General features: G+C 45.6%; 89 protein-coding genes, 4 tRNA genes and 1 pseudogene (1 of these 94 only partly in view). 70 read left to right on the plus strand and 24 right to left on the minus strand.

Going from position 1 to position 94,874, the window contains the following annotated elements; genetic code table 11:
* The 8 genes from rpoS to TOI97_RS05510 all read left to right on the plus strand — a co-directional run.
* A protein-coding gene (gene rpoS, locus TOI97_RS05475) for an RNA polymerase sigma factor RpoS (RefSeq protein WP_321553119.1) crosses the window boundary here: on the plus strand, nt 1-216 show its final stretch. Its footprint begins 768 nt before the window's first position; the window shows 216 of its 984 coding nt (coding positions 769-984); the start codon falls outside the window, past its left edge; its stop codon occupies nt 214-216.
* A gap of 111 nt (nt 217-327) precedes the next feature.
* A complete protein-coding gene (rraA, locus tag TOI97_RS05480) occupies nt 328-813 on the plus strand; it encodes a ribonuclease E activity regulator RraA (RefSeq protein ID WP_321553120.1) in 486 nt (161 codons plus the stop codon).
* A 23-nt stretch (nt 814-836) separates the two neighbouring features.
* On the plus strand, nt 837-1,832 hold the full coding sequence (locus TOI97_RS05485; protein WP_321553121.1) for a CorA family divalent cation transporter: 996 nt from the start codon (nt 837-839) through the stop codon (nt 1,830-1,832).
* Nucleotides 1,833-1,879: 47 nt separating this feature from the next.
* Nucleotides 1,880-2,131 (plus strand): CrfX protein, encoded by a 252-nt coding sequence (locus TOI97_RS05490; protein WP_321553122.1) that lies wholly within the window; start codon nt 1,880-1,882, stop codon nt 2,129-2,131.
* On the plus strand, nt 2,131-2,955 hold the full coding sequence (locus TOI97_RS05495; protein WP_321553123.1) for a mechanosensitive ion channel family protein: 825 nt from the start codon (nt 2,131-2,133) through the stop codon (nt 2,953-2,955). The genes TOI97_RS05490 and TOI97_RS05495 overlap by 1 nt, the downstream gene beginning before the upstream one ends.
* Before the next feature lie 75 nt (nt 2,956-3,030).
* Nucleotides 3,031-3,618: an RNA polymerase sigma factor SigX gene (gene sigX, locus TOI97_RS05500; protein WP_321553124.1), complete on the plus strand. Its 588-nt coding sequence runs from the start codon at nt 3,031-3,033 to the stop codon at nt 3,616-3,618.
* Nucleotides 3,619-3,690: 72 nt separating this feature from the next.
* A complete protein-coding gene (locus TOI97_RS05505) occupies nt 3,691-4,653 on the plus strand; it encodes an OmpA family protein (RefSeq protein WP_321553125.1) in 963 nt (320 codons plus the stop codon).
* 144 nt (nt 4,654-4,797) lie between these two features.
* Entirely contained in the window at nt 4,798-5,130 is a 333-nt protein-coding gene (locus TOI97_RS05510) for a hypothetical protein (RefSeq protein ID WP_321553126.1), read from the plus strand.
* A 26-nt stretch (nt 5,131-5,156) separates the two neighbouring features.
* Here the strand turns inward: TOI97_RS05510 and TOI97_RS05515 are convergent, their stop codons facing one another.
* The 4 genes from TOI97_RS05515 to metH form a co-directional block, all read right to left on the minus strand.
* Nucleotides 5,157-5,654 (minus strand): DUF934 domain-containing protein, encoded by a 498-nt coding sequence (locus TOI97_RS05515; RefSeq protein WP_321553127.1) that lies wholly within the window; start codon nt 5,652-5,654, stop codon nt 5,157-5,159.
* Complete coding sequence (locus TOI97_RS05520; protein ID WP_321553128.1) at nt 5,638-7,296, minus strand: nitrite/sulfite reductase; 1,659 nt, start codon at nt 7,294-7,296, stop codon at nt 5,638-5,640. The genes TOI97_RS05515 and TOI97_RS05520 overlap by 17 nt, the downstream gene beginning before the upstream one ends.
* A 369-nt stretch (nt 7,297-7,665) precedes the next feature.
* Complete coding sequence (locus TOI97_RS13310) at nt 7,666-7,854, minus strand: transposase (protein WP_407651322.1); 189 nt, start codon at nt 7,852-7,854, stop codon at nt 7,666-7,668.
* Nucleotides 7,855-8,322: 468 nt separating this feature from the next.
* Nucleotides 8,323-12,015: a methionine synthase gene (gene metH / locus TOI97_RS05530; RefSeq protein ID WP_321553129.1), complete on the minus strand. Its 3,693-nt coding sequence runs from the start codon at nt 12,013-12,015 to the stop codon at nt 8,323-8,325.
* Nucleotides 12,016-12,166: 151 nt separating this feature from the next.
* On the opposite strand from metH, the gene TOI97_RS05535 reads away from it, so the two are divergent.
* The 3 genes from TOI97_RS05535 to TOI97_RS05545 all read left to right on the plus strand — a co-directional run bounded on the left by TOI97_RS05535 (nt 12,167) and on the right by TOI97_RS05545 (nt 16,789).
* Nucleotides 12,167-14,443, plus strand: a complete 2,277-nt coding sequence (locus TOI97_RS05535; protein WP_321553130.1) for a fatty acid cis/trans isomerase — start codon at nt 12,167-12,169, stop codon at nt 14,441-14,443.
* Nucleotides 14,444-14,841: 398 nt separating this feature from the next.
* A complete protein-coding gene (locus tag TOI97_RS05540; RefSeq protein ID WP_321553131.1) occupies nt 14,842-15,495 on the plus strand; it encodes a TRAP transporter small permease in 654 nt (217 codons plus the stop codon).
* Nucleotides 15,496-15,508: 13 nt separating this feature from the next.
* The gene (locus TOI97_RS05545) at nt 15,509-16,789 is read left to right on the plus strand and encodes a TRAP transporter large permease (protein WP_321553132.1); all 1,281 of its coding nucleotides are present in this window, start codon (nt 15,509-15,511) and stop codon (nt 16,787-16,789) included.
* An 89-nt stretch (nt 16,790-16,878) separates the two neighbouring features.
* Here TOI97_RS05545 and dctP read toward each other — a convergent pair whose 3' ends face one another.
* The gene (gene dctP / locus TOI97_RS05550) at nt 16,879-17,895 is read right to left on the minus strand and encodes a TRAP transporter substrate-binding protein DctP (RefSeq protein ID WP_321553133.1); all 1,017 of its coding nucleotides are present in this window, start codon (nt 17,893-17,895) and stop codon (nt 16,879-16,881) included.
* A gap of 414 nt (nt 17,896-18,309) precedes the next feature.
* Here dctP and ectB point away from each other — a divergent pair, with 414 nt between their 5' ends.
* Together ectB and doeA are read left to right on the plus strand one after the other, a co-directional pair.
* Nucleotides 18,310-19,548: a diaminobutyrate--2-oxoglutarate transaminase gene (gene ectB, locus TOI97_RS05555; protein ID WP_321553134.1), complete on the plus strand. Its 1,239-nt coding sequence runs from the start codon at nt 18,310-18,312 to the stop codon at nt 19,546-19,548.
* Nucleotides 19,549-19,606: 58 nt separating this feature from the next.
* On the plus strand, nt 19,607-20,773 hold the full coding sequence (doeA, locus tag TOI97_RS05560) for an ectoine hydrolase (protein ID WP_321553135.1): 1,167 nt from the start codon (nt 19,607-19,609) through the stop codon (nt 20,771-20,773).
* A gap of 33 nt (nt 20,774-20,806) precedes the next feature.
* Here doeA and TOI97_RS05565 read toward each other — a convergent pair whose 3' ends face one another.
* Together TOI97_RS05565 and TOI97_RS05570 are read right to left on the minus strand one after the other, a co-directional pair.
* Nucleotides 20,807-22,168 carry an NAD-dependent succinate-semialdehyde dehydrogenase gene (locus TOI97_RS05565; RefSeq protein WP_321553136.1) on the minus strand — a complete coding sequence of 454 codons (1,362 nt, stop codon included), beginning with the start codon at nt 22,166-22,168 and terminating at the stop codon, nt 20,807-20,809.
* Between the two features lie 44 nt (nt 22,169-22,212).
* Nucleotides 22,213-23,463 (minus strand): metal-dependent hydrolase family protein, encoded by a 1,251-nt coding sequence (locus TOI97_RS05570; protein ID WP_321553137.1) that lies wholly within the window; start codon nt 23,461-23,463, stop codon nt 22,213-22,215.
* 29 nt (nt 23,464-23,492) lie between these two features.
* Between TOI97_RS05570 and TOI97_RS13315 the strand changes: the two genes are divergently transcribed.
* Nucleotides 23,493-23,687: a helix-turn-helix domain-containing protein gene (locus TOI97_RS13315; protein WP_407651323.1), complete on the plus strand. Its 195-nt coding sequence runs from the start codon at nt 23,493-23,495 to the stop codon at nt 23,685-23,687.
* A gap of 218 nt (nt 23,688-23,905) precedes the next feature.
* Here TOI97_RS13315 and TOI97_RS05575 read toward each other — a convergent pair whose 3' ends face one another.
* Entirely contained in the window at nt 23,906-25,837 is a 1,932-nt protein-coding gene (locus TOI97_RS05575; RefSeq protein WP_321553138.1) for a transglycosylase SLT domain-containing protein, read from the minus strand.
* A gap of 183 nt (nt 25,838-26,020) precedes the next feature.
* Between TOI97_RS05575 and TOI97_RS05580 the strand changes: the two genes are divergently transcribed.
* A complete protein-coding gene (locus TOI97_RS05580; RefSeq protein ID WP_321553139.1) occupies nt 26,021-27,943 on the plus strand; it encodes an ATP-binding cassette domain-containing protein in 1,923 nt (640 codons plus the stop codon).
* A gap of 345 nt (nt 27,944-28,288) precedes the next feature.
* Here TOI97_RS05580 and TOI97_RS05585 read toward each other — a convergent pair whose 3' ends face one another.
* Both TOI97_RS05585 and TOI97_RS05590 read right to left on the minus strand, forming a co-directional pair.
* Complete coding sequence (locus TOI97_RS05585) at nt 28,289-28,465, minus strand: hypothetical protein (RefSeq protein ID WP_321553140.1); 177 nt, start codon at nt 28,463-28,465, stop codon at nt 28,289-28,291.
* Between the two features lie 130 nt (nt 28,466-28,595).
* The gene (locus tag TOI97_RS05590; protein WP_321553141.1) at nt 28,596-29,042 is read right to left on the minus strand and encodes a universal stress protein; all 447 of its coding nucleotides are present in this window, start codon (nt 29,040-29,042) and stop codon (nt 28,596-28,598) included.
* 693 nt (nt 29,043-29,735) lie between these two features.
* On the opposite strand from TOI97_RS05590, the gene fadB reads away from it, so the two are divergent.
* The 9 genes from fadB (at nt 29,736) to TOI97_RS05635 (ending at nt 41,608) form a co-directional block, all read left to right on the plus strand.
* Nucleotides 29,736-31,883, plus strand: a complete 2,148-nt coding sequence (gene fadB, locus TOI97_RS05595) for a fatty acid oxidation complex subunit alpha FadB (RefSeq protein WP_321553203.1) — start codon at nt 29,736-29,738, stop codon at nt 31,881-31,883.
* 30 nt (nt 31,884-31,913) lie between these two features.
* Nucleotides 31,914-33,089, plus strand: coding sequence for an acetyl-CoA C-acyltransferase FadA (gene fadA / locus TOI97_RS05600; RefSeq protein ID WP_321553142.1), 1,176 nt, complete (start codon nt 31,914-31,916; stop codon nt 33,087-33,089).
* A 68-nt stretch (nt 33,090-33,157) separates the two neighbouring features.
* On the plus strand, nt 33,158-33,394 hold the full coding sequence (locus tag TOI97_RS05605; protein ID WP_321553143.1) for a DUF1653 domain-containing protein: 237 nt from the start codon (nt 33,158-33,160) through the stop codon (nt 33,392-33,394).
* A 148-nt stretch (nt 33,395-33,542) separates the two neighbouring features.
* Complete coding sequence (topA, locus tag TOI97_RS05610) at nt 33,543-36,149, plus strand: type I DNA topoisomerase (protein WP_321553144.1); 2,607 nt, start codon at nt 33,543-33,545, stop codon at nt 36,147-36,149.
* 75 nt (nt 36,150-36,224) lie between these two features.
* Nucleotides 36,225-36,473 carry a type 1 periplasmic-binding domain-containing protein gene (locus tag TOI97_RS05615; RefSeq protein ID WP_321553145.1) on the plus strand — a complete coding sequence of 83 codons (249 nt, stop codon included), beginning with the start codon at nt 36,225-36,227 and terminating at the stop codon, nt 36,471-36,473.
* Between the two features lie 8 nt (nt 36,474-36,481).
* Nucleotides 36,482-37,363 (plus strand): pseudouridine synthase, encoded by an 882-nt coding sequence (locus TOI97_RS05620; RefSeq protein WP_321553146.1) that lies wholly within the window; start codon nt 36,482-36,484, stop codon nt 37,361-37,363.
* 262 nt (nt 37,364-37,625) lie between these two features.
* A complete protein-coding gene (locus TOI97_RS05625; RefSeq protein ID WP_321553147.1) occupies nt 37,626-39,299 on the plus strand; it encodes a DEAD/DEAH box helicase in 1,674 nt (557 codons plus the stop codon).
* 108 nt (nt 39,300-39,407) lie between these two features.
* Complete coding sequence (locus tag TOI97_RS05630) at nt 39,408-40,190, plus strand: amidotransferase (protein WP_321553148.1); 783 nt, start codon at nt 39,408-39,410, stop codon at nt 40,188-40,190.
* Entirely contained in the window at nt 40,178-41,608 is a 1,431-nt protein-coding gene (locus TOI97_RS05635) for a DNA recombination protein RmuC (protein WP_321553149.1), read from the plus strand. Before TOI97_RS05630 ends, TOI97_RS05635 begins: the two co-directional genes overlap by 13 nt.
* Here the strand turns inward: TOI97_RS05635 and TOI97_RS05640 are convergent.
* The 4 genes from TOI97_RS05640 to TOI97_RS05655 all read right to left on the minus strand — a co-directional run bounded on the left by TOI97_RS05640 (nt 41,605) and on the right by TOI97_RS05655 (nt 43,309).
* Nucleotides 41,605-42,045, minus strand: coding sequence for a DUF2489 domain-containing protein (locus tag TOI97_RS05640; RefSeq protein ID WP_321553150.1), 441 nt, complete (start codon nt 42,043-42,045; stop codon nt 41,605-41,607). The two genes, TOI97_RS05635 and TOI97_RS05640, sit on opposite strands and share 4 nt — an antisense overlap.
* A 7-nt stretch (nt 42,046-42,052) precedes the next feature.
* Nucleotides 42,053-42,250 carry an SEC-C metal-binding domain-containing protein gene (locus TOI97_RS05645; protein ID WP_321553151.1) on the minus strand — a complete coding sequence of 66 codons (198 nt, stop codon included), beginning with the start codon at nt 42,248-42,250 and terminating at the stop codon, nt 42,053-42,055.
* A 5-nt stretch (nt 42,251-42,255) separates the two neighbouring features.
* Nucleotides 42,256-42,753, minus strand: a complete 498-nt coding sequence (locus TOI97_RS05650) for an LEA type 2 family protein (RefSeq protein ID WP_321553152.1) — start codon at nt 42,751-42,753, stop codon at nt 42,256-42,258.
* A gap of 85 nt (nt 42,754-42,838) precedes the next feature.
* The gene (locus tag TOI97_RS05655) at nt 42,839-43,309 is read right to left on the minus strand and encodes a YchJ family protein (protein ID WP_321553153.1); all 471 of its coding nucleotides are present in this window, start codon (nt 43,307-43,309) and stop codon (nt 42,839-42,841) included.
* A 94-nt stretch (nt 43,310-43,403) separates the two neighbouring features.
* Here TOI97_RS05655 and dinG point away from each other — a divergent pair, with 94 nt between their 5' ends.
* Together dinG and TOI97_RS05665 are read left to right on the plus strand one after the other, a co-directional pair.
* Nucleotides 43,404-45,548 carry an ATP-dependent DNA helicase DinG gene (dinG, locus tag TOI97_RS05660; protein WP_321553154.1) on the plus strand — a complete coding sequence of 715 codons (2,145 nt, stop codon included), beginning with the start codon at nt 43,404-43,406 and terminating at the stop codon, nt 45,546-45,548.
* Between the two features lie 19 nt (nt 45,549-45,567).
* Nucleotides 45,568-46,713 carry a serine hydrolase domain-containing protein gene (locus TOI97_RS05665; RefSeq protein WP_321553155.1) on the plus strand — a complete coding sequence of 382 codons (1,146 nt, stop codon included), beginning with the start codon at nt 45,568-45,570 and terminating at the stop codon, nt 46,711-46,713.
* A gap of 57 nt (nt 46,714-46,770) precedes the next feature.
* On the opposite strand, the gene folD is transcribed toward TOI97_RS05665, so the two are convergent.
* Entirely contained in the window at nt 46,771-47,628 is an 858-nt protein-coding gene (gene folD, locus TOI97_RS05670) for a bifunctional methylenetetrahydrofolate dehydrogenase/methenyltetrahydrofolate cyclohydrolase FolD (RefSeq protein ID WP_321553204.1), read from the minus strand.
* Nucleotides 47,629-47,897: 269 nt separating this feature from the next.
* Between folD and TOI97_RS05675 the strand changes: the two genes are divergently transcribed.
* The 14 genes from TOI97_RS05675 (at nt 47,898) to greB (ending at nt 56,706) form a co-directional block, all read left to right on the plus strand.
* Nucleotides 47,898-47,974 (plus strand) — tRNA-Arg (locus tag TOI97_RS05675).
* A 46-nt stretch (nt 47,975-48,020) separates the two neighbouring features.
* A tRNA-His gene (locus tag TOI97_RS05680) sits at nt 48,021-48,096 on the plus strand.
* Between the two features lie 43 nt (nt 48,097-48,139).
* Nucleotides 48,140-48,224, plus strand: a tRNA-Leu gene (locus TOI97_RS05685).
* A 283-nt stretch (nt 48,225-48,507) separates the two neighbouring features.
* Nucleotides 48,508-48,888, plus strand: a complete 381-nt coding sequence (locus TOI97_RS05690; RefSeq protein ID WP_321553156.1) for a SirB2 family protein — start codon at nt 48,508-48,510, stop codon at nt 48,886-48,888.
* A gap of 191 nt (nt 48,889-49,079) precedes the next feature.
* Nucleotides 49,080-49,718, plus strand: a complete 639-nt coding sequence (gene ccmA, locus TOI97_RS05695) for a cytochrome c biogenesis heme-transporting ATPase CcmA (RefSeq protein WP_321553157.1) — start codon at nt 49,080-49,082, stop codon at nt 49,716-49,718.
* Nucleotides 49,715-50,386, plus strand: a complete 672-nt coding sequence (gene ccmB / locus TOI97_RS05700) for a heme exporter protein CcmB (RefSeq protein WP_321553158.1) — start codon at nt 49,715-49,717, stop codon at nt 50,384-50,386. The genes ccmA and ccmB overlap by 4 nt, the downstream gene beginning before the upstream one ends.
* Nucleotides 50,387-50,483: 97 nt before the next feature.
* Nucleotides 50,484-51,242 carry a heme ABC transporter permease gene (locus TOI97_RS05705; protein ID WP_321553205.1) on the plus strand — a complete coding sequence of 253 codons (759 nt, stop codon included), beginning with the start codon at nt 50,484-50,486 and terminating at the stop codon, nt 51,240-51,242.
* Nucleotides 51,239-51,415: a heme exporter protein CcmD gene (ccmD, locus tag TOI97_RS05710; protein WP_321553159.1), complete on the plus strand. Its 177-nt coding sequence runs from the start codon at nt 51,239-51,241 to the stop codon at nt 51,413-51,415. The genes TOI97_RS05705 and ccmD overlap by 4 nt, the downstream gene beginning before the upstream one ends.
* Nucleotides 51,412-51,879 (plus strand): cytochrome c maturation protein CcmE, encoded by a 468-nt coding sequence (gene ccmE, locus TOI97_RS05715; RefSeq protein WP_321553160.1) that lies wholly within the window; start codon nt 51,412-51,414, stop codon nt 51,877-51,879. Before ccmD ends, ccmE begins: the two co-directional genes overlap by 4 nt.
* Entirely contained in the window at nt 51,876-53,879 is a 2,004-nt protein-coding gene (locus TOI97_RS05720) for a heme lyase CcmF/NrfE family subunit (protein ID WP_321553161.1), read from the plus strand. Before ccmE ends, TOI97_RS05720 begins: the two co-directional genes overlap by 4 nt.
* Nucleotides 53,872-54,411, plus strand: a complete 540-nt coding sequence (locus TOI97_RS05725; RefSeq protein WP_321553162.1) for a DsbE family thiol:disulfide interchange protein — start codon at nt 53,872-53,874, stop codon at nt 54,409-54,411. The genes TOI97_RS05720 and TOI97_RS05725 overlap by 8 nt, the downstream gene beginning before the upstream one ends.
* Nucleotides 54,408-54,878, plus strand: a complete 471-nt coding sequence (locus TOI97_RS05730; protein WP_321553163.1) for a cytochrome c-type biogenesis protein — start codon at nt 54,408-54,410, stop codon at nt 54,876-54,878. The genes TOI97_RS05725 and TOI97_RS05730 overlap by 4 nt, the downstream gene beginning before the upstream one ends.
* A 14-nt stretch (nt 54,879-54,892) precedes the next feature.
* On the plus strand, nt 54,893-56,116 hold the full coding sequence (ccmI, locus tag TOI97_RS05735) for a c-type cytochrome biogenesis protein CcmI (protein WP_321553164.1): 1,224 nt from the start codon (nt 54,893-54,895) through the stop codon (nt 56,114-56,116).
* A gap of 101 nt (nt 56,117-56,217) precedes the next feature.
* Entirely contained in the window at nt 56,218-56,706 is a 489-nt protein-coding gene (gene greB / locus TOI97_RS05740) for a transcription elongation factor GreB (RefSeq protein WP_321553165.1), read from the plus strand.
* Between the two features lie 57 nt (nt 56,707-56,763).
* Here greB and TOI97_RS05745 read toward each other — a convergent pair whose 3' ends face one another.
* Genes TOI97_RS05745 through cysP form a run of 4 tightly spaced genes read right to left on the minus strand, consistent with a single transcriptional unit; the run spans nt 56,764 to nt 60,646 of the window.
* Entirely contained in the window at nt 56,764-57,891 is a 1,128-nt protein-coding gene (locus tag TOI97_RS05745) for a sulfate/molybdate ABC transporter ATP-binding protein (protein WP_321553166.1), read from the minus strand.
* 17 nt (nt 57,892-57,908) lie between these two features.
* The gene (gene cysW, locus TOI97_RS05750; RefSeq protein WP_321553167.1) at nt 57,909-58,754 is read right to left on the minus strand and encodes a sulfate ABC transporter permease subunit CysW; all 846 of its coding nucleotides are present in this window, start codon (nt 58,752-58,754) and stop codon (nt 57,909-57,911) included.
* Nucleotides 58,755-58,756: 2 nt separating this feature from the next.
* Nucleotides 58,757-59,617: a sulfate ABC transporter permease subunit CysT gene (gene cysT, locus TOI97_RS05755; protein ID WP_321553168.1), complete on the minus strand. Its 861-nt coding sequence runs from the start codon at nt 59,615-59,617 to the stop codon at nt 58,757-58,759.
* Between the two features lie 6 nt (nt 59,618-59,623).
* Nucleotides 59,624-60,646, minus strand: coding sequence for a thiosulfate ABC transporter substrate-binding protein CysP (gene cysP, locus TOI97_RS05760; protein WP_321553169.1), 1,023 nt, complete (start codon nt 60,644-60,646; stop codon nt 59,624-59,626).
* A 460-nt stretch (nt 60,647-61,106) separates the two neighbouring features.
* Here cysP and chrA point away from each other — a divergent pair, with 460 nt between their 5' ends.
* Together chrA and TOI97_RS05770 are read left to right on the plus strand one after the other, a co-directional pair.
* Entirely contained in the window at nt 61,107-62,303 is a 1,197-nt protein-coding gene (gene chrA, locus TOI97_RS05765) for a chromate efflux transporter (protein WP_321553170.1), read from the plus strand.
* Nucleotides 62,304-62,337: 34 nt separating this feature from the next.
* Complete coding sequence (locus TOI97_RS05770; RefSeq protein ID WP_321553171.1) at nt 62,338-63,690, plus strand: DUF2254 domain-containing protein; 1,353 nt, start codon at nt 62,338-62,340, stop codon at nt 63,688-63,690.
* An 81-nt stretch (nt 63,691-63,771) separates the two neighbouring features.
* Here TOI97_RS05770 and TOI97_RS05775 read toward each other — a convergent pair whose 3' ends face one another.
* Nucleotides 63,772-66,267: an ABC transporter permease gene (locus tag TOI97_RS05775; RefSeq protein WP_321553172.1), complete on the minus strand. Its 2,496-nt coding sequence runs from the start codon at nt 66,265-66,267 to the stop codon at nt 63,772-63,774.
* A complete protein-coding gene (locus tag TOI97_RS05780; RefSeq protein ID WP_321553173.1) occupies nt 66,258-66,941 on the minus strand; it encodes an ABC transporter ATP-binding protein in 684 nt (227 codons plus the stop codon). Before TOI97_RS05780 ends, TOI97_RS05775 begins: the two co-directional genes overlap by 10 nt.
* Nucleotides 66,942-66,951: 10 nt before the next feature.
* Here TOI97_RS05780 and TOI97_RS05785 point away from each other — a divergent pair, with 10 nt between their 5' ends.
* The 20 genes from TOI97_RS05785 (at nt 66,952) to TOI97_RS05875 (ending at nt 83,728) form a co-directional block, all read left to right on the plus strand.
* Nucleotides 66,952-67,581, plus strand: a complete 630-nt coding sequence (locus tag TOI97_RS05785; RefSeq protein ID WP_321553174.1) for an arylesterase — start codon at nt 66,952-66,954, stop codon at nt 67,579-67,581.
* A gap of 80 nt (nt 67,582-67,661) precedes the next feature.
* Entirely contained in the window at nt 67,662-67,943 is a 282-nt protein-coding gene (locus tag TOI97_RS05790; protein ID WP_321553175.1) for a hypothetical protein, read from the plus strand.
* A gap of 80 nt (nt 67,944-68,023) precedes the next feature.
* Nucleotides 68,024-68,995 carry a L,D-transpeptidase family protein gene (locus TOI97_RS05795; protein WP_321553176.1) on the plus strand — a complete coding sequence of 324 codons (972 nt, stop codon included), beginning with the start codon at nt 68,024-68,026 and terminating at the stop codon, nt 68,993-68,995.
* Between the two features lie 73 nt (nt 68,996-69,068).
* Nucleotides 69,069-69,145, plus strand: a tRNA-Val gene (locus tag TOI97_RS05800).
* A 213-nt stretch (nt 69,146-69,358) separates the two neighbouring features.
* Nucleotides 69,359-71,281: a threonine--tRNA ligase gene (gene thrS, locus TOI97_RS05805; protein ID WP_321553177.1), complete on the plus strand. Its 1,923-nt coding sequence runs from the start codon at nt 69,359-69,361 to the stop codon at nt 71,279-71,281.
* Complete coding sequence (gene infC / locus TOI97_RS05810; RefSeq protein WP_321553206.1) at nt 71,281-71,832, plus strand: translation initiation factor IF-3; 552 nt, start codon at nt 71,281-71,283, stop codon at nt 71,830-71,832. Before thrS ends, infC begins: the two co-directional genes overlap by 1 nt.
* A 62-nt stretch (nt 71,833-71,894) precedes the next feature.
* On the plus strand, nt 71,895-72,089 hold the full coding sequence (gene rpmI / locus TOI97_RS05815) for a 50S ribosomal protein L35 (protein ID WP_321553178.1): 195 nt from the start codon (nt 71,895-71,897) through the stop codon (nt 72,087-72,089).
* 31 nt (nt 72,090-72,120) lie between these two features.
* Nucleotides 72,121-72,477 carry a 50S ribosomal protein L20 gene (gene rplT / locus TOI97_RS05820; RefSeq protein ID WP_321553179.1) on the plus strand — a complete coding sequence of 119 codons (357 nt, stop codon included), beginning with the start codon at nt 72,121-72,123 and terminating at the stop codon, nt 72,475-72,477.
* Nucleotides 72,478-72,627: 150 nt separating this feature from the next.
* Nucleotides 72,628-73,644, plus strand: a complete 1,017-nt coding sequence (pheS, locus tag TOI97_RS05825; protein WP_321553180.1) for a phenylalanine--tRNA ligase subunit alpha — start codon at nt 72,628-72,630, stop codon at nt 73,642-73,644.
* A 30-nt stretch (nt 73,645-73,674) separates the two neighbouring features.
* Nucleotides 73,675-76,056, plus strand: coding sequence for a phenylalanine--tRNA ligase subunit beta (gene pheT, locus TOI97_RS05830; RefSeq protein ID WP_321553181.1), 2,382 nt, complete (start codon nt 73,675-73,677; stop codon nt 76,054-76,056).
* A gap of 4 nt (nt 76,057-76,060) precedes the next feature.
* Nucleotides 76,061-76,363 (plus strand): integration host factor subunit alpha, encoded by a 303-nt coding sequence (gene ihfA, locus TOI97_RS05835; RefSeq protein ID WP_321553182.1) that lies wholly within the window; start codon nt 76,061-76,063, stop codon nt 76,361-76,363.
* Nucleotides 76,344-76,700: a MerR family transcriptional regulator gene (locus TOI97_RS05840; protein WP_321553183.1), complete on the plus strand. Its 357-nt coding sequence runs from the start codon at nt 76,344-76,346 to the stop codon at nt 76,698-76,700. Before ihfA ends, TOI97_RS05840 begins: the two co-directional genes overlap by 20 nt.
* A gap of 450 nt (nt 76,701-77,150) precedes the next feature.
* The gene (locus TOI97_RS13320) at nt 77,151-77,489 is read left to right on the plus strand and encodes a zinc ribbon domain-containing protein (protein WP_407651324.1); all 339 of its coding nucleotides are present in this window, start codon (nt 77,151-77,153) and stop codon (nt 77,487-77,489) included.
* A gap of 365 nt (nt 77,490-77,854) precedes the next feature.
* Nucleotides 77,855-78,502 (plus strand): TetR/AcrR family transcriptional regulator, encoded by a 648-nt coding sequence (locus tag TOI97_RS05845; RefSeq protein WP_321553184.1) that lies wholly within the window; start codon nt 77,855-77,857, stop codon nt 78,500-78,502.
* A 209-nt stretch (nt 78,503-78,711) separates the two neighbouring features.
* A complete protein-coding gene (locus TOI97_RS05850) occupies nt 78,712-79,269 on the plus strand; it encodes a DUF1285 domain-containing protein (RefSeq protein WP_321553185.1) in 558 nt (185 codons plus the stop codon).
* Between the two features lie 78 nt (nt 79,270-79,347).
* Entirely contained in the window at nt 79,348-80,280 is a 933-nt protein-coding gene (locus TOI97_RS05855; protein ID WP_321553186.1) for an ABC transporter ATP-binding protein, read from the plus strand.
* Complete coding sequence (locus TOI97_RS05860; RefSeq protein ID WP_321553187.1) at nt 80,277-81,056, plus strand: ABC transporter permease; 780 nt, start codon at nt 80,277-80,279, stop codon at nt 81,054-81,056. Before TOI97_RS05855 ends, TOI97_RS05860 begins: the two co-directional genes overlap by 4 nt.
* Nucleotides 81,057-81,235: 179 nt before the next feature.
* Nucleotides 81,236-82,300, plus strand: a complete 1,065-nt coding sequence (locus TOI97_RS05865; protein ID WP_321553188.1) for an RNA-guided endonuclease InsQ/TnpB family protein — start codon at nt 81,236-81,238, stop codon at nt 82,298-82,300.
* A 23-nt stretch (nt 82,301-82,323) separates the two neighbouring features.
* Complete coding sequence (locus tag TOI97_RS05870; protein WP_321553189.1) at nt 82,324-82,977, plus strand: DNA-3-methyladenine glycosylase I; 654 nt, start codon at nt 82,324-82,326, stop codon at nt 82,975-82,977.
* An 88-nt stretch (nt 82,978-83,065) separates the two neighbouring features.
* Nucleotides 83,066-83,728: a C40 family peptidase gene (locus tag TOI97_RS05875; RefSeq protein WP_321553190.1), complete on the plus strand. Its 663-nt coding sequence runs from the start codon at nt 83,066-83,068 to the stop codon at nt 83,726-83,728.
* 71 nt (nt 83,729-83,799) lie between these two features.
* On the opposite strand, the gene trpB is transcribed toward TOI97_RS05875, so the two are convergent.
* The 3 genes from trpB to TOI97_RS05890 form a co-directional block, all read right to left on the minus strand.
* Nucleotides 83,800-85,002 carry a tryptophan synthase subunit beta gene (trpB, locus tag TOI97_RS05880; protein WP_321553191.1) on the minus strand — a complete coding sequence of 401 codons (1,203 nt, stop codon included), beginning with the start codon at nt 85,000-85,002 and terminating at the stop codon, nt 83,800-83,802.
* Between the two features lie 150 nt (nt 85,003-85,152).
* Nucleotides 85,153-85,626: a YehS family protein gene (locus tag TOI97_RS05885; RefSeq protein ID WP_321553192.1), complete on the minus strand. Its 474-nt coding sequence runs from the start codon at nt 85,624-85,626 to the stop codon at nt 85,153-85,155.
* 37 nt (nt 85,627-85,663) lie between these two features.
* Nucleotides 85,664-86,380, minus strand: a complete 717-nt coding sequence (locus TOI97_RS05890) for an rRNA pseudouridine synthase (protein ID WP_321553193.1) — start codon at nt 86,378-86,380, stop codon at nt 85,664-85,666.
* Between the two features lie 167 nt (nt 86,381-86,547).
* On the opposite strand from TOI97_RS05890, the gene TOI97_RS05895 reads away from it, so the two are divergent.
* The 8 genes and pseudogenes from TOI97_RS05895 (at nt 86,548) to TOI97_RS05930 (ending at nt 94,535) form a co-directional block, all read left to right on the plus strand.
* The gene (locus TOI97_RS05895) at nt 86,548-88,137 is read left to right on the plus strand and encodes an ABC-F family ATPase (protein WP_321553194.1); all 1,590 of its coding nucleotides are present in this window, start codon (nt 86,548-86,550) and stop codon (nt 88,135-88,137) included.
* Nucleotides 88,138-88,276: 139 nt separating this feature from the next.
* Complete coding sequence (locus TOI97_RS05900) at nt 88,277-88,555, plus strand: peptidylprolyl isomerase (protein ID WP_321553195.1); 279 nt, start codon at nt 88,277-88,279, stop codon at nt 88,553-88,555.
* Nucleotides 88,556-88,844: 289 nt separating this feature from the next.
* A complete protein-coding gene (locus TOI97_RS05905) occupies nt 88,845-89,288 on the plus strand; it encodes an OsmC family protein (RefSeq protein WP_321553196.1) in 444 nt (147 codons plus the stop codon).
* Between the two features lie 279 nt (nt 89,289-89,567).
* Nucleotides 89,568-90,729: pseudogene (locus TOI97_RS05910) on the plus strand (ammonium transporter).
* Between the two features lie 158 nt (nt 90,730-90,887).
* Complete coding sequence (locus TOI97_RS05915) at nt 90,888-91,124, plus strand: DUF2789 family protein (RefSeq protein WP_321553197.1); 237 nt, start codon at nt 90,888-90,890, stop codon at nt 91,122-91,124.
* 224 nt (nt 91,125-91,348) lie between these two features.
* Nucleotides 91,349-92,380: an RNA-guided endonuclease InsQ/TnpB family protein gene (locus tag TOI97_RS05920; RefSeq protein ID WP_321553198.1), complete on the plus strand. Its 1,032-nt coding sequence runs from the start codon at nt 91,349-91,351 to the stop codon at nt 92,378-92,380.
* A 93-nt stretch (nt 92,381-92,473) separates the two neighbouring features.
* A complete protein-coding gene (gene exaC, locus TOI97_RS05925; RefSeq protein WP_321553199.1) occupies nt 92,474-93,994 on the plus strand; it encodes an acetaldehyde dehydrogenase ExaC in 1,521 nt (506 codons plus the stop codon).
* A 223-nt stretch (nt 93,995-94,217) separates the two neighbouring features.
* Entirely contained in the window at nt 94,218-94,535 is a 318-nt protein-coding gene (locus tag TOI97_RS05930) for a ComEA family DNA-binding protein (protein WP_321553200.1), read from the plus strand.
* Nucleotides 94,536-94,874 lie beyond the last annotated feature (339 nt).

Raw genomic sequence — 94,874 nt, forward strand, 5'->3', positions numbered from 1 at the left:
GATAAATGGGTTGCAGAGCTTGATGCGCGACAGCGTGAAATAGTACTGCGACGCTTTGGTTTGCGAGGGTACGATAGCCATACTTTACAGGAGGTTGGTAGCATGATGGGCTTAACACGTGAGCGAGTTAGACAGCTTCAAATGGATGCTTTGAAGCGCTTGCGGATTAAACTCGAAGCGCATGGCTTATCCGGTGATTTGTTGTTTAGAGTTTAGTGTTCTTGTGTAAGCCATCTGCTTGTATAACAACAGGCCGGTGGCCTACTGAGATTTATTCTTTGCGCTAGGCTTGAGTTTTTATTTTTGAAGATAGTAAAAGGAAGCAATATGAAGTATGTAACTCCAGATTTATGCGATGCTTATCCAGAGGTGCAAGTTGTTGAGCCTATGTTTGCGAATTTTGGTGGGCGTGATTCTTTTGGTGGTGAAATTGTAACAATTAAGTGTCATGAAGATAACTCGGTAGTTAAACAGCAAGCTGATCAGCCTGGCCACGGTAAAGTGATGGTTGTGGATGGCGGAGGGTCATTACGACGGGCAATGCTAGGTGATATGGTTGCAGCGCAAGCTGCTAAGAACGGTTGGGAAGGTATTATTATCTACGGCTGCGTACGTGACGTAGATGTATTGCAAGAAATTGACTTGGGAGTGCAAGCGTTAGCGAGCCATCCAATGAAAACCGATAAGCATAATATTGGTCAACTTAATGTTGAGGTGAAATTTGGTGGCGTGACTTTCCGTTCTGGTGATTTTATCTATGCAGACAATAATGGCATTATAGTTTCTGAAAAAGCTTTAAGTATGCCTGAATAATAACGAATGAAGGTTAAGTAAGTATGCAACATTCTGAACGCTTCAACCAAGGACTGTTGCATGCTTATATCTTGGATGGGCAAGGCTCAGCTGTAGCGGTAAATGACACCGAATTAGAAAACGTGCAACTGGCAGCACATGAAAGCTTGTGGATTCATTGGGATCGAGCTCATCAGCACTCAGAGAAATGGTTGAGAGAGAACAGTGGGCTAAATGAGTTTGCTTGTGATCTTTTACTTGAGGAAAATACACGTCCACGTTTATTACGCTTAGAGAACCAAGCATTATTATTATTTTTACGTGCTATTAATCTAAACCCTCAGGCAGAGCCTGAGGATATGATTTCGTTACGTATCTATGCCGATCAAGCTTATGTTTATTCTTTACGGCAGCGCCCAGTCCAGGTTACTGATGAGTTGATCCAAGCTTTTGAACGTGGGCATGGCCCGCGAAACACTTCCGAATTATTGCTTTTTTTAGCTCAAACTTTGACTGACCGTGTTGAGCATACGGTGAGTGATCTTGCTGATACTGTTGATGCTGAAGAAGCTAAAACAGATGAAGATGAGCGCTATACTCCTGAAGTGCTTCCATTGCTACAGGCACGCCGCAGTGCAGCTAATTTAAGACGCTTTTTAGCACCACAGCGAGATGTTTTTGTAATGCTAATGCAGAGCCAAGAATCATGGTTTATGTCAGATGATGCCATATATTGGAACGAACTTAATAACCGCTTAATGCTTCATTTAGAAGAGTTAGAATTGACCCGTGAACGTATCGGTGTCGTGCTAGAAACTGAACAGCGACGGCGCAATGAGCGGATCAGTCATACAATGTATCTGTTGACTGTTATTACGGGGTTTTTCTTACCGCTAACTTTTGTTACAGGGTTGTTGGGTATTAATGTTGGGGGTATTCCTGGGGCCGAAAATCCTTATGGTTTTTTGATTGCGTGCTTTTTACTGGTTATGTTAGCGCTGATGCAATGGTTGTTTTTCCGTTGGCTACGGTGGGTATAATAGATCTTTCTAGCTCCGCAGAGCTTTAATATAGGTATAGCATTGATATGACACAAGATTCTTTTGAGCAGTCGTTACGTGACATGCTCAAAGCACCTGAAGAGCAACTGGGTGATGATGCGTCCTTAGACAAAGTCTTAAAAAAAGCGAACCGGCAGTTGGGTGTTGGTGCAATATTTACGTTATTTGGGCGTGCGCTTGAATCTGTTTTGATTGGTTTAAGCAATGGCTCAGAACACATCAAACCTGTATCAAATCTTTCTGAAAAATATAACCCTTTACATAAGGTTGATAAGTAATGCAACTTGATTCTTGGACAAAAAATATAGTCAGTGCTATGAGTGGGCTGTGGAACAAAATTGCCAGCTTCATTCCTAATTTATTTGGCGCGCTTATCTTAGTATTGCTAGGTTTTTTGGTTGCTAAATTATTAGATGCGTTACTGTCGAAGTTATTGGCCAAGGTAGGCTTGGATCGCCTAATGAGTGGTACCGGTTTGACTAAGTTACTCGGGCGGATAGGTATCAAGGCATCGGTTTCGACTTTGATCGGTAAGATTGTTTATTGGTTTGTCTTACTGATTTTCTTGATTTCAGCAGCTGAGTCTTTAGGTCTGGAGCGTGTCTCTGCAACGCTTGATGTGTTAGCGCTGTATGTGCCGAAAATGTTTGCTGCCGCATTGGTCTTGGTCGCAGGTATTTTGTTGGCACAACTGCTTAACAGCATGGTTAAAGGTGCTGCTGAAGGGGTGCGTTTAGAATATGCTGCAGGCTTAGGTCGCATTGTGCAGAGCATGGTAATTATTATCAGCGTGTCTGTTGCTATTGGGCAGCTAGAGATTAAAGCTGAATTGCTCAACTATGTTATTGCGATTGTTTTATTGAGTATTGGTTTGGCTTGCGCATTAGCTTTAGGGTTGGCTAGTAGAGGGATTGTTAGCCAAATTATTGCCGGTATTTATGTGCGCGAACTTTATGAATTGGGGCAGCAGATTAAAGTTGCTGAGGTTGAAGGACGGATCGAAGAAATAGGTACAGTAAAAACTATTTTGGTCAATGAGAGTGGTGAGTGGTTTTATATAAGCAACCGAGTGCTGCTTGAGCAGCAAGTCACCAGCCGTTAGTTGGTAGTAAGGTTTAATTGACGATGTTTTTTATCGTTGTATGTAGTATTTACTCTAATAACGGTTTGACTTGTTTTGACTGATCTAAAAAAATCTCGTCAGCGCTATGTGCCCGAAGAACTCAGTGATGAGGAGTTGGTGGAGCATGCGAAAAATGAATTATTCCATGTGACGCGTGCTTATGAGGAGCTGATGCGACGATATCAGCGCACTTTGTATAATGTTTGTGCACGTTACTTAGGTAATGACCGTGATGCTGATGATGTCTGCCAAGAAATTATGCTTAAAGTACTTTATGGCTTGAAAAAGTTTGAAGGTAAGTCAAAATTTAAGACATGGCTGTATAGCATCACTTATAATGAATGTACTACTCAGTATCGTAAAGATCGGCGTAAGCGGCGTTTGTTTGATGCTTTAAGCTTAAACCCTTTGGATGAAGAGGTTGAGCTGGAGCAAATTGATACCAAAGAGAATAATTTAGACCGTTGGTTGGTTGATGTTAACACCATTGATAAGGAAATAATTATTTTACGATTTGTTGCAGAACTTGAATTTCAAGAGATCGCTAGTATTATGCACCTCGGGTTAAGTGCAACAAAAATGCGATATAAACGCGCAATAGATCGACTACGTGATAGCTTTTCGCATATAATAGAAGAGTGAAAAGTTTTTAAGCATGCCAAGTATTTTCTAGGTATGTTGTTCTAACTAAAAAAATGATGAGGAATATATAATATGAAACTAAAAAGCACCTTGGGTTTAGCCATTGGTTCCCTGCTAGCTGCATCTTCCTTCGGCGTGTTCGCTCAAGGCCAAGGTGCAGTTGAGACAGAAGTGTTCGCCAAGCGTTACTTCACAGACAGCGTTCGTAACATGGAAGACGGCAATCTGTTCGGTGGTTCTATTGGTTACTTCTTAACTGACGATGTTTCATTAAACTTATCGTACGGTGAGTACCATGATATCCGTTCTAACGAAGGTACTAATAAAAACGTTAAAGGTAGCTTGAGCTCCCTTGATGCGGTGTACCATTTCGGTACACCAGGTAAAGGTCTACGTCCTTACCTATCTGCTGGTATGGGACATCAGAGCATCAGTAACTTGTCACCACGCACTGGTCGTGATCATACTACCTTTGCAAACATTGGTGCAGGTCTGAAGTACTACATCACTGAAAACTTCTTTGCTAAAGCAAGCGTTGACGGTGTTCACGGTTTTGACAACCATCAGTCAGAGTGGATGACCGGTGTTGGTCTTGGTCTAAACTTTGGTGGTAACTACAGCAAGCCAGCTCCAGTTGTTGAGCCAGCACCAGTAGTTTACGAGCCAGAGCCAGTAGAGCCAGAAACTGTACGTGTTGAGCTAGACGTTAAATTTGACTTTGACAAAGCGCAAGTTAAACAAGACAGCTACAATGATATTGCTAACCTAGCTGAGTTCATGAAGCAGTTCCCACAAACTGCAACAACTGTTGAAGGTCACACTGACTCAACAGGTAACGCAGCTTACAACCAGAAGCTATCTGAGCGTCGTGCTGGTGCGGTACGTGAAGTGCTGGTTAACCAGTATGGTGTTGAAGCTGAGCGTGTAAACGCTGTTGGTTACGGTGAAGAGCGTCCAGTTGCTGATAACGCAACTCGTGAAGGTCGCGCTATTAACCGCCGTGTAGAAGCAGCAGTTGAAGCACAAGTTCAGTAATTAAACTGAACTGAAAACCAGCGATATGAGCTGACCCCCCCCATTTGACTGGAAAGGTCAGTGATCAAGCAGGTAAGGCCTGAGTTCGATATTATATCGGGCTCAGGCCTTTTTGTTTTCTAGCTTAACCCGCTTGTGATTATAATGGTGGAGTTACTCTATATCTCGATGGTAAGTTCAAAAAAACAACTGCTTCTTGATATAAAAGCAGGAGCTTTTGGATGCCTTATAGAAAGTATTAACTTTCAAGATGCTGAGCATGTGAGTGAGATCAACGTTGAATGTATAAAACTCATGTTAGCCTTTCGAAGAGTACTGAATCCAATATTGTTAGCAGAAAGCAGAAAGCAGAAAGCAGAAAGCAGAAAGCAGAAAGCAGAAAGCAGAAAGCAGAAAGCAGAAAGCAGAAAGCAGAAAGCAGAAAGCAGAAAGCAGAAAGCGAGAATGAAGAGGAAAGCCCGCTCAGGTCTAATTTAAGTGAGATTAGCCTGAGCGGGTTAGGGTTAAGCCGAGCGGCGGCGGTACAACGGTAGGTTTTGATCGTAAGCTGCTTGGTAGCTGACCGATAGTTCGGTTAAGCTTTTTAAAGCATCGTGTGGACAACGATCAGAGCGGATAACATAAGCATCAAAACCGCAGCGCTGCATAAAGTACAACTGATCGCGGAGCACATCACCGATCGCACGTACTTCACCTGTATAGGCATAACGTTCACGCAAGAGGCGAGCGCTACTGAAGTGGCGTCCGTCAGTGAAGGCAGGGAAGTTAAGTGCAATGACGTCAAAAAAAGTTAGATCATCAGCAAGATCTTCAATGACTTCGTGTGCGTCGAGCCAAACACCTAAAGGTTTGATTGGTTTCAGTTGATTTTTATGTTGCTGCCAAAGCGTTAATGGCACAATGGCTTGCTGTGTTTGTAGAACATCTTCCAACTGCGCATCAGCGCTAAGTAGCGTCCACTGATCTTCAATCACTTGATCGTTCTTAATTATTAGAGGCATAAACGCGCTCCTTAAATGTCTTAATGCCTATGCGTTGAAAGGTATCAATAAAGTGTTCTTCTGGGGTGCGGTGTTCGATATATACATCGATCAGTTTGCTGATAACGTCTGGAATGTCATCTTGAGCAAAAGCAGGACCAAGAATTTTCCCTAGCGTTGCGGCACGACCACTGTTTCCGCCTAAGGAAACTTGATAAAACTCAGCGCCTTTTTTATCAACACCTAGAATACCTATATTACCAACGTGGTGGTGACCACAGGCGTTCATGCAACCAGAAATATTTAGATCTAGATCACCGATGTCAAAGATATAGTCGAGGCTATCAAAGCGATTTTGAATGGCTTCAGCGATAGGTATGGATTTTGCGTTAGCTAAGTTGCAGAAGTCACCACCAGGACAGCAAATAATATCTGTTAGCAAACCAATATTAGGTGTAGCAAAGCCATGCTCACGCAGCTGTTGCCAGAGTTCAAAGAGTTTACTTTGTTCTACATCAGCTAAAACTATATTTTGTTCGTGGGTGTTACGAGCTTCTGAGAAACTATAGGTGTCAGCTAAGTCAGCAATAGCATCCAGCTGTTTGTCAGTAACATCACCTGGGGCAATTCCAGTTTTTTTCAGAGATAAAGTAACTGCAGCATAACCCGGTTTTTTATGAGCAGTTACGTTGCGGCTACGCCAACGAGCAAATCCTGGGTGTTGCTCGTCAAGCTTTGCTAATGCTTCATCTTGATCTTCAAGGATGAGGTAGTCAGGATCTGTGAAGTGTTGAGAGATGCGATCTACTTCCTCTTGAGTGAGAGTGATAGGGCCATCTTTTATATGTAACCATTCCTCATTAACACGTTCAGCAAAGACTTCAGGTGATAGTGCTTTCACGAGAATTTTAATACGTGCTTTAAATTTATTATCGCGACGGCCAAAACGGTTATAGACACGTAAAATGGCTTCTAAATAGCTCAGTAAATGTGGCCAAGGAAGAAATTCATTGATGCAACTACCTACAATGGGTGTGCGTCCTAATCCGCCGCCAACTAGCACGCGAAACCCTAATTCACCTGCATCATTATGTACCGCTTCAAGTCCGATGTCATGCACTTCGGTTGCAGCGCGGTCATTAGTGCAGCCATTTACAGCGATTTTAAATTTACGTGGTAAACGCGCAAATTCAGGGTGAAAGGTTGACCACTGGCGAATCAATTCACACCAAGGGCGAGGGTCTACAAGTTCGTCACGGGCTACGCCGGCAAACTGGTCAGTAGTGGTATTGCGAATACAGTTGCCACTAGTTTGGATAGCGTGCATTTGTACACTGGCTAAATCCGCAAGGATATCTGGCACATCTTCTAAAGCGGGCCAGTTTAATTGAACATTGGTACGGGTGGTAATGTGTGCATAGCTTTTGTCATATTTACGAGTAATATGCGCCAGCATGCGAATTTGTTTGCTCGACATTAAACCGTAAGGTACAGCAATACGAAGCATGGGGGCTTGGCGTTGAACATATAAACCGTTTTGTAAGCGAAGTGGTAGAAACTCATCTTCAGAGAGTTCACCAGCAAAATAACGGCGGGTTTGGTCGCGAAACTGTTTTACTCGATCTTCAACAATTTGTTGATCGTAGTTGTCGTAAATATACATGGGTATCCCTGTAGCAAGTCGCTATAAACGATTGGCAAAATGTGCAGAATAATGGCCACAGTAACAACTTGTTCTTATTCTATAAAGTAATTATTTTTTATATGTTGATTCGATTAAGGTATAAGAGTTTGTATTAAAGCTTAACTTTTAGGTTAATTGATGAAATCAAGCGAAAACTGTGTCGGGCTGTAGTATGGATTTGCGGTCGTTGTAGTGGTGGTATTGCAAGGTTGCCGTGACTTAGCAAAAATCCGTGTAAACCCTAGATCGATCGAGCGGGGATAAAAGCGAGCACTGAGAAGCAATTTTAGTTTTAAGTTTTCTGACCCTACACAGAGGTTTTAAGGGAATAATCGATAATTGCACCTCCTACACTACAGGAGAAATACGACCCCAACTAAAGTGCGGTACTTTTTCGCTAGCGTGGAGTGTGGGTATTAAGAATCGCATCCGTTGAGATGAGGTGGAATTCAAGTTGTTGACCAACACACGAATCGACAGTTGCGGTGGGTGTTTTACGAGCAGATGAATGCCATCGATCGGCAGTCCAATTTTCACACGCCGACTCAAACGCACCAGAGAGCTTACCGATCATGTGGCATCAGATATTTCGTGCGGAGCACAAGATGGGGGATCAGTCGAATGACGCTATGATGGCCTGATCGACGGCTCCATCGATCATTCTTCGGAGCGGTGTGTTTTAGGTATGATGCTAGTCTTCGCATACGTAGCACGACTGGGACAGCAACGCGGTACTGAACACCAGTATCAAAGCATAGTGAAATTGAAAATGGAAAGGCTGTCCGTCTCTGCCTATGGATACTTGCATAAGTTCAGTATGTCACCGATTGGAGGGCTAAAGGAATAGAAAATCTCGCTCGTGGTGCGCTAATGCTTAAGGCGGGAGCATTCGTAGGGCTAATCAAAGAGGAGTGATCTACTTAAGACTCCCCGTACTAAGTACGGGGAGTGGGTTAAAGCAGGTTTATTGCTGCACATACTTTGCAGAAGAGAGCAAGGTACCCATTAAGTATCGTAAGCTAGGTTAGGTGCTAGCCACCGTTCTGCTTCTTCTTTGCTTTGACCTTTACGTTCAGCGTAGTTTTCGAGTTGGTCTTTTTCAATTTTACCCACTGCAAAGTAGTGTGCATTTGGGTTGGCGAAGTACCATCCACTGACCGCCGCAGTTGGGTACATGGCATAGTGCTCAGTCATTGTTACACCAAAGTCTTGGTTTGGATCCAAGAGTTTGAATAAAGTGTCTTTTTCAGTGTGATCAGGACACGCTGGGTAGCCAGGGGCGGGACGAATTCCTTTGTATTTCTCACGAATTAAGTCTTCATTGGTGAAATCTTCAGAGTCAACATAGCCCCAGTACTTGGTGCGTACTTGTTGATGTAACCATTCAGCGCAAGCTTCAGCTAAGCGGTCAGCTAGGGCTTGAACCATAATTGCATTGTAGTCATCACCTTTTTCTTGGTAAGACTTTGCTAGCTCATCAACACCAATACCGGCAGTGACAATAAAGCCGCCGATGTAATCGGTGATACCACTTTCTTTCGGTGCAACAAAGTCGGCTAAGGACATGTTTGGTTTGTTGTTATTGGTTTCTAGTTGTTGACGTAGATGGTGCAGTTGAGCAATTGGTTGACCAGTCTCATCATAGAGCTCAAGGTCGTCATCATTGATTTGGTTAGCTGGCCAGAATGCAAAAGTTCCACGAGCTTCAATCAGTTGTTCATCAATGATTTTCTTTAGTAGTGTTTGCGCCTCATCAAATAGGGTTTGGGCTGCTTCTCCGACCACTTCATCTTGTAAAATACGTGGGTATTTGCCCACAAGGTTCCAAGAGATAAAGAATGGTGTCCAGTCGATGTACTCGCTCAGTTCAGTCAGGTCAATATTAAAGATGCGTTGAACCCCTGTAACCTTAGGTTGAGGTGCCTGGTAATTCGTCCAATCGTAATCAGGCTTATTGGCCAGAGCTTGCTCGTAACTGAGGTATTTGGTTCGAACGGTTCGGGCTGCAACACGTTCACGTACCTGTGCATATTCTTCACGAATTTTTCGAGTGTATTCCGGTTTTAACTCTTTTGACAGTAATGTAGTTACCACCCCGACTGCTCGAGAGGCGTCCGTGACATACACAACGGCGTCATTGCTATAGTTTGGATCAATTTTGACTGCAGTATGTGCTTTAGATGTGGTTGCACCGCCAATTAATAATGGTAGGTGGAAATTTTGACGCTGCATTTCTTTGGCAACGTTAACCATTTCATCTAATGATGGTGTGATCAAACCTGATAAACCAATGATGTCGCATTTTTCTTCGATGGCGGTTTTTAGAATTTTATCAGCTGGTACCATGACACCTAGATCGACGATGTCATAACCATTACAGCCTAGCACCACAGCAACGATGTTTTTACCGATATCATGCACATCACCTTTTACGGTGGCCATGAGCACTTTACCTTTAGCCTCTGGTTGATCACCCTTAGCTGCTTCAATAAAAGGAACTAAGTGACCAACGGCTTGCTTCATCACGCGAGCAGACTTAACCACTTGTGGTAAGAACATTTTACCGCTGCCAAAGAGGTCGCCTACGATGTTCATACCAGACATCAGAGGGCCTTCAATGACTTCAATAGGGCGTTCGTATTGTAAGCGGGCCTCTTCAGTGTCCTCGATAATCCATTGTGTTATACCTTTCACCAGTGCGTGTTCTAGGCGCTGATTGACTGGTAAACTGCGCCACTCTTCAGATTCTACTTCTTTAGTTGAGCCATCACCGCGATAATCTTCTGCAATATTAAGCAGTGCCTCGGTAGCACCTGGAGTGCGGTTTAGGATCACATCTTCAACTTTTTCACGTAAATCTGCTGGGATTTGATCGTAAATTTCTAATTGACCAGCATTTACAATCCCCATGTTTAAACCATTTTGAATGGCGTGATAGAGGAAAACGGAGTGAATGGCTTCACGAACTGGGTTGTTACCACGGAAAGAGAAGGAGACGTTAGATATACCGCCGGAGGTTAAGGCATAGGGTAGATGATCGCGAATCCAAGCGCAGGCCTCAATAAAATCAACAGCGTAGTTATTGTGTTCTTCAATTCCCGTAGCAACCGCAAATACGTTAGGGTCAAAAATAATGTCTTCTGGTGGAAAGCCTACTTGGTTGACTAAAATGTCGTAGGAACGGGCACAGATTTCTTGTTTACGTGCTGCGGTATCGGCTTGCCCTTGCTCGTCAAATGCCATTACTACCACGGCAGCGCCGTAACGACGGCAAAGCTTGGCGTGTTTAATGAATTCATCAACGCCTTCTTTCATTGAAATGGAGTTGACGATGCCTTTACCTTGAATGCACTTCAGACCGGCTTCAATAATGTCCCATTTAGATGAATCAATCATAATGGGTACACGAGAAATATCCGGCTCACCGGCGATTAAATTAAGGAAAGTGACCATGGCTGCTTTAGAGTCGAGCATACCTTCGTCCATGTTGATGTCAATCACTTGTGCGCCTGATTCAACCTGTTGCAATGCAACTTCAAGGGCTTCAGTGAAGTTTTCTTCACGAATTAAACGAGCAAAGCGAGCTGAGCCGGTAATGTTAGTACGCTCACCAATGTTGACAAACAGCGAGTTGCGGTCAATGGTAAAAGGCTCTAAGCCTGATAAGCGGCAGGCCTTAGGGATTTCAGGAACCACACGGGGTGGATATTTCGCTACTTTTTCGGCAATGGCCTGAATATGCTTAGGGGTTGTACCACAGCAGCCCCCGACAATATTAAGAAATCCAGAGGCAGCAAAATCTTCAATCATCGCTGCTGTTTCTTCGGGGGTTTCGTCATATTCGGCGAAAGCATTAGGCAAGCCGGCATTAGGGTGCACAGAAACAAAAGTATCAGCTTTTTCTGAAAGCTCTTGTAAGTAAGGACGTAACTCTTTGGCACCTAATGCACAGTTGAGTCCCACGGATAAGGGATTGCAATGGCGAATTGAGTTCCAGAATGCTTCTGTTGTTTGTCCTGACAGGGTGCGACCTGAAGCATCAGTAATAGTACCGGAAATCATGATTGGTAAAGTGATACCGAGCTCTTCAAAAACACCTTCAATCGCAAAAATAGCCGCCTTGGCATTCAGCGTATCGAAAATGGTTTCGATCATAATTAGATCGGCCCCCCCCTTTATGAGGCCGCGGGCAGCTTCGCTGTAATTATCGACCAAAATATCAAAAGTCACGTTACGATAACCGGGATTATTGACATCGGGTGATAAAGAACAAGTACGGCTTGTTGGACCTATTACACCCGCAACAAAGCGAGGTTTGTCCGGCGTTTCTAAAGTTTTTTCATCGGCTACTGCGCGGGCGATACGTGCGCCCTCAAAATTTAATTCGTAAGCAATCGATTCTAGGCCGTAATCAGCCTGTGAAACTTGTGTTGAGTTAAAAGTGTTGGTCTCTATAATATCGGCGCCAGCGTCAAGATAAGTACGTTCGATGTCTTGAATAAGCTGTGGCTGGGTCAGGATCAGTAAGTCATTATTCCCTTGAAGGTCCTGTGGCCAGTCAGCAAAGCGCTCTCCACGAAAGTCTCCTTCAGTCAGTTTATGACTTTGAATCATTGTACCCATACCACCATCGAGTACCAGAATACGCTGCTGTAATGCTTCTTGAAGGGCTTGTTGACGTGCTAAATGGTTGGCCATGCGGATCTCTACCTAATCAATACAGTGCTATCGTAAAAAAACGATGATAACAAAACATTTGTAGATTGAGTTAGATGCTAGTTTATTAAGCTTATATTTGTTGGGTTGGTGGGGGGGGGACCCCTTTAAATTTTCTTAAAATTGAGGCGTTATGAAAAAATGGTATTTGGGGGTTTTAGGATTGGTTTTGAGCCAATGGGTGAACCTAGGATATGCCTCATATAGTCAGAGTATTCAACCTATTTTTACGCATAAGTGTGTGGCTTGCCATGCATGCTACGACGCTCCATGCCAGTTAAACTTGGGTAGTGGGGAAGGGTTGGAACGCGGTGCAAGTAAAGACCCAACATATAATGGAGGGCGTACCACAGCGCAACCAGCAACACGTTTATTTATTGATGCTCAGACTCCAGAGGGGTGGCGTAATAAAGGTTTTTTTGATGTGTTAAATGCAGGACAGCCACAGGCTTCGTTAATAGCCACTATGCTTGAGTTGGGGCATCAGCGGCCTTTTGTACCTAATAGCCGGTTGCCTGATGCAGTAGCCACTGGTATTAAACGTCAAGATCAGTGCCCTAAACCCGGTGAGTTTGCAGAGTTTGCTCATAAGCATCCGCATGCGGGTATGCCATATGGAGTAACTGGCTTGACGGACGATGAGTATCATACCGTACAGCAGTGGCTATACAATGGCGCACAAATAGATTGGCAGCCATGGCGAGCAAATGATATTGAGAAAGAGCAGATCAGCCAGTGGGAAGCTTTTTTAAATCAAGAAGGTGAGCGTGAAGCCTTAGTCAGTCGCTGGCTGTACGAGCATTTATTTATCGCGCATATTCACTTTCAAGGCGGTGATCAAAAGCATTTTTTTCGTTTAGTCCGTTCACGTACCCCTAGCGGTATAGCGGTGGATGAAATTGCTAGTCGGCGTCCGAATGATGCTCCTGGCGTTCGAGTATATTACCGCTTTGTCCCAATTGCTGATGCTATTGTGCATAAAACTCATATTACATATGTCATGAGCCCTGAGAAATTGGCCCATGTGGCATCGCTATTTTTTTCAGAAGATTGGCAGCTTGATCAACAGCCAGGTTATGGGGTGTATTCCCGTAGCAACCCCTTTGTAACGTTTTCAGCTATACCGGCAAAAGCGCGCTATCAATTTATGTTGGATGATGCTGAATACTTCGTGCGCACTTTTATTCGTGGTCCTGTATGTCGTGGGCAAGTTGCTACAGACGTGATTCGAGATAATTTTTGGACATTCTTCCAAGCGCCGGAACAGGATTTGTATGTGACGGATGCTGATTATCGGGAACAAGTAACACCGTTTTTAGCCGTGCCGGGGCAGTTTGATGAGCTTAGCAGTGTATTGAGTTTTTGGAGTATTTATAAAAAGAAGCGTAACGCCTATGAGGATTTACGTCGTAATCGTTATCAGAATACGCAACCTCCGGACTGGTCGCATATTTGGACTGGCAATGATCAGGCATTATTAAGTATTTTTCGTCAACATGACAGTGCCTCGGTACGTAAGGGGTTACTTGGCCAAATACCTCAGACTATGTGGTTAATGGATTACCCATTGCTAGAGCGCACTTATTATCAACTCGTTGTTAATTTCGATGTGTTTGGCAATGTCGCGCACCAAGCACAAACGCGTTTATATTTTGACCTTATTCGAAATGGTTCAGAGGTGAATTTTTTGCGTTTAATGCCACGTGAAGAGCGTCAAGATATTTTGTCTGATTGGTACCAGAAAAGTGGAAAAATTAAGTTGTGGCTGGATTACACGGATATTGATACCCGTACTCAAAGTGCACTGGGTATCGGTAACGACAAGAGTGTTAAAAGCTTTGGTGAAGCATTATTGCACCGATTTTCTAAGATCAATGCGCGTCCAGATCCGATTAACCGTTGCCAAGGAGCGCACTGTCATCGAGAAGGTTTAACAGTTGAGGCCGCTGCTGTGGAACAAAGCTTGTCACGTTTAAGTGCACGTCCTGCTGCTGGCTTAAAAGTGGTTCATCATATGCCTGAAGCGAGCATGGTGCGTGTTGAGTTAAGTGATGGAACACGTGAGATTTATAGTATTTTACGCCATCGAGCTCATTCTAACGTTGCTTTTATGATGGGGGAGTCGCTGCGTTACCAACCGGGATTAGATACCTTGATGATTTATCCAGAAGTATTAAGTAGTTATCCTAATTTTATTTTCAACATGCGAGCCAAAGAGGTGCCTACCTTTGTTACAGCTTTGGAGCAGGTCAAAGATGAAGCAGGGCTGCGTCAAGCTGTAGAGCAGTGGGGAGTGCGGCGCACACACCCACAGTTTTGGGTGTATTTTCATGATTTGAGTGAGCATATTCGTGAGCGAGCCCCCTTAGAGGCTGGGATATTGGATATGAATCGTTATGAGAATCTTTAGGTCGCCTTTGTTCATGTTCAGAAGTTTTTTAGGCTCCGCTGAATGGCATAGTAATAAAGAGTAAGGCTTTGATTACATTATGCGATAATGTGGCATGTTCACCTTTGTATAGTGCAGCGAGTGAGGGTGTATGTGAGGTGTTTAGTCTGGGTTAGGTGCAGTAAACCTTGAATTGGTGGGTATGAAAAACGTAATTAAGTGATTGACGTAGGGGGGCTTCCAATACTTTAAAATGATAGGGATTTGCGTTGAGGGTGGAGATTGCTTTCTGTTGCTTGTACCCTTCTTAGTAAATCTAGGTCTGGCTCGATAGTTTTTGAGACTAATTCGAGTGCGACACTGAAGCGGTGCAGTTAGCATTAACAGTGTTAAGGCCGTCTGAATAAACGAGGGAGAATATGGACGATTCGGTTAAAACAGACGGAAATAAAGAAAGGTTTAAGCATAATGCCTTTCTTAGGGTTCTTAACTCAATCGACCGAGGGCTTGGTTGGGTTGAACGAACGATTATTGCCAGCAGCGTACTTCTGATGGCAATTCTTATGAGCGCACACGTGGTAGGTAATCTACTTTTCAACCGTGGGATTCCCGGTACCTACGAAGTCACAGAAATGCTAATAGTGATTATAACCTTCGTCGGTCTGGGCTACGCTGCTCGTCATGCACGGCATATTCGTATGTCAGCGGTGTATGATCTTCTCAAAGGCCGGGTGCGTAAAGCATTGCTGATAGTCATCAGCGTGGGCTCTGCCGCTTTAATGTTTTATTTGGCTTACAAGTCAGCGCAATATGATCTTGCCTTATACGTACGCGGACGCACCAGTTCTGCGCTGCATATCCCTATGTGGGTTATCAATCTAGCATTGCCTGCCGGCTTTACTTTAGCTGGTATTCAGTACAGCTTGACGGCTATACGTAACCTCATCAGTAAAGACATTTACCGTACTTTCCGTGAAAAAGAAGAATACTCAGAGGTGCCGCTCGAGAGTAGCGATAATCATATCTGCCTAAAAGGCAACTCGGTCCATAACAAAAAACATACAACAGACTGAACCGGAGCGAACAATGCTGACTCTACTGCTCGTAACCATGATCGTACTGCTTTTGCTTGGCTTTCCGATGATGGTGCCTTTGGCTGTGGGTACACTTTTTATGATGTTTACGGATATGACCTTTTTTGGTCCGGATCAAGCCGTAAGCTGGATGGCAAATGGTGTGAGTAGCTGGGTACTGGCTGCCGTGCCGATGTTTATTTTTGCCGCTGATATACTGACCAAGGGCCACACGTCGAATCGACTGCTCGATTTGGTTGACTCTTTTGTTCGCCATCTGCGTGGTGGGCTGCCAATCACCACAGCGATTTCTTGCGCCTTATTCGGTGCAGTTTCTGGTTCAACTCAAGCGACTGTGGTCGCTATGGGGGGACCAATGCGGCCACGTTTATTGGCCAAAGGTTATCCAGACTCTTTTGCGTTGGCGTTAATCATCAATGCCAGTGATATTGCCTTACTGATCCCCCCAAGCATAGGTTTCATTATCTACGGTGTGGTTATGAAGACCTCGATCGGTGATCTGTTTTTGGCGGGAGTTTTGCCTGGGTTGATGATCATGCTGATGTTTTCAGCCTATTGTTATTTTTGGGCGCGTATCAAAGGCATGCCCACGGATTCAAAAGCATCGTGGTCGGAACGCTTCAAGGCATTACGCAAGGCTATTTTGCCATTGGGCTTCCCGATTATTGTAGTTGGCGGGATATATGGTGGTTATTTCAGTGCTGTGGAAGCCTCAGCTGTTGCTGTGGCTTATGCGCTCCTGTTGGAAGTGGTGATCTTTAGAAAGGTTGCTATTCGTGACCTCGGGGGGCTGGCGTTATCGACAGGTATGATAACTGCCGTGGTATTTATTCTGGTGGCCATTGGTGCAGCATTTTCTCAAGCGTTAGGCACTGCAGGTATTCCAGAGCAATTGCTCGGTCCGACCATTGAGCGGGTTGGTGATAGCCAAACACTTGCATTATTACTGATTGCCGTGGCTTTTTTCGTTGGCTGTATGTTTGTCGATCCGATTGTGGTCATCCTTATTTTGGTACCCATTTTCAAACCTTTGATCGAGTCGACTGGTCTGGACCCTGTGCATGTGGGTGTTATTGTCACTCTACAGGCTGCGATAGGTTCAGCAACACCGCCTTTTGGTTGCGATATTTTCACAGCTATAGCTGTATTTCGCCGACCTTATATGGATGTTATTCGCGGTACTCCGCCTTTTGTTTTTATCTTGCTAGTTGCGACGGTTATTCTGATTTTATTTCCACAGATTTCACTGTTTCTCCCGTCGTTGGGCAGTTAGTGGGCGAAATAGAAAAGCCGGTGATGCTAGGAAAGAATCAGCGCCACCGGCTTGAGTTATAGGCATGTGTTGCCTACAAAGTTGGTTTATCAGGAGTCGGATTCAGCGTACTCGCCTAATAAGATATCCAACAACTGTTTTCCACGCTCACCGACGTCATCAATAAAGACTTGACGTACAGGCTCAGCCAGTTTACGGAATGCATCCTGTTGTTCAGTATTGAGCTCGATAATATTAATATCGCTCTTTGACTTGATGATATCTAAACGCTCATCGTTAAATGTGCTTTGGATATCGTGACCAGTTTGCACTAGTTGGTTAGTAACATCTTTGAGCATGGCACGTTGTTGGTCTGTAAGCCCATCATACCAGTCAAGGTTACCCATCAATGTGGCGACAAACTGGGCTTGGCCTGCGAAGATCATGTGTTTTTGTACTTCATAGAAGCCCATTTCTTCATGGGCAAATACGGGCTGAATATTACCTTGTGCTTGCCCTTGCTGCAGTGCACTGTATAGCTCGCCATAAGCAATGGTGATTGGGGAAGCACCGTAAGCGTTGTAAGTTGAGCGTAATAAGCTATTGTCCATTACTCGGATTGCTAAGTTGTTCATATCAGCAGGCGTCTCGATGGCTTTATTCGAGGTCCATACTTGATAACCCTCTGCGAGTTCAGCTAAAGGCACCAGCCCCCGTTGGCGGAATGATTGTTGCCAAGGTTCGCTGTCAATAAATTCTGGAGAGTTGAGAACTTTAACGGTTTCTAACTGGTCGTTGGGCATCACGAAGTTTAGGCTGAGTAACTGGCTCTCTGGAACAGTTCCGCCTAGTGCACCAGAGCCAAAGCCAATCTGGATAGCACCACCTTGGATGGCGTCGTAAAGCTCTGAATAGCTAGAACCCCATTTACCATAGGGCAGCAGTTGTACAGTGATGTCACCGTTACTTTTCTCTTCGATGAGATCCTTGAATGCTTCTGCATATTTTGCTTGGACACTGCCCTCGATTTCTTCGAGTCCAAAACGCCAAGTTTCTGCGCTTGCAATACTTGTTACCGCCGCAAAACTAAAAACTGCAGCAGCACACAGTTTTTTATAGATGCTCATAATTTCTCCTTCAGGGTGTGAAATTTTTATTTTTACTGTATGGAGCGTATCGGTTACTTCTGTAGTTCTTGATGTTTTGAATGTCTCCTTTTTGGGTATTTGAATGCAGTTTAAACAGACAATAGTCTGTTTAGTAAGGTAGTACCTTGGAGGTTCGTATAGTTTAAAAGTGGACTTAACCATGTCAAACATAGGTATTTATGGCAAGGAAAGCATGCAAATATTTTCTAGTTTCATAGTTATGTCTGAGCATGAATGGGTTACTAGGAGCACCAATTGAATACGAAACAGTACGACTTAGGTCGCTAGCGGTTTGCAATTTAGGGGGATGAGGTTCAGGCTCAGGGTAAGCGTATTCAGTATCGAACTGAACAGGCTTTACGGACTACTTCACCTCGCCTTAAGGAGGCTGCTATGAATGTTTTTGAACGCTATGAATCCAATGTGCGCGGTTATTGCCGGACTTGGCCGGTGGTGTTTGATAAAGCACTTAATGCCAAACAGTGGGACGTGGATGGTAACGAATACATCGATTTCTTTAGTGGCGCTGGGGTGCTTAATTTTGGCCATAACAATCTAAAAATACGCCAAGCGATGATTGACTACCTTGAGTCAGGCGGTGTCACTCACAGTTTAGATATGTACAGTCGCTCAAAACGAGAGTTCATTGAGCGATTTGTCAATGTCATCCTCAAACCTAGGGGACTTGATTATAAGCTGCAATTCACCGGCCCCACCGGCACTAACGTAGTTGAAGCGGCGCTTAAGCTGGCGCGTAAAGTGACGGGGCGACGTAATGTAGTGGCTTTTACCGATGGCTTCCATGGTATGACCTTGGGGGCGCTGGCCTGTACCGGTAATCAAAAGTTTCACCAAGCGGCCGGAGTGGAATTAAACAACGTTATTCGCGTGCCTTTTGATGGCTATTTAGGCGATGGCGTCGATACCCTTGAGCCGCTTCGCCGTGCGCTGCAAGACACTTCCAGTGGTATTACTCCACCGGCCGCTTTTATTCTGGAGACTATCCAAGCTGAAGGCGGTATCAATGTGGCCAGCAAAGAGTGGTTACAACAGGTACAACAGCTGGCCAGAGAACATGGCAGCTTGCTGATTGTCGATGATATTCAAGCCTCAGTGGGACGCACCGGTCATTACTTTAGTTTTGAAAATTTAGGCATCGAGCCTGATCTGATCTGTATGGCGAAAGGCATCGGTGGTTATGGCACGCCAATGGGTGTGCTGCTGATTAAGCCAGAGCTTGATGTTTGGGAGCCGGGTGAGCACACGGGCACCTTCCGTGGCCAAAACCTCTCATTCGTTGCAGGTGCGGCAGCTTTAGACTATTTCGAAAATGATGATTTTTTAGCCGAGGTTAAGCGCAAAGGCGCAATCACAGAAGAGCGGTTGGTGGAGATGATCGAGCGTGCCAACGTGGATATTGAGCTGCGTGGCTGTGGCATGATGCATGGTTTGGACATGGTAACCGGCGAGAAGGCGGCTGCTGTTGTAGCAAGTGCATTTGAGCAGAACTTGATAATCCCGACCTGTGGGCCTAATGGTCGAGTTGTAAAAGTGATGCCTCCGCTAACCATTGAAGATGACGTGCTTGAAGAGGGTTTAGCACGATTAGAGAAAGCCATTTTAAGCCTATGATCACACCCCAAAGCTAGGAGCGAGCGCACAGCTCGCTTCGAACAAAAGGAGTAATGCTATGCGCGATAATCCCGCTCTTTGCTTTCCGCTGGCTGAATACAAGCGTCGCTTGACGGAACTGCGTGAACGTATGCAGGAACGTTTGCTCGATGCTGTGGTTATTTCAGACCCAGAAAACCTGTTTTACTTAACCGGCTATCAAACCACTGGATATTCTTATTTCCAAGCACTGGTTGTGCCCCTAGACGGGGAGCCGGTATCGATTACCCGCGAACTGGAAGCCTCGAATATAGTGCACCGTACCTGGGTCGAAGAGGCCCGCTGTTACACAGACACCGGTGATGCCATCCAAGAGCTGTTTTACACCATTAAAGATTTAGGTCTGGAAAACAAATGCATCGGCTATGAGCGCAACAGCTATTTTTTTCCGGCTTATCAACAAGATCGCTTTCACTACCATATGCAAGCTGGGGAAGGGAATTTACTGGATTGTTACGGCATTGTGGAAGAAGGGCGTATTTGTAAGTCTCAGGTGGAGATTGAGTTGATGCGCAGCGCTGCTCTGGCCACTGAAGCGGGGATGCAAGCAGGAATTGATGCGGTACAAGCCGGAGCCACGGAAAATGATGTGGCCGCGGCAGCCTGTGCAGCCATGTTCCGTGCTGGCAGTGATTATCCAGCTGTGTTGCCCTATGTCACCTCAGGGCCGCGCACTATGATTGGCCACGCCACTTGGGAAGGGCGCACGATTCAGCCCGGAGAGCATGTGTTTTTAGAAATGGCCGGCTGTGTGCGTCGTTATCATACTGCGATGATGCGTACTGTATTGTTGGATGAAAAAAGCGCTGCCATGCAAAGTGCCGAAGCTACCATGATAGAAGCCCTAGAAGCCGCCCATGAGCTGATTAGACCTGGCTTGATGGTGACTGATTTAGATAAGTGTGTGCGCGATATTATTTGTCACAATGACGTGGGCGCAAAACTCATTACCCGAGTAGGGTATTCCATTGGTATTGCCTTTGCACCGAGCTGGGATGAGGGCTATATCATGAGCCTTAAACAAGGCGATGAAACAGTGCTCAGGCCCGGCATGACCTTTCATTTAATTCCCTGGATGTGGGGGGTGGAAGGTGATAAAACTTGTGGTATCTCAGATACCATATTGGTCACGGAGGAAGGGTGCGAATCCTTTTTCACCCTGCCTAAAGAAATGACAGTGGTTTAGGTAGTGCCTAATAAGGGCAATGGGGAGCGCCACTCACTCCCCTTGCCACACTTGCTGCGCATTCACAAACTCGCGAATGCCGTGTGGGCCAAGTTCTTTGCCATATCCAGAGCGTTTGATCCCCCCAGAAGGTAAGCGTGGATCACTTTTGACGATGCCGTTCACCGCCACTTGACCTGATTCGAAGCGAGCGGCCAGTTGTGCGCCGCGCTCGGATTCTGTCCAGATGCTGGCGCCTAGGCCATAAGCAGTGTCATTAGCGATAGCAAAGGCTTCGTCAACATCGGCAACTGCGCGCACTGCTGCCACAGGGCCAAAGGTTTCTTCAGTAAAGGCTGCTGCATCCAGAGGAACGTCAGTTAGTAAGGTCACTGGATAAAACGAACCAGGGCCTTCTGGTAGCTTGCCGCCCATTACGCAGTTCGCACCACTAGCCATTGAGCGTGTGACCTGGTCGTGTAGGTGATCACGCAATTCTGCTCGTGCAATAGGACCGATGTGGGTCTCTTTTTGGGTGGGATCACCGACGCGCAGATTGGCCAAACGTTGCGTGAGTTTTTCGACAAATTGCGTATAGACGCTTTCTTCTATCAGCATTCTTTTGGCGGCAATACAGGACTGACCGGCACAAATAAAGCGCGAGGTGGCCAATACATCGACAGCCTTATCAAGGTCCGCATCAGCTAGAACAATGGCAGGATCTGAGCCTCCGAGCTCCAATACAGCTGGCTTGATCTCGGAGGCGGCAATCGCGGCTACTTTACTACCTGCTGCGGTCGAGCCGGTAAAAGACACTGCGCTAATACGCTGATCACGAATCATAGCTTCAGTGCTGTTGTGATCAGTAATCAATGTTTGCAACACCCCGTGAGGGACGCCGGCATCGGCGAAGGCTTGCTCGATGGCAGCGGCGCAACCGGGTACGTGGGGGTCATGTTTTAAAATCACTGTATTGCCGGCCATTAACGCTGGGGCAAACACGCGGGTTGCCAGCCAGTAGGGTGAATTCCACGGCAGGATGCCCAGCACCGTACCTAGTGGAAGAAACTGCACCCAACTTCGTTTTGCATCTGAAGGGATTTCTTGTGGGGCTAAATACTGCTCAGCGTGGTTAGCATAGTGCTCGCAGCCACTGGCCGACTTTTCGACCTCGCCACGTGCCTCAGTAATGGGTTTGCCCATCTCCTCGGTCATTAAAGCGCTGTGCTTCTCACTATCAGCACGTAAAGCAGCGGCAACCTTGCGCAAATACTCGCCACGCTGGGCAAAACTGAGTGAGCGCCAGTGTTGATAAGCTCGGGCGGCGTTGTCTAGTTTTTCTTCTAAGAGCGCAGCGTCGCATAGTTCGTATTGGCGAACCACTTCACCAGTGGCGGGGTTAATTGTATCAATCATTGTTGCCTCCACGACTGCAGAATAGTTAGAGAAAGAACGGGGGCTTACTGAGGCTGTTTAAGCAAAGTGCCTGTTTTCCACACATGGGTTATGTTGGTAGTGTCCAGTAAAACTGAAATATCAGCGATTGGGTTTTTTGCCACTGCACATAGGTCAGCGTCCCAGCCGGCTTTTATCTGTCCTGCTTTAGGCGCTTGCGGCCCCAAGGTTAAAGGTGCTGTTGCAGTGGCTGATTCGATGGCTTGTAAAGGTGTCATGCCATCGTCCACTAACAGTTTGAGCTCAAGCGCATGTTCACCCCAACGTAAAGGTGTGTTGTCACCTGAGGTCAGTGAGTCCGTACCCGCAGCGATAATGACACCTTTTTCAATGGCCAGTGATACCGCTTGTTGGTGTGCGTCGGCGGTCATTAATAGTTTTTCCCACGCATAATCGGGAAGGCCGTGTTTTTTCGCATACTCCATATTGCGAATTTTAACGGAGCGGGTGGTCACCAAAATGGCACCTGCTTCTAACATGGCATCAGCGGCTTCTTCATCTAAAAATGTGCCGTGCTCAATGGTTTTTACCCCATTACGCAGCGCCGCCATGATGCCGGCTTTACCATGACAGTGTGCAGCAACGATGCGCTCGGCACGTGCGGCTTCCTCGACCATGGTGCGAATCTCGATATCGCTAAACTGCTGATGCATGGGGTCATCGTATTCGGTGAGAGTACCGCCCGAGGCGCAGATTTTAATCAACTTAGCGTTTTTACGCAGCTGTAAACGCACCGCCCGTAACGCACCGCTGACCCCATCGCAGGTGTGCAGCCAGCCATCACGCTGGGCTAAGTCCGCCACGCAGCCTAGTGAATAGCTGTGTAGGTCTGCGTGTCCACCGGTGGGTGAAATCAGATCACCAGCGGCGTACACATGGGGGCCTATGGCATTGCCTTCATTGATCACCCGCGCCAGGTGCACGCCAAAGCCACCTACTTCGCGAATGCTGGTGAAGCCAGCGTTAATTGCTCGCTTGGCATCGGCAACTGAGCGTGCTGCGGCGACCGGTACAGGGACATCCATAGCTGCGGCTAGGGTAGGGGTTTGCATACCGGTAAAGTGCGTGTGACAGTCCCACATGCCTGGCATTAGAACCGGTACATGTAGGTCATCGGCTTCGATTTTCGGTGCTTGCGCTTGTGGCCCCACCCATTCAATGCAGCCGTCAGCAATAATAACGGCCATGTGAGTAGTGGGTTCACCGGCACCAGGAATAAGAAGATCTGCAAAAATACGTTGTTTGTTTTTATTCATGACTTCACCCTAGCTTTGCACAGGTAAAGATGCAAGAAAACTTAACAAAAACCTGCGGAAAGTCTTGTGCTTGCGGTCTTCAGCCTGTAGCTATTGTAGAAAGGAACGCTGAGATCCTGAAAGCCATCAAGAGACGTATCTATCTCACGAGCGAGCAGGCGGAGTTTCTGAGCCGTAAGTTTGGAATGGTGCGTTTTACGTATAACGCAGGTTTTGCATCATGACGTTGCTACAAGCGTCATAGCTAGTTTATGAGCGCTAAGCACGACATCAAGAAGTCGTGCAGGTGTGGGCGGATGGAGAAAGCTGATCCCATGGTGCTGCATCGGGGTGCTTCGACCATGCCTTCCAGAGCAGCTTCAATCCAAGGAAGGCCGGTTATCTGTGTTTCAAGAGCAAGTAAGGCAAACAGTCCAGTCACCATTGCGGCGGTTGTGGGTGCTCATTGCTGTAAGAAGGAGCGTTCGTGCCAATCAACTAAAGGTGTAGGTTGTTGTAATTTTTCGCCGTAGATCACCGAATAAGTGAGTACGTTTTGGACATAAGATCGGGTTTCGTCAAAAGGGATTGTTTCAACCCAGACATCATAAGGTAAGTGTTTTGCATCACGTAACCATTGACGTACTCGCCCAGGGCCTGCGTTATAGGCGGCGGAGGCTAGAATACGATTGCCTTTAAATTGATTAAGAACTTGGCTTAAGTAAGCAGCGCCGAGCTGAATATTAATACTTGGAATGACTGCACTGCGTGGTGTTGATAGAGGAATACCATAACGCTGTGCGGTTTCTTTAGCGGTAGCGGGCATCAATTGCATTAACCCCATAGCTCCTACATGGGATTTTGCTTGAACCATAAAAGCACTTTCTTGACGAGTGACGGCAAACATCCAACTAGTATTAATGTTGCGTGTTTTGGCTTGAGTTAAAAAGTTATTTTTATGCGCCATAGGAAAACGTATCTCTAAATCATCCCAGTAGCGTGCTTTGCTCATTGTACGGATAGCAGGGAAATACCAACCTAGTTCATAAGCTAAGCGGGCTTGTGCTAAGAGCTCCTCGCGGCTTAAGGAGTCACTGAGGTGATACCATTCACGGCGTGATTCAGTAACATCTTCTAAAGCATCCAGCTCTAATGCCCGTTTTATAGCGGCGGTATTGCGCAGCTTACTCAGGATTCTAGAGCTTACTTTTACTGGTTGGTGATTCAGATAGTATGGTTGTTGACTGTGGTCAGCCGCTAGAAAACCATAAAAATCACGCTCACGGGCGAGTGGCTGGTACATGACTAAGGGCTGCTGATTATTAGGTTGAGCCAATTGTAAAGAGCGTGCCTGCCAATAGCGCCAACGATTAGCGTGGGCCAGTTCTGCGGGCAACTTGCGGATTAGATTATATGCTTCACTCCATCTGCCTAAGCGTAATAAAAGGCGCACACGCCACTCAGTTAGATTACTGTTTTCAAGTTTAGGGTCATATTTCTCCATGACGGCTAAAGCGCGAGGATCAAAGCGTTTGGCTAAGCGTAAACCTATATCGTGGGCTAATGCTAAGCGGTCTTCAGTATTAAAAGTGAACTCTTTGCCATAATAGTTCAGCAGTTGCAGGCTTGCGTTGAGGTCTTTTCTAGCAAGTTTGCGCAAACCTAAGGCAATGATTTCAGCGCTTTTTTTGTCTCTACGGGTAAAGTTTCCCGTGTTTTTGAGTTGTTCAGGATTTTGAGCAACATCAAGCAGGCGATGGCCTTGTGCTTGTTGCGTGTTCAATAAGGTCACTAAATACTTGGTGACCCCAAAATTGCCAGCATCAGTGGCCAACTTTAAGCGTTGCCATACTTTGTCCTCTGTTTGTTGACCGGCATCACGCCAGCTGGAAAATACAGAGTCACAGGCGTTGGGCTGAGAGCGGGCGCTGAGCCAAAGCTTCTCTGTACTAGCAAAAGCTGCTTGAGTTTGCCCGCTGTGGAATTGGTATTGAGCAAAATAGCAGTCAAGTTCAGTGAAGTTGAGTTCTGGGTCGTAATATTTAAGAAATAATGACCATTGCTGGCGCTGGCTGAGTAGGCGTAGCCAGCGCAATTTCATCCAACGGATTTGTGGTAGATCACCATGCTCTAAGAGAAATTTTTCTATTTCTTCGTTATTTGCAGTGGCTAAACGCTGGGTTAACTCTTCATACGCTAAGTAGGGTGTTAAAGGGTAATCGCGTAAGGTAGCACGGTGAGTAAAATACACAGAGGGATCTTTGTTGCTCAATGCCTGTTTTGCTTGCAGGTATAAGCTGCGTTGCTGTGCAATGTTTGCTGCATGCACGGTAAGAGAAATGCTGCTTAAAGCAGTAATTAATAAAAATAAAGGTAATAAATAACGACTGCGCATAAAAAATCCTGACAAATAAATGCCCAGTGAAACGTCAGTAACACAATAGCTGAATGACGAAAGCAACATAGCTTATCTGCTTGTGCACATTGGTGAAAGAGTCTAACTACGGGTTTGATGTAGATATTCAACGCATCGGGCTGCGAACCTGTACAATACAGCGCAGAATTTAGGAGATTATCAATGGCTTTGCTCAAATTAACTCAAGTATCACTTGCCTACGGTGCCATGCCTCTTTTGGAGGATGTGTCGTGGCAGATATCCCGAGGTGAACGTGTGTGCATCATTGGCCGCAATGGTACGGGCAAGTCAAGCATGATGCATGTGGTCAAAGGTTCACGGTTGCCTGATACAGGTGAAGTATGGCGTGCGCCAGGGTTGAAAATTGGTGAGCTGCCCCAGGAACTACCTGTGGCAGATGAGCGTACCGTATTTGATGTGGTGGCTGAAGGTTTAGCTGGTGTGGGTGATTTACTGGCCGAATTTAACCATTTAAGTCAGAACATCACCAATGATGCAGATTTGACCAAAATGATGCACGTTCAGCAAGAAATTGAGGCGCGGGATGGTTGGCGCTTACAGCAATTGGTTGAAAGCACTTTAAGTCGTCTGCAGCTGCCGGCAGAAAAAAAACTGAATGAGTTGTCCGGAGGATGGCGTCGTCGAGTCTTGTTGGCTCAAGCATTGGTTGCTGAGCCTGATTTGTTGTTGCTCGATGAGCCGACGAACCACTTAGATATTGGTGCGATTGCTTGGTTGGAGGAGGCGTTACAGAACTATAGTGGCGCTGTGCTATTCATTACTCACGACCGAGCCTTTTTACAAAACTTAGCCACTCGGATTTTAGAACTGGATCGGGGACACTTAATCGACTGGGATGGTGATTATGCCAGCTTTTTAGCACATAAAGAGCAGGAGTTAGCAGCTGAAGAAACTGCGAATGCTTTATTTGATAAAAAATTGGCCCAAGAGGAAGTTTGGATACGCCAAGGCATTAAAGCACGACGCACTCGTAACGAGGGGCGTGTGCGAGCATTGAAAGCCTTGCGTCAAGAGCGCCGTCAGCGTCGAGAGCGTCAGGGTAGTGCACAGATTCAGTTAGGAACCGCAGAGAAATCTGGCAAGCAAGTCATAGTGGTCGAGGATGTCAGTTTTTCTCATCCTGGTGGGCGCGAGTTGGTGAAAGATTTTTCAATGGTTTTGCAGCGCGGTGATCGTATTGGTTTGCTTGGTGCGAACGGTAGTGGCAAAACGACTTTGCTTAAGTTATTGCTTGGTGAACTGCAGCCAAGTAAAGGCACTATTAGCGTGGGTACTAAGCTTGAAGTGGCTTACTTTGACCAGTTGCGCCATCAGTTAGAGCCTGAGAAAACTGTTATTGATAACGTTGCAGAAGGTAGCGACACCATTACGATTAATGGGCAGAGCAAGCATGTGTTGAGCTACTTGGGTGATTTTTTGTTCAGTCCACAGCGTGCGCGCACACCGGTGAAAGCTTTATCTGGTGGTGAGCGTGCTCGATTATTGCTTGCCAAGCTTTTTACTCGCCCTGCTAATTTGCTTGTATTGGATGAGCCAACCAACGATCTTGATATTGAAACCCTTGAACTGCTAGAAGAAGTATTAATGGAGTTTAAAGGCACCGTACTCATTGTCAGTCACGACCGAGCGTTTCTAGATAACGTGGTGACAAGCACTTTAGTTTTTGATGGCACTGGTCGTATACGGGAGTATGTGGGAGGCTTTGAAGATTGGTTACGTCAGGGAGGTAGCCTCAGTTTATTGGGGGCTGAAGATCAAACTGAAAAAGCAATTGGAGGTGACACTAAAGTTAAAACAGAGCAAGCGCCTGTGTCTGAGGAGTTAGTCTCGGAAGAAATAGCTAAGCCTAAAAAGCTCAGTTATAAGTTACAGCGTGAGCTGGATGCAATTCCGCAGCAGATTGATAAGTTAGAGACTGAGCTCGAAGCGTTAAATGAGCAGGTTTCACAAGCAGACTTTTATCAGCAGCCAATAGAAAAAACTGAAGTGGTCCTGGCGCAAATTACTACAGTACAAGAACAGCTTGATGCACTCATTGAGCGTTGGGCTGAGTTGGAAGAATAGCTTTTAGCAAAAAACTGTGTATATCCTCGCTCACTTGGGCGAGGATATAAGAGGAAACTGCAAAGCAGTTTTGATCTGGAGTTTTGACTCTGCACATCGGCTTTTAGGAGCTCGATAGTTGCAACTCCCGTGCTGTAGGCGAAATATGACGATTACCGTGGCGTGGTGTTTTGCTCAAGCGTGAAATGAAGATGCTCAAGAGTCGCCCCCCGCAGATACGAGGCGGATTTCAAGTTGTTTACGTATAACGCAGGCCTTCGCGTCATGTCTCATCGCTATACAAGGATGGCTTACTGCTAGAGGTCAAAAACGCGTAAGTATGGGGCTGAGGAAGGGGGGATGGCGTTACTGTTGGCGAGTTTCAACTTCGATCATGCCTTCTAACGCTTCTTTAACCCTACTGGCGAGCAGGCAGGTAAGTATTCCAACTATCACAGCATCGGCGCCAAGACCGGTAATGACTAGATAAACGCTGCCAAAGCTTGCTTTTGCAAAGGCATACCAAGCTTCAAGGCAAAGCATGGCGAAGGAAAGAGAAAGGGTTGTCCAACTCTGCCTATGAAGGCTTACGTAAGTCCGGTGTGTCGCCGGCTATTTCTTAAGAAGTGGGGAACTCCGTTTTTGGCGCGTCAGCGCTTAGGGTGCGGAGCAGTCACTCGTTAGCGTGATCTTTGAGATCAATGGCCAGTACATCACAAGGAGCGCCAGAGAGTAAGTCGTTAGTTGTTGAGCCTAACAGCAAGGCTAAACCATGACGGCCATGACTGCCAACAATAATTAAGTCACAGTTTTGCTCTTTGGCCAGAAGGTGGATTTCTTGTCGGGGTTGACCGTAACGCAGATGGCAGTTGTTTTCTTTAAGGAGCTCGTGCTGTTCAGCTAGGATGTTGAGCTTCTCTTGTGCTTGTTCGGTTTGCTGTTCTTGAAGCAGGGATAAGTCCATAGGCACATCGCCACCAAAGGCCATAGTCAATGGTTCTACTACGTGTACTAAAGTCGCTTTGCAAGAGAGCGCTGTGCGTAGTTTGTGGGCTTTTTCCAAAACAAGATGGCAATCTTCAGTCAGGTCGATTGCAATGAGCAAGTGAGAATAGGCCATATCAATCTCCAAATTATTGTGCATATAGGGTATAGCCTTACAGCACAGCTTTATTTAAATATAAACAGCATGCGTTGCTAGTAATTCTCTCGCTACTTATTGGAAGTAGATGGGGAAACTTTAGATGCTGTCTTTTTGTTTTACTCTGTGTATGCATTATTAATGTAGCCCGACTTACATAGGAATGCACGTAATCATTCAGTTTCCGGCGAAGAGGGGTTGTAAGTACAGGGTGTTGAGGACTGTCCGAGTTCTTTCAATTTGCCATGAAGGTACAGTGTTTTGACGTGTCGCCTGATTTGCATAAATTTAATTCAGGGAAATACCAAACTCGTACTCGTGATTTTGCGGTTTTGGTAGACGTTATGCAATAAATGATCAGCTTTAGGCTTTAGTGTCAGTGGTGTATTAAAAAAATAATACTTGATAAATCAATTGCTTGTGTTTCTTTTTTGTATGATTTAAAGAAATCTTTGAGACTTGCAATTGACAAAGGCAACAGTTTCCGTGAATCTGTGCTTACCCAAATCAAACGGGCGTATGAAATGCATGTTGGCATAGTTATATGTTGCTTTGCCTGTATAAGGCGGAGAGTATGCTGGTAAGTTCTACGCAAAGTGCTCTGCACATTGTTTAATTGCTGACAGTGGCTTAAATGTTACTGTCTAGCTTCCATAATATGGAGATTAGTTGATGATTTACGAAGGTAAAGCCATCACGGTGAAAGCTCTTGAGAGTGGTATTGTCGAGTTAAATTTTGACCTCAAGGGTGAGTCCGTTAACAAGTTTAATCGTCTAACATTGACCGAGCTGCGCGCAGCCGTCGATGCAATTCAAACTAATAGTGATGTCAAGGGTGTGGTTGTAACTAGCGGTAAAGATGTATTTATCGTGGGTGCAGATATCACCGAGTTCGTCGAAAGCTTTAAGTTACCTGAGGAAGAATTGGTTGCAGGCAACTTGGAAGTGAATCAGATCTTTAATGCTTTTGAAGATTTAAATGTGCCAACTGTTGCTGCAATCAACGGGATTGCACTGGGTGGTGGCTTTGAGATGTGCTTGGCTGCAGATTATCGTGTAATGTCTGACAGCGCTAAGATTGGTTTGCCTGAGGTGAAGTTAGGTATTTATCCAGGTTTTGGTGGTACCGTTCGCTTCCCACGAGTGGTTGGTGTTGATAACGCTGTGGAGTGGATTGCAGCAGGCAAAGAAGGTCGTGCAGAAGACGCTCTAAAAGTTGGTGCGGTTGATGCTGTAGTTGCTGCTGATAAGTTGCTAGAAGCCTCGCTAGACTTGCTTAAACGTGCTATTGCTGGTGAGTTGGACTACAAAGCGAAGCGTCAGCCTAAGCTAGAAAAGATTAAGCTCAGTCCAATCGAACAAATGATGAGCTTTGAAACGGCTAAAGGCTTAGTGGCGGCACAAGCTGGGCCAAATTTTCCTGCACCTATCGAAGCGGTTAAAACTATGCAGAAAGCGGCCAACTATGGTCGTGATAAAGCATTAGAAGTTGAAGCGAAGGGTTTTGCTAAGCTGGCTAAAACTTCAGTGGCAGAAAGTCTGATTGGTCTATTCTTAAATGACCAAGCGCTTAAACGTAAAGCGAAAGATCACGGTGAGATCGCGCGTGATGTCAAGTTGGCAGCAGTGTTGGGTGCGGGTATTATGGGGGGTGGTATTGCCTATCAGTCTGCGCTTAAAGGTACGCCAATCCTGATGAAGGATATCCGTGAAGAGGGTATTCAACTGGGTTTGGATGAGGCAGCTAAGTTATTAGTCAAGCGCGTTGAGCGTAAGCGCTTAAAACCTGCTGCTATGGCTCAAGCGTTAAATGCGATTCGCCCAACGATGTCTTATGGCGATTTTGGCAACGTAGATATCGTTGTTGAAGCTGTAGTTGAGAACCCGAAAGTGAAGCATGCAGTCTTGGCCGAGGTTGAGGAGCATGTGGGCGAAAATACTATTATTGCTTCAAACACCTCAACAATCTCGATCAACCATTTAGCAAAAGCGCTCAAGCGTCCGGAAAATTTTGTCGGTATGCACTTCTTTAATCCAGTGCATATGATGCCGTTGGTTGAAGTTATTCGTGGTGAGCATTCATCTGATGAAGCTGTTGCAACTACAGTTGCATACGCACAAAAAATGGGTAAGAACCCTATTGTTGTTAATGACTGCCCTGGTTTCTTAGTCAATCGTGTTTTATTCCCTTATTTTGGTGGTTTTGCCAAATTGGTCAGTGCAGGCGTTGATTTTGTCCGTATTGACAAGGTGATGGAAAAGTTCGGTTGGCCGATGGGGCCCGCTTACTTGCTCGATGTTGTCGGTATTGATACTGGTCATCATGGTCGCGATGTTATGGCTGAGGGTTTCCCTGACCGTATGAAAGAAGAGCGTCGTTCAGCCATTGATGCGTTGTATGAGGCGAATCGTTTAGGCCAGAAAAATGGTAAAGGTTTTTATGCTCATGAGACAGATAAGCGTGGTAAGCCGAAGAAAGTTGTTGATGATGCTATTGCGGAAATTTTAGCGCCAATCGTTTACGAACAGCGTGAAGTTACCGACGAAGACATTATTAACTGGATGATGATTCCGTTGTGTATGGAGACAGTACGTTGCTTAGAAGATGGTATAGTTGAAACAGCGGCAGAAGCAGATATGGGGTTGATTTACGGCATTGGTTTCCCTCTATTCCGTGGCGGCGCGTTACGTTACATCGACAGTATTGGTGTAGCTGAGTTTGTTGCTTTAGCAGACAAGTACTCAGATCTAGGTGCGTTGTATCACCCGACCGAGAAGCTACGTGAAATGGCCAAAAATGGTCAAACCTTTTTCGGTTAATCGTCGACAGATTAGAGCGGGAGTAAAGAAATGAGCTTGAATCCAAGAGATGCAGTAATTGTTGACTTCGGACGCACCCCTATGGGGCGTTCTAAAGGTGGCATGCACCGCAATACACGCGCTGAGAATATGTCAGCGGAATTAATTAGTGGTTTGCTAAATCGCAATGAAAAAGTAAATCCGACAGAAGTTGAAGATGTGATTTGGGGATGTGTGAACCAAACCCTAGAGCAGGGTTGGAACATCGCTCGCATGGCATCATTGATGACGCAAATTCCACATACCAGTTCTGCTCAGACGGTTAGTCGTTTGTGTGGGTCATCCATGAGTGCACTGCATACTGCCGTACAAGCTATCCAAACCGGTAATGGTGATGTATTTGTAGTGGGTGGTGTTGAACACATGGGGCATGTGGGTATGACGCATGGTTTAGATCCTAACCCGCATATGTCACTTTATGCTTCAAAAGCTGCTGGCATGATGGGGCTGACTGCTGAAATGCTAGGTAAAATGCATGGTATCAGCCGTGAGCAGCAAGATGCATTTGGTGAGCGATCGCATCGTTTAGCGCATAAAGCAACTGTTGAGGGGAAGTTTAAAGACGAAATTATCCCTATGGAAGGTTATGATGCTGATGGTTTTTTGAAGGTGTTTGATTATGATGAAACCATTCGTCCAGAAACAACACTAGAAAGTTTGTCAGCTTTGCGTCCAGCTTTTAATCCAAAAGGCGGAACTGTAACAGCAGGTACTTCATCGCAGATTACTGATGGTGCATCTTGCATGATTGTGATGTCTGCACAACGTGCAAAGGATTTAGGTATCGAACCAATGGCTGTAGTGCGCTCTATGGCTGTGGCTGGTGTTGATCCATCTATTATGGGGTACGGCCCTGTACCTGCAACCCAAAAAGCGTTGAAGCGTGCAGGTATAACTATGGACGATATTGATTTCGTTGAGCTGAACGAAGCCTTTGCTGCCCAAGCTTTACCTGTGTTAAAAGACCTGAAACTGCTTGAGCTAATGGAGCAAAAGGTTAACTTGCATGGTGGTGCGATTGCGCTAGGTCATCCATTTGGTTGCTCTGGTGCACGTATTTCCGGTACTTTGCTCAATGTCATGAAGCAAAATAGTGGTACCTTAGGTTTGGCTACCATGTGTATTGGTTTAGGTCAGGGTATCTCTACAGTGTTTGAGCGAGTGTAAAAAATACAGCGTCAAATACGAAAACCGAGGCCTTGTGCCTCGGTTTTTTATTGGAGGAAGGTGAGAATATGAGTTTGAAAACAGGTATTTATCAACATTATAAAGGGTCGCAATATCGTGTAATAGGTATAGCCAAGCATTCCGAGACCGAAGAAGAGTTGGTGGTTTATCAAACGATGTATGGTGATTTTGATCTTTGGGTGAGGCCGTTATCTATGTTTATAGAAAGTGTTGGGGTTGAGGGTGTACAGCGACCGCGCTTTGCCTTGTTACAAGAAGAAAAACAGCCGTTTAATGCACCTTAAAACAATAAAGACTTTGGTCAAAAACTTGACCTAGGTAGCTTTCAACCTATATATAGCGTCACAGAGACGTAAGAAATTACAATTTTCACGTGATATTCAGTGCTAGTACAGACTTATCACTTTATTTACTCCAGGAATATTCTGAGCAATGAGCAAATCGCTGGTTATCGTAGAGTCCCCTGCTAAGGCGAAGACAATCAATAAGTACTTAGGTAAGGAGTACGTGGTCAAGTCCAGTGTGGGTCATATTCGTGATTTACCGACAAGCGGCTCAGCCTCTGGTAAAGCACCAGCTAAGCGTGGCAAGGCTGCTGATACTGCGGATTTAACACCGCAGCAAAAGGCTATGCGCCAATTGGTCAGTCGTATGGGAATTGATCCTGAGAATGACTGGCAAGCACGTTACGAGATTTTACCTGGAAAAGAAAAAGTCGTTGAAGAGCTGCAACGATTAGCCAAAGATGCCGATACGATCTATCTGGCAACGGACTTGGACCGTGAGGGGGAGGCCATTGCTTGGCATTTACGAGAAGCTATTGGTGGCGATGATTCGCGCTTTAAGCGGGTCGTATTTAACGAGATTACTAAAAAAGCCATTCAAGAGGCTTTTGCTGAGCCTGGTGACTTGGACTTAGACCAGGTTAACGCTCAGCAGGCGCGTCGTTTTTTAGATCGTGTAGTGGGTTTTATGGTGTCACCACTGCTGTGGAAAAAAGTTGCACGTGGGTTATCTGCTGGGCGTGTACAGTCGGTTGCTGTGAAGCTGGTGGTTGAGCGTGAAAAAGAAATTCGCGCCTTTATTCCAGAAGAGTTTTGGCAAGTTCATGCGGATTTAAATAATGCTGATAAACTCAAAACACGCTTTGAAGTGGTTCGTGAAGATGGCAAAGCATTCCGTCCCGTTAATAAAGCACAAACCGATGCTGCGCTTGCTGTACTGAATAAGGCTGTTTACAGTGTTGTTAAACGTGAAGATAAGCCAACCAGTAGTCGACCTTCTGCACCTTATATCACTTCAACTTTGCAGCAAGCAGCCAGTACGCGTTTAGGCTTTGGTGTAAAGAAAACGATGATGTTAGCGCAGCGCTTATATGAAGCAGGCTACATTACCTATATGCGTACTGACTCTACTAATATTTCTACTGATGCAATTGATATGGTGCGCAATTTTATTGATCAGGAGTTCGGCGCCCAATATTTACCAGCAAAGCCAAATTTTTACAGCAGTAAACAAGGCGCACAAGAAGCCCACGAAGCGATCCGTCCTTCTGATGTGCATATGCAAACTTCGATGCTAAAAGGTATGGAACGCGATGCTGAGCGTCTGTATGAATTAATTTGGCGCCAATTTGTTGCCTGTCAAATGCCTGCTGCTGAATATATATCGACCAATTTGACGGTGGAGGCGGCGCAGTTTGATTTACGTGCTCGCGGTCGAATTTTAAAGTTTGATGGTTATACCCGTGTCCAGCCAGCTCAGGGTAAAGCAGCTGAAGATGCAGTTTTGCCGGACTTGAAAAAGGGTGATGTATTAGATCTATTCAAGTTGGATCCTTCGCAGCATTTTACTAAGCCACCAGCACGTTACAGTGAGGCGAGCTTGGTAAAAGAGTTAGAAAAGCAGGGGATTGGTCGTCCGTCAACCTATGCTGCTATTATTTCTACGATTCAAGATCGCGGTTATGTAAAATTACAAAATCGTCGTTTTTATGCGGAAAAGATGGGTGACATTGTCACGGAGCGATTAGGCGAAAGCTTTGCTAATCTGATGGACTATAATTTTACCGCTCAGATGGAAGAACGTTTAGATGATGTTGCTCATGGTAATTTGCAGTGGAAGCAATTGCTTAATGAGTTTTATCAGGACTTCCATAAAAAATTGGAATTGGCGAGCTCGGCCGAGGGAGGAATGCGCGCTAATACGCCGACCCTGACTGATATACCTTGTCAAGAGTGTGGCCGTCCAATGACGATTCGTACTGCGTCTACGGGGGTGTTTTTAGGATGTTCAGGTTATGCGTTACCACCGAAAGAGCGCTGTAAGTCTACTGTTAACTTAGTTCCCGGTGATGAGATCGCTGCAGATGATGAGGGAGAGTCCGAGTCCTTAGTACTGCGTAATAAGCGTCGTTGTCCAGTGTGTGATACTGCAATGGATGCCTATTTGATTGATGAGAAGCGTAAGTTGCATGTCTGTGGTAATAACCCCGACTGTGAAGGCTTTGAGGTTGAGCAGGGGCAGTTTCGTATTAAAGGTTATGAAGGACCAACTTTAGAATGCGATAAATGTGGCAGTGAGATGCAGCTTAAGACCGGCCGTTTTGGTAAGTACTTCGGTTGCACCAATAGCGAGTGTAAAAATACGCGTAAGCTGCTGCGCAGTGGTGAAGCTGCACCACCAAAAATGGACCCAGTACCCATGCCGGAGCTCAAATGTGTGAATGTAGATGATACCTATGTCTTACGTGACGGTGCGTCTGGTATGTTTTTAGCCGCGAGCCAATTTCCTAAAAAGCGTGAGACTCGCGCACCACTTGTATTGGAAATCATTCCGCACAAAGATGAAATTGACCCTAAGCATCATTATTTAATGAGTGCGCCTACCCATGATCCAGATGGTGTGCCTACGGTGATTCGCTATAGTCGTAAAAATAAAGAGCAGTATGTGCAGTCAGAAGTGGAAGGTAAGCCGACAGGTTGGAAAGCTTTTTATGTGGGTAAAAAGTGGGAAGTAGAAGATAAGCGGAAAAAGTAATCCGCTGTTGATGTTGAAGTGCAGGGCAAGTAATGGCCCTGCATTGTTTTATTTATTCTTAGTTAAGAGTTTTTTATGTCTAGTGCACTTTTAGAAATTGTAGAGTTACCCGACGGTAGAATTGTTTTGCGTCGATCTGAAGAAGATACAGCTTTAGTGACCTTGACGTTTTCCAGTGAGGCTAAAGGCTTTTTAAAGGCGAGCTATATTGATATTGCGAAAGAAATGTTTCATGCAGGTTTGTTAGCAGCGGGACATTTAGCCGAAGAAGAAGCCAGCAATGATCTTGATGAAAATGATCCAGCAGGGCATACCTTGCATTAATTGACTCTATGAGCAGAATGACTTTAATTGGCGCGAGTATGGTGCGCCTACCAGCTGAACCATACAGTTTCCTGATTGATTTTCTGTGTGTACGCTTTCCCTCCATAAGCCGAGAGATTTGGCTTGAACGTATGCGTAATGGCAAGGTGTTAGATGTTCAGCAACGTGCCTTGACAGTGGATGAGCCTTATCAATCAGGTGCCTTGGTTTATTATTTTCGTGAAGTGCTCAACGAGCCTATAGTGCCTTTCAAGGAAGTGATTCTTTACCAGGATGAGCACTTGATAGCGGTGGATAAACCGCATTTCTTAGCCACTTTGCCTGCGGGGCGCTACGTCGAGCAAACGGTATTGCGCCGCTTGATGCGCCGTTTTAACAATCCAGATATTGCTCCTATCCATCGTTTGGACCGTTTAACTGCAGGGGTGTTACTTTTCTCGCTCAATCCATCGAGTCGGAATGCTTATCAGGCATTATTTCGTCAGCGTAAAGTTTTTAAATGTTATGAAGCGCTCGCACCGGCCCTGCCGAGGCTGGATTGGCCTTATCGCCACCGCAGTCGTTTAGAAAGTGCTGAGCAGTTTTTTCGTACGCAGGAAGTAGCTGGTGTTCCCAACAGTGATACTGTGATTGAAGTGAGTGAGCGGGCTGGCGATCTATGGCGTTACCGCTTATATCCCGTTACGGGCCGTAAGCACCAATTGCGAGTGCACATGGCGACTTTAGGGGCACCTATTGTCAATGACCCGCTGTATCCTCAGGTGAGAGATATTGAAGCACAAGCAGATTATCAGCAACCGTTAAAACTTTTAGCCAAGCAAATCAGTTTTGTCGATCCTTTGACAGGGGTTTTACGTAGCTTTAAGAGTCATCAGCGCTTAACCCTGTGATTTGCTTAATAAAAACTAGCCAAGGTGCTGTGAAGTCGTTATAATATGCGCCGGCCAGATTGGCTCCCGTTAAGGTTACTGCAATACCCCGAAGCACTGCTTCGACTGCTTGTCCCATAGTGGACTATCCTAGACGTTTTTTATCTAATACAGCGTTCTCGCAAATACTCGCAAACAGGCTGCCAAAAAGGGCGACCACTACGGTCTTTCACATGGCGTGTGCAGCTTTCATGGGTCTTTGCGGATGCACATGAGGCATACAATGACCCAAGAAACTAGCAGTTTTGCCGATCTCGGCATCCTTCCATCTATTTTAAATGCAATTACCGCAGCAGGTTATGAAGAGCCTTCTCCGATTCAGATTCAGTCGATCCCGCTCATTTTGGCAGGTCACGATATGATCGGCCAAGCGCAAACCGGTACCGGTAAAACAGCAGCTTTTGCATTGCCTATTTTGACGCGTATTGATCCTGCTCGACGTGAACCACAGGTTTTGGTTTTAGCACCAACCCGTGAGTTAGCGCTGCAAGTAGCCACTGCCTTTGAAACCTTCTCGGCTCAAATGCCCGGCGTTAAAGTTGTTGCGATTTATGGTGGTGCTCCAATGGGGCCACAGCTGAAAGCGATTCGTCAGGGTGCGCAAGTGATTGTTGCTACCCCAGGCCGTTTAGTCGACCATTTGAGCCGTAACGGTGGTCTGCTTTCAACCATTAAATACTTAGTGCTCGATGAGGCCGATGAGATGTTAAAACTCGGCTTTATGGATGACTTAGAGATTATTTTTAATGCGATGCCTGATGAGCGTCAAACAGTACTGTTTTCAGCGACTTTGCCAGCCTCCATTCGCGGTATTGCAGAAAAGCACTTACGTCAGCCGAAGCAAGTTAAAATTGCGAGCAAAACACAAACAGTGGCACGTATTGATCAGGCGCACCTAATGGTGCATGCAGATCAAAAAGTGAATGCTGTATTACGATTGCTAGAAGTTGAAGACTTTGATGCAATGATCGGTTTCGTGCGTACTAAACAAGCAACTTTAGATATGGCTTCAGCGCTGGAGGCTAAGGGTTACAAGGTTGCTGCATTGAATGGTGATATTGCACAAAACCAGCGTGAGCGTGTAATTGAGTCTTTAAAAGATGGTCGTTTAAATATTGTGATTGCAACGGACGTGGCTGCCCGTGGGCTTGACGTGCCACGTATTACTCATGTGTTCAATATTGATATGCCTTATGACCCTGAGTCTTATGTGCACCGTATTGGTCGTACAGGTCGTGCGGGGCGTGATGGTCGTGCTTTATTGTTAGTGACACCACGTGAACGCCGCATGTTGCAAGTGATTGAGCGCGTTACGGGGCAGAAAGTAGCAGAAGTATCTTTGCCTGATGCTAAAAATATTCTACAAGCGCGTATTCGTCGCTTAACGCAAGATTTAACCCCGCGTGTTAAAGATAAAGCACAGCAAAATCCAGAGTTATTGGCACACTTGATGACTGCGTTGAACTGCAGTGCGGAAGATTTAGCTTTAGCTTTATTGGCTAAAGCCACCGAGGGCCAGGCTTTTACTTTGGATGGCGTGGAGCGTGAGCAGCCGGTTATTATTCCACGTGGTCGTGGTAGTGAAGATCGTGGTTCGCGAGCTGGCCGTGATGGTGGTGAGCGCCGTGAGCGCCGAGCACCTTTAGCCTTGAGCGAAGGAAAAGTACGCTGCCGCACTGCTTTAGGTAATCGAGATGGTGTTGCGGCTCGCAACTTGCTAGGTGCGATTCTTAATGAAGGTGGCTTAAATCGTGATGCCATTGGTCGTATTCAGATTCGTGAAACTTTCAGTTTAGTTGAATTGCCGGAAGAAGGTCTTGAGCGCTTGTTATCTAAGTTAAAAGACACGCGAGTTGTTGGTAAGCCATTGAAGCTGCGCCGCTATCGTGAAGATTAAATGATTTGGCTGAGCCTTTAATTTGAGGCCGCCATCGTTTATAAAAGCCGATTCAACCTTTAAGTTGAATCGGCTTTTTTGTTGTTTAATTGGTTTTTAGGTGTCTAAATGAGCTTGCATATTTGTATTTTGGAGGCGGATGATTTACATCCATCTTTAGAACCTCGTTTTATCAGTTTTGGTGAGATGTTTAAGCGATTGTTTTATCGGCAAACACAAGCGGTTGAATTTCAGGTATTTAATGTTGTGCGTGGTGAGTACCCTAAGCTCGGACAGCATTTCGATGCATACTTAGTCACAGGCAGTAAGGCGGACTCTTTTTCTGATGAGGCATGGGTTGTTCGATTACGTGACTACCTCAGGGGCAGCTACCTTCGCGGTGATGTTTTGTTGGGCGTGTGTTTTGGTCATCAAATTTTGGCCTTGGCTTTGGGAGGGGTAGCGGAGCGTTCGGATAGAGGGTGGGGTATTGGTGTGCATCGCTATCAAGTTGAATATAAGCCGCAGTGGTTGCCAGACGAGGTGGATGAGTTTCAGTTGCTTATAAGCCATCGTGATCAGGTTACCGTTTTACCTAAAAATGCCCGCTTATTGGCTCGCAGTGATTTTTGTGCAAACGCAGCTTATGTGATCGGTGAGCAGGTTTTGTGTTTTCAAGGTCATCCTGAGTTTACACATGACTTCGCTCGGGGCTTGATGCATTTGCGCCAGTCTGTTTATTGTCCAGAAGTCTATCAGGCTGCTTGTCATAGTTTAGCTTGTGAGCATGATGGCTCTTCCGTAGCGCGGTGGATGTTGGCTTTTGTTAAAGCAGCGAAACAGTCCCGTACAAAAATAAGCGATCATCGCTCTTCGAGTGCGCGGAATAAAGAGTCTGCATGTACAGCTTAAGCCTATTTCATTTTGATCAATCGGTAATTATTTTGCTTGCGACGGTTGTTGTTTTAGCTGCTTTAGTTTTGTGGCAATGGATTTATTCTCGCAAAACTCTGCGGCAGTTGCATGCGCAAGAGAAAGTCTTGCAGGGCGCGCGTGAGCAGTTGCATGAACAAGATATTGATTTGCAGGTATTAGGTAGTCAGCAAGATCAGCTTTATGCGCAATTACAGCGTTATGAGACAGAGCATCAAAGTATGAAGGCTGAATACCTGCAGTTACAAAATCAGCACCAACAATTGCAGCAAGAACATGTATCGTTACGTAGTTTGAGTGCACAAAAGGAACAGCATCTGCTTGAGCAGCAGCAGCTGCTTAAAGAGAATCGTGAACAGCTTAAATTGGAGTTTGAACAATTGGCTGTACAGATTTTTGAAGCGCGTGGACAGGCTCTTACGCAAAGCAGCCAACAGTCTTTAGAAGCTATGTTACGACCTTTTCGTGAGCAAATAGATGGTTTTCGTCGTAAGGTTGAGGATATTCATCACAAGGATGCGCAGCAGCAAGCCGCTTTGCAGCAACAGTTATTGCACTTGAAAGAGCTGAATCAGCAAATGACCCAAGAAGCTCATGAGCTGAGTACCGCCTTGCGTGGTCAGAAAAAAACCCAAGGTAATTGGGGAGAGCTGGTTTTAGAAAACGTACTGGAGCGTGCAGGTCTACAAGTGGGAGTTGATTTTGCGAGAGAGGTAAGTTTTACCACCAGTGCTGGGCGTCAGAGACCCGATGCTATTGTTTATTTGCCGAAAAATAAACATTTAATTATTGATGCGAAGGTGTCGTTAAATGCTTATCTGCGCTATGTCAATGCAGAGGATGAGACGTTGCGACAGGAGGCTTTAAATGCACATATTGCTGCATTTTCGGCCAGAGTAAAAGAGTTGGCAGAGCGTGATTATGCTGCGCTGCCAGGTGTTAACGCACCAGATATGGTGGTGATGTTTGTACCGATTGAATCGGCCTTTGCAGATGCAGTTCGAGCTGATGAAAGTATTTTATTGCGTGCCGTTGAACAGAATATTTTAATTGCGACACCGAGTACTTTACTAGCAAGTCTTACCATTATTCGTCAGTTATGGCGTTTTGAAGAGCAAAGTCGCAGTACAGCAGAGTTAGCTGATCGTGCCAGTAAAGTATATGACAAGTTGCGTATCTTTCTAGGCAGTATGGATGGTATAGGTAGCAGTTTAGAGCGAGCTCAAGAGGCGTATCGTAAAGCCTGTGATCAACTGGTTAATGGGCGCGGGAATTTAGTGAAGCAGACCAGTGAGTTTAAACAGCTAGGGGTGGCGGTGAAGACCGAAATTGCTGAGCAGTGGCAAGAACGCGCGCGTCTTGAGTTGACGCGCGTGGACTCGGATGAGCAAAATTAATTTTTTAGTTGATTGAGCAGTTGCTTGACGGCTTCGCTGGATGCTTTTTTGTGTTTTAATTCAAGCTCGCTGAGTAAGCGCTGATAAGGGAGCTTTTCTGCGTTGGTTAACGCCTTCCATGAATCATGGCTAGGAATGTGCTTCGTGGCTTCAAAAATGGTCTGCAGCACTTGGTTTTGTGGCTGCATGCCGAGCTCAGCATCATAGTGGTCTAAGATAACCTTAATGCGGATACAGCCTTCAGCCCAAGGCATTTGTTCAGTTAAGAAGCTGTTTGCCAAAATGATGAGGTCATTGCGTAAGTGGGATTTTTGTTTGGCAAGCTGTTGCTTGCGCTGCTTTTCCATATGCCAAACACGACGCCACAATAGAATTGCATAAAGCGTTAAAGCAAGTATGCAAACAGCACCCAGTATGAGCCAGAAATTAGAAAGCATCTAAACCTTAAGCTCCATGGCACTTTTTAAATTTTTTCTGGCTACCACAGGGGCAAGGATCGTTACGGCCAATATCTTTGAAAGGATTGCGTACGGGCTCGTGGTGAGCATGATTGCAGTGTGGGCCATGGACGTGTAGTGCTTGTCCATGCTCATGATGTTCATGATGGCAGTCTGGGCCGTGAATGTGTTCTTTAGAAGTCATAACAGTTACTCGCGAATATAGTCGCCGGGAATGATATCACCATGGCGTACAACATTGATTTTATTACTGAATAATAGTCCGGTTTTTAAGTCAGCATGCAAGGCATAATGAATTGGTTTGTTTGGGTTTTCTAGCATGCGCACAATGACTTTTACATGCCGCCAAAGATTGGTATGCACTGGAACGGAAAAGTATTCATAACCATGTGCTGGAATAGTCAACCACTGTCCATTATTACCTGTAGCAAAAGGCGTGTCATTGAGTAAAATTCGATATTGAATGCCGCGCATGGGGATGCTTTGAGCATTAGGGTTGTCAATTCGAAAGTGCAGCACAAATTGTTGCTCTAATAATTTGGCGTGAACCAATTCGACATCGACCAACTGCACGTCAGGTTCTTCAAATTTGCTGCCAACCCCGCTGGCGCAGCCACTGAGATAACCCAGTAGTGCAATACATGCTAAAAGTGCAGGTGTTCTTTTGATTATGCTCAAAAAGCTCATGCATTCACTCCAAAATCCAGCGGACAGTGTATCAAGCAAGCTCACAAAATTGTAATAACACTTGGTATCTTTACCGATCTTACGTCTATAAATAGGGAGCGCAACATTTTTTAAATTTACGTGTGCTGCCGCAGGGGCAGGGTGCGTTGCGCTCGGCGCGTAATGGTATATTTGGGTCGTAAAAGTACCATTGCTCAGCAGGCTTAATAAAAAGCGAATTCTCATGGTGCTGATGTGTTCCGAGCTCATCCTGCCAGTGTGCAATGAATTTAACCCAAGCATGTCGCTGGTCTGCTTCCAATGCTTCACTCAGAACCTCTAAGCCAAGCCATTGGCTGTTATTGCTCCATTGAGTAATGGCTTTGAGGTCAAGCGCACTGTGTTGAGTTGGTAGCGTAGTGAGTTGGATAAAGTGAATATCACCTTTAACAAAGGCGCTGTAGCGTGCGCGCATTAAAGTTTGCGGTGTGCTGGCTAGCTGTCCTGTATGGTAGCGACCGCAGCAGTCTTGGTATGTGCGAGTTGGGGTGCATGGGCACGTAAAAATAGCAGTCATAAATAATCCGTAGAGCAGAAAGCGTTTAAGCAGGCTATTATACGTTTGAAAAGAGGTACTGAACAAACGTACAGTTTTAGAAAGTGGATGCAGAATGCTCAGCGATGAAATAAAAAACACCATTCAAAGCGCTTATACACGCTTTTTAGATAGCAAAGGCCTTAAAGCCCGTTACGGCCAGCGACTGATGATTGCTGAGGTGGCAAAAACTTTAGGCACCATTGCCGTTGATGAAGAAGGTAAGCGCTCTGGTGATCCTGCCGTGCTTGCAATTGAAGCCGGTACAGGTACAGGAAAAACTGTGGCTTATAGTTTAGCCGCGATTCCAATCGCTAAGGCAGCAGGTAAGCGCTTAGTGGTTGCAACGGCAACTGTGGCTTTGCAAGAACAGATTGTTGATAAAGATTTGCCAGATATTATTAAAAATAGCGGGCTTCATTTCAGCTATGCCTTAGCCAAAGGGCGTGGGCGTTATTTGTGTTTATCTAAACTGGATGTTTTATCTCAGCAAGGCCAAGCGAATCAAGCCACTGCAGAGCTTTTTGCTGATGAGGGTTTTCAGATTGATGTAGATGCTGAAAGTGAAAAGCTCTTTAGTGAGATGATTGAAAAGTTGGCTGGTAACCGTTGGGATGGTGATCGTGATAGCTGGCCGCAAGTAATTGAGGATGCTACTTGGTCTCGTGTGACCACTGATCATACACAATGCACCGGTCGACACTGTATGAATTTTCAACAGTGTTCCTTCTATAAGGCTCGTGAAAGTATGGCCAAGGTGGATGTGATTGTGACCAATCACGATATGGTTTTGGCTGATCTGGCCCTAGGGGGAGGGGCTGTTTTACCGGACCCACGGGAAACGATTTATATTTTTGATGAAGGTCACCATCTTCCTGATAAGGCTATCAATCATTTTGCTCATTTTACTCGTTTGCGATCAACGGCAGATTGGTTGGGGCAAGTAGATAAAAATTTAACGCGTTTGTTGGCACAAAATCCATTACCAGGTGACTTTGCTCGACTGCTAGAGCCTGTGCCTGAGTTGGCAAGAAGTTTACGTACGCAAATGCAGTTTATGTTTACTTTGTGTGAGCAGTTGGCTGAGTTTCGTCCAAATTCGGATCCGGATAGTTATGAAAAACCGCGTTACCGCTTTATTGGCGGGGTGGTTCCTGATCAATTAAGTGAACTTGGGCTAGAGTTGAAAAAAGAATTTATCAAACTGGCTGATGTTTTTACTCGAGTGACTGATCTATTAAAAAAAGCTATGGATGATGAGCCGAGTTTGGGAGTGCCCAGTCAACAAGCAGAAGAGTGGTACCCCTTGTTTGGAAGCTTATTAGCTCGAGCAGATAATAACCAAGAATTGTGGACTGCTTTTACCGCTGAGGATCCAGTAGAAAGCCCACCGATGGCGCGTTGGTTATCCTTGGCAGATGCTGCGGGAGCTTTTGATATAGAGGTTAATGCGAGTCCTATTTTGGCAGCAGAAACCTTACGTCGTCATTTATGGAGCGTTGCTCACGGTGCTTTGGTGACTTCAGCGACTTTAACGGCGTTAGGTAAATTTGATCGTTTTAATATGCGTGCTGGGTTACCCTTTGAGTCAAAGAAAGCTGTAGTGCCGAGTCCTTTTAAATATGCGGAGTCAGGTGTGTTGAAGGTGCCGGATTTACGTGCAGATCCGCGTGACTCTGAAGCACATACACAGGCAATTGTGCGTGAGTTGCCGCATATTTTAGACGGTGCGCAAGGTGGGTTGGTGTTGTTTTCCTCTCGTCGTCAAATGCAAGATGTGTTTTCTGGGGTTGATCGGGATTGGCGTAAACGGGTTTTGATCCAAGGTGGTTTATCTCGCCAGGAGACTTTGGCAAAACATAAGACACAAATTGACAAGGGAGAAGTCAGTGTTTTGTTTGGCTTGGCCAGTTTTGCAGAGGGGATCGACTTGCCGGGAGCTTATTGTCAGCATGTGGTTATTGCTAAGATTCCTTTTGCAGTGCCTGATGACCCTGTGGAGGCGGCATTATCTGAGTGGATTGAAGCGCGTGGTGGTAATCCTTTTATGGAGATTGCAGTGCCTGATGCGTCGTTACGTTTGATTCAAGCTTGTGGTCGTTTATTGCGAAGTGAGAAAGATACTGGCTGTATTACTTTGTTGGATCGGCGTTTAGTAACTCAGCGTTATGGTAAAGCCATCTTGAATTCATTACCGCCGTTTAGGCGTGAAATTGAATAAGTGATTGATTGAGGGTTGTATGCATATTGACGGTGTCAGTGACAGTGCATTTTCCGATGCGCTTGATGTATTCAGTCAAATACTTGAGCATCCCGAGCAGCGCGGTGCAGCTTTGTGTGTACAGGTTGCTGGGGAAACAGTAATTGATGTTTGGGGTGGTGTGACTGATCGGCAGGGGGAGCAGCTTTGGCAGCGTGATACGCTGATTAATATTTTTTCCAGTGGCAAGCCGATTGCTGCAGTGGTTTTATTGCAAATGGTTGCTGAAGGGCGCTTAAGTTTGGACACACCTTTAGTGGAGTACTGGCCCGAATTTGCTTTACATGGCAAGCATCGAATTACTTTGCGTCATGTCTTGAGTCATCAGGCAGGATTGCCGGCAATTGCCGAGCAGCAGCCTGCAGAAGCACTTTACGATTGGGCGCATATGGTGAAAGCTGTAGTGGAAACTCCGCCTTGGTGGGAGCCTGGTAGTGCGCACGGTTATGCTCCTATGACCTATGGCTGGATTGTTGGTGAATTGATACGACGAGTTGATGGTTGTGAGCCTGGGGAGGCCATTGCACGACGCATCGCTAGACCTTTCCAGTTGGATCTGCATGTAGGGCTTGATGAGCATGCACTGTCACGAGTTGGAGATGTGATGCGGATGAAAGGAGTGTTGGCTGATGATGCTTCTTTGCGTTTAATGAAGGTGATGGGTGGTCAGCCGCAAGGTATGACGGCTAAAGCCTTTTCTAATCCACCTTCTATGATGACCAGTACTAATAAGTTGGAATGGCGTGTGATGCAGCAACCAGCTGCTAATGCGCACGGTACTGCACGAGGCTTGGCTGGGTTTTATACAGCTTTATTGCAAGATCAACTTTTGGAGAGCGATATGTTGGCGGCGATGGTGCAAGAGCACAGTCGTGGTCAAGACCTTACATTGCATACATCAACCCGTTTTGGATTAGGCTGCATGTTGGAGCAGGCTGATCAGTTGCCAGCCAGTTATGCGCTAGGACAGCATTGCTTTGGACATCCGGGAGCCGGCGGCACTCTCGGTTGTGCAGATATTGAGCGTGAACTGAGTGTGGCTTTTATTACTAATAGTCTTGGGGCGAGTGTTTTGATGGATCCACGTGCGCAGAGGATCAATGCAATGCTGAAGAAGTGTGTGTAGTTGAGGGCGATCTACCACGGTAAAGTAACAGTGGTAGATCAGTTTGAAAGGGGGAGCTTATTTTTTTTCAGATTGCTCGCAGGCTTGCAAAGTGTTTTCTAGTAAGCCTGCGCGCGTCATTGGGCCAACACCTCCAGGAACAGGTGTGATCCATGCAGCGCGTTCAACAGCCGCAGCAAAACCAACATCTCCAACAAGCTTGCCATCAGCCTGACGGTTAATTCCAACGTCAATCACAATAGCGCCAGGTTTTATCCATTCACCTTTGACTAGGTCGGGAATGCCTACTGCCACAACAACTAAATCTGCTCGGCGCACATGGCTTTCTAAGTCTTTAGTAAAACGGTGGGTAATGGTTGTGGTGCAGCCTGCTAAGAGCAATTCAAGAGCCATTGGGCGGCCTACAATATTGGATGCGCCAACAATGACTGCATCTAAACCGTGTAAGTCTACGCCTGTATGCTTTAGCAGCGTCATAATGCCTTTAGGTGTACAGGAGCGTAGTAAAGGCATGCGCTGGGCTAAGCGGCCCACATTGTAAGGATGGAAGCCATCGACATCTTTAAAGGGGCTGATGCGTTCTAATAGAAGCGATGAATCTAAATGCGCAGGTAAGGGCAGTTGGACCAAAATGCCATCAATACTGTCATCAGTATTGAGCTGGTCTATAAGGGCCAGTAACTCTTCTTGTGTAGTGCTTGCCGGAAGGTCGTAAGCTTGTGACTGAAAACCAACTTGTTCGCAATCTTTACGCTTGTGTGCAACGTAAACCTCAGAAGCGGGGTCATTGCCGACTAGAATTACCGCTAAGCCGGGTGCGCGTAAACCATGGTTAAGACGATCCTGTACTTTTTGGGCGATATTTTGACGAATATCTGCGGCGATCTGTTTGCCGTCAATCAATTGTGCAGTCATGAGGTAGGAGGCCATACTAGTGTAAGTAAATGATTCCGCTATTCTCTCATGACCGGCCGCATCGGGCAAAGATGAGTGCTATGTTTTTAGCCTAAAACAATTACTTGTTAAATCTTTTTAAAATAAGGCTTGACGTAAGTGAATCTGCTCCGTAATATACGCCCCGCTTACCCAGTAAAGCCTGAAGCTGGATACGAAAGCTGATCAAGTAATATTGGACAGCAATCGCGCCTTAAGTCAGTTACTTCTGTATGTTGTAATGACGCTAAGCGCCCGTAGCTCAGTCGGATAGAGCACCCGCCTTCTAAGCGGGTGGTCGCAGGTTCGAATCCTGCCGGGCGCGCCACTTGAGTGGTAAGGGGAAGCATGTTAAAGTAGTAAGCTGTAATATGGTGGGCGTAGCTCAGTTGGTAGAGCACAGGATTGTGACTCCTGTTGTCGTGGGTTCGATCCCCATCGTCCACCCCATATTTAAACATATGTGCTGTCTTAGCAATATGTTGTGCTAAATGCGGACGTGGTGGAATTGGTAGACACACCAGATTTAGGTTCTGGCGCCGCGAGGTGTGAGAGTTCGAGTCTCTCTGTCCGCACCATCTAATGGCTATTAAAGCCTAGAGTAAAAGAGCCCCTTAAATGGGGCTTTTTTATGCCTATTTTTTGCCTTTCCCGTCCTTAATAAGAATGCATGCCGTCAGAGTGGCTAAGCTCGGGCGTGTATGCATCGATGGTTCTAGTTGGTGGTTTTGTTGCGATTAATTTATTTTTATGACTCTTAGTCAGCGGTTGTATGTTGTTGAAAGCCTAAACTACTTTTAGATATTACTGTGCTTTTTAGATCTGTTTAGTGAGATGAGTATGCTGCTAGCGGAGCATTATTTGCTGATAAAATATATTCATATGAGCTTGGCGGTATTCAGTGGTTGTTTATTTGTCGTGCGCGGTTCTTGGGTGTTGTTGGGCGGTACGAAGGTTGATTGGTGTAAAACGATTGATCGGTTAAGTTATGGTGTGGATAGCTGCTTGTTGCTGGCAGCGATCTTATTATTGTTGATTTTAAACTACACGCCTTTGTCCGAGGCGTGGCTGCAGGCAAAATTGCTGCTGCTTGCTTTGTATATAATGTTTGGTGTGTTGGCTTTTCGTGACACGCTTTGTTTGGTTTTGCGTTGGCTAGCTTATAGTGCGGCAATTATGTGTTTTTTTATAATGTACTACTCTGCGCGCCTCCATCAGCCTTTTGCTGGGCTGTTGGGTTGATGGTTCATTACTAAAGACGCGTGCTTTTAGCGCGAGACTTTCCATAGGGGGGTACGATACGAGCCGCGTTAGTAATTAAATGGCAGCAGCGCTTATGTTTCAGCTGTGTATAATTGCGACTCATTAAAGTGTCAGTAGGGTGGTGTGCTGCTCTATGAAAATACTTGAATTTTTCTCAAGGCGAATTGTTTGTGTCTGATGTATATCTTGAAACCATTGATTTAGCCTGTGAACGCGATTGGCGACCGCTGTTTGAACACTTAAATATTAGTGTGAAACCTAAGGATATGCTGCAAGTGAGCGGTCCTAATGGGAGTGGTAAAACTAGCCTACTGCGCTTGATGTCAGGTTTAATGCAGCCGACAGCGGGTGAGGTTTTAGTTAAGGGGCGTCGTATTCAGCAGCAGCGCGGTGAATTGGCTTCCAATCTTTTATGGATAGGCCACGCAGCAGGTATTAAGGGAGTGTTAACTGCGGAAGAGAATTTGGCCTGGTTATCAGCTTTGCATCATAAAGCAAACTATGAGCAGATTTGGCGTGCTTTAGCTGCTGTTGGCTTGGCAGGTTTTGAGGATGTGCCTTGTTATACTTTGTCAGCAGGTCAGCAGCGTCGCGTAGCTTTGGCGCGCTTATATTTAGAATCTGCTCCGGCATTGTGGATTCTTGATGAGCCTTTTACTGCTTTAGACAAACAAGCAGTTACCCAGTTAGAGCTGCATTTGGCTGCGCATTGTAATAAAGGCGGTATGGTGGTTTTTACTACTCACCATCCAATCCAAAATGTACCTGATACCTTTCGTGAATTGGATTTAGGACGGGCCATCGAGTGAGCAATGTTTTTATATTGATGCTGTTACGTGAAACGCGCATTGTTTTTCGACGTCCAGCAGAGCTAGTCAATCCGTTGGTGTTTTTTACCATTGTGATTGCATTGTTTCCCTTGGCTGTGGGGCCAGAAACACAGCTGCTGCAAACTTTATCACCAGGCTTGATCTGGGTGGCTGCTTTATTGGCAGTATTATTATCACTGGATGGGTTGTTTCGTAGTGATTTTGAGGATGGCTCGCTAGAGCAGTGGGTTGTCTCACCGCATCCTTTAGTCTTGTTGGTATTGGCTAAAGTCTTGGCTCATTGGTTGTACTGTGGTCTGGCTTTGGTGATGTTATCGCCTTTGTTAGCCATAATGCTTGGTTTGCCTGGGGATCGCATCCCAACATTGTTATTATCGCTGTTATTGGGTACGCCAGTGTTGAGTTTACTGGGTGCTGTAGGTGCGGCCTTAACCGTGGGGTTAAAACGTGGAGGAATATTGTTGGCATTATTGATTTTGCCGTTATACATTCCCGTGCTGATTTTAGGTAGTGGTGTGATGCAAGCAGCATTACATGGCCTACCAACGGCGGGCTACTTATTGTGGATGGCAGCTTTGATGATGTTTACGTTAACCTTAGCACCTTTTGCTATTGCTGCAGGTTTGCGTATCAGTGTAGGCGAATAGAACTCAATCGCAGGTTGAGTGTGACAATACGCTGCATCAATTGCAGTGATAAGTTAGCATAAACTTGCATAAATGATATTGATGATTTGTGAGTATCTTGATGAATTGGACGTGGTTTCATAAGCTCGGATCGCCCAAATGGTTTTACCAAATAAGTGGCCGCTGGCTGCCTTGGCTCAGTGTTTGTGCTGCTTTGTTGATCATGGTTGGTCTTGTGCTGGGGCTAGCCTTTGCTCCGCCTGACTATCAGCAAGGTAACAGTTTTCGAATTATTTACTTGCATGTGCCGGCAGCATTCTTAGCTCAGTCTACTTATATCTCGCTAGCTATAGCAGGTGTAGTAGGCTTGGTTTGGAAAATGAAGATTGCTGATATAGCAATCCAACAAGCAGCTCCGATTGGTGCTTGGATGACAGTTATTGCATTAGCAACTGGGGCAATCTGGGGGAAACCAACATGGGGGGCTTGGTGGGTTTGGGATGCACGCTTAACTGCAATGCTCATTCTATTGTTCTTGTATTTTGGGATTATTGCTTTAGGACATGCTATTAGCAATCGTGATAGTGCCGCTAAAGCTTGCGCTATTTTAGCAATTGTTGGTGTTGTTAATATTCCCATCATCAAATACTCAGTAGACTGGTGGAATACGTTGCACCAGCCAGCTACATTTACGGTGACTAAAAAGCCGACCATGCCGATAGAAATGTGGCTGCCGCTGTTAATCATGACTATTGGCTTCTATTGTTTTTTCGCTGCTGTACTGCTAGTGCGTATGCGCCTTGAAGTATTACGTCGAGAGTCGCGTACACGTTGGGCGCAAGAGGAAGTTGCACGGCAGATTGGGAGAGGTGTATGAGTTTTGATTCGTTCGCTGAGTTTTTAGCGATGGGTAATCATGGCGTTTATGTCTGGTCAGCCTACGGCATTGGTTTTGTGATTTTATTGTTGAACGTGGTTTCGCCGTTATTGGCCCGTCAACGTTACTTTAAGAATGAGGCGCGTCGTTTGCGTCGGGAGGCTCAACAGTGAATCCAGTTCGTAAAAAACGTTTAATCATTGTTTTAGCGATTCTATTGGGTGTGGCGGCAACAGTGGGGCTTGGTTTGGCTGCACTCAAACAGAATATCAATCTGTTCTACACTCCAACAGAAATTGCCAATGGTGATGCCCCTCAAGATATTCGTATTCGTGCGGGAGGATTGGTGAAAGATGGATCAGTGACACGAAGTGAAGATACTTTGACCGTAGACTTTATTGTCACTGATGGTGATGCCGAGGTGACTATTCAGTATCGTGGCATCTTGCCTGACCTATTTCGTGAAGGTCAGGGGATTGTGGCAATGGGACGCTTAAACACTGATGGTGTACTGATCGCTGATGAAGTGTTAGCTAAGCATGATGAAAACTATATGCCACCTGAAGTGAGTAGTGCGCTAGAGAAGACCGGCATGCTAAAGCACTATGAAGATGGTCAAAAGGAAGCAAATAAATGAGTAATGCGGCGATGTATGTGCCGGAGTTGGGGCATTTAGCGTTGATCCTTGCATTGTGCTTCTCTGTTGTGCAGTCATTTTTTCCTTTAGTGGGAGCATGGCGCGGTGATCACCGTTGGATGAGCTTAGGGCAGCCTGCAGCTTGGGGACAATTCTTATTTTTGTTGTTCTCTTTTGCTTGCTTGACATGGTCATTTATGGTTGATGACTTCTCTGTCGTTTACGTTGCCTCCAACTCAAACAGTGCTTTACCTTGGTACTATAAATTTAGTGCTGTATGGGGGGCTCACGAAGGTTCACTATTGTTATGGGCCGCTATTTTAGCGGGCTGGACCTTTGCAGTTGCGGTGTTCTCGCGTCAGCTACCTGAAGAAATGCTGGCGCGAGTGCTATCAGTGATGGGCATGATTAGTATTGGCTTCTTGTTATTCTTGATTGTGACGTCCAACCCCTTTGAGCGTATTTTGCCGCAAATGCCGGCCGATGGTCGTGATCTTAATCCCTTGCTGCAAGACTTCGGTTTAGTGATTCACCCCCCAATGCTATATATGGGGTACGTGGGTTTCTCTGTTGCTTTTGCTTTTGCTATTGCGGCGCTGTTAGGCGGTAAGCTTGATGCGGCTTGGGCGCGTTGGTCTCGCCCATGGACTTTAATTGCTTGGGCGTTTTTAGGTATAGGTATTGCATTGGGCTCATGGTGGGCATACTACGAGTTAGGTTGGGGCGGATGGTGGTTCTGGGACCCTGTTGAAAACGCATCCTTCATGCCGTGGTTAGTAGGTACCGCTTTAATTCATTCATTAGCAGTGACGGAAAAACGTGGTGTATTTAAAAATTGGACGGTGTTGTTAGCTATTGCCGCGTTTTCGCTGAGTTTATTAGGTACATTCTTAGTACGTTCTGGCGTTTTGACTTCAGTGCATGCATTCGCAGCGGATCCTGAGCGCGGTATTTTCATTCTGATTTTCCTACTCGCGGTTGTCGGTGCGTCCTTGACCTTGTTTGTATTGCGGGCTCCTGTGGTAAAAAGTAAGGTGGGCTTTGGGTTTTGGTCTAAAGAAACCTTGTTGCTGATTAACAACATTATCTTGGTTGTAGCTACAGCAATGGTATTGCTGGGCACTTTGTATCCGTTGATTCTCGACTCTTTAACAGGTGCTAAACTGTCTGTAGGGCCACCGTATTTTAATGCCTTATTTGTACCTCTAATGGCAATTTTGATGCTAGCAATGGGGGTTGGGATCATTACTCGTTGGAAAAACACGCCGGGCAAGTGGCTATTTAATATGCTTGGCCCTGTGTTACTGCTTAGCGCGGTCTTGGCCGGTATCGGCAGTGTGCTGTATCGTGACTTCAATATAGCCGTGTTAGCATTGTTTTTCCTTTGTGTATGGGTGTTGCTCGCTAGTGTGCGTGATGTTTTGGACAAAACTCGTCATAAAGGTTTATGGCGTGGTATGCGTTCACTCAATCGTAGTTACTGGGGAATGCAATTAGGCCATTTGGGGTTAGTGTTTATGGCTGTAGGAGTGGTTTTGTCCAGTCAGTATAGCGATGAGCGAGACTTGAAAATGGCACCAGGTGACTCTTTAGAAATGGGCGGTTATCGCTTTGTTTTTGAAGGTGCTGAACATTATGAAGGGCCCAACTTCATTTCAGATAAAGGCAGTGTTCGCGTGTATGAAAATAACCGTGAGATTGCTTTGCTGCATCCGGAAAAGCGTTTGTATATTGTGCAGCAGATGCCTATGACGGAGGCGGGTATTGATCCTGGTTTTACACGTGATTTATATGTTGCTATGGGTGAACCATTAGAGAATGGTGCTTGGGCGATTCGTGTGCATATCAAACCTTTTGTCCGCTGGATTTGGTTAGGTGGATTTTTGACTGCATTTGGTGGGTTGTTATCGGCTATGGATCGACGTTATCGCGTTAAGGTGACGAAAAAAGTTAAAGAAGCTTTAGGTGTGGCTGAGAAAGGAAAAACAACACATGTCTAAAACACGTTTAATAGCTGTATTTGGCGTTTTAATTGGTGTGGCTTTGTTTGCTGCGATGGCTTTGTTTGGGATTAATAATGATCCGAGCAAATTGCCATCGGCGCTTAAAGGGAAGTTGTTCCCAGAGTTCTCAGCGCCTACGGTCCATGATGCCGAAAAGATCATTACTCGCGACGATATGATTGGTCGTCCTGCGTTGGTCAATGTATGGGCAACTTGGTGTGTGGAATGTAAAATTGAGCACCCGGTTTTTAATGAGTTAGCTCGACAGGGTGTGGTGATTCATGGCATTAACTACAAGGATGACAATGCCGAAGCACAGCGCTGGCTTGAGGACTTTCTTAATCCTTATCAGTTAAATATCAGTGACCCTAAAGGCCGCTTAGGTTTTGATTTAGGGGTGTATGGTGCGCCAGAAACTTTCTTTATTGATAAGCACGGTTATATTGTGCACCGCCATACCGGGGTGATTGATGAACGTATGTGGCAGGAGAAATTTGCAGCCATGTATCAGGAGTTACTCGACGAATGAAGCGCCTTGTTTATGTTTTAGGTTTATTGCTTGCTTGCTTAGGGACAGCACAAGCCTCCATTGATACCTATGAGTTTTCTACGCAGGCTGAGCGCGAGCGTTATCGTACTTTGGTTGAAGAATTGCGCTGCCCTAAGTGTCAAAACCAAAACATTGCAGATTCGGATGCACCCATTGCGATGGATATGCGTGATGAGATCTATAGCAAGCTTGAGGCTGGCCAAAGTGATGAAGAAATCATTGGTTTTCTAGTTGAGCGTTATGGTGATTTTGTGCGCTATAAGCCACCAGTGAACAGTAAGACTGTGATTCTCTGGTATGGTCCCGCTGCATTTTTAGCTTTTGGCTTGCTGATGGTGGTGATTATTTTAATGCGTCGTCGCCGTTCTGTTGTGGCTAAGCAAGATCAGAGCTTATCGAGTGACGAACAGGCACGTCTATCAGATATTCTTAAGCAGTATAAGTAGGATACCCCATCGTTATGACACAGTTTTGGATTTACGCAGTACTGCTACTGGTCGCTGCATTATTTATATTGCTTTGGCCTGTACTCCGCGTTCGTAAAGATCAGTCAGAGGAAGACCGTACAGCTCTAAATATTGCTTTGTATGAAGAGCATATTGCTGAGCTTGAGGCGCAGCATGCCAGCGGTGCACTGTCTGCGGAAAAGCTCGCTGAAGGTCGACTTGAAGCTGACCGTGAATTGCTTGAGGACACTAAAGAGGGGCGTCCGCGGCAAAGTGCAAACTTAGGCACAGCATTACCTTTACTGGCCGCATTATTGGTCCCAGTAGCTGGTATAGGCTTGTACTTTGTTTGGGGGGCAAGTGATAAAGTCGCCTTAACTTTGAGTCTAGCCGAAGAGCCAAAGTCATTAGAAGAAATGATTGGGCGTTTAGAAGAAGTGGTTCGTATCCAACCTGAATCAGTGGATGCTTGGTACTTTCTTGGGCGCAATTATATGACTCAACAACAGCCACAAAAAGCAGCTGATGCGTTTGAGGAAACGATTACTTTGGTTGGTCGTCAGCCTGATTTGCTCGGTCAATATGCGCAAGCTTTATATTTCGCTAATGGCAATCGCTGGAGTGAGCGTTTGCAAGGTTTAGTGGATGAGGCGTTGCGCCAAAATCCAGATGAAGCCACCAGTTTAGGCTTGGTAGGGATTGCCGCTTTTGAGGCTGGCCGTTATCAAGATGCAGTTGATGCTTGGACACGATTGCAAAAGGGTTTGAATCCGCAAGAGGATTCTTATGGTGCTATTCAGACAGGAATTGATCGTGCTCGCGCAGCGTTGGCTAACAGCCCCGATATTGCAGTTCAAGAAGCTGTCATGCCTAGAGATCAGTCAGCGGCTGTTGATACTTATGCTGTACAGGTTGAAGTGGTCTTAGATCAAGCTTTGGTTGATCAGGTCTCAGCTACAGATACAGTGTTTGTTTTTGCGCGTGCGCAAAATGGCCCGCCAATGCCATTAGCGGCTAAACGTTTATCTGTAGCCGATCTGCCAGTCCGTTTTGCTTTAACTGATGCAGATTCCTTGATGCCAAACTTAAAACTTTCTAGTGTTGAACGTTTAGAACTCAAGGCTAGTGTTTCCAGTGGCGGTGACGCGATGAATGCACAGTGGGCGAGTCAGTCTGTCATGGTGGATACTAGTAAAGAGAATGAACCAAGTGTTTTATTAATTGATCAAAAAAACTGATATAAATATTTAAGTACAGTCAAGCCGTTTATCTGCATTAGCGATAAGCGGCTTAATTGTTTTTACAGGTACAAATTAAATTCAATACTTGAGCGTTAATGATGAGTAGAAAACTATTGACTGCTGAAGGTTACCAAAAACTCAAAGATGAGCTTGATTATTTACTGCGTAAATTACGTCCTGAAATTACCGAAATTGTTTCTTGGGCGGCGAGCTTAGGTGATCGTTCAGAAAATGCTGATTATCAATATAACAAGCGTAAGCTCCGTGAGATTGATCGTCGCATTCGTCATCTTACCAAGCTTTTTGATGTAGCGGAGGCTGTACCATATAACCCAGTTCAGGAAGGTAAGGTGTTTTTTGGTGCTTGGGTTGAGTTAGAGAATGAGGAGGGTGAAAGCTTACGTTTTCGTATCGTGGGTGATGAAGAGGTCTATGGGCGTAAAGATTATATTTCATTGCGTTCACCTATGGCCAAAGCCTGCTTAGGTAAAAGCGTTGATGACGAGGTTTGTGTACGGACACCTACTGGTGATGCTTATTGGGATGTGGTTAAGATTGAGTATAAAGTCGAAAGTGAAGCCGATTGAGTGAACCTTTGATACTTCACGATATTCTCCCGCCCTAAAGGGCGGGTAGAGTGTCAATCAAGCGGTCTTTTTTTTTAATAAAACGAGTTTATTGCTCCAGCTTAGCGCGCGTAAACCATTTTCTGTGTCACTACTAAAGAGCTGTCCAGAGTGGGGTTGAGCGTAGCAGGTATCACCGCGCTGTGGCTGCCAACTGTTATATTGTGTATGGCTGATGGATACTTCCCACAGGTCAGGGCTGTTCCAACCGATGGGTTCTAATTCAAGGCGTACTTCAGCGCCAATTAAACTGACAGCTTTAATTTCTAGAGGCAAGTGTGCATCAGCTGAAGGTTGTAAGGTTAAACTCAATTCGTGTGATCGTAGGTAGAGCTGGCCTGATTCTGCGTGCTCAGCATGTGGAAAAGCAACCCAAGCTTGTCCTTGTTGCAGACGGTTATTATGGACTTGACCTTCAAAGACGTTCACACCGCCTAAAAAGTCGTATACAAAACGACTAGCGGGTTGATGGTATAGCTCTTGGGGAGTAGCTTGTTGTTCAATTTTTCCTTGGCTCATTACTACTACACGGTCGGATACTTCGAGTGCTTCTTCTTGATCGTGAGTCACAAACACGCTGGTGAAGCCTAAATCGTCGTGTAGGTCGCGTAGCCAACGGCGTAGCTCTTTACGTACTTTGGCGTCAAGAGCGCCAAAGGGTTCGTCTAGCAGTAAAACGCGAGGCTGCATGGCCAGTGCACGAGCGAGGGCAATACGTTGCTTCTGCCCGCCAGACAGTTGACCGGGATAACGTTGAGCTAGGTGTTCCAACTGTACTTTTTCCAACAGTGCAGTAACTTGTTGTTTGATCTGGGATTTACTTGGGCGTTGTGCTTTAGGCAGAACATCAAGACCAAATGCTATGTTTTCGGCAACAGTCATATGTCGAAAAAGTGCATAATGTTGGAATACAAAACCAACTCTGCGATCCCTTACATGTAAATTAGTAACATCTTTACCACTGAATAAAATGTGGCCTTGGTCGGCGCTTTCCAATCCTGCGATGATGCGTAGCAGAGTTGTTTTTCCGGAGCCTGAAGGACCTAGTAAGCCGACCATTTCGCCTTTGTTGATGGTTAAATCAAGTGGCTTAAGGGCTTGGAAGTCTCCAAACTTTTTACTGACTTGTTTAATTTGAATGCTCATTTTTATCCACCTGAAAATTAGTTGGCGTTGTGCTGTTGACGCCACTCTAAAATTGTTTTGACCACCAGAGTCAGTAAAGCTAAGGCTGCTAAAAGTGTGGCGCTAGTAAATGCGCCGACTAGGTTGTAATCCTGGTACAGTAATTCAACATGCAGTGGAAGAGTATTGGTTTCACCGCGAATATTACCCGACACTACAGATACGGCACCGAACTCTCCAACAGCGCGTGCGTTGGTGAGTACTACGCCATATAACAAGGCCCATTTAATGTTTGGTAAAGTTACGCGGCGAAACATTTGCCAACCACTGGCACCTAAGCTCAATGCGGCCTCTTCTTCAGAGCTACCTTGTTGTTGCATTAACGGAATTAACTCGCGAGCAACAAAGGGGCAGGTAATAAATACCGTTACCATGAGAATGCCGGGCCAAGCAAACATTAATTGTACATCGTGATTCATTAGCCAGCTGCCAATCCAACCATTACTACCATAGAGTAATAAATACATCAGGCCAGCAACTACAGGGGATACTGCAAAAGGAATGTCAATTAAGGTCATTAAAATTCGACGACCTGGAAACTCAAAACGGGTGACTAACCAAGCTAAAAAAACCCCGAAAATTAAATTCAGAGGTACGGTTAAAGCAGCCACTAATAAAGTTAAACCAATCGCGTGTAAGCTGTACTTATCACTGAGATTTATCCAGAAAACACTTAGGCCAGCACTGAAGGCTTGGGCAAAAATAGCCAACAATGGTACGACCAGTAAGACGCCTACCAAGAAAAAGGCTAGCCCAATAAAAAGTCGTCTGAGCCAAGGCTGGTCACCAATTCGCTGCTGGTGGCGAGAGTTTGCATGAGCCATAATCAGTTACCTTTGAGTCGTTTTAGGTAGTGGGTTTGCCAAATATTCACTGCAAATAGCATCACTAAAGAAGCCATCAAAATGACCGATGCAATGGCGCTGGCTGCAGCGTAATCATATTCTTGCAAGCGAACGAAAATCATTAAACTGGTGACTTCACTCAAGTAAGGCATGTTGCCAGCAATAAAAATAACAGCACCAAACTCGCCTAAGCTACGGATAAAAGATAAAGCCACACCCATCACTAGCGCTGGCCATAAGGTAGGGAAAATGACACGCCTAAACACAGTCCAATCTTTGGCGCCTAAGCTTAAAGCTGCTTCTTCATCACCGTTATTTAGGTCTTCCATAACCGGTTGAACATTACGCACCACAAAAGGGAGGCTGGTAAATAACATGGCAATCATGATGCCTAGAGGGGTGTAAGCTACTTCAATACCAATCTGAGCCAAACTTTGACCGTACCATCCGCTTTCAGAAAATAAAGTTGCCAAAGTGATACCTGCGACAGCGGTTGGCAGCGCAAAGGGTAAGTCCACTAAAGCGTCAATCAAGCGCTTACCGGGAAAGGTATAGCGTACGAGCACCCAAGCCAGTAATAAACCAATGATACCGTTTAATAATGACGCACCTAAAGCCATCAGAAGCGTGACTTGGTAGGACGCTACAATACGCGCGTCACTGATCACAGCCCAGTATTCTACCCAACTCATACCTGCCGTTTGTACCAGCAAGCCACTGAGGGGCAGGAGCAAAACGAGGCTAATAAATAGAAGAGAGATTCCTAAGCTTAACGCGAAACCCGGCAGAACTTGTCTGCCGGTGACGCGAAAACTACTACGAATAAGACGAGTAGGTGTCATTATTGATTACCGACGTTGTAGCTGATCAAGTTTACCGCCGCTAGCAAAGTGAACTTGCATGGCATTGTCCCAGTTGCCTGCAATTTCTTCGATGGTTAACAGTTGTAAATCAGGAAATTGAGCGGCTGTCTCTTCTTTGACTACAGGGTTGTGTACACGATAGTTAAAGCTCGCTAACAGACGTTGACTGTCTTCTGCATACAAATGCTCAAGGTAAGCATTAGCAAGTTCTAAGTTGCCATTACGTTTGGCTGGCTTTTCCACTACGGCAACAGGGAACTCGGCTAGGAAGCTACTTGAAGGTACAACAATTTGAAACTCTTGCTCAGGGAAGGCTTTGATGATGCCTTGAATTTCTGATTCAAAAGTAAGTAATGCATCACCGATACCGCGCTCAACAAAGGTGTTGGTTGCGCCGCGCCCGCCTGTGTCGAATACAGCAACTTGACCCAAAAACTCGCGTAAAAATGCATCCACTTTCGCTTCATCGTGGTCAAATTTTTGCTGCGCGTAGCCTAAGGCTGCAAGGTAGCTGTAACGGCCGTTGCCTGATGTTTTTGGATTAGGTAGAACAAGACCGACATCAGAGCGAGTGAGATCGTCCCAGTCTTTAATGTTTTTTGGGTTATCTTTGCGCACCAAAAAGGCCATGGTGGAATAATAAGGTGAGCTAGCATTAGGAAATTTATCGCGCCAATCTTTTGGTAGTAGCTTACCTTTCTCGTACAGGATATCCACATCTGTTACTTGGTTATAGGTAACTACATCAGCGCGTAAACCTTGAATAATGGCTTGTGCTTGACGTGATGAGCCAGCATGCGATTGTTTGATTTCAACACTTTCTCCAGTTTTCTCCTTCCAATAGGTGTTGAAATGCTCGTTATAGCTTGCGAAGAGTTCGCGTGCGATATCGTAAGATGAATTCAGTAGGGTTGGTTTTTCATTAGCAGAAGCTAGTGGGCTAGATAAGACTAAGGCAAGGCCTGAGGCCAGTAATGTCTTACCGAAGCGTTTAAGTTTTGTAGCCATGATGTGTTCCTTTTGCAGTGGGGGCTTTAGCATGGCAGTTAGACTAATACTGGATGGCTGTTATAACAAGACGTCAATCTATAACGTTTTTGCATATATAAAGAACAGTGACCATGCGAGGTCTGTTAGCTGATGTCGATCGAAAGCTTTGATTGTGAGGGTAGATGGCTCAGATGTCCTTTCGCTAGAAAGTTCTTTTCCCATCATAAAAGAACGAAGGCGTAGGTTGAGTGTGAAGTTAACTGCGAGCACGATATAAATTAGATCATTCTTGTTCTGTTCGTGTATGACCACCTAGCTGCAGAAAACACTCCATTTTAGCTCGTGGCGCGTCAACACTTAGGCAGGGAACAGTCGCATGGGCTAGATAATTTAGGTATTGATTAGCGTTTCATTCAGCAGCTGTCAATGATAGTTTGTGTTTGTTCGTGCTGGAACAGTATTGTGCTAAGGGGGAAGGATGCACGCTAAGAATTACAAGGTGGTTTTTGAGGTTTTTTTGACTTTTCTTAAACTTGGGCTTACGTCATTTGGTGGCCCTACGGCGCATATAGGTTATTTTCGTCAAGAGTTTATTGTGCGTCGCAACTGGTTGAGTGAAAGTCAGTTTGCTCAGTTGTTGGCGTTGTGTCAGTTTTTGCCTGGACCAGCAAGTAGCCAGTTAGGTTTGGGGTTGGGGTTGCTCAGATCTGGTTGGGCTGGAGCGCTGGCTGCTTTTATTGGTTTTACTTTGCCGTCAGCTGCATTACTTTTTGTTTTTTCAACCCTTTTGCCCTTGCTTTCTAGTGGTGTAGGTGAAGCTGCACTGCAAGGTTTGAAATTGGTGGCGCTTCCCGTTGTTCTGCAAGGTGTATTGGGGATGCATCGGCAGTTATGCCCAGATATGCCGCGCTTTATTATTGCGGTATTGGTGATGGTGCTGTTGCTGCTTACCGAGCAGTTCTGGCTACAGCCACTAGCGATCGTTTTAGGAGGCGTTGCTGGTTTAATACTGTGTCGAAATATACAGCCTCTACATGATGCTGATTTGGTTGTGTCATACGGACCTAAATTAGGTTGGGGGCTTCTCATTGGCTTTGCTGTTTTGTTATTGGGCCTGCCCGTGTTGTCTTATGGCAATGAAGGACTGTTGGCAGTGATGGAAACTTTTTACCGTGTGGGTGCTTTAGTATTTGGTGGAGGACATGTTGTTTTGCCGCTGCTACAAGATGCAGTGGTCGCGCCAGGATGGGTTTTAGCCGAGGATTTTTTAGCGGGTTATGGTGCTGCGCAAGCGGTGCCGGGTCCGATGTTTACTTTGGCCGCTTTTTTAGGAGAGCGGTTACCCGCAGGGCAAGGTGGATTGCTTGGTGCAGGTGTTGCTTTAGGTGCGATTTTTCTACCGGGTTTCTTGTTGCTTGTTGGGGTGCTGCCGCTATGGCAGGTCATTGCTCGGCATAAGAATATTGTGCAAGTGATTGCTGGGGTGAATGCGGCGGTTGTCGGGTTGTTGGCGGCGGCACTGTATGATCCTATTTGGATCAGTACAGTGCATCACTGGACTGATTTGATTATCGCAGGGGTTGGTTTAGCGATGCTGCGGTATTGGCATGTATCGGTGTTGCTCGTCGTGCTGTGGTGTGTGTTGGGCAATATTGCTGTCTTTGTATTGCTTTAAGTGCTTGCCAGACAATGGGATAGGAAGATTAACCATGAATAAACTAATAAAGCTATGGGGCGATCTGCGTTCAAGTTTCTGGTTCGTCCCCACCTTGATGGTGGCCTTGAGTGTGCTTTTGGCAAGTGTGTTGGTTGAAATAGATACACGTATCAGCAAAGACTGGTTAAACCAGTGGCCACGCTTATTTGGGGTGGGGTCTGATGGTGCTCGTGACATGCTTTCCACATTAGCGGGCTCCATGATGACGGTGCTCAGCATTACCTTTTCTATGACTTTATTAGCACTGTCTTTGGCGTCAGGGCAGTACTCGTCAAGGGTGTTACGTAATTTTATGCGTAATAATACCACCCAGTTGACCTTAGGTATTTTTGCTGGAATCTTTACTTATTGCTTGATTGTGCTGCGCACAGTGCGTGGTGGTGAAGGTATTGAAGAGTTTGTTCCTAGTGTTGCTGTCTTTACAGCTTTTGTAATGTCTTTAGGTGGCATAGGGATTCTTATTTACTTTATTCACCATATAGCTTCTTCGATTCAAGCCTCCAATATCATTGCAACAGTAGCAGAGGAAACCAACGCCTCGATTGATCGCGTATTACCTCGGCAAACGGATGAAGTGCCAGAGCACAATACGGTTGCTAATGACCAGTTGGCCCCATTGGATGAGCGAGAATGGTATGAAGTTGTTGCCAGTAAAAGTGGTTATATACAAAGTGTTGATATTGGTACCTTATTAAGGTTGGCGCAAGACTATAAAGCGCTTGTGCGTATGGAGCATGGTGTTGGCTCTTTTGTGGTGAAAGGCGCTCCTTTAGTTTCTTTGGCTTTGACTGATGGGCCACCAAAGGATGCAGAGCGGTCGCTGAATGCAGCTTTTAGTGTAGGGCGTTATCGTGTACTAGAGTTGGACCCAGCCTTTGGTATACGGCAAATTGTTGATATTGCGCTCAAAGCCTTATCGCCAGGTATTAACGATACTTCTACAGGGATTATTTGTGTGGATTACTTGAGCGCTATTATGGCTCGCTTAGCCGGCCGCCAATTTCCACCTGTACATCATTACCAAGATGACACATTGAGAGTCATTGCCATTGCACCAAGTTTTGAGAGTCTCTTGCTCGAAGCCTTTGAGCAGATTCGTGGTAGTGCTGAAGATAATATTGCTATTCTTTTGCGTATGCTTAACGCGATTGCTGCTATTGCCAGCATCACTAAAAAGAACAGTCACATCAGTGCTTTGGATGATCAGCAGCGTAGGATTGCTGAGCTTGTGGAGCGCTGTTTTGAGTCGAGTTATGATCGTGCCTTACTCAAACAGCGCTTAGAAAAAGTACGGGAAGTATTAAAGAGTCAAGGTGTTGAATGTGACTATGGATTGAATGTATAGGTAAGTGTTGCTATACCCGTTAGGAGTGCTACGGTTATCAAAATCGCGTAAGACCCCGTACTAAAAGTACGAAGCTTTGCGCTATCTTGGTAAAACCTGTAATGGACTGCTGTTTAAAACCTTGCGTGTACCGAGCATGCCAACACTGGTAATCAGTAGGGCGCCAATGAGCGGTAGAGCTGCTAGCCATATGTGGGGTTGCCAAACTAAATTGAATGTAAAGTGGTAAAGGATGTAGCTACTGATTTCACAGCCGAGCCACGCCAGTAAGCCACTTAAAGCACCGATCAGCGCAAACTCATTGCGTTGGGTGTGTGCCAGTAATTGACGTGAAGCGCCCAATGCACGAATCAATGCGCCTTGTTGTACGCGCTCCGTCAATGTGCTTTGTAAAGCAGCAATGAGTACAGTTATGCCAGCAGCCAAGACAAACAATAGAATTAATTCAATAGCTAAAGTCACTTGTGCCAAGATATCTCGTAGCTGACGCAGTACTGCATCTACTTGTAAGATACTGATACTCGGAAAGTGTTTAGCAAGGTCTATTCGTTGTTGTTCGGAATGTTCCGGTAGGTAAAAACTGGTCATTAGAGTGTGTGTGGTTGTTTTCATATCCTTAGGATTAAAAATCACAAAAAAATTCGGTTGCATGCTGTTCCAGTCTACTGTGCGTAAACTGGTTATTTGTGCAAGATAATCTAGGCCTGCTATATGAAAGGTTAATTGATCACCAACAGCCACCCCTAGCTCTTTGGCAAGTTCTTGTTCCAGTGAAACTTGCATATGTTTTGAGTCATTTGTCTGCCACCAAGTACCTTGTACTATCGTATTGTTGTTGGGTAATTGATGTGTCCAGGTTAAATTTAAGTCGCGTTGCAGGGTGCGCATTACTCGCGCATTGGCATCAAATAAATCTGAGGCTTGCTGTCCATTAATTTGGGTAAGGCGGCCTAAAGTGACTGGGTAAAGTGGTGCCACATTGCTACTGATGCTTTTAATTTCAGCACTAAAATCAGGTTGTTGAGAGGGTAGAATATTAATTGCAAAATGGTTAGGTGCCTGTTGCGGCAATTGCGCCTGCCAGTTATCTAAGAGCTCACTGCGCAATAATATAATCAGTGCCATGGACAGCAAAATTAAAGCAAAAGCCAATACTTGGCCAACGCTATTGAGAGGATAGCGTAATAAATGCCCTAAACTTAAGCGCCAAGCTAGATTGCGTTTTGCTAGCCAAAAATTCAGGCTTTTTAAACTAAAAAACAGCACAATGCCTAGGGCGAGAGCTGCGCAGCCACCGCCAATTAGTAAAGCAGTGGTGAGGCGCATATCGAGATTGAGTTGCCACATTAAGGCCGTTAAAGTGACTAAAACACTACCGTATAGAACCCATGTGGCCGGTGCGACAGGAATGAGATCACGACGTAACACTCGTAAAGGGGGAATGCGTCCAAGTGCGATCAGGGGAGGTAAGGCAAAGCCTGCAAGCATCACAACGCTAGTGATAATGCCTGCCATAAAGGGCTGTAAACTGCCAGCAGGAATTTCGTCTGGCAGAAGGCCTGAGAGTAACTCAAATAAGGCAAGTTGAGTTAACCAGCCAATTAGGGTGCCAATCAAGCTTGCTAAGCAAGCGAGAGTTAAGAGTTGTGTGAAAAACAGCCATAAAGTTTGTCTGCGTGACAAGCCAAAACAGCGCAATAAAGCGGCTTGATCAAAACGCTGGCGAGCATATCGGTTGGCGGATAAGGCTACAGCCACGCCTGCTAATAAGATTGCCGTTAGGCTAGCAAGATTTAAATAGCTGGCTGCACGCGCTAAAGCGTTACTGACTTGCTGGTTACCGTCTTCTAAGTCTTCTAAACGCTGATGAGGGAGCAATTGATCTTGTAAGGCTTGGCGTTGCTGACGAATGGTTTGTGCGTCTCCACTCCAGAGTTGTCGGTAGCGTACGCGACTGCCAGGTTGTAACACATCTGCAGCAGTTAAGTCTGAGTGATGAATCATAGCGCGCGGGGTAAAACTCAATAAGTTACCGGCACGGTCTGGCTCATATGTCAGGATGCGGGTCAGGGTAAGCTCAGTCGCACCAATTTCCACCGAGTCACCTATGGTGAGGTTTAAACTGTTGAGTAGCTCAGCATCAACCCAAACCTCGCCAGGTTGTGGGCGGCCGCCACTGATTTCTTCACCGCCCAAGCGCCGAAGACTGCGTAGGTGTCCGCGTAACGGATAGTTATCATCCACGGCTTTAACACTGGCGAGTTGTAAGCTGTTTTCGGTGGCTAACATGCTAGCAAATTGAAGAGTATGTGCAGTTTTGAGCATGTCACTATATTGGGTGTTGATCTGCGTTGGTTGCAGTGCTTCACTGCTGGAGAGCACGAGGTCCGCAGCTAGAAACTCACCGGCACTGAGTTGCATTGCGCCTTGTAAGCGTTCAGAGAAATGGCCAATGCTGCTGCTACTGGCTACGGCAATGACGAGTGCAAAAAATAAAATGCGCAGTTCAGCTGTGCGACGTTCACGCAGCAGTTGTTTAATCGCCAATTTGAGTAGACTTGTTAACTTCAGTTGCATGTGAACTCCATCTGGCAACCGGCGTCTAGACGTATTGAGTGTTGGCAGCGGGCTGCTAATTGATCATCATGGGTTACCAATACCAGTGTAGTGCCAAGTTCTTGATTCATTGCAAATAAGAGATCCGTGATGGTCTCACCTGTTTGGCTGTCAAGATTGCCGGTCGGTTCGTCAGCAAATAACACATCAGGTTCAGTGGCAAAGGCGCGGGCCAGTGCGACACGCTGTTGCTCACCGCCAGAGAGTAAGTTCACAGGATGCTTTAAACGTTTTTCGAGGCCAACGCGGATCAATAGTTCACGGGCACGCTGTTGTGGGTTCGGGTGGTCTGCCAACTCTAAAGGCAGCATTACATTTTCTAAGGCATTTAAACTGTCCAGTAATAAGAATGCTTGGAAGACAAAACCTACATGAGCTGCGCGTACAGCTGCGCGCTGGTCTTCATCCAGTGTGTTTAACTGATGACCAGCCAAAGTTACTGAGCCGCTGCTGGGCAGGTCAAGTCCCGCTAGTAAGCCCAATAGAGTGGATTTTCCAGAGCCGGAGCGGCCTATAATGGCTAGCGACTCACCGGCTTTAAGTTGGAAAGAAACGTTGCTGAGAATGCTCAGTTCGCCTTCTGTTGAAGGCACTGTTTTGCTAAGGTGCTGAACATTAAGAATAGTATGAGTCATGAGGGTTCCAATGCGTCAATGTATAGCAACAATATGCTTATTTGTGCTGAGCTCAATGGTCAGTGTGCAAGCTGCAACAGTTTTGATTATGGGTGATAGTATCAGTGCAGCTTACGGACTGGAAACTCAGCGAGGCTGGGTTGCGCTATTGCAGGAACGCTTAACTCAAATTGATGCTGATATAAAGGTTGTTAATGGTTCTGTAAGCGGGGAAACCACGGCGGGGGGAGTGGCTCGTTTGCCGAGCCTGCTTACTGAGCATCGGCCGCAATATGTCGTAATTGAGCTGGGTGGTAACGATGGTTTGCGTGGCTTGTCGTTGACACATATGGCCGCTAATCTTAGCCAAATGATACAGCAAGCTAAGCAGTATAATGCTGCAGTATTACTGTTGGGTATGCGCTTGCCCAGTAATTATGGTAAGCGTTATACCGAAGCTTTTTATAATGTGTATCAACAGGTTGCTGAACAAGAGCAAGTGTCATTAGTTGACTTCTTTTTAGAGGGAGTTGGTGCTGTGGCAGGTATGATGCAGGACGATGGTGTGCATCCCACTCAAGCGGCGCAGCCGATACTATTGGAAAATGCTTGGCAAAGGCTGGCGCCTCTCATGTCGATCGATGCGATGGGTGATAACTAGCAGTAAGAACAATTTTCGTTAGGTACTGTTACCAATAGCGATTTTAAGCTAATGTAGCGGCCGGTTTTTGGGGGCTCTACATGGCACGCTTAGTGTGGTCGTTACATGCATATCAGATTATTTTGCCAGATGAGCAGCTGGATATGTTCGCCTGTCAGAAAGAACATGTGCATGCAGTGAAGCGACAACTGGAGTTAGGTAGTGAGGCTGACCGCACCCTCTGTGGCTCTTTGCTCCCTGCTCAGCCGAATTGGCATGTGCTCGAGCGCAATGCTCTACGCAATACACATTTTTGCCCGCAGTGTCGTGAGGAAATTCAAGCGCAACGTAAACAGGCGCAGCCTCGTAGACGTCGAAGTTAAAATTAGGGGCAACACCTGTGCTGAGCTGTTTGAATTCCAGTACTATGCAGTTGTTGTTAAAACTTTTCTAGGATTCTGCAATGCTTGCAAAAATGCTTACGCTAAGGCCTCTGCGCTTAAGTTTATTATTGATCACTTGTTGGATGTCGGAGGCCTTTGCGCTTGAGTTGGCGCTACCGCAGCCAGGTGATGATGTTGTCGGGACAGTGCAGGTCATAGAGGCTAGTTATGAAGATACCTTTGCTGATATAGGTGAAACTTATCACTTGGGTTATTCAGAAATGGTTGCAGCGAATCCAGGTGTTGATGCTTGGTTACCGGGAGCTGGTAGCGCAATTACTTTACCCACCCAGTATATTTTGCCGGCAGGTGCTCGTGAGGGTATTGTTATGAACTTGCCGGAGTACCGATTGTATTATTACCCTAAAGATAAACCTGTAGTTTATACCTATCCTATTGGTATTGGTCGGGAGGGCTGGGGGTCTCCTGTCAGTGAAACGCGTATTGCGGTCAAGACACCAAATCCTGGTTGGACTCCGCCTCAATCCATTTTGCGTGAACATGCTGAAGCTGGAGATCCTTTGCCAGCTTACGTGCCGCCAGGGCCAGATAATCCTTTAGGACCTTATAAGTTAACCTTAAGTTTGCCAGGGTACTTGATTCATGGCTCGAATAAAAATTTTGGGATTGGAACCCGAGTCAGTCACGGTTGTTTTCGTATGCTGAATCATAATGTGCTCGAATTGGCTGATTTAGTCGCGGTAGGTACTAAGGTGCGTATTATTGATGAGCCTTATAAGTTAGGAATGCATGCTGGACGGCTTTATTTAGAAGCACATGCCATGATTAGCGATGTGGAAGAGGTTTCTATTGTTGATAAGCATGCTGCTGTAGTTGAGTTGATCAGTCAGTCGGAGCTTGTGGGTGATGCTTTTATCATTGACTGGGATCGTGTGCGTCAAGTGATTGCTGCTGAAGATGGGATTCCTACAGTAATTAGTCACATTACTGAAAGTGTCTCGCATGAACCGAATCCTGTTTTGACGTTTTAGTTGGGTTGCTTGTTGGATATAAGAAGAAGTGTTTGACAAGGTGTAAATTAGTCGTATAATACGCGTCCATTATAGGCACATAGCTCAGTTGGTTAGAGCACCACCTTGACATGGTGGGGGTCGTTGGTTCGAATCCAATTGTGCCTACCAAACTTATCAGAAGGTCGCCGTGTGCGGCCTTTTGTGTTTTTAGCGCAAGTATTGTTGAAGGCTTGCAAATATTCCCAGTGAATCCGGTTGGTTTAGGGTGGGTAAAGCCCGCTGCCGCAGTATGGTAGATAGACCTTGCACCGATCGCTCTTACTGGCTCATCCCAACCCATGTGATCTTTTGTAGGGGTCACCACTAGGCAGAGGAGGCGCCATGCCCGTAATTACTCTCCCTGACGGCAGTCAGCGTACATTTGAACAACCCGTTTCTATTCTTGAAGTCGCGCAGTCCATAGGTGCCGGTTTAGCTAAGGCAACGGTTGCTGGGCGTGTGAATGGACGTTTGATGGATGCTACGGACTTAATTACTGATGACGCCACGCTGTCTATTATTACACCTAAAGACCCCGAGGGTGTTGAGATTATTCGTCACTCCTGTGCGCACTTGGTGGGGCACGCGGTTAAGCAGTTATACCCTGATGCTAAGATGGTCATTGGTCCTGTGATTGATGATGGGTTTTACTATGACATAGCCATTGAGCGTCCTTTTACGCCAGATGATTTGCAGGCTATTGAAAAGCGCATGAATGAGTTGATCAATCAAGACTATGATGTGATCAAGAAAATGACGCCGCGTGCAGAGGTGATTGATATCTTTACTCAGCGCGGTGAGGATTATAAATTACGCTTGATTGAAGATATGCCTGAAGAAACTGAAATGGGCATGTATTTCCATCAGGAATACGTTGATATGTGTCGCGGTCCTCACGTACCTAATACACGTTTTTTGAAATCATTTAAATTGACTCGCTTCTCTGGTGCATATTGGCGTGGTGATTCTAAAAACGAACAATTACAGCGTATTTACGGTACTGCATGGGCAGATAAGAAGCAGCTTAATGCTTACCTTAAGCGCTTAGAAGAGGCTGAGAAGCGTGACCATCGTAAGCTTGGTAAACGCTTGGATCTGTTTCATACCCAAGAGGAAGCACCAGGTATGGTGTTCTGGCACCCGAATGGTTGGACAATATACCAGGTGTTAGAGCAGTACATGCGTAAAGTGCAGCGCGAGAATGGTTATTTAGAGATTAAAACCCCGCAGGTTTTAGATCGTAACCTTTGGGAGAAGTCAGGTCACTGGGCCAATTATGCAGACAACATGTTTGTTACTCAGTCTGAATCACGCGATTACGCGATTAAGCCCATGAACTGCCCAGGTCACGTGCAGGTTTATAATCAGGGGTTGAAGAGTTACCGCGAGCTGCCTTTGCGTTTGGCTGAGTTTGGGGCTTGTCACCGTAACGAGCCATCAGGTGCGTTACATGGTATAATGCGAGTACGCGGCTTCACTCAGGATGACGCGCATATTTTTTGTACTGAAGAACAGATGCAGGCAGAATCTGCTGACTTTATTCGTTTAACACAAAAAGTTTATGCAGATTTTGGCTTTACTGATCTGGAGTTAAAGTTATCTACACGCCCTGAACAGCGGGTAGGTACAGACGAGCAGTGGGACCGTGCGGAAAAAGCACTGGCAGAAGCACTTGAATCTGAAGGCTTGGAGTATGAGCTGCAAGAAGGGGAAGGTGCGTTCTATGGTCCTAAAATTGAATTTTCATTACGCGACTGTTTAGGTCGAGTGTGGCAGTGTGGAACCTTGCAGCTAGATTTTAACCTGCCTGTCCGTTTAGACGCAGAATATGTAGGTGAAGATAACGATCGCAAACACCCTGTTATGTTGCACCGTGCAATATTAGGTTCATTTGAACGTTTCATCGGTATTTTAATTGAGCATTACGAAGGTGCGTTTCCTGCTTGGTTGGCACCAACACAAGCTGTAATTATGAATATCAGTGAAAAACAAGGTGAGTTTGCGCAAAAAGTTGAGAAAAAACTGCAAGAAATTGGATTTAGAGTCAAGACTGACTTGAGAAACGAGAAGATCGGCTTTAAAATCCGTGAGCACACTTTGCTCAAGGTTCCTTATTTGCTGGTAATCGGTGATAGGGAAGTTGAGACACAAACGATTGCAGTACGAACTCGTTGTGGTCAAAATCTCGGCAGCATGCCAGTTGACCAGTTTGTAGAGTTGCTAGAAACTGCAGTTTCCCGGCGTGGTCGCCAAGATTTGGAGTGATTATTATCAAGCGAGATATGAGACAAGACAGACGAACTGCCCCAAAGGCACCCATTAATGAGAACATCACAGCCCGCGAAGTGCGCCTGATTGGTGCAGAAGGTGAGCAGGTCGGGATCGTCTCGATTGATGAAGCTCTGGCCGCAGCTGATGAAGCAAAGCTGGACTTAGTAGAAATATCTGCAGATGCGACTCCACCTGTGTGTCGCATCATGGATTACGGTAAACACCTCTTTGAGAAAAAGAAGCAAATTGCTGCTGCGCGTAAAAACCAGAAGCAAGTGCAAATCAAAGAAGTAAAGTTTCGTCCAGGGACGGAATCAGGGGATTATCAGGTAAAACTACGCAACCTGATACGTTTCCTAGAAGATGGGGATAAAGCCAAGGTTTCATTACGATTCCGTGGCCGAGAGATGGCCCACCAGGAGTTGGGAATGGAGTTGTTGAAGCGAGTCGAAACCGACTTGGCGGAGTATGGCACCGTTGAACAGCATCCTAAGATGGAAGGACGCCAGCTAATTATGGTCCTCGCCCCCAAAAAGAAAAAATAACCCCCTAGGGCAGCGGCAGGCCTTAAGGTTATGCGTATTAATTTGAATGCGGAGTATTCAACATGCCAAAGATGAAAACGAAAAGCGGCGCTAAAAAGCGCTTTAAAGCGACAGCCAATGGTTTTAAGCATAAGCATGCTTTTAAGAGTCACATCTTGACCAAAATGACAACTAAGCGTAAGCGTCAGTTGCGTGGAACATCTATGGTTCACCCTACAGATGTTGCTCGTGTTGAACGCATGTTGCGTCTTCGTTAATTTCGGTCTGGATAATTAAAGGTAATAGTTTATGGCTCGTGTAAAACGTGGTGTTTTAGCCCGTCGTCGTCACAAGAAAATCTTGAAACTTGCTAAAGGTTACTACGGTGCGCGTTCACGCGTATTCCGCGTTGCCAAGCAAGCGGTTATTAAAGCTGGTCAGTACGCATACCGTGACCGTCGTCAGCGTAAGCGTCAGTTCCGCGCATTGTGGATTGCACGTATCAACGCAGGCGCACGTGTAAATGGCTTATCTTACAGCCGTTTCATTGCAGGCTTGAAAAAAGCTTCAATTGAAATCGACCGTAAAGTACTGGCTGACTTAGCAGTAAATGAAAAAGCAGCGTTTGCTGCAATTGTTGAAAAAGCTAAGTCATCTTTGGCCTAAGTTTTTAAACATTGCGACATGCGTTTTTTGATAAGGGAAGGGCTTAGGCTCTTCCCTTATTTCGTATAGAATCCTTATTTTTATAGGTCATAGCAAGAGCACCTTGCAAAGCGCGCGGGCTGTGTTTTGCAAGGTCCTCTGGAGTATTGTATGGATAATCTTGATGCGCTAGTGACAGACGCTTTAGCCGTTATTGCTAAAACTGAAGAGTCGCAAGCTTTAGAACAGTTACGAGTTCACTATTTAGGTAAAAAAGGTGAGCTGACTCAGCTTATGAAACAGCTAGGTAAGTTGTCAGCTGAAGAGCGCCCAAAGGCGGGTGCCACGATTAATGCTGCTAAAGAGCGGGTACAAAAAGCACTCAATGAGCGTAAGCAGTCTTTAGATGATGCGGCGCTAGAGCGCAAACTTGCAGCAGAAACCATTGATGTTACTTTGGCAGGGCGTGGCCAGCAAAGTGGTAGCTTACATCCAGTGACGCGTACGTTAGAGCGCATTGAGCAGTTTTTTACTAAAATTGGTTATGGTGTTGCTGAAGGTCCAGAAGTTGAAGATGACTATCACAACTTTGAAGCGTTGAACATTCCCGGGCATCACCCTGCGCGTGCGATGCATGATACCTTTTATTTTAATGCGAATATGTTGTTGCGTACGCACACTTCACCAGTACAGGTGCGTACCATGGAAGCACAGCGTCCTCCCATTCGTATTGTCTGTCCTGGCCGTGTTTACCGTTGTGATTCTGATATCACCCATTCTCCGATGTTCCACCAAGTGGAAGGCTTATTAGTTGATCGAGATATCAGCTTTGCCGACTTAAAAGGCACTATTGAAGAATTCTTACGAGTCTTTTTTGAGAAAGACTTAGGTGTGCGTTTCCGTCCGTCATTTTTCCCGTTTACTGAGCCTTCAGCAGAAGTGGATATGGAGTGTGTGATGTGTAACGGCAAAGGGTGCCGTGTATGTAAGCAAACAGGTTGGCTAGAGGTTATGGGGTGCGGCATGGTGCATCCAAACGTGTTGCGTATGTCAGGTATTGACCCCGAAGAATTCCAAGGCTTTGCTTTTGGTATGGGGGCAGAGCGTCTTGCTATGTTGCGTTATGGAGTCAATGATTTGCGTTTGTTCTTCGATAACGACCTACGTTTCTTATCCCAATTTCGCTAGGTCGATACCTTTTAAGTTTAGGAGAGCAGCATGAATTTTAGTGAGCAGTGGTTACGCAGTTTAGTTGACCCAAAAGTTTCTCGTGACGAGCTGATTGCTCGTTTATCAATGGCCGGCCTTGAAGTGGATGGTGTCGCTCCTGTTGCTGGTGAGTTTAGCGGTGTGGTTGTAGGTGAAATACTCAACGCTGAGCAGCATCCTGATGCAGATAAGTTACGTGTTTGTACGGTAAATGATGGCGAGCAAAATGTACAAGTTGTTTGTGGCGCCCCGAACGCACGTCCAGGTATTAAAGTACCTTTTGCTCGAGTGGGTGCAATTTTGCCGGGCAACTTTAAAATTAAAAAAGCTAAATTACGTGGTGTTGAATCTTTCGGAATGCTGTGTGCAGCCAATGAGCTTCAAATCAGTGATGATGATGCAGGGTTATTAGAGCTGTCTGCTGATGCAGTAGTAGGGCAGTGCTTACGTGAAGCTTTAAACCTAGATGATGTTAGCGTTGAAGTTGACTTAACCCCTAACCGCGGTGACTGTTTATCTTTGCAGGGTTTGGCTCGTGAAGTGGGTGCTTTATATAATGCGCCTGTACAGCTGCCTAGCATTACTCCAGTTGCTGCACAGCATGATGAAAAAGTTGCAGTTGAGTTACTCTCTAGTGAAGCGTGCCCGCGTTATGTTGGGCGTGTGATCAAAGGGGTTGATTTAAACCGGACTACTCCAACTTGGATGGTGCAACGTCTCGAGCGCAGTGATATCCGCAGTATTGATCCTGTCGTAGATGTGACGAACTATGTGATGCTAGAGCTTGGCCAACCATTACACGCTTTTGATTTGGCACAGATCAAGGGCCGTATTTGTGTGCGTATGGCACATGAGAATGAAAAAATCACTTTGTTGGATGGTCAAGAGGTCTGTTTAAAAACAGACACCTTAGTGATTGCAGATCAGCAGCGTGCTTTAGCTATTGCTGGTGTTATGGGTGGTGAGGATAGCGGTGTTACTGTAGGTAAAACCACTGATATTTTCTTAGAAAGTGCTTTTTTTGAGCCCATCGCTATTGCTGGTAAGGCACGTTCTTATGGCTTGCATACCGATGCTTCGCACCGCTTTGAGCGTGGTGTGGACTGGCAGTTGCCCGCGCAAGCCATTGAGCGTGCTACTGAACTGTTGTTAAGTATTGTTGGCGGTAGTGCAGGGCCGGTACAGGTCAGTGAAGATGTAAAGCATCTGCCACAAGTTGAGCCGATTCGCTTAAGGGCTGAGCGTGTTAAGCAGATGTTTGGTTTAAGCTTAGCCGATGAGCAAATTGAAGCTTTATTGCGCCCTTTAGGGCTGAAACTCGATAAGCAAGGTGAGGGAGTCTGGTTGGTTACAGCGCCGAGCCATCGTTTTGATATCAGCATTGAAGTAGATCTGTTGGAAGAAATAGGTCGCTTATATGGTTATGATCAGTTACCTGTACGCTATCCAGCTGCACGTTTAGCTCCGCAATCGCAACCTGAGGCGCAAGCACAATTGCCGGTGTTACGTCGTTTATTGGTGGCGCGAGGTTATCAAGAAGCGATTACTTATAGTTTTATTGAGCCTGAGATTTTTGCTACTTTTCACCCTGAGTTAGAGCCGCTAAAGCTAGCCAACCCAATCTCTGCAGAACTATCGGTTATGCGTGCTTCATTATTGCCTGGCTTATTGAAAGCGCTGCAGCATAATTTAAACCGTCAACAAGGGCGCATTCGTCTCTTTGAAAGTGGTTTGCGTTTTGTAGGGCAGTTAGAAAATTTAAAGCAAGAGCGGATGCTTGCCGGTGTGATCACAGGCTTACGTTTGCCAGAGGTGTGGACGCACGGTAAAGAGAGCGTAGATTTTTATGATATTAAGGGCGATGTTGAAGCACTCTTAGGTGCAGTTGGTGATAGTCACAGTTATAGTTTTGTACCTTGCCAACAGTATGCTTTTCATCCGGGGCAATGTGCACGCATTGAGCGTAACGGAGAGCCTGTGGGCTATGTTGGGACTCTGCATCCAAAATTGGCCACAGAATTGGATATCAACCAGCAAACTTTAATGTTTGAGGTTCAGTTGGATGCGATCAGTGAAGGCCGTTTGCCAACCTTTACTGAGCTGTCACGTTTCCCTGAGGTACGTCGTGATTTAGCATTGGTAGTGAACGCCGAAGTGCCAGCACAGCAGTTGATGGATGATATGCGCGCTGCTGCAGGTGAGTTTCTCACTCAGATTCGTCTTTTTGATGTCTATCAAGGAAAGGGGGTTGCGGAAGGATGTAAAAGTTTGGCTGTTGGCTTGACCTGGCAACATCCATCACGCACTCTTACTGATGAAGAGGTAGGTGCTGCTACTGAGGCAATTTTGACCTCATTGTCAGATAAGTTTGGAGCAATCCTAAGGAAGTGAATGTATGGGGGCTTTAACGAAAGCTGAAATGGCCGAACATCTTTATATGGAGATTGGCCTTAATAAACGTGAAGCCAAAGAGTTAGTTGATAACTTCTTTGAGGAGATTCGTTTAGCCCTCGAACACAACGAGCCGGTTAAGTTGTCTGGGTTTGGTAATTTTGAATTACGTGACAAAGCACAACGACCGGGTCGTAACCCGAAAACAGGCGAAGAGGTACCCATATCGGCACGTCGAGTGGTTACTTTTCGTCCGGGTCAAAAATTACGGGATCGGGTAGAGGCTTATGCAGGAAGCGAGTCATAATAACGCGCTGCCAGTTATCCCGAAGAAACGTTACTTCACTATTGGTGAAGCTAGCGAGTTATGTGGGGTTAAACCCCATGTGCTGCGCTACTGGGAGCAAGAGTTTGAACAGTTAGCGAATATTAAGCGTCGTGGTAATCGGCGTTATTACCAGCGCCATGACTTGCTGATGATTCGTCAGATCCGCAGTTTGCTCTATGATCAGGGCTTTACTACTGAAGGTGCACGTCTACGCTTAAGCAGTAGTGAGGCACGTGCAGATGGTGCTCAAGCGAAACAAATTATCCGTCAAATGATTGTCGAGCTCGAAGATATATTAAAGGACCTGCGCAGCTAATATTATCAGTGCTTTTTTACAGCTGTAATCATAGTTCTGTGTTTCTTGGTTTTCGCTGAGTTGAGTGGGCGTAGCGATTGATCTGCCCACGCAGTTCACGTGTTTTTAATAATTACCTAGCAGAATTCCCCCATCTCTTAATTTGATAGTTGTCACCAAGTACCACAGAAAGGTATTTGTGCTTTTGTATCGAGCAGAGCAAAAGGTTTTAGCTCACCGCAGGGCGGAGGCTAAAGCCGCCAACCGTAAGCTATCTGAAAGCCGTAACTATCAAAAGCAACGTTTAAAGGTTGCTAAGTTGTAAGAAAAAACAGCCAACTGTCGCAACGACTTCTTGCATAAAACCTCATTTAATCTCATCAAAAAACACGATGTTATTGTTATTGAGGGTTTGAACGTTAAAGGCATGGTTAAAAATGGGCACTTAGCTAAAGCGGTCAGCGACAGCTCATGGTCACAGTTTGCCACGATGCTGTGGCCTACAAAGCAGGCTGGTATGGCAAACAGCTCATCAAGCTAGACCGATGGTTTCCGTCTTCTAAAACTTGTTCAGGCTGCGGTCATGTGCTTGATAAGGGTGAACTCAGCCTTGCCATGCGGCAATGGCAATGTCCAATCTGCAATCGAGTTCTAGATCGTGATTACAACGCCAGCATCAACATCCTCAAGGAAGGGTTATGCTGCTGGATATCAATGACAGAAACCCTCGGTGTGAGGGAATTAGCTGAGTCAATTTGCATAACCTCTGCTGTGGTGCAGCGCACCCCGTCAAGTCCGTGCATGACCTAGGCCCACACCACTTCTAAAGTGGCGGGTAGTTCATGGAGCCAATGCGGCAACTACCTAATCCTCTTCGATCCGAAGCGGTTGGAATAAGAGAGCGGACGTGCAGTGGGTGCGTTGTTGCCTATGACCGAGATATAAATGAAGTCCAGGAATATTCTCGTGGTAGAACATGGCCCTCTAATAATAGGAATCCGCTCCTTTAGGCTAAAAAAGGATGTCAGTAGATCTTGATGAGCGGCGGTGTATGTAATATATCAAGGATATGACTTTTTTTACTATTACGTCATTTTTAAAACTATAATTCTTTAGTGCATTTTTTATGAACTTTGTCATAATATGGTATTGTTTTTTGACTAGGTAGTTCTTTTATGCAAAAAGAGTCTCGTAAAGTTCGTGAGTTTCGTCGTCGTGAGCAGGAAATTTTAGATACTGCGTTGAAATTGTTTCTTGAGCACGGAGAAGATGCAGTTACGGTAGAGTTGATTGCTGATACTGTAGGCATCGGTAAAGGTACAATTTATAAGCATTTTAAGTCCAAGGCCGAGATCTATTTAAGACTCATGTTGGACTATGAGCGTGAGCTCAATGAGTTATTTCATTCGGATACTGTTGCCAGTGATAAAGAAGCTTTGTCACGTGCTTATTTCTCATTCCGTATGCGTGACCCGCAGCGTTATCGTCTTTTTGATCGTCTCGAGGAGAAGGTTGTAAAAGGCAATCAGGTACCTGAGATGATTGAGCAGCTGCATACAATTCGAGCATCGAATTTTGAGCGTTTAACGCGCTTAATTGAAGGGCGGATTGAAGAAGGTAAATTGGAAGATGTACCACCTTATTTCCATTACTGTGCAGCTTGGGCATTGGTGCATGGGGCTGTAGCATTATACCACTCGCCGTTTTGGAGTAATGTTTTAGAAGACCAAGATGGTTTTTTTCAATTTTTAATGGACATTGGAGTACGTATGGGTAATAAGCGCGTTAAACGCGATGATGCATTGGAAACTGACGAAGAGTAGTTGGTTAACAAAGGTCAATGATGTCTATGCAATACATTGAACCTGTATTTCGTATGCCCTGTGAAATGCTATTGCAGCAGGTTACCGAATATCCCGATACAATGTCGTTACGTCGAGAGTGGCAGCGTGGTTTATAAGTTATTTTAAGCCTGCATATTTTGTGGCTAACGCTGCTTGATTGGATTGAACCTGCGGATAAGGCCTCTTTTATGCAAAATCTTGAACACGCTGATATCTTGGAGCGCTTAGCACAGACTGCCGAGCGGTTGTCTTATAACGCGAACTGGAATCCCAGTCATGAGGGGGATAGTGAAATGCGCATTGCCCGGAATGGGCGTTGGTATCATCAAGGTGGTGAAATCAAGCGTGTTGGTTTAATAAAACTTTTTTCTCGTTTATTGCGTCGTGAAGGTGACCGGTATTTTCTTGTCACACCAGTGGAAAAACTCAGTATTGAGGTTGAAGATGCACCATTTGTTTCCATAAATATTGAGTTCCAAGGAGAGGGCGATGAACAAGTAGTCTATGTCACGACTAATTTAGACGATACATTATGTATTGGTGATCAACATCCGCTGGTGGTCACTATTGACCCTCAGACCCAAGAACCTTCTCCTTATGTTTCGATCGGTGCTAGTTTATCTGTTCTATTGCAGCGCAGTGATTTTTACCAGCTCGTTGAGCGTGCTGAAAAACGCGAAATTGATGGTCGAAAAGTACTGGGAGTGTTGAGTCAAGGAAGATTTTATATTTTAGGTGACTACTAAACTGCGGCATAAAACTTGTAATAGGGGGGATGCCCCCCATTTCTTGATCATATACTTATTCTTTGTGTGCAAACTATTATGACTTTGGCATTATCCATTCAGCAATTAAGAAAAAGCTATGCGAACGGCTTTGAAGCTTTGAAAGGTGTTGATTTACAAGTTGAAGAGGGTGATTTTTTTGCTTTACTTGGCCCTAACGGAGCGGGTAAATCGACCACTATTGGTGTGCTTTCTACGTTGGTAACAAAAACCAGTGGCAGTGTGCAAGTTTTTGGACACGATTTAGATACTGACCCCTTATCATTAAAGCGTTGTATTGGCTTGGTTCCACAGGAATTTAACTTTAACCAGTTTGAGACGGCACAAAATATTCTAACCACCCAAGCAGGCTACTATGGCATTAAGCTTAAAGAGGCGCGCGCACGTGCCGAAGAGCTACTTAAGCAGCTTGGGTTGTGGGATAAGCGTGATGCTGCTTCACGCATGCTCTCAGGGGGTATGAAGCGCCGTTTAATGATTGCCCGAGCGTTAATGCATCGTCCACGTTTATTGATTCTAGATGAACCCACTGCTGGTGTGGATATTGAGTTGCGCCGGTCGATGTGGGAGTACCTGACTGAGTTGAATGAGCAGGGTACAACGATCATTTTAACTACACACTATTTAGAAGAAGCTGAGCAGCTGTGTCGTAATATAGCCATTATTGATCATGGCACTATCGTAGAACACACTAGCATGCGTGAGCTCTTAAGTAAGTTATCTAAAGAAACTTTTTTGCTTGACCTTAAACATACCCAAACCCAAGCCCCACTATTAGAGGGGTATCCTGCAGAGTTGATAGATGAATGCACTTTAGAAGTGCAAGTTGAGAAGGAACGTGGTTTGACAGATTTGTTTAATCAGCTCTCGGCGCAAGATGTAGAAGTATTGAGCTTACGTAATAAAAGTAACCGATTGGAGGAGCTTTTTGTGTCTTTGGTAGAGAAAAATTTGCAAGGTAGTCAAGTATGAGTTACGAAATCAAGTCAAACTTAGTCGCCTTACAAACTATTGTTTACCGTGAGGCACGTCGTTTCTTGCGCATTTGGCCGCAAACGTTATTACCACCGGCGATCACCATGGTTTTGTATTTTGTGATTTTCGGTAACCTGATTGGTAGTCAAATTGGTGATATGCATGGTTTCACTTACATGCAGTATATTGTACCGGGTTTAATCATGATGTCGGTGATCACTAACTCGTACAGTAATGTGGTATCCAGCTTCTTCAGCGCTAAATTTCAACACTTTATTGAAGAATTGATGGTATCTCCAGTATCGCCTCATACAATTTTAATTGGTTACGTCCTTGGGGGGATTTTACGTGGTTTAGGGGTGGCTGCGATTGTGTCGGTGTTATCACTATTCTTTACCGACTTACAGATTCATAATTTGGCGATTACTGTGGTGGTGATTGTTTTCACTTCGGCAGTTTTTGCTTTAGGTGGTTTTTTAAACGCTATTTTTGCCCGCAATTTTGATGATATCTCTATTATTCCAGCTTTTGTACTGACGCCTTTGACCTATTTAGGTGGTGTGTTTTACTCAGTGGATATGTTAGGGCCATTTTGGAAAACCTTATCTTTAGCAAACCCTATTCTGCATATGGTGAATGCATTCCGCTATGGCATTTTGGGTATTTCTGATATTGATATTAGTACTGCCATTGGTTTGATGTTACTCACTACATTGATTCTTTACACTGTATGTGTGCGCTTATTAATTTCAGGTCGAGGCATGCGAACTTAAAGCTGTGAGAGCGGCTTAGATGGTTAAGGAAGTATTCCGTGCAAGATTATCAAAGTCGCGTAAGACCTCGTACTTTTAGTGCGGAGATGGATAGCGAGGGCTACGTAAGCAGCCCCTTAACCCCTTAACTGGCTGCTAAAGTCTTTGCAGTATAGGTTGGCACTGGTATTGTATACAGTATGATAAAGCACACCAAAACATTAAAAGTCCGAGTACGAGACAGGCATACGCCACTGCTAAATCGCATGGCTCGCAGCGTCAATTTCGTTTGGAACTTTGTTAATGAATTAAGTCAACGCTCGATTAAAGAGCGTGGTGTGTTTTTGTCTGCGTATGATATGCATCCCTACATTAAGGGCGCAGGTAAAGAGCTTGGCCTGCACAGCCAAACCTTACAGTGCATTGCAGGTGAGTATGTCACACGCCGCAAGCAGTTTAAGAAGGTGCGGCTGAACTGGCGCAAATCAGGTGGTGTACGCCGCTCACTGGGCTGGATACCCGTCAATACAGGTGCAGCTCAATGGAAAAACGGGCAGATCTACCATAATGGTCACTACTTCAAGGTGTGGGACAGTTACGGCCTGAGCCAATATAAATTCCGCTCTGGTAGCTTCAACGAAGATGCCCGTGGCCGCTGGTACTTCAATGTTGTGGTTGATATGGAGGTCGAACCAAGCCAAGGCCAAGACCGTGTCGGTATTGACCTGGGTTTGAGCGACACTGCCACCTGCTCGGACGGCACCAAGCTGGAATCGGGCCGCTTCTATCGTGGCCTCGAGGAAAAGCTAGCCATAGCGCAACGTGCCAGAAATAAAACCCAAGTCAAAACCATTCATGCGAAAATCGCTAACCGTAGAAAAGACACATTGCACAAGTTCAGCCGTAAGCTGGTCAATCGCTGCGGTGAAATCTATGCGGGCAACGTCAGTAGCTTAAAACTCGTTAAAACCACGATGGCCAAGTCAGTGTTGGACGCTGGCTGGGGCCAATTAAAAACAATGCTGGGCTATAAATGCGCTCACGCAGGCATTGTTTTTAAGGAAGTTGACGAGGCATACACCACCCAAACCTGTTCGAGTTGCGGCAGTTTGCCCGAGTCGAGGCCGAAAGGTATCGCAGGACTTGGAATAAGAGAATGGACGTGCAGTGGGTGTGGTGTCACCCACGATCGCGATATCAACGCGGCACGTAACATTCTCGCGGCTGGGCATGGTCGTCTAGCGGTAGGAATCACCGTCCTTTAGGTCGGGGAGGATGTCAACAGTGGTTGCTAGAGTATGGAGTCAATCGTTTTGGTTCACTGGAGGCTTTAGAAGCACAGTTACCTGTGCCAGCAACAGATGAACAGTTACTCGGGGTGAGTGATGATCGCTACCTTTCGCTGCTTTCGCGACGCGTGTTTCGTGCGGGGCTGCGGCATAGTGTAGTGGATGCGAAATGGCCTATTTTTGAAGAGGTTTTTTGGCATTTTGACCCTGATAAGGTGGTGTTGTTAAGTGCTGAACACATTGAGCGATTGATGCAAGATACACGCATTATTCGTCATTTAGGTAAGCTCAAAAGCGTACCAAGAAATGCTCAAATGGTGTTAGATGTCCGTCGTGAATATGGCAGTTTTGGTGCTTTTTTAGCGCAGTGGCCTGTGGAAGATATTGTTGGATTGTGGCGCGCTATTGCTCGGCAAGGCTATCAGCTTGGCGGCTTATCGGCGCCTCGGTTTTTACGCATGGCCGGTAAGGATACTTTTGTGCTGACACAGGATGTGGTCGCGGCGCTTATTGCGCAGGGGGTAGTCGTGAAACAACCCACGAGTCAGCGTGATTTGGCTGTTGTACAAGCGTTTTTTAATGAATGGCGAGAGCAAAGTGGTCGCCCTTTGTGCCAACTGTCCATGATGCTCGCTTTGACGGTGAATCACTAGAAAAGTCACAGAAGAGCGTCAATAAGTTTGCACTTTTTCGCGATGCAAGGCATATTGCTCGCCTCATTACACAAAGCCCTTTGTAGTTATGTCTAAAATAATCCGAATTATTGCTTGCAGCATCAGCTGCTTGACGTTGGTTTCTTGTGCCAACCTCAGTACAGAGTTGCGTCAAAATAACTCAGTAAAGCACCAGCAACTTGAACTTAATTCACGTCAGCTTGTTGCGGTCTTAGAACGATTTGAAGAGGCGCAACAAGCTGCATCTGATATCAATGAGTTCAGTATACGTGAGTATCATTTGCCAGCTCTGAGTGACAGCTTAATTAAACGCGGTAAAGCTTTAGTGGGCACACCTTATTTGTACGGTGGCAGCAATGTTAACACTGGTTTTGATTGCAGTGGTTTTGTTGGGCATGTGTTCAAAGAAGAGCTTGGTATTGAGTTACCGCGCACTACTGCACAGTTAATCCAGATGGATGCACCAGTGATTGCTCGCTCTGATTTAGAGCCAGGGGATTTGATCTTGTTTAATAATCAAGGTCGTGGCCGCGTTAGTCATGTGGGGATTTATATGGGGAATGACCAATTCATTCACTCATCTAGCCGTCGCAGTGGTGGTGTGCGCATTGATAAACTCAGCAATCGCTATTGGAATGCCAGTTATTTGCAGGCCAAACGTGTCTTAACAGAAGAACAGATTATCCCTGCTATCGAGAGTGGGCAGCTGCTGTCTCGAGTAAGTCAGTAAATTTACAGTTCAAATAAAATACCGCTTGGCATGATGCCTTGCGGTATTTTTTTAAAGCTTCAGAGCTGAAATTATAGATTGAGTAAGTTTGCTACATAATCAGCGTCTTTATCGCCGCGACCAGATAGGTTCACCAAAATAATTTGTTCTGGAGTGAGCGTAGGGGCTGTACGTATAGCCCAGGCTACAGCATGCGAACTTTCCAGAGCGGGGATGATGCCTTCTACACGTGATAGGCGCATAAAGGCATCTAGGCAGTCTTGATCGGTTACATTGTCATACTGCACACGACCAATATCTTTTAAGTAACTATGTTGTGGGCCTACACCTGGATAATCTAATCCAGAAGCGATGGAATGAACCGGAGCTGGGTTACCGTCATCATCTTCTAGAACATAACAGGCCATTCCATGTAGCTGGCCAGGTTTGCCTTTAGTTAAGGTGGCAGAATGGCGTTGTGTGTCTAAACCTTCACCGCCGGGTTCGACACCCACCAATTGCACATTTTTGTCATTTAAAAAAGCAGTAAACATTCCAATGGCATTAGAACCGCCACCGACACAGGCTGTAACATAGTCTGGGAGGCGGTTATGGCGTGTCAGCATTTGTTCGCGTGCCTCTTTACCAATAATGGACTGAAAGTCACGGACCATTTTAGGGAAAGGGTGTGGGCCAACGACAGAACCAATGGCGTAAATAAAGTCTTCAGGGTTTTTAAGGTATTCTTCAAAAGCACTGTCGACGGCTTCTTTAAGGGTGGCAGCACCGGCAGTGACGGGTACAATTTTGCAACCTAAGATTTTCATCTTAACCACGTTAGGATGTTCTTTCTCAATGTCTGATTGCCCCATATGGATTTCACAAGGAATACCAACAAGGGCGCAGGCTGTTGCTAAAGCAACACCGTGTTGTCCGGCACCTGTTTCTGCAATAACCTTCTTTTTACCCATAAACTTAGCAAGTAACGCTTCGCCAAGGCAGTGATTAATTTTGTGGGCACCGGTATGATTTAAATCTTCGCGTTTCAAATAAATTTGTGCACCGCCAAGCTGCTCACTGAGGCGGCGAGCGTGAAAAATCGGGCTTGGGCGTCCAACATAATCGGCAAATAAACTCGCCAACTCAGCTTGAAACTCTGGGCATGCACAGATTTCCTCATAGGATGCATTGATATCATCCATGACTTTTTTGAGGTGCTCAGGAACATATTGGCCACCGTAAGGACCAAAGTAGCCTTGGGCGTCGGGCATGGCAGCAAAAGAATCAGTGCTCATCGGTAAGTTCATCCTTAAGAACAGAGGCAAAATATGCCGTAAACAATAGATTTTGCGCCGCGATGAGCGCCATTTAGAGATGCAGTTTAATGCAAAATATTTGATTTTGCAGCGCGCAGAAACGATTTTTGAAAGGGGAAAGCGGCATTGTTAGCAGAGTCTAGCGTCTGGACGTAAATAAAAGGTTAAGCCTTTTAGAAATTGGCGCATCAATTGGTCACCGCACTCACGGTAGTTATGGTGCCCTGCTTTTCTAAATAACGCACTTAATTCTGGCTTAGATATTTCGAAATCGACCGAATATAAAATATCGATGAGATCTGTTTCATGCAAAGAAAAAGCCACACGTAATTTCTTTAAAATTGTATTGTTGTTGAGTGGGAGATCAGTGGTGGGTTTGGATTGTGGGCTGGGGCCACGAAGTTTCACGATGAGGTTATCTAGAAAGCCAACCATTAAAGTGTCGTCCAACATGATGAATGATTCATTTTCTTCGCTGGCTAAATAGCTGCGCAGTGTAGCTAGGTCCAGTTTGGGCTCAACGTTTTGCATTATATCAAGCATGGTGCTGTCGCTGTAATTTAGGGCAAAGCGCAAACTGCGCAGGACATCATTATTAAGCATAAAGGTTCTCAAGTTACGTAAAGGAGGGGGTAAGGTATTAAAATTTTTGTGTAGCGGCGCAGTAGCGCCATTGACCCAACGGCAATTTACCCATAGAAACAGCACCAATGCGGATGCGTTTCATTGCAACCACGGTGAGATCAATGCTGGCACATAAACGTTCAATGACACCTTCTGAAGGGTCTTTGAGCACCATGCGTAGCTTTTGTTCGCTCTGTAGACTGACTTTACAGCTGGGTAAACCTACACCTTTAATCATTTGCGCGCGGCTTAAGCGTTTAAGTTTTTGTGCTTCGATGCTGCCTGTTACATCCACGATGTATTCTTGTTCAAGGCGGGTGCGGTCGTCAGTCAGTTTGCGTAAGGTACGCCAATCTTGAGTAAAGACTTGTAAACCAGAGGCGTTGGACTGCAAGGGCAACTCAGTACTTAAACGGGCAAAATGGCCTCTAAGTTGAGTGATTGAATTTGAGTCTTCAGGCCAGCGTGTATCTGGAGTCAATAAAGCCAACTGTTGTTTTAAGTTGGCTGTTGGCATGACAGGTTGATTGAGCAGCAAGGTCACAGGTAGTAAGGGCTTTGCCACAGCGTTAGGAGCAAGCTCAACCTGTTGGTCTGTAATTGGGAATTGTGGTTCATCAATGATGGCACCGTTAACCCGTACCCAGCCACCCTCAATATAGAGTTGGGCTTCGCGGCGCGAACAGCCGATTAATTGAATTAAGTGTTTGGACAGTCGAACAGAATCAGTCATAAGAAAAAGCCAAGAGAGGAAGATACAGTATACTGAGTCTGGCTGTTTTATACAGCGTGTCACCACTAATATGCCACTCAGAGTTTATTGTTAGTGCCGCTCTACTTTAATCAGCGTACAATCGCCCCTTTTTACGCGTTCGCGTCTCCACTATTCAGGAATAATTTGTGATTTCCACCGCTAATATCACCATGCAATTTGGTGCAAAACCCCTTTTTGAAGATGTCTGTGTAAAATTTGGTAACCGTCACCGTTATGGTCTGATTGGCGCAAATGGCAGTGGCAAATCTACTTTTATGAAAATTCTGGGAGGTGACCTTGAGCCATCTTCTGGTCATGTCATGCTTGAACCAAATATTCGCTTAGGTAAATTGCGTCAAGATCAATTTGCTTACGAAGAGTTTAGTGTGATTGATACGGTGATTATGGGGCATGAAGCGCTGTGGAAGGTGAAAGCTGAGCGAGATCGTATTTACTCTCAAATAGAAATGAGTGAAGCAGATGGAATGGCAGTGGCTGAGCTTGAAACTGAGTTTGCGGAGCTAGATGGCTACACTGCTGAATCCCGTGCAGGTGAACTATTGCTTGGGTTGGGGATAGGTGTTGAAGAGCATTTTGGCTTGATGAGTGAAGTGGCGCCCGGTTGGAAGCTGCGGGTTTTGCTTGCTCAGGCATTATTTTCAGACCCTGATGTATTGTTGCTCGATGAGCCGACTAACCACTTGGATATCAATACCATTCGTTGGCTTGAAGGGGTGCTCAGTAGCCGTAACAGCACCATGGTGATTATTTCTCATGATAGACACTTCCTTAATAGTGTGTGTACTCATATGGCGGATTTGGACTATGGTGAAATTCGTTTGTTTCCAGGTAATTACGATGAGTACATGACAGCCGCTACGCAAATACGTGAACGTTTGCTCGGTGATAATGCTAAGAAAAAAGCACAAATTGCTGAGTTGCAAACTTTCGTCAGTCGCTTCTCGGCGAACGCCTCTAAAGCGAAACAAGCAACTAGCCGAGCACGCCTGATTGATAAGATCCAGTTGGATGAGGTCAAGCCCTCAAGCCGGGTTAGTCCATTTATTCGCTTTGATCAAGGTAAGAAACTGCACCGTCAAGCAGTCGTGTTACATGAGTTGAGTCAAGGGTTTGATGGTCAAGTCCTGTTTGAAAATCTGAATTTGCAAGTGGAAGCGGGTGAGCGTATAGCCATTCTTGGATCCAATGGTATCGGTAAGACTACCTTACTACGTACTTTAATGGGTGAGCTGCCAGCGCTGCAAGGGCATGTGAAGTGGACCGAAAGTGCAGAAATTGGCTACTTTGCCCAAGATCATGCCAGTGATTTTGCTGAGGATATGAGTTTGTTTGATTGGATGGGTCGCTGGACTCAAGATGGTGAGCAAATGATACGCGGAACTTTGGGGCGTATGTTGTTTTCTGGCGATGATATTGAAAAGTCAGTCAAGGTGATTTCAGGTGGTGAGCAAGGTCGCATGTTATTTGGCAAATTGATTTTGCAAAAACCCAATGTGTTAGTGATGGATGAGCCAACCAATCACTTGGATATGGAGTCCATTGAAGCCTTGAACTTGGCCTTAGAAAACTATCCGGGTACTTTGATTTTTGTCAGTCATGACCGTGAGTTCGTTTCTTCATTAGCCACACGCATCATTGAACTCAGTGAACACGGTATCAATGACTTTAATGGTACTTATGATGATTATTTGCGTAGCCAAGGGGTTGATATTTAACCCAAGCTTAGAGCAGCCATAACACCGGAAGCCTATACTCTCAGATCTACTGATAAGAGCAGCGATCAGTGCGCATCTAGAAAAAGTAAAGGAAAAACAGGTTAAACTACTGCGCCTGTATCTCTAGGAGAAAATGACCATGGCCAAAGCAATGGCACGGCATATTTTAGTGAAAACCAAAGAGGAAGCTGAAGCAATTAAAACACGGATCGATAAAGGCGAAGCTTTCGATAAGTTAGCACGTAAATACTCGACCTGCCCGTCTGGTAAAAAGGGTGGCGATTTGGGTGAGGTGCGTCCAGGTCAATTGGTTAAGCCTATCGAACATGTGATTTTTAAAAAACCTGTGCGTATGGTTCACGGTCCAGTTAAATCACAATTCGGTTATCACTTAGTCCATGTATTTTTTCGCGATTGAGCGTTGTGTATAGAGTGCTTTTCAACAACCTACCGCTGTGGCAGCGCTCAGTGCGAAAAGAGTTGAAAGACACTTTTGGCTTGATCTGTATGACGACTCCTCGAGTTGTGGCGTATTGTCCAGAATCGAGGCTGAAGGGCTTGCGGAGCTTGGCATAAGAGCATATGCGTGCAGTTGTGAGTGTTGTGTCCCTACGGTCGTGATATAAATGCGGCGCAGAATATTCTCGTGGTCAAGTATGACCGTCTAGTAATAAGATTCTCCGTCTTTTAGGGCGGAAGGAGGGCATATGGCTATTGAACATTTTCAGGCAACTGCACACCTACAAGGTGGCACTTTGGTGAAGGTACGCTCACGTGGATTTGAGTTCACTTTAGATGAGCCAAAAGAGTTAGGTGGTACAGATACGGCAATGAACCCTGTGGAGGCACTGTTAGGTGCGCTTGGCGCTTGCCAAGCCATTGTAGCGAGTGCTTATGCCAAGCGTTTTAATGTGCAGTTGGATGATTTTTGGGTTGAATTGGAAGGTGATTTAGATACCGATGGTTTTATGGATAAAGCCGATGTGCGTTGTGGTTATACCGATATTCGTTATACCTACCATATTAAGTCGTCTTCCACACAAGCTAACATTGACGAGTTCGTTGCTTTCATTGGTACTAAATGCCCTGTAGGTGATAGCTTAATGCAGTCAGTGAACTTGCAATTGGTCGGTGTGGTGCATGAAAAATAAACTGATTGTATTGATATCTGTCAGTGAAAAAAGCTTGTAGACGAGTTTGTTTTCCCTGCATACTGGAGCTCACCACTGACACGGCTGTGTCATATTGATGTGTCCCTAGAAATACGTGCACTGCGATGATAAGTCTGTCGGTAGTGCACAACTCGCGTTGAACCACTTTGGTGGTTTGTCCGCATTTTAGGGTTACACACAAGAGGATGTGCAGTGGAAAACCTTCAGTTAGTGAGCATCAGCTCCGCCGTAGAAGCACTCACGCAAAGTGCCAACACCATGTTTATTTTAGGTGGCGCCATTATGGTGCTGGCGATGCATGCCGGCTTTGCTTTTTTAGAAGTGGGTACGGTTCGTTACAAAAACCAAGTCAATGCGTTGGTTAAAATCATTACCGATTTTGGCGTTTCAACATTAGCTTATTTCTTTATTGGCTACCAAATTGCCTATGGCGTTAGCTTTTTCAGCAGTGCTGATCAGTTGCTAATCAATAATGGTTATGAGTTGGTCAAATTCTTTTTCTTACTCACTTTTGCGGCAGCTATTCCAGCTATTGTCTCCGGTGGTATTGCTGAGCGAGCTAAGTTTTACCCTATTCTTATCGCCACTACTTTAGTTGTGGCTTTTGTTTATCCTTTTTTCGAGGGGATTATTTGGAACGGTAATCTTGGCCTTCAGAGCTGGTTTGCCGGCCGTTTTGGTGCGCCTTTCCATGACTTTGCCGGATCAGTTGTGGTGCATGCTATGGGGGGGGTGGATTGCTTTTTCCGCAATCTTATTACTTGGTGCTCGTAATGGGCGTTATCGCAATGGTCGAGTGGTAGCATTTGCACCATCGAATATCCCGTTTTTAGCTTTAGGAGCTTGGATCTTAGCTGTAGGTTGGTTTGGCTTTAATGTGATGTCAGCACAAACCTTAGATAATGTGTCGGGTCTAGTTGCAGTGAACAGTTTGATGGCGATGGTTGGCGGTACTTTGATGGCTATGCTGCTAGGTAAAAAAGATCCGGGCTTTATCCATAATGGACCTTTAGCGGGGCTTGTTGCTGTCTGTGCGGGATCGGATGTGATGCATCCTATAGGTGCTTTAGCTGTTGGTGGCATTGCCGGTGCTTTATTTATTGGTTGTTTCTTGCTTGCTCAAAATCGTTTTCCACGCTTTGATGATGTATTAGGTGTGTGGGCAATGCACGGTATGTGCGGTATTTGGGGGGGGATAGCGGTCGGTATCTTTGGTTTAGAAGCTTTAGGTGGACTTGGTGGTGTGAACTTTGTTGTACAGTTGCTGGGTACTTTGTTGGGTGTGATCATTGCCTTACTTGGAGGTTTTGCTGTTTATGGCGTTATTAAGCTGCTTGTGGGCCTGCGCTTGAACGCTGAGCAAGAGTTTAATGGTGCAGATTTGTCAGTACACCGCATAGGTGCTTCAAGTATGGATTAAGTGTGGAATCATTGCATTGTGCGCTTATCAAAACGGCCTAAAACCCTAGGCCGTTTTTCTTTTTAGTTCTTGTATGAAAGGCTTTTAGTGTTTGTGCATATCAAGTTTTTCATTTTGTAGTTATGCTCATAGAGGCAAACAATAAAAGGAGTGCTCAAATGACTGTAGAAGTACGTATGACTAACTTGTTTTTGCAGCTGGGACTGGATGCAAGCCCAGAAGGTGTAGCTCGATTTATTAAAGAGAATCGACTACCAGATAACGTTGGCATTATTGAAGCTGATATTTGGAGTGATGGGCAGCGTCAGATGTTGAATGAAATGTTGTGTTCCGATGGTGAGTGGGCCGTGGTGGTGGACCAACTCAGCGAAGCATTGCGAGCACCAACAGACTGATGATTTTGACATCCCCGCAGAACTAAATAGACGGTGATTCCTATAGCTCGACTGCTGTGCTTATCTCGCAGTCGGGCGTGACACGATATCCCTATATGTCTGCTCTTTTATCAGGGGTTTTGGGTGCAAGGATGGATAGCGAAGGGTGGGTAAGCAGCCCCTTAATCTCTTAACAGACTGCTAAAGTCTTTGCAGTATAGGTTGGTACTGGTATTGTATACAGCATGATAAAGTACACCAAAACATTAAAAGTTCGAGTACGAGATAGGCATGTGCCCTTGCTAAACCGCATGGCTCGCAGCGTCAATTTCGTTTGGAACTTTGTTCATGAATTAAGTCAACGCTCGATTAAAGAGCGTGGTGTGTTTTTGTCTGCTTTTGATATGCATCCCTACACAAAGGGCGCAGATAAAGAGCTTGGGCTGCACAGCCAAACCTTACAGTGCATCGCGGGTGAGTATGTCACACGCCGCAAGCAGTTTAATAAGGTGCGGCTGAACTGGCGCAAATCAGGCGGTGTACGCCGCTCACTGGGCTGGATACCCGTCAATACCGGTGCAGCTCAATGGAAAAGCGGGCAGGTCTACCACAACGGCCACTATTTTAAGGTCTGGGATAGCTACGGTTTGAGCCAATATAAATTCCGCTCGGCCAGTTTCAATGAAGATGCCCGTGGCCGCTGGTACTTCAATGTAGTGGTGGAGGTGGAGGTCGAGCCAAGCAAAGGCCAAGACCGTATCGGTATTGACCTGGGTTTGACCGACACTGCCACCTGCTCGGATGGCATAAAACTGGAAGCGGGTCGCTTCTATCGTGGCCTCGAGGAAAAGTTGGCCATAGCACAACGAGCCAGAAATAAAACCCAAGTCAAAACCATTCATGCGAAAATCGCTAACCGTAGAAAAGATGCATTGCACAAGTTCAGCCGTAAGCTAATCAATCGCTGCGGTGAAATCTATGTGGGCAATGTCAGTAGCTTAAAACTCGTTAAAACCACGATGGTCAAGTCAGTGCTGGACTATAAATGCGCTCACGCAGGCATTGTTTTTAAGGAAGTTGACGAGGCATACACCACCCAAGCCTGTTCGAATTGTGGCAGCTTGCCCGAGTCGAGGCCGAAAGGTATCGCAGGACTTGGAATAAGAGAATGGACGTGCAGTGGGTGTGGTGTCGCTCACGATCGCGATATCAACGCGTCACGTAACATTCTCGCGGCCGGGCATGGTCGTCTAGCAGTAGGAATCCCCGTTCTTTAGGTCGGGAAGGATGTCAATAGGTGTGATCATCGCTATGATCAAACTCTACCTACTTTCGGTTAATGTGGGCCAATAGATAATAAGGACAATACTATGATTTATGCTCAACCTGGTACTCAGGGCTCTTTACTTACCATTAAACCCCGTTATGGCAACTATATTGGTGGCAGCTTTGTTCCACCGGTCAACGGTGAATATTTCACTAATACCACGCCTGTGACAGGAGCACCCTGTGGTGAATTTCCTCGCTCCACCGCTGAAGATGTTAATTTAGCTTTAGATGCTGCTCATGCCGCCGCGGACTCATGGGGTAAAACTTCAGCGCAAGATCGTGCCACGGTCTTATTAAAGATTGCGGACCGTATTGAGGATAACCTTGAGTTATTAGCGGTTGCTGAAACTTGGGATAATGGTAAAGCTATTCGTGAAACCTTGAATGCTGATGTACCTTTAGCGGCGGATCATTTCCGTTATTTTGCTGGGTGTATTCGTGCACAAGAGGGTACAGCAGCTGAGATTGATGAGCATACCGCTGCTTATCACTTTCGAGAACCGTTGGGTGTGGTTGGACAAATCATTCCTTGGAACTTCCCACTATTAATGGCCGCTTGGAAGTTGGCACCAGCACTGGCTGCGGGTAACTGTATTGTCCTTAAACCCGCTGAGCAAACTCCACTGTCTATTACGGTATTGCTCGAGTTGATTGGAGATTTAATCCCTGCAGGTGTATTGAACGTGGTGCAGGGCTATGGTCGCGAAGCGGGTGAGGCGTTAGCAACCAGTCCGCGGATCGCAAAGATCGCTTTTACAGGCTCAACTCCCGTTGGGTCTCGCATTATGCATGCAGCCGCCGACAATATTATCCCAAGCACGGTCGAGTTGGGAGGTAAGTCACCTAATATTTTCTTTGAAGATATCATGCAGGCAGAGCCGGAGTTTATTGAAAAAGCTGCTGAAGGTTTAGTTCTTGCTTTCTTTAACCAAGGAGAAGTATGTACTTGTCCTTCGCGAGCATTGATTCAAGAATCCATTTATGAACCGTTCATGGCTGAAGTCATGAAAAAAATCAAACAGATTCGCCGTGGTAATCCGTTGGATACAGATACTATGGTGGGGGCACAAGCATCTTTACAGCAATTTGAAAAAATCATGTCCTATATGGAAATTGCTGAAAAAGAAGGTGCAGAGCTGCTGTCTGGCGGCCAGATTGAGGAGTTGGAAGGTGATTTAGCCAAAGGGTATTACATTCAGCCAACCTTGCTTAAAGGCACGAACAATATGCGCGTCTTCCAAGAGGAAATTTTTGGCCCAGTTGTTGCCGTGACCACCTTTAAAGATGAAGCAGAAGCCCTTGAAATTGCCAACGATACAGAGTTTGGCTTAGGTGCCGGGGTTTGGACGCGTGATATCAACCGTGCTTACCGCATGGGGCGTGCTATTAAAGCTGGACGTGTTTGGACTAACTGCTATCACCGTTATCCGGCACATGCTGCTTTTGGTGGGTATAAAAAGTCGGGCGTAGGCCGTGAAACGCATAAAATGGCGCTTGACAGTTATCAGCAGACTAAAAACTTGCTGATCAGCTATGACACCAAGCCTATGGGCTTTTTCTAAGTGACGTTCATACTGGGCTCGGCTTCTTATAGCTGAGCTCAGCTCTACCTCCTATTTGTGGTGGTGAGCCTGTCTAGGTTCTGCCTCAGCATTCTCGATACTCTCTCTTAGACATATTTTTTTGACGCCTGTAAGAACGCTGCTATTTTGAATGGTGCAGCCCCGCTGTTGTTCATGCCAGACAGTTGGGGAGGGTACTTTAAACTACACAAGGAATGTGTTTATGAAAAAAACTATAATTAACCCATTGTTAGTCCTTGCGCTAAGTGCAGGCAGTTTGTTTGCGGTTGCGCAAGAGCCGACAAATACAATCGCCCCAACGGCAATCGCAGCGGTTACGGCAACAACCATTAATATCAATACGGCTGATGCTGAAACCTTAGCCCGCGAATTGAGTGGTGTCGGTATGGCCAAAGCGCAAGCTATAGTTGAATATCGAGACATGCACGGCCCTTTTGCTTCGGTAGATGAGTTGATTGAAGTGAAAGGAATAGGTGTGGCTATACTTGAGCGAAATATGAGTAAGTTATCGATTGAATGAGTGGTTAGTATCCTCCTACTGTAGGGTGGGGAGGATGCTAAAGTGTTTAGATGAGGCTGTTTTTCAGCCTCTTTTTTATCAAAATCGCGTAAGACTTCGTACTTTTAGTGCGAGGATGGATAGCGAGGACTGCGTAAGCAGCCCCTTAACCCCTTAACAGGTTGCTAAAGTCTTTGCAGTATAGGTTGGTACTGGTATTGTATACAGCGTGATAAGGCACACCAAAACATTAAAAGTTCGAGTACGAGACAGGCATGTGGAGTGAACCCCTTTTCTTGGACTCTTAAGCCACGCTTTTACTTAGGTACTGAGCTCTGTATTGAGCAGGGCTCATCTTTA

It is taken from the genome of Denitrificimonas halotolerans, from assembly GCF_034259425.1.
In the GTDB taxonomy this organism is placed as follows: Bacteria; Pseudomonadota; Gammaproteobacteria; order Pseudomonadales; family Pseudomonadaceae; genus Denitrificimonas; species Denitrificimonas halotolerans.

Bases quoted from the DNA above. Each gene is read 5' to 3' on its own strand.
- TOI97_RS05640 (WP_321553150.1), bottom strand. From the start codon at position 42,045: ATGCTTTCTAATTTCTGGCTCATACTGGGTGCTGTTTGCATACTTGCT.
- TOI97_RS05505 (WP_321553125.1), top strand. From the start codon at position 3,691: ATGAAACTAAAAAGCACCTTGGGTTTAGCCATTGGTTCCCTGCTAGCT.
- pheS (WP_321553180.1), top strand. From the start codon at position 72,628: ATGGATAATCTTGATGCGCTAGTGACAGACGCTTTAGCCGTTATTGCT.
- TOI97_RS05855 (WP_321553186.1), top strand. From the start codon at position 79,348: ATGACTTTGGCATTATCCATTCAGCAATTAAGAAAAAGCTATGCGAAC.
- TOI97_RS05885 (WP_321553192.1), bottom strand. From the start codon at position 85,626: ATGCTTAATAATGATGTCCTGCGCAGTTTGCGCTTTGCCCTAAATTAC.
- ccmI (WP_321553164.1), top strand. From the start codon at position 54,893: ATGACACAGTTTTGGATTTACGCAGTACTGCTACTGGTCGCTGCATTA.
- TOI97_RS05900 (WP_321553195.1), top strand. From the start codon at position 88,277: ATGGCCAAAGCAATGGCACGGCATATTTTAGTGAAAACCAAAGAGGAA.
- TOI97_RS05605 (WP_321553143.1), top strand. From the start codon at position 33,158: ATGAGTTTGAAAACAGGTATTTATCAACATTATAAAGGGTCGCAATAT.
- exaC (WP_321553199.1), top strand. From the start codon at position 92,474: ATGATTTATGCTCAACCTGGTACTCAGGGCTCTTTACTTACCATTAAA.
- TOI97_RS05775 (WP_321553172.1), bottom strand. From the start codon at position 66,267: ATGCAACTGAAGTTAACAAGTCTACTCAAATTGGCGATTAAACAACTG.
- TOI97_RS05545 (WP_321553132.1), top strand. From the start codon at position 15,509: ATGCTGACTCTACTGCTCGTAACCATGATCGTACTGCTTTTGCTTGGC.
- TOI97_RS05570 (WP_321553137.1), bottom strand. From the start codon at position 23,463: ATGAATAAAAACAAACAACGTATTTTTGCAGATCTTCTTATTCCTGGT.
- chrA (WP_321553170.1), top strand. From the start codon at position 61,107: ATGCACGCTAAGAATTACAAGGTGGTTTTTGAGGTTTTTTTGACTTTT.
- TOI97_RS05785 (WP_321553174.1), top strand. From the start codon at position 66,952: ATGCGTCAATGTATAGCAACAATATGCTTATTTGTGCTGAGCTCAATG.
- doeA (WP_321553135.1), top strand. From the start codon at position 19,607: ATGCGCGATAATCCCGCTCTTTGCTTTCCGCTGGCTGAATACAAGCGT.
- dctP (WP_321553133.1), bottom strand. From the start codon at position 17,895: ATGAGCATCTATAAAAAACTGTGTGCTGCTGCAGTTTTTAGTTTTGCG.
- TOI97_RS05860 (WP_321553187.1), top strand. From the start codon at position 80,277: ATGAGTTACGAAATCAAGTCAAACTTAGTCGCCTTACAAACTATTGTT.
- TOI97_RS05905 (WP_321553196.1), top strand. From the start codon at position 88,845: ATGGCTATTGAACATTTTCAGGCAACTGCACACCTACAAGGTGGCACT.
- TOI97_RS05650 (WP_321553152.1), bottom strand. From the start codon at position 42,753: ATGAGCTTTTTGAGCATAATCAAAAGAACACCTGCACTTTTAGCATGT.
- TOI97_RS05520 (WP_321553128.1), bottom strand. From the start codon at position 7,296: ATGTATATTTACGACAACTACGATCAACAAATTGTTGAAGATCGAGTA.
- TOI97_RS05665 (WP_321553155.1), top strand. From the start codon at position 45,568: ATGCATATTGACGGTGTCAGTGACAGTGCATTTTCCGATGCGCTTGAT.
- TOI97_RS05510 (WP_321553126.1), top strand. From the start codon at position 4,798: ATGGTGGAGTTACTCTATATCTCGATGGTAAGTTCAAAAAAACAACTG.
- TOI97_RS05725 (WP_321553162.1), top strand. From the start codon at position 53,872: ATGTCTAAAACACGTTTAATAGCTGTATTTGGCGTTTTAATTGGTGTG.
- TOI97_RS05915 (WP_321553197.1), top strand. From the start codon at position 90,888: ATGACTGTAGAAGTACGTATGACTAACTTGTTTTTGCAGCTGGGACTG.
- TOI97_RS05535 (WP_321553130.1), top strand. From the start codon at position 12,167: ATGAAAAAATGGTATTTGGGGGTTTTAGGATTGGTTTTGAGCCAATGG.
- TOI97_RS05770 (WP_321553171.1), top strand. From the start codon at position 62,338: ATGAATAAACTAATAAAGCTATGGGGCGATCTGCGTTCAAGTTTCTGG.
- cysW (WP_321553167.1), bottom strand. From the start codon at position 58,754: ATGGCTCATGCAAACTCTCGCCACCAGCAGCGAATTGGTGACCAGCCT.
- trpB (WP_321553191.1), bottom strand. From the start codon at position 85,002: ATGAGCACTGATTCTTTTGCTGCCATGCCCGACGCCCAAGGCTACTTT.
- TOI97_RS05865 (WP_321553188.1), top strand. From the start codon at position 81,236: ATGATAAAGCACACCAAAACATTAAAAGTCCGAGTACGAGACAGGCAT.
- TOI97_RS05795 (WP_321553176.1), top strand. From the start codon at position 68,024: ATGCTTGCAAAAATGCTTACGCTAAGGCCTCTGCGCTTAAGTTTATTA.
- TOI97_RS05890 (WP_321553193.1), bottom strand. From the start codon at position 86,380: ATGACTGATTCTGTTCGACTGTCCAAACACTTAATTCAATTAATCGGC.
- pheT (WP_321553181.1), top strand. From the start codon at position 73,675: ATGAATTTTAGTGAGCAGTGGTTACGCAGTTTAGTTGACCCAAAAGTT.
- ihfA (WP_321553182.1), top strand. From the start codon at position 76,061: ATGGGGGCTTTAACGAAAGCTGAAATGGCCGAACATCTTTATATGGAG.
- TOI97_RS05580 (WP_321553139.1), top strand. From the start codon at position 26,021: ATGGCTTTGCTCAAATTAACTCAAGTATCACTTGCCTACGGTGCCATG.
- TOI97_RS05585 (WP_321553140.1), bottom strand. From the start codon at position 28,465: ATGCTTTGCCTTGAAGCTTGGTATGCCTTTGCAAAAGCAAGCTTTGGC.
- rplT (WP_321553179.1), top strand. From the start codon at position 72,121: ATGGCTCGTGTAAAACGTGGTGTTTTAGCCCGTCGTCGTCACAAGAAA.
- TOI97_RS05720 (WP_321553161.1), top strand. From the start codon at position 51,876: ATGAGTAATGCGGCGATGTATGTGCCGGAGTTGGGGCATTTAGCGTTG.
- TOI97_RS05590 (WP_321553141.1), bottom strand. From the start codon at position 29,042: ATGGCCTATTCTCACTTGCTCATTGCAATCGACCTGACTGAAGATTGC.
- TOI97_RS13315 (WP_407651323.1), top strand. From the start codon at position 23,493: ATGCAAGAAAACTTAACAAAAACCTGCGGAAAGTCTTGTGCTTGCGGT.
- TOI97_RS05645 (WP_321553151.1), bottom strand. From the start codon at position 42,250: ATGACTTCTAAAGAACACATTCACGGCCCAGACTGCCATCATGAACAT.
- cysT (WP_321553168.1), bottom strand. From the start codon at position 59,617: ATGACACCTACTCGTCTTATTCGTAGTAGTTTTCGCGTCACCGGCAGA.
- metH (WP_321553129.1), bottom strand. From the start codon at position 12,015: ATGGCCAACCATTTAGCACGTCAACAAGCCCTTCAAGAAGCATTACAG.
- fadB (WP_321553203.1), top strand. From the start codon at position 29,736: ATGATTTACGAAGGTAAAGCCATCACGGTGAAAGCTCTTGAGAGTGGT.
- rpmI (WP_321553178.1), top strand. From the start codon at position 71,895: ATGCCAAAGATGAAAACGAAAAGCGGCGCTAAAAAGCGCTTTAAAGCG.
- TOI97_RS05850 (WP_321553185.1), top strand. From the start codon at position 78,712: ATGCAAAATCTTGAACACGCTGATATCTTGGAGCGCTTAGCACAGACT.
- TOI97_RS05495 (WP_321553123.1), top strand. From the start codon at position 2,131: ATGCAACTTGATTCTTGGACAAAAAATATAGTCAGTGCTATGAGTGGG.
- TOI97_RS05490 (WP_321553122.1), top strand. From the start codon at position 1,880: ATGACACAAGATTCTTTTGAGCAGTCGTTACGTGACATGCTCAAAGCA.
- TOI97_RS05730 (WP_321553163.1), top strand. From the start codon at position 54,408: ATGAAGCGCCTTGTTTATGTTTTAGGTTTATTGCTTGCTTGCTTAGGG.
- TOI97_RS05780 (WP_321553173.1), bottom strand. From the start codon at position 66,941: ATGACTCATACTATTCTTAATGTTCAGCACCTTAGCAAAACAGTGCCT.
- dinG (WP_321553154.1), top strand. From the start codon at position 43,404: ATGCTCAGCGATGAAATAAAAAACACCATTCAAAGCGCTTATACACGC.
- TOI97_RS05540 (WP_321553131.1), top strand. From the start codon at position 14,842: ATGGACGATTCGGTTAAAACAGACGGAAATAAAGAAAGGTTTAAGCAT.
- thrS (WP_321553177.1), top strand. From the start codon at position 69,359: ATGCCCGTAATTACTCTCCCTGACGGCAGTCAGCGTACATTTGAACAA.
- TOI97_RS05575 (WP_321553138.1), bottom strand. From the start codon at position 25,837: ATGCGCAGTCGTTATTTATTACCTTTATTTTTATTAATTACTGCTTTA.
- TOI97_RS05515 (WP_321553127.1), bottom strand. From the start codon at position 5,654: ATGCCTCTAATAATTAAGAACGATCAAGTGATTGAAGATCAGTGGACG.
- TOI97_RS05790 (WP_321553175.1), top strand. From the start codon at position 67,662: ATGGCACGCTTAGTGTGGTCGTTACATGCATATCAGATTATTTTGCCA.
- TOI97_RS05615 (WP_321553145.1), top strand. From the start codon at position 36,225: ATGTCTAGTGCACTTTTAGAAATTGTAGAGTTACCCGACGGTAGAATT.
- TOI97_RS05635 (WP_321553149.1), top strand. From the start codon at position 40,178: ATGTACAGCTTAAGCCTATTTCATTTTGATCAATCGGTAATTATTTTG.
- cysP (WP_321553169.1), bottom strand. From the start codon at position 60,646: ATGGCTACAAAACTTAAACGCTTCGGTAAGACATTACTGGCCTCAGGC.
- fadA (WP_321553142.1), top strand. From the start codon at position 31,914: ATGAGCTTGAATCCAAGAGATGCAGTAATTGTTGACTTCGGACGCACC.
- TOI97_RS05930 (WP_321553200.1), top strand. From the start codon at position 94,218: ATGAAAAAAACTATAATTAACCCATTGTTAGTCCTTGCGCTAAGTGCA.
- TOI97_RS05620 (WP_321553146.1), top strand. From the start codon at position 36,482: ATGAGCAGAATGACTTTAATTGGCGCGAGTATGGTGCGCCTACCAGCT.
- TOI97_RS05485 (WP_321553121.1), top strand. From the start codon at position 837: ATGCAACATTCTGAACGCTTCAACCAAGGACTGTTGCATGCTTATATC.
- TOI97_RS05655 (WP_321553153.1), bottom strand. From the start codon at position 43,309: ATGACTGCTATTTTTACGTGCCCATGCACCCCAACTCGCACATACCAA.
- TOI97_RS05565 (WP_321553136.1), bottom strand. From the start codon at position 22,168: ATGATTGATACAATTAACCCCGCCACTGGTGAAGTGGTTCGCCAATAC.
- folD (WP_321553204.1), bottom strand. From the start codon at position 47,628: ATGACTGCACAATTGATTGACGGCAAACAGATCGCCGCAGATATTCGT.
- TOI97_RS13320 (WP_407651324.1), top strand. From the start codon at position 77,151: ATGGTCACAGTTTGCCACGATGCTGTGGCCTACAAAGCAGGCTGGTAT.
- ectB (WP_321553134.1), top strand. From the start codon at position 18,310: ATGAATGTTTTTGAACGCTATGAATCCAATGTGCGCGGTTATTGCCGG.
- TOI97_RS05920 (WP_321553198.1), top strand. From the start codon at position 91,349: ATGATAAAGTACACCAAAACATTAAAAGTTCGAGTACGAGATAGGCAT.
- TOI97_RS05745 (WP_321553166.1), bottom strand. From the start codon at position 57,891: ATGAGCATTCAAATTAAACAAGTCAGTAAAAAGTTTGGAGACTTCCAA.
- TOI97_RS05625 (WP_321553147.1), top strand. From the start codon at position 37,626: ATGACCCAAGAAACTAGCAGTTTTGCCGATCTCGGCATCCTTCCATCT.
- rraA (WP_321553120.1), top strand. From the start codon at position 328: ATGAAGTATGTAACTCCAGATTTATGCGATGCTTATCCAGAGGTGCAA.
- TOI97_RS05875 (WP_321553190.1), top strand. From the start codon at position 83,066: ATGTCTAAAATAATCCGAATTATTGCTTGCAGCATCAGCTGCTTGACG.
- topA (WP_321553144.1), top strand. From the start codon at position 33,543: ATGAGCAAATCGCTGGTTATCGTAGAGTCCCCTGCTAAGGCGAAGACA.
- ccmD (WP_321553159.1), top strand. From the start codon at position 51,239: ATGAGTTTTGATTCGTTCGCTGAGTTTTTAGCGATGGGTAATCATGGC.
- greB (WP_321553165.1), top strand. From the start codon at position 56,218: ATGAGTAGAAAACTATTGACTGCTGAAGGTTACCAAAAACTCAAAGAT.
- TOI97_RS05630 (WP_321553148.1), top strand. From the start codon at position 39,408: ATGAGCTTGCATATTTGTATTTTGGAGGCGGATGATTTACATCCATCT.
- TOI97_RS05845 (WP_321553184.1), top strand. From the start codon at position 77,855: ATGCAAAAAGAGTCTCGTAAAGTTCGTGAGTTTCGTCGTCGTGAGCAG.
- TOI97_RS05840 (WP_321553183.1), top strand. From the start codon at position 76,344: ATGCAGGAAGCGAGTCATAATAACGCGCTGCCAGTTATCCCGAAGAAA.